Source organism: Nocardia blacklockiae (assembly GCF_015477355.1).
GTDB lineage: Bacteria > Actinomycetota > Actinomycetes > Mycobacteriales > Mycobacteriaceae > Nocardia > Nocardia blacklockiae.
This window is the reverse complement of the sequence record NZ_JADLRJ010000003.1, coordinates 228,182-341,961: the sequence shown is the minus strand read 5'-3', so window position 1 is coordinate 341,961 and position 113,780 is coordinate 228,182. Positions and strand designations below refer to the sequence as shown.

The following is a 113,780-nucleotide window of genomic DNA, read 5'->3' as shown; positions in this document are numbered from 1 at the left end:
GTGCTGCTTCGCGGTTGCCGCCGGTGGCGTACAGGTGCCGCCCGTAGACGGTGCGGTTGAGCACGAAGGTCCCGATCACCAAGAGCACCAGCACGATCGGCACCACATACGGCACACCGGAGATCTCGATCAGCGGACTCGGCGACCGATTCACCGTCAGCAGCGCCGTGGCCACCGCGGCCAATACCGCGAGCACCCCGACCTTGACCACCACCAGCGGCGTCGGCCGCGTCACCAAACCCTTTGCCCGCCTGCGGAAGTGCCCGATCAGCGTGACCGCCGCATACCCACCGGCGGCCACGACGAACAGCACCCAGCTCCCGACCACCGACAGATTCCCGTTCGCCACCTGATCCAGTACGTGCGAGGAACTGATCCCCAGCACCCCGCCCTCGCCGATCAGTTGCAGGATCGCGCCCTGCCAGGCCAGGAACAGCGCCAGCGTCACCACGAACGACGGCATGCCGATCCGCGCGATCAGGAACCCGGTGATCGACCCGATTGCCGCGCCGACACACACCGCCAGCAGCATCTCGATCCACGGGTTGCCCGGAAATCCCACCAGCGTGATCACCACGCCGAGCAGCGACAGCACCACCCCGGGCCACACCCGCAGCAGCGCGGCGAGCACGGCGGCCAGCACCAGCAGCCCGTTGAACACGACGAACACCGTGTTCCCCATGCCCGACAACAGATTCCCGTCCTCGACGTAGTGCATCGCCAGCACCGCGCCCGCCACCCCGGACGCGGTCCCCGCCGACAGATCGATCTCGCCGAGCAGCAGCACGTACACGATGCCCATCGCGATGATGGTCTGCCCGGCCCCCTGCGCGAGCAGATTGGCGATGTTGTTGAGCGAGAGGAACACGTCCGACAGCGACGCGAACAACACCACCAGCACCACCAGGCCCAGCAGCGCGGGCAGCGACCCCGTCTCGCCGCCCCGCACCCGGGCGAGGTAGTCGCGCACCGCCTCCGCCGTGGACACGGTGGTCGTATCGATCCCGAAATCCGACACCGCGGCGTCCGAAACTTGCGTCATCACATCGTCTTCCTGCTACAGCACCGCGGATTCGGGCCGGGCCAACCCCAATTCGCCCGAGCGGCCCGCGGTGATCAGTTCCACCACCTGGTTCTGGGTGACCTCCGCGGCCCGCACCTGCGCCGCGGTCCGCCCCAGGTACAGCACCGCGATCCGGTCGGCCACCTCGAACACGTCGGCGAGGTTGTGGCTGATCAGCACCACCCCCAGGCCCTGTTCGGCGAGGCGGCGCACCAGATCCAGCACCTGCCGGGTCTGCGCCACCCCCAGCGCGGCGGTCGGCTCGTCGAGCAGCACCAGATTGCTGTTCCACAGCACCGATTTCGCGATGGCCACCGTCTGGCGCTGCCCGCCCGACAGCGCCGACACCGGCGTGCGCACCGACTTCACGGTGCGCACCGACAGCGACGCGAGCGTGCGCCGCGCCGCCTCCTCCATGCTCGCCTCGTCCAGCAGCCACGGTTTGCCGCGCTCGCGGCCGAGGAACATGTTCTGCACGATGTCGAGGTTGTCGGCCAGCGCCAGATCCTGGTACACCACTTCGATTCCCAGCGCGGCGGCGTCCTTGGGCCCGCGCAGGTGCGCCCGCTCGCCGCGGAACCGGATCTCCCCGGAGTCCGCGGCGTGGATGCCGGCGATGCACTTCACCAGCGTCGACTTGCCCGCGCCGTTGTCCCCGACCAGCGCGGTGACCTCACCGGCGGGCGCGGTCAGCTCGACGTCGTGCAGCACGTGCACGGGACCGAAACTCTTGTTCAGCCCCGTGATTCGCAGCAGCGGCTCGGCGGCCATCAGGCGATGCCCAGCTGCGCGCAGATCGGCGCCACGTCGCCGGTGCACAGCTCGCTCGCCTTGACGTAACCCAGCTGGGTGACCTGCTTCACCTCGGTGCGGGTGATCGAATGCGGGTCCAGCAGCACCGATTTCACCTCGCGCTTGCCCTTCGGATCCTGACTCACCGCAGTGGCCAGGGAATCCGCGGCGGCCCGATCGTTGCGGGCCAGCGCCACAGCCAGTTTCGCGGCCGACTCCGCCTCGTCCTGGATCGGCTTGAACACCGTCATGTACTGGTCGCCGCGCAGCACCGCCTTCAAGCCCTCGGCGGTGGCGTCCTGACCGGTCACCGGCACCTTTCCGGCGAGCCCGTTCTTCTTGAGCACCGTGATGATCGCCCCGGCCAGGCCGTCGTTGGCCGCGACCACGCCGTCGACCTTGCCACCGTTTCCGGTCAGCAACTGCTCGAAGGTCTGGCCGCCGGCCTGGTTGTCCCAGCCGTCGATGGGCTGGCTGTGCACCAGTTTCAGTGCGCCGGAATCGTAGAGCGGCTGCAACGCCTTGCGCTGGCCCTGCGCGAACAGGGTGGCGTTGTTGTCGGTGGGCGCGCCCTCGATCTCGATCACCTGGCCGCCCGGCTTGTCCTTCAGCGCGTCCGCCAGCCCCTGGCCCTGTAACTGGCCGACCCGCACGTTGTCGAAAGACACGTAGTAGTCCGAGGATCCGCCGAGATTGAGCCGGTCGTAGTCGATGGTGGGGATGCCCGCCCGTTTCGCCTTGTTGGCCACGGCGGTGCCGACCTCGCTGTTGATCGAGGCGATCAGCAGCACCTTGACGCCCTTCGCGATCATGCCGTCGGCGAGAGTGGAGAACTTCTGCACGTCGCCCTGGGCGTTCTGGATGTCGGCGTCGAATCCCTGCGCGTTCAACGCCTTCTGGAGCATCGGCCGGTCGAATCCCTCCCAGCGGGCCGAGGTCGCCGTCTCCGGCAGGATGACGCCGACGGTCCCGTTGCCGCCGCCCCCGCCGACGGTCGCGGTGGTGCCGGCGTCGCGCGTGGTGTTCGAACCGCACGCCGCGAGCGTCAGCAGGCCCGTGAGCGCAACCGCCACGGCCCCAAGTGTTTTCGTCCTCATCAGGTGACCCTCTCGAACTGGCGGCCGCCCGCGCGCCCCGGCTCCGGTAGTCCCGGGCGCCGGCGGCCATATGTTGTAGGCAACAACATATGGCATACATTGTGCGACGCAAGTCACAATCGCGCAACGGCGGATATCACCGGCCGCGGACAGCGGCTCAGCAACCGCCCGGTATCAGTTTCGGAACATCCCCGATTCACCAATCATGTTGTGAACGCAACACGATCGCCGTAGCGTGAATTGGTTGTGCGCACTGATCCAGGTGTCTATTTGCGACTGGCAGAGGCAGGATTCCGCAGGCAGTGGCACTACCGGCTGGCAATGTTCGCGGGCATGTTCACCAATGTGGTGTTCGGGCTGGTGCGCGCCTCGGTAATGCTCGCCGCCGTGCGGGCAACCGCCGAATTCGGCGGCTACACACCGGATTCGATCAGCGCCTACGTCTGGCTGTCCCAGGGGTTGCTCGGCGCGCTGGGGGTGATGGGCCCACCGCTGGACATCGTCGACCGGATCAAGAACGGCGACGTGGCCATCGACTTCCTGCGCCCGATCGACATCCAGTTCTCCTATCTGGCCGGCGACCTCGGCCGGGCGGGCTGCACGCTGCTGCTGCGCGGGCTGCCCAGCGTCGTCGCGGGGACGCTCGCCTTCGAACTCGGATTGCCGCGCACCGGTGCGCCGTACCTGCTGGGCATCGTGAGTGTCGCACTGGCGGTGTCGATTTCGTTCCTGCTGCTGTTCGCGGTGAGCCTGGTCGGCTTCTGGCTGGTGGAGACGCGCGGCATCCGGCTGCTGTATCAGATCGTCGCGACCTTCCTGGCCGGGTTGTTCGTGCCGGTACACCTGTTTCCCGGTTGGCTGTACACGATCGCCACGCTCACCCCGTTCCCCTCGCTGCTGCAAGGTCCGATCGACGTGCTCTCGGGCCGCGCCACCGGCCACGCGGCCCTGCAGATCCTCGGCATCCAGGTGCTGTGGGTGATCGTCGGGGTCACGCTGGGCCGGCTGCTGTTGCGCGCGGGCCGGCACAAGCTGGAGGTGCAGGGTGGTTGACCCGATCGAGCGAATGAACCCCGAACCCGCTGTGACGCACGGCGACTGGTTCCGGCCCTACGTCGCGGTGCTGCGCTCGCGGATGCGCTCGCAGCGCGCCTACCCGCTGTCGTTCAGCGCGGACCTGCTGTCGTCGCTGCTGATCGGCATGGTGGAGTTCGCCGAGGTGTGGGTGATCTACCACAACGTGCGCGTCCTCGGCGGCCTGGACATGAACGCGATGCTGCTGCTGTTCGGCCTGTCCAACCTCTGCTTCGCCGTCGCCCAGATCGCCGTGGGACACACCGACACCCTGCCCACCTACATCCGCATGGGCACCCTCGACGCCTTCCACCTGCGCCCGCAACCGCTGCTGCTGCAACTGATCACCAGCGACATCTCGCTGCGCCGGCTGGCCCGCGCGACGGTGGCCGGCGCCGTGCTCGTCACCGGTCTGATCGTCAACGACATCGCTTGGAACGCAATAACTTTCACCCTGCTGACCCTCTCCCTGCTGGCCGGGGTGGCCATCTTCGCCGGGCTGTTCGTCTGCGCGGCCGGGCTGCAGTTCTTCCTCATCGACGGTTCGGAGCTGACCAACAGCTTCACCTACGGCGGCTCGTTCGCCTCCCAGCAACCGGCGTCGGTGTTCTCCCGCCCGCTGACGCTGATCTTCGGCTTCGCGGTGCCGGTCGCCTTCGTCGCCTACCTGCCCACGATCGCGCTGCTGGGCCGGCCGGGACCGGCGTGGCTGCCGTCGGCGCTGGCATGGGCGGCTCCGCTCGCGGCACTGTGGATCTGGGTTCTCGCACTGGCGTGCTGGCGATTGGGTGTACGGCACTATCAGGGAGGCGGTGGATGAACGCGATCGAGATTACGGACCTGACCCGGCAATTCGTACTGCGGCGCAAGGAAGAGGGGCACTGGCGCCGCCGCCGCGACGTACTCACCGCGGTCGACCGGATGAGTTTCACCGTCGAAGCCGGCACGGCCGTCGGCTATATCGGGGCGAACGGCGCCGGGAAGTCCACCACGATCAAGATGCTCACCGGCATCCTGGTGCCGACCGCCGGCACGGTGCGCACCTGCGGCCTGGAACCGGTGCGGCAGCGCCGCGAACTGGCCGGGCGCATCGGGGTGGTGTTCGGGCAGCGCTCGCAGCTGTGGTGGGATCTGCCGCTGCGCGAGTCGTTCACGATCCTGGCCGCCATCCACCGGCTGGAACCCGACGCCGCCCGCAAGCGCACCCACGAACTGGTCGAGCAGCTGGAGATGGCCGACACCCTCGACATCCCGGTCCGCCAGCTGTCGCTGGGCCAGCGGATGCGCGCGGAAATCGCTGCCGCCCTGCTGCATTCGCCGGAGCTGCTGATTCTCGACGAGCCCACCATCGGACTCGACGTGCTGTCCAAACAGCGGCTGCGCGAGTTCCTGTCCTACGAACGGATCCAGCGCGGCACCACACTGCTGCTCACCACCCACGACATGGGCGACATCGAGCGGCTGTGCGAGCGGGTGCTGGTGGTCGACCACGGCCGGCTGGCCTACGACGGCTCGCTGACCGGCCTGGCCGCCACGGTGGGGGTGCGGCGCGTCCTCGTGGTCGACCTCGCCGCACCCGCCACCGACCTGATCGGGCTGCCGGGCGCTCAGCTGGTCTCCAGCGAGGGCGGCGGCATCCGGCAGCGACTGGCATTCGATCCCGAAACCACCACGGCCGCACAGCTTCTCACTGCGGTGTCGCTGCATGCCGAGGTCCGCGACCTGTCCATCGAGGAGCCCGACATCGAGGACGTGGTGCGCCGCATCTACGACGCGGATTCGGGTTCGCGCGGGCCCTGGTCCAACCGGAAGGGCGGGTACTCGTCACGCATCAGCGACGTGTAGGCCCGGACCCGGATGGTCCACCGGTTCACACCCATCACGAACGCGTAGAGCCCGCCCGGGTAGCGGCCGGTGAACAGCAGGCCGATCACGGCGATGAGGATCAGGATGCCCAGCAGCGGCGGGACGAACATGCCGCCCCCGCCGTCGTCGTCACCGCCCCAGTACTGCCCGCCGCCGGTGAAAGCCCACACGACGAGATACTGCGGAATCGCCAGCAGCCACCATTTGATCAGCACCAGCCCGCGCGACAGCCGCTCCGGATAGTCGACCTCGAGATCGGCCGGATAGTTCTCGTCCGGGCGCAGGCTGAACGGCGGATAGCGGTCGGTGCCCAGCGCCGAGAACGCATAGAAGCGGACCCGCCACGACCACCGCATGACCCCGACGTTGAAATCGAAAAGCCCACGGGGATAACGGGTTGTGAACAAAATGGCGAAGAATGCGATCACCGTGACGACGGCATACGCGATGCTGAGGAAGAACAGCACGACGTAGTGTGGAATCGCCAGAATCCATTTGACGATCCACTGCCAGCGTGACAGGGCCGGGTCGAGGTCACCCCGGACTCTGATCGGGCTGGTCGGACTCGCAACGGTCGGCTCCGGTTGCATGATCACGCTCCTTTCGGGCGCTCGGCCCGCGGCGGGCCGGGTTGTGTCGTCAATTGTTTCCCATGCATCCGGAAATCAACGGGACTTTCCACACTGGACGTGTCATCGACGACGGCACATCCGGCGTGTCGCATTCGAGCCATTGCCGCGGCGTGGCGCTCCAGCAGTTGCGTGCGGCCGCCGCGTGTGAAACGTTGCTTGTGATTCTCCGCAACGCCCGGACGAGATCGGCGTCGCGCGAAAAGCTAGGAGTACAAGTGCAATTCCGCCGGGCTCGAGTGTTGCCGCCGGGTAGCAAAAAGCTCACACCGGTGGCGCGGATGATTCGCCCCCGCACCATTCGCGGCCAATTGACCCGGGTCCTGGTGGTGTCGGTCGCGCTGGCGCTGGTGCTGCTCGGTGTGATCGTCGCGCGCGAGGTGCGGTCCTACCGCGATACCGACACCACCGTCCGCGCCGTCTCCCTGGCACTGTCGGTGCAGGACACGGTGCACGAGTTGCAGCGGGAGCGCGGCCTGAGCAACGGTCTGCTGGGCGGCGACCCGACGCTGCGCCCGACCGTCGACGACCAGCGCGCGGCCACCGACCGGGCGCTGCTGGCACTGCACACCACCCTGCTCGCCGACGCGCCCGGCGCGGCCCAGGCGCGCGAGGCGCTCGGGCAGCTCGACGCCCTCGGCGACACCCGCGCGCGGATCGACGCGGGCGGGCTCGAACGCGCCGCGGCGTTCCGGTTCTACACCGGCGCGATCGGCGCCCTCGGCCGGACCAGGTCCGCGCTCGACCACGCCCGCGACGACCAGGTGTGGCGCGGCCTGCAAGGCCTCTACACACTCGGCGACGCCAAGGAGTACACCGGCCAGGAGCGCGGCTTCCTCAACGGCGTGTTCACCGCGGGCGGCTTCGGCCCGGGCGAGTACGTGGAATTCCTGAACATCCGCGCGGCCCGCACCGCCGCCGAGGCGGCCTTCCGGCAGGACGCGAGCGCCGACCGGCGCGCCGGATTCGACGCGGCGCTGCGCTCCGAGGACGCCGTGCGGGCCGCCGACCTCGAAGCGGTGGCGCTGGCCTCCGACCGCGGGCCGCTGGTCCGGCCCGTCGCGGCCGCCGACTGGTGGGCGCGGATGACCGCGGTGATCGACGCGCAGCGCGGCGTGCAGGGCGCGATCGGCGCCGACATCGAAGCCCGCGCCGACCGGCTGCGCGCCGACGCCGCGACCACGCTGGGCGTCTACACGGGCGCGGCCGTGCTGGCGCTGCTGGCCCTGGTGCTCCTGGTGGTCGCCAGCGCCCGCGCCATCGTGCGCCCACTGGCCGCGCTGGCGGGCGAGGCACACGACGTCGCCTCGCACCGGCTGCCCGAACTCGTCGAGGCCTGGCACACGACCGACGGCGCGGAACCCGCTCCGCCCCGGCCGGTCCGGACGACCCCCGGCGCGAGCACCGAGATCGTCTCCGTGGCCGAGGCATTCGACCGGGTGCAGGTCACCGCCTACGAACTCGCCTCGGAACAGGCGCTGCTGCAACGCAACACCACCGAGTCGCTGGCGAACCTGGGCCGGCGCAACCAGAACCTGGTCCGCCGGCAGCTGGCGCTGATCAGCGAGTTCGAGCGCGAGGAGCTCGATCCGAAGATGCTGGCCAACATGTTCGAGCTCGACCACCTTGCCACCCGCATGCGCCGCAACGCCGAGAGCCTGCTGGTGCTGGTCGGCGAGGCCAGCCCGCGGCGCTGGGCCGAGCCGATCCCGCTGACCGACGTCATCCGCGCGGCGCTGTCGGAGGTCGACGACTACCGGCGGGTGGCGCTGCGCCGCGTCGACGACGTGCCGATCACCGGCGCGGTGGTCAGCGAATTGGCGCACATGGTCGCCGAACTCATCGAGAACGGCCTGGCCTTCTCGCCGCCCGACCTCGAGGTCGAGATCTACGGCCGCCGCCTCGGCCGCCAGTACCTGCTGGCGATCGTCGACCACGGCGTCGGCATGCCCGCCGAGCAACTGGCCGAGGCCAACGCCCGCCTGCGCGGCGAGGCGGAGTTCCTGGTCGCACCGACCCGCTTCCTCGGCCACTACGTGGTCGGCCGCCTGGCCCGCCGCCTCGGCATCGACGTCGAACTCACCGTCTCCCCCGTCAGCGGCGTCGTCGCCCGCCTCATGCTCCCCGCCTCCCTGCTGGCCGAAACCCCCGCCGCCCAACCCGATCCGGTGGGTTCGGGCAACAGCTCACGCAACGACGACTCACTCTCCGGAAACGGCCTCGCACCGAGCGCACCCGCGCTGTCCGGCAACGGCATCCCGGCGAATAGCGACTCGCTGTCCGAGAACGGTGCTCCGCAACCCGGCACCTCGCCGTTCGGTAGTGTCGTTCCGGCGGTCCTGACGTCGCCGGCGGCCGTCTCCACCGGCGCGCGGCACGAACCCGATTCGTCGGCTGGGCATACCGTTTCGGCCGATGCGCACCTTACGGAGCCGGAGGAAGTCCGGGGCCGCCACGCCTGGGCGCGGTCGCCGGGCGACACCTCGCAGTGGGCCACCGGAAACACCGCCGACGGCCCGGCATGGCAGTTCGATTCGACTGCGACACAAGACAATTCATCCGGAAGGCACAGTATCCCCGCCGACACGCCCCAGGTTTCGGGGCCGCGTCCCGACCCGTTCCCCACCCTGCCGCCCGGGCCGATGAAGGACTCGCTGTACGCCGCGGCGGCCGAGCGGGGACGGCTCACGGTAGCCACGCCCGACGCCGACACTCCACCCGTAGCCGAAGTTCAACGTACGCGAAACGGTCTCGTCAAGCGCGCCCGCAAGACTCGCGAGGCCGGGACCCGCCCCGCGACCACACCCCGGCACCCGGCGGCACCCGCCGCCGACCGCTCCCCCGACCAGGTCCGCAGCATGCTCTCCGGTTTCCGCACCGGCCACGAGCGCGGCGCGACGGCGGAGCGGCCCCGGATCGCGGTACCGACCACCGAGGAGGACCACCGGTGACCACCCACCTGCCCGACACCGACCCGCACGCCTTCAACTGGCTGCTCACCGATTTCGTCCGCGGCACCGACGGCGTGCGCGACGCGGTCGCGGTGTCCTCGGACGGCCTGCTGATGGCCATGTCGGAGGGCCTGGACCGGACCGGCGCCGACCGGCTGGCCGCCATGGTCTCCGGCCTGGTCAGCCTGTCGCGCAGCGCTTCTCGCAGCTACGATTTCGACGGCCTGAAGCTGATCATGATCGAGATGCGGCGCGGCTTCCTGCTGGTCTCGGCGATCGCCGACGGCAGCTGTGTCGGCGTGATCGCCGGCAGCGACGCCGATGTCGGCCTGGTCGGCTATCAGATGGCCGTGCTGGCCGACCGCGCCGGCGCCCTGCTCACCCCGGCCCTGATCACCGAACTGCGGGAATCGCTGCGCAGATGACCGAGCCACACCGGCTGCCCGACCGCCGGATGATCGCGCTGAATCCGCCTGCGGCGTGGTCGGATTCCGCCGCCGCGGCACCGCCGTCGGCCGCGCGCGACGCCGACGAACCGGTCGTGCGGCCGTTCCTGATGACCGGCGGCCGCACCACGCCGCTGATCGACGGCCTGCGCCTGGAAACCCTGGTGCACGCCCCGCCCGCCGCGCTGTCCGCGCCGCTGCGGTTCGAGCAGTCGACCGTGGTGCGACTGTGCCAGCGACCTCATTCGGTCGCCGAAATCGCTGCGGCGCTGCGGGTTCCGGTCGGTGTCGCCCGGGTCGTGGTCAGCGATCTGGTCGCCGCCGGGCACGTGTCGACGCACACCGCCGACGAATTGTCCACCGCCGCCATCGAGAGGATCAGGGATCTTGTTCGGGCACTCTGACATCGGACGTTCCGCCCCCGCGCCGGAACCGTCGCCCTCCTCGGTGAAGATCGTGGTCAGCGGCGGCTTCGGGGTCGGCAAAACCACGTTCATCGGCGCGATCTCGGAGATCGAGCCGCTGTCCACCGAGGCGGCGATGACCGAAGTGTCGGTCGGCGTCGACGATCCGGGCAGGCGCACGGACAAGACAACCACCACCGTCGCAATGGATTTCGGCCGCATCACCCTCGATCGCACGCTGGTGCTGTACCTGTTCGGCACGCCGGGACAGGAGCGTTTCGAATTCCTCTGGGACGACCTGCTCGACGGCGCGCTCGGCGGGGTGATCCTGGTCGACACCGGGCGCGTCGAGGACTGCTATCCGGTGCTGGACTACTTCGAACAGCGCGACACCGCATTCGTGGTGGCGGTCAACCATTTCGACGGTGCCCCGCGCTTCGACCTCGACGAAGTGCGCGAGGCGCTGGACCTCGACGAGTCGATCCACCTGGTGGAATGCGATGCCCGCGACCGCGAGTCGGTCAAGCGGGTGCTGGTGGAACTGCTGGAACAGGTACTGCTGCACCGGTTGTCGCACGCGGTCGCCGGCTGACACGACGCCGCCCCGGCCGCGTCGGGCCGGGGCGGTGTGCGGGAACCGCGCGGCGGATCAGGCGCCGAAGGACCCCGTCCACAAGGTGTTCAGGATGCCGTGCAGTGCGGCGCTGCCGGTGTCGAACAGGCCGCCGAGCGCAGCACTTCCGGTGTCGATGATGACCGGGATCATGGGGTCGAACCTCTCTGTAGGGAACAGGTATCCACGGCCGCGGTCCGGGTGGGACCGGCGACCGGAGTCCACATTCCCCAGCCGGGCTTACAGATCACTGGTTCGTCGCTGAGACGAAGCTGAGAGCCGTTGTGCGAAGGATCATGCTAACGGCGACGGGGGCCCGGACGATGGGCCTTCACCTGCGCCGATCAGCCGGGGATATTGCCGTGCGAGGAATACAGGCTGACCGCGCCCTCGTCGTCGAGAAACGCGTTCACCAGCATCGTGCGAGCGGCCAGCAACTCCGCGCTGTCCGGGGCGTCGGTGGTGATGGAGATCTGCGGTATGGCGGCCCAATTGACCACGTAGCGCTCCGGCGGGCCCGAGGTTCCCGACACGTGCGCCAGCCGGAACACCGAGACCGTCCGTCGCTCCATGAGGTTGCGCACCACCTCGGCGATTCGCTCGGGGTCTTCCAGCGCGAACAGGAAGCCGAAAGTCAACTCCGGGGAGGACACATAGGCGGACACGAATGACCAGGCTATCCGATGAGACGGCCCGCGGCCGTGCGCGATTGCTCCCGTGTCGCTGCCGCGCGGGCGCGATCGTCCGGCAAACCCGCACGAATGTGCTCGGGGCCAGCGCGTTTCGCGCCTGCCGCAGCGGGTATGCCTAGCGTCTCGCCGTCGTGGGAGATCACCGATCTTCGCGATCATGTGACCCCGCTGTAATGGTGTATAACGATTGCCCGCAGCTTCGGTGTTTCGGCCGTCAGCCTGTTGCGCGGGTTCTTCCGACGCGCTTTCCTGAATATGTCCTGCTTTGTCCCGGACAGTCTTCTATCGCATCGTCGCGGATTTCCCGGTTTCTTCACCGTGAGCGTTTGTGGTGGGCTGCCGTGTCCGGGCCCGCGGGACTGCGCCGGAGCCGAGGGGAGCCCCTCCCCGATACCCCCTCGGCCCTGGCGCAACCAGTCGACGCTAGTGCGAGGGTGAGAATCATGTCGACCGAATACGCCGATGGCCGTATCGGATTCGGCGAACTGCCGTCCGCGGCCGAACTGCTGCGGGCCTTCCGCGCCGACACCGACGGGCGGGGCCACCCCGTGCTGGACGCGGCGGCGGAGCTGGTGCAGTGCCACGAACGCCGCCGGCGCGCGCGGCAGGCGGCGCACGCGCCCGGACTGCCCAGCAGCCGGGTGGCCGCGTTCAGTCACGACGTCGACGATGTCGACGTCGTCCGGAGGGAGTTGATCGAGCGCATCGACAACTGGGTCGCCGACAACATCGCCCACCGCGCCGGCGCGTCGCTGCACACCGAGACGCTGGGCTCGGTCATCGACCGGATGGCGGCGAAATGGGTTGCGGCCCAACATGCTTTGGGCCTGCCCGCGCCGGCGGCGGGAAACCACCGGCGCGGCGTCGACAGCGAGGCGCACCTGCAGTGGGTACGCCTCGCCGAATTGGCCGACGGCTACAAGGATCTGGTCACCGACGTCACCGAACACCGGCGGCGACTGCCGGTGTTCTGAGCCACCGCGTCCGGACTCAGCGGTCCCGGGGATCGACGAACTCGACGTCCGCGTCGATGTACGGCTGTTCGCTGGACACGTGCGGCGTCTGGCGCGGCTCGTCGATCAGCACGTCGGGCTCGTCGCGCCCGGCGTTCACGCCCGCGGCGGCGGCCTCGTCGCGCCGGGCCGCCGCGGCCGCCTCCCGCATCTCGATGGCGTCGGTGACCCAGTCACCGATCTCGCGGGTCACCTCCGCCACGGTGCCGGTGATGATCGACGCGATATTGCCGACGTGCCGGGCACCGGACGACGTCAGTTCCTGGATCAGATCCTTGTTGCTTTCGAATTTCCCGATCATTCACACGCCCGCTTCGCTCGGCTGTCGCTCTCGCATCACGATAACACCTGGCTGCGGGGCTTTCCCGGAGAGCGCGGGCGGCAGCGCGAGGCGGAACAGCTTCAGCCACACCTCGCCGACCTGCTTGCTCAGCGGGCCGGTGTTGTAGGGCAGGCCGTACTTCTCGCACAGCGCGCGCACCTCGGGCGCGATCTCCGGGTACCGGTTGGCCGGCAGGTCCGGGAACAGGTGGTGCTCGATCTGGTGCGACAGGTTGCCGGACATGATGTGGAACAGCTTGCTGCCGGTGATGTTCGCCGAGCCCAGCATCTGCCGCACGTACCACTCGCCGCGTGTCTCCTCGGCGGTCTCCTCTTCGGTGAACGTCTGTACGCCCGCCGGGAAGTGGCCGCAGAAGATGATCGAGTAGGCCCAGATGTTGCGCACGATGTTGGCGGTCGCGTTCCCGGCCAGGGTGGACAGGAACAGCGGGCCGCTCAGCAGCGGGAACACCACGTAGTCCTTGAGCACCTGCTTACCGGCCTTGCGCAGCTGCCCCTTGGCCAGCCGCTTGATGTCGGACCACTTGCGCTTGCCCTTGACGATGTTGTCGGCCTCGAGGTCGTGCAGCATCACGCCCCACTCGAACAGCATCATCAGCAGGAAGGCGTAGACCGGGTTGCCCAGGTAGTAGGGGTTCCACTGCTGGCCCTCGTCGATGCGCAGCACGCCGTACCCGATGTCCCGGTCGCGGCCGTGGATGTTGGTGTAGGTGTGGTGCATGTAGTTGTGCGAGTGCTTCCACTGGTCGGCCGGGCAGACCGTATCCCATTCGAACACACGGGAATTCAGCCCCGGCTCACGCATCCAGTCCCACTGGCCGTGCATGACGTTGTGGCCGATCTCCATGTTGTCCAGGATCTTGGACACGCTCAGCGCGGCGACCCCGGCCAGCCAGAACGGCGGCAGGAAGCCCAGGTACATCAGGCCGCGGCCGGCGACTTCGAAACCGCGCTGCGCCTTGATGATCGAGTAGATGTACTCCCGGTCGCGCTCGCCCAGGTCGGCGGTGATGCGCTCGCGCAGCTCGTCGAGCTGCCGGCCGATCTCCTCGACCTGCTCGGGGCTGAGCACCAGGGGTCCGTTCTTCGTCTCGGTGAGAATGGTCATAGCTGTTCTCCCCTTCTAGATTTCGATGTCGACGTCGCCCACGGCGGCGTTGATGCAGAGCTGGATGGGCTGGTCCGGGTCGCTGTCCAGCTCGCCGGTGCGCAGGTTGCGGGTGCAGCCGGAGCGGCGAACCGCGGTGCAGGAGAAGCAGATCCCCATCCGGCAGCCCGATTCCGGTGTGAGGCCCGCCTTTTCGGCCTGCTCGAGCAGGCTGGCGCCGGCGTTCTCCGCGCGCACGCCGCTGGCCGAGAAGGTGGTGGCGCCGGTGACGTCGGCGGGATCCACCGGGGTGGTCGGCAGCGTGAACTCCTCGCTGTGCAGCCGGTCGCCCAGACCCTCGGCCTCGTAGATGCGCCGCGCCGAGTCCATCAGCGCGGCCGGGCCGCAGACGAAGGTCTCCGCGTCGGCGTACCACGGCGCCACGCGCTCGAGGGTGTCGACGTCGAAGTGGCCGTCGCCGCGGCTCGGGTACCGCAGTTCGATGTGGAAGTTGTCGTGCCGCTCGGCGAGGTCGGCCAGTTCCTCACGGTGCGGCACGGCCTCCGGGTGCTTGGCGTAGTGCAGGAACGCCACTGTGCCCGAATAGTTTTCGCGGGCGAGTGTGCGCAGCATGGAGAGCACCGGGGTGATGCCGCTGCCGCCGCTGAGCAGCAGGATGCGGTCCGGGCGGGCGTCGGGCAGCGCGAAGCTGCCGTCGGCCGGGGCCAGATCCACCACCATGCCGGGGGCGGCGTGGCGGTAGAGGTACCGCGACACCAGTCCGTGCGAGTGCGCCTTGACCGTCAGCTGCAGCTTGCGGCCCCGGCGGCTCTGCGCGCTGACCGGTGAATAGCACCGGGTGTGCTTCACACCGTCGATCAGCACGCCGACCTGCACGTACTGCCCGGCGCGGTGGCCGGTCCACTGCCAGGTCGGGCGCAGCGTCAGGGTCACCGAGTCGGACGCGGAATGCCGCACGTGGGTGATCTCGGCGCGCATGTCGCGCAGTGTCAGCGTCGGCCGCACCAGTTCGAGATAACGATCGAGCGGGTGCGGCGAGGTCAGCGTCTGCACCAGGTCGATGAGTCCCACCATTCGGTCCTCCAAGAGCCTGCTAGTCGGGCCGTGCGTGGCACCGAACTACCGGTCGCCCGCCGCCGCTCTGCGCGAGCCCCGGCGTAGGAACCAATTTTTCGGTGCACATCTGTACACTGAGATAGTGTGCCTGCTGGTGCCATACAAGTTCAACCAGCAGATGCTGTGACCGAGGCAACATCCCTAGGAGAGAACGAATCGTGAACGGATGTATGCTCAGCGATGTGAGTGAGCCGGCGGAGTCCCGAGTCGAGCGCAAGGAGCGCACGCGGCAGTCCCTGCTGGACGGCACGCTGGCGCTGGCCGCCGACCGTGGTTTCGCCGCCCTGTCCCTGCGCGAGGTCGCCCGCTCGGCCGGGATCGTGCCGACCGCGTTCTACCGGCACTTCTCCTCGCTGGACGAACTCGGCACCGCGCTGGTGGACGAGGGTGTGCGCCAGTTGCGGCTGGCGCTGCGCGAATTGCGGCGCACGCCCGACGCCCGCCTCGCCGAAACCGTGCGCTTCGTCTTCGGCCAGGTCGCCGGGCGGGAAGCGCTGTACGGCTTCCTGATTCGCGAACGCCACGGCGGCTCGGCGGCCCTGCGCGGCGCGATCGCGGTCGAGATGCAGCTCATCACCCGGGAGCTGGTGGTCGACCTGTCCCGCGTCCGCGCCCTGGACAGCTGGAACCCCGACGACCTCGAACTGGCCGCCGACCTCATCGTCTCCACCGTCGCCGACCACATCGCCGACTACGTCGCCGCCCCCCTCCGCGACCGCACCGACCTCATCGACCGCACCGTCCGCCAGGTCCGCATGATCGCCCTCGGCATGGCCGCCTGGCGCTCGACCTGATCCCGCAACCGAGGTTTCGGACGCTCAGTCGTCGTAGTGGAAGCGGCAGGCGATGATCGTGAGGACACTTTCGTCGGCGTGGTAGACGATGCGGTGTTCCTTGGTGATGCGGCGCGACCAGAGACCGGACAGGTTCTGCCGCAGGGGTTCCGGCTTGCCGATGCCATCGGCGTTGCCGTTGCGGCGGATGTCCTCGATGATTCGGTTCAACTTGCGCAGAACGGCGCGGTCCTCCGCCTGCCAATACAGGTAGTCCGCCCAGCCGTTGCTGCTGAAGAGAACCTTTCGGCTCACTACTCGGGGTCCGTGTCGTCGACGTCGATCAATTCACGAGCCTCCAAGCGTCCTGCTCGGATGTCCTCGATCCCTTCGAGCAGACGCCGCGCGTTCGCCGTACTACTCATGAGGTAGGCCGTCTCTTTGAGCGATTCGTATTCGCGTAGCGAGATCACCACGGCGGGCTCTTTGTCACCGCTGCGAGTAATCACTACCTCGTCGTTGTCTTCGGTCGCCGCGTCGAGGACGGCGGCGAAATTGGCCCGGGCCTCGGTGGCATGCATGGCACGCATAGCTTCTCCTGGAGTCAGTGCTCGCACCTCACTATAGCAGCATGTACGCGATCGCGTACATGCTGCCTATCGGGTCAGGAGGGTGCGGATTTCGGTGGTGATTCGGTCGGGGGCTTCCTCTGCCATGAAGTGGCCGGAGGTGAGGGTGGTGTGGGTGAGGTCTTCGGCCCAGGGGTGCCAGAGGGCGGCGGCGTCGAAGCCCAGGGCGGTGCCCCAATCCTGTTGGATGACGGTCAAGGGCATGGGGAGGCGGCGGCCGGCGGTGCGGTCGGTGCGGTCGTGGGTGATGTCGATGGTCGCGGAGGCGCGGTAGTCGGCGACGATCGAGGGGACGGCGGCGCGGCAGGCGCGCAGGTAGGCGGCGCGGATATCGGCGGGTATGGCCTCGGGGCGCTGGGTCCAGATGTCGAGGAAGTAGCCGAAGAAGGCGTCGGGCGCCGCGGCGATCAGTTGTTCGGGTAGGTCCGGCGGCTGTGCCATGAGGTAGAGGTGGAAACCCACGGCCGCGTCGACGCCGCGCATCACGTCCCACATGTCCAGGGTCGGCAGGACGTCCAGACAGGCCAGGTGAGTGACGGTGTCGGGATGGTCGAGCCCGGCACGGAAGGCGACCAGGGCGCCGCGGTCGTGGCCGACCAGCGCGAAACGCTCGTGCCCGAGCGCCGCCGCGAGCGCGACGATGTCCGCGGCCATGGTGCGCTTGCTGTAGACGGTGCCGTCGGTCTCGGCGGGTTTGTCGCTGTCGCCGTAGCCGCGCAGGTCGGGGCAGATGACGGTGTGGTCGGCCGCGAGCCGGGTCGCCACGTGCCGCCACATGAGGTGTGTCTGCGGGAAGCCGTGCAGCAGCACGACCGGGCTGCCGCTGCCGCCGATCGCGGCCGCGAGCTCGACATTCGGTGCGACCCGCACGCGGCGGTACTCGAAATCGGGGATGGTCGGTGTTTGCATGGCACCGACTCTGCCGCGCGCCGATCAGCATCCGATCAGTACCGTGGCGGCGAGAGTTTCGGCGACTCGGACAGGAGGCGGGATGCCGGTCACTTTCGGTGTGCTCGGGCCGGTGACGGCCTGGGATGCCGGTGGTGCGGTGCTCGGGCTGAAGGGGCCGCGGCATCGCGCGGTGCTGGCGCGGTTGATCATCGCGCGTCGCCGCATGGTGCCGGTGTCTCGGCTGGTGGGCGACCTCTGGGACGATCCCCCGCCGGGTGCCGTCGGTGCCGTCCGGACGTTCGTCGCCGACCTGCGCCGCGCGCTGGAACCGGATCGCCCGCCGCGCACCGCCGCGCGCCTGCTGGTGACCGAGGGCCCCGGTTACGCCTTGCGCGCCGACCCGGCCGCGGTGGATTCCTGGCGGTTCGAGGACGCCGTGCGTGCCGCGGCCGACCTGCCGCCCGCGGCCGAACTCGAGCGGCTGGACGAGGCGCTGCGGCTGTGGCGCGGCCCGTCCTACGCCGAGGTCGCGCACGCCGACTGGGCCCGCACCGAGCGCGCCCGCCTCGCCGAGCTGCGACTGCAAGCCGTGGAACGCCGCGCCCGAGCCCAACTGGCGCTCGGCGCGGCAGCCGCGGCCATCCCCGACCTGAACGCCCATGTGGCCGAACACCCTTGGCGCGAGGAAGCCTGGGCCCTGCTCGCCACCGCCCTGTACCGCACCGGCCGCCAGGCGGAGTCCCTGGCCTTGCTACGCCGCGCCCGCACAGCCCTGGCTGACCACCTGGGCCTCGACCCGAGCCCACAACTCCGCCGCCTCGAATCCGACATCCTCACCCACCACCCCCGCCTCAACCCTGTTGAGCCCATCCGACATTCGCGCCCAGCCACCACAACCGAACCCGACCTGCCCCGCCCGACTTCATCACTCGACACAGACCTGCCCCGCCACTCGGACTCGGCTCCACCACTCGAACCCGCGAGCGCGCAGCGCCCACGCTCGGATCCGGCACCCGAACTCGGGCCAGCCGACCACTCGACCACGTCGATGCCCGTCCCCGGGACGGCGGCGGGGCGGGTGTGGTCAGCGGCTGCGGCGGCCTACGATCGCGCCGTAACCGGTAGCGCGCGAACGCATTTGGATTCGACGGTGGGATTGCTGCGTGGTCTGGCGGTTACCGGCGGGAGTGGTCTCGAGCTGGCGCGCGAGCATCGCTTGGCGGCCATTACCGCGGCCGAGGAGTTCGGGGATCCGGATCTGACGGCGCGGGTCATCGGCGCGTACGACGTTCCCGCGATCTGGACTCGCAGTGATGATCCCTGGCAGGCCGAGCAGATTGTCGCAGCCAGTGAGCGAACCCTCGCCGCCCTGCCCGACGACGCCCGGCACGATCCGGCACGCTGCCGTCTGCTCGCCACTATCGCGGTGGAGATGCGGGGCAGCCGCGCCCCGCGCGGACCGCAGGCCGCCCGCCTAGCCGAGGACATCGCCCGCCGCCTCGACGACCCCGCGCTGCTGGTCTTCGCGCTCAACGGAAAGTTCATGCAGTCGTGCACCCGCGCCGGTCTCGCGGCGGAGCGTGACGAAACAGGTTCGGAGATAGTCGATCTGGGCGTGCGGCACGGCATGGCGAACGCCGAGATCCTCGGCCGCCTGATCCGCGTCCAGGCGCGCGCCGCACTCGCCGACTTCACCACCGCCGACACCCAGGCCGCCGCTGTGGACGACCTGGCAGACCGCCACGAGCGCCCGCTGGCCACCCCCTTCACCGACTGGTACCGCGCCCTGCGACTCGCGGCGAACGAACAGTTCACGGCCGCGGAGAACGCCTATCGAGAAGCCGCGAAACGCCTCGAGGGCGCGGGCATGCCCGGCGTGGAACGCGGCCTGCTCCCCCTCGCCCTACTGAGCCTGCGCCTGTCCGACCCGAACACTTCCGCACCTGATGCCGCGAAATTCGTTGACCGGGACCAGGACTGGGGGCCGTACCGCCCTTGGATCCAGCCGTTGATCCTCCTGCGAGAGGACCGCCACGAGGACGCCCGGACCGCGCTGCACGCCCTGCCCCAGCCGCCCGCCGACCTGATGTACGAAGCCCAGACCTGTCTCGAAGCCGCCGCCGCCCTGGCACTGGGCGATCGAAAACTCCTCCGCGACATCCAAACTCGCCTGCTACCCGCCGCGAACGAACTCGCCGGCGCGGGCAGCGGTCTCATTACCTTGGGCCCGGTTCGCCGCTGGCTCACCGCTGTCGCGGAAGCCCTGGCCTGAACCGGCCGAGGCAGCTGAACCGACCGAGGCAGCTACCCTCAGCCGGCGAACTCGGCCGTGATGGCATCGACGAAATCGGGCAGGTCATCCGGCTTCCGCGAGGTAATCAGCGTCCACCCGTTCTGCGCGCAGCGCATCTTCGACTGGTCCACCCAGTGCCCACCGGCGTTCACGATGTCGATACGCAGCGACGGATAGGACGTCAGCGTCTTCCCCGGAAGCACCCCGGCGTCGACGAGCAACCACGGCCCGTGACAGATCGCGGCGATCGGCTTCTTCGCGGAAGTCTGCGCGCGCACCAACTCTCGCGCGCGGTCGTCGGTCCGGAGCGTGTCGGCGTTGACCGTGCCGCCGGGGATCACCAGCACGTCGACCTCGTCCGCGACGACGGAATCCAGTGTCACGTCGGGCTGCACCTGCTCGGCCGGCTCCAGGTCGTGCCGATAGGTCTGCACCGCTTCGCCTTTCATCGCCGCGTGCCGCACCTGGGCACCGCGCTCGCGCAACCGGTCGCGCGGCACCACCAGCTCGTCGTGCTCGACCCCGGCGTTGGAGGTGACGATCAGTACGCGCACACCCTCGAGTTCTGCGGACACAGCTACCTCCCTTGTTCTCGGTTACCCGTCCGCACTACCCGGGCCGCATGGCCCCAAACCGCACCGACACGCCACATGATGACAGGGACTGACATCCGCAGTATCCTGATGACAGTGGCTGACATGAGTCACCCTCGCGCAGGGTCGCGAGCACAAATCCATCGCAGGAAGGTGTTCTCCATGCGGGTATTCGTCACCGGGGCCTCAGGCCATGTCGGTTCCGCCGTCGTCCCCGAACTCCTCGCGGCCGGCCACGAAGTGATCGGCCTGGCGCGTTCCCAAGCCTCCGCCGACGCCTTGACCGCCGCGGGCGCCGAGGTCCAGCGCGGCGACCTCGACGATCTCGACGGCCTGGCCGCCGCCGCGACCGCCGCCGACGGCGTGATCCACCTCGCCTTCAAGCACGAATTCATGCTGGCGGGCGATTTCGTGACGGCGGCCGAGGACGACCTGCGAGTCGTCCGAACCTTCGGCGACGCTCTCGCGGACACCGGAAAACCGCTGGTCGCCACGTCGGGCACCGGCCTGCTCGCGGCCCTGGGCCGCACCGGCACCGAGACCGACGCCCTCCCGGGCGGGCCGCGCATCGATTCCGAGAACACCGTCGTCGCCCTCGCCGACCGCGGCGTCCGATCCAGCGTGGTCCGCCTGCCACCCACCGTGCACAGCGACCTGGACCGGCACGGCTTCGTCCCGACCCTCATCGCCGTCGCGCGCGAGAAGGGCGTCTCCGCCTACGTCGGCGAGGGCGCGAACCGCTGGCCCGCGGGCCACACCCGCGACGCGGCGCATCTCTACCGGCTGGCCCTCGAATCCGCGCCCGCGGGCTCCCGCCTGCACGCCGTCGACGACGAGGGCGTGCCGCTGCGCCGGATCGCCGAGGTCATCGGCCGCCATCTGGACGTGCCCGCGGTGAGCATCCCGGCGGACGCGGCGGCCGAGCACTTCGGCTTCCTCGCCCCCATGGTCGTCCTGGACAACCCGACCACCAGCACCCGCACCCGCGAACTGCTGGGCTGGAAACCCGTGCAGCCCAACCTGATCGACGATCTCGACGCCGGACACTACTTCCGGTAGCGGCCCCGAAAGACCGCTATGCACCGAGTTGCATAGTACATCGAGTATCAGTTAACCTCGGCGCATGGCCCTCGAACACGCGCTGCTGGTATCGCTGAGCGAGCGCGCCGGTTCGGGCTACGAGCTGGCGCGCCGCTTCGACAAATCCATCGGATTCTTCTGGAGCGCCACCCACCAGCAGATCTACCGCGTGCTCAAGCGCATGGAACAGCAGGGCTGGGTGACCGGCGAGGCCGTGCCGCAGGACGGCCGCCCGGACAAGAAGGTCTACCGCGTGAGCCCGGACGGCCGCGCCGAACTGGCCCGCTGGATCGCCGCGCCGAGCGAGGACATCGGCCCCCTGCGCAGCGAACTCGGCATCAAGATCCGCGCCGCCGCACACGGCGACCTGACGGCGCTGCTGGCGGAGGTCACCCGCCACCGCGACCGGCACGCCCAGCGGCTCGAGGTGTACCGGCTGATCGAGAAGAAGGACTTCCCCGCCCCGCAACGCCTCACCGGCACGGCCCTGCACCAGTATCTGGTGCTGCGCGGCGGCATCCGAGTGGAGTCGGGATTCGTGGAGTGGTGCGACGAGGTGCTCGAAGGGCTCCGCCCGCACTCCCCCGCGACGTCCGGCGACACCGCCCGTACCGGTTCGGATGCCACGGCCCGGCATCCGGATTCCGCTACCGAAAGGTGATCCGATGACCGCGAGTCCTGCGGCCGCACAGCCGAATTCGACGCCCAACCCGTATCCGCACCTGTTCGAGCCGCTCACCGTCGGCCACACCACGTTGCGCAACCGCGTGGTGATGGGTTCGATGCACACCGGGCTCGAGGATCGGGCCTGGGACACCAACCGGCTCGCCGCCTACTTCGCCGAACGCGCCCGCGGCGGCGTCGGGCTCATCATCACCGGCGGCTACGCACCCAACCGGGAGGGCTGGCTGCTGCCGCTGGGCGCGAAGCTCACCAACCGCACCGAGGCCTACCGCCACCGCGCGATCACCCGGGCCGTGCACCGCGAGGGCGGCAGGATCGCCCTGCAGATCCTGCACGCCGGGCGCTACGCCTACGTGCCGTTCAGCGTCTCGGCATCCTCGATCAAGGCCCCCATCAACCCCTTTCGGCCGCGCAAGCTGTCGCGCAAGGGCGTGGAACGCACCATCGCCGACTACGTGCGCTGTGCGGAGCTGGCCAAGTTCGCCGGGTACGACGGCGTCGAGGTGATGGGCGGCGAGGGTTACCTGATCAACCAGTTCCTCGCCCCGCGCACCAACAAGCGCACCGACGAATGGGGTGGTTCGGCGGCCAACCGGCGGCGGTTCCCGCTCGAGATAGTGCGCCGGATGCGCGCGGCCGTGGGCGAGGACTTCCTGATCGTCTTCCGCCTGTCCATGGCGGAGTTCGTCGAACACGGCCAGACCGAGACCGAAATCCTGGCGCTGGCAAAGGAATTGGAAGCCGCCGGGGTCAGCATCATCAACACCGACATCGGCTGGCACGAGGCCCGGGTGCCGACCATCGTCACCTCGGTCCCCCGTGCGGCCTTCGCCGAGTTCACCGCGAAAGTCACCGCGCACGTGGATATTCCGGTCTGCGCGTCGAACCGGATCAATATGCCGGAGGTCGCCGAGGAGATCCTCACGCGCGGGGACGCCGACCTGGTCTCGCTGGCCCGTCCGCTGCTCGCCGACCCGGACTGGGTGGTGAAGGCGCAGCAGACCCGCGACGACGAGATCAACACCTGCATCGCCTGCAACCAGGCCTGCCTGGACCACGCCTTCGTCCACAAAACGGTGTCCTGCCTGCTCAATCCGCGCGCCGGGCACGAAACCGAGCTGCGGCTGCTGCCCACGCGCACCATGCGCCGCATCGCGGTCGTCGGCGCGGGACCGGCCGGGCTGTCGGCGGCGGTCAACCTCGCCGAGCGCGGCCACAAGGTGGACCTGTTCGAGGCCGACGACAAGATCGGCGGCCAGTTCGACATCGCCCGGCGCATCCCCGGCAAAGAGGAATTCAACGAGACCATCCGCTACTTCACCCGCAAACTCGAGGTCAGCGGCGTGCGGGTGTTCCTGAACCGGCGAGTCGCGGCGGCCGAACTGATCGAGGGCCGCTACGACCACGTGGTGCTGGCCACCGGTGTGCGCCCGCGCATTCCGAACATCCCCGGCATCGACCACCCGAAAGTGCTCACCTACGCGGAGCTGGTGCGCGAGGAGAAACCGGTCGGCAAGAAGGTCGCCGTGATCGGCGCGGGCGGCATCGGCTACGACGTGAGCGAATACCTCACCGTCGACGGTCATCCCGCGCTCAAACTCGACGAGTGGAAACAGGAGTGGGGCGTCGACAGCGCCGACCCGGACGCGCCCGGCCAGCTCACCCGGCCCGAGCCCTCCCCCGCCGCGCGCGAAGTCGTACTGCTGCAACGCAAGTCGACACCCTTCGGCAAGAGCCTGGGCAAGACCACCGGCTGGGTGCACCGGGCGGCGCTGAAAGCCAAGGGCGTCGAACAGCTGGGCGGCGTCAACTACGAGCGCATCGACGACCGCGGCCTGCACATCAGCTTCGGCGAGCAACGCAAGCGCCCGACGGTCATCGAATGCGACAACGTAATCGTCTGCGCCGGACAGGAATCCGTGCGGGAACTGGAGACGCCGCTGCGGGCGGCGGGCGTGCGCATCCACCTGATCGGCGGCGCGGACGTGGCGGCCGAGCTGGACGCCAAGCGCGCCATCGACCAGGGCACCCGGCTGGCGGCGGCGCTGTAATGCCGGAACTGGTCAGCCTGGGCCTGCCCGGCGACGAAAAAGCCTGGGAAGCACTCGGTTTCGCCGTCGAGAACCGCAGGCTGCGGATCGGCGCGCTCTCCTGCGTGGTCGGCATGCCGCCGAGCTGGGGCTTCGACGAACTGCGCGGCGACGCCTCGGAACTCGGCGTGCCGGAACTGTTGAGCGAGAACGCCTCCGAACCCTCCGGCCCGGAGCAGCAGCTCGAGCAGTTGCTCGAGCATCTGTCGGACGATCCCGGCGGCACCGATCTCGCTGCCGCCCTGCGTGATTCCGGCTCGCCGCACCCCAACGGCGTGACCTTCGTCGACCACATCGTCTATCTGGTGAACGATCTCGACGAATCCGTCGCGGCCCTGGCCGACGTGCTCGGCATGCCGCCGCGCCGCCGCTTCCACCCGCGCGGTCCGTCCGGTCCCGAAATGGCGTTCTATCGGGTGGGCGAGGCGTTCATCGAGGTCGTCGCGGCGGGCCGGCCGCCCGGACTGATCGGCATCGCGTTCGGCACGCCCGATCTGGACGCCACCGTCGCCGCCGTGCGCGCCGCGGGCGGGCCGATCGGCGATCCCAAACCCGCCGTGCAGGGCGGCCGCATCGCCAGTGTCTGGAAGGGCCATATCGACTGGGGCATCGCGTTCATGGAGCCGAAGGCCCGCACCGCCTAGCGCGCGGACCGCACCCGGTAGGCTCCCCGTCGTGAGCTTGCCTGCACCGACTTCCGAGAACCGTGCCGTCGTCACCGGAGCCTCGTCCGGGATCGGGACCGCGCTGGCCGCGGAACTCGCCCGGCGCGGCTATTCGCTGATCTTGGTGGCCCGGCGCGGCGACCTGCTCGCCGAGCTGGCCGGGCGGCTGACCGAGCGGCACGGGATCACCGCCGAGGTGCGCGCGGTGGACCTGTCCGACCGCGAGCAGCGCGCGCCGCTGGCCGAGGAGCTGGCCCGCCGCGACATCGCGATCCTGTGCAACAACGCCGGAGTCGCGACCTTCGGTCCGGTCGCGGACCTGGACCTGGATTTCGAGCGGGCCGTGATGGAACTCAACGCGGTCGCCGTGCACGACCTCACCCTCGCCGTGCTGCCCGGCATGACCGAGCGCAAGGGCGGCGGCATCCTCATCACCGGCTCGGCCGCCGGGAACATGCCGATCCCGAACAACGCCACCTACGCCGCGACCAAGGCCTTCACCAACAGCTTCTCCGAATCGCTGCGCGGCGAACTCACCGGCACCGGCATCAACGTCACGCTGCTCGCGCCCGGACCGGTCCGCACCGACAACCCGGACCAGGACGAGGTCGGCGGCAAGATCCCCGACTTCATCTGGGTCTCGGCCGCCTACACCGCCAAGATCTCGATCGATGCCTTGGAGCGCAACAAGATGCGGGTGGTGCCGGGCCTGATCAGCAAGGGCATGAGCGTCGCCGGCCAGTACGCGCCCCGAGCGGTCACCGCGCCCATCGTCGGGTCGTTCTACAAGAAGCTGGGCGGTAGCTGACACCGTCCGAGTGCGGCCGATCACACCGGTGTCAGGACGCCGTCAAGATAGCGTCACGGCCTGTCAAGGGCGTGTAGTCGACCGTTTCGGCGTCCCGGAATCGGCGTAGTCCTGTCGGTGGCCCCGCAGCACAGGCGAAAGCGGGGAACACAGCAGGAGAGATCGTGACGCTGCTCGAGATATTCCCTTCGCTGCGGTCGGGAATGCCGTCCCCGCGCGTCGACACGACCGTCTGGCCGTGCGAAACCCACTACGACGACCTGGGCCGCATCACCGTCGGCGGGGTCGCGCTGGCCGATCTGGCCGACCAGTACGGCACCCCCGCGTACGTGCTGGACGAGACCGAGGTCCGCCGCCGCTGCCGGGCCTACCGCAAGCACTTTCCCAACGCCGAGATCGTCTATGCCGCCAAGGCGTTGCTCACCAAGTCGGTGGCCGGGTGGGTCAGCGAGGAGGGGCTGTCGGTGGACGTGTGTTCCGGGGGTGAGCTGGCCGTCGCGCTGGCCGCCGGTGTCGACCCGCGGCGGCTCGTATTGCACGGCAGCGGAAAGCCTTTCGCGGAATTGGAGGCGGCTGTCGCGGCCGGGGTCGGTCGCATCGTGATCGACTCGCTCACCGAGATCACGCTGCTGTCCGCGCTGGTGTCGGGGAAGCAGCAAGTGCTGCTGCGGCTTTCGCCCGGCATCGACGTGCACGGGCATCCGGCGGTGAAAACCGGTGTGACGGACCAGAAGTTCGGGTTCCCGCTCGGCAGCGCGGCGGCCGCCGAAGCGATCGAGCGCGTGCTGCGCCAGCCCAACCTCGAACTCGTCGGCTTACACTGCCATCTGGGCTCACAGATCTACGACCCCGACCACTACGGCGAGGCGGTGCGGCGGCTGGTCGCCGAAATGGCGCGGGTGCGAGCCGATTACGGGCCGGTGCTCACCCAGCTGGACCTCGGCGGCGGGCACGCAGTGGCTTATCGGTCCGGCGACGCCGAGATGAATCTGTACGAACTCGCCGACCTCATCGAGGACGCGCTGGACGCCGCCTGCGCGCTCAACCGCTTCCCGCGCCCGCGCATCGCCCTGGAACCCGGCCGCGCCATCGTCGCCCACGCCGGGGTGACGCTGTATCGGGTGATGACCGTCAAGCACATCGAGGGCGGCCGCACCTTCGTCATCGTCGACGGCGGCATGAACGACAACCCGCGGGTCGCCCTCTACGGCGCCCACTACGACGCGGTGGTCGCCAACCGCCACCCCACCGGCCCGCACATGACCGCCACGGTCGCCGGCCGCTACTGCGAGGCCGGCGACATCCTCGCCGCCGACATCCGCCTCCCCGCCGACCTGCGCCCCGGCGAAATCCTCGCCATCCCCTGCACCGGCGCCTACCACCACAGCCTCGCCTCCACCTACAACGGCGTAGGCCGCCCACCCCTCATCTCCGTCCACCAGGGCCGCTCCCACGAACTCATCCGCCGAGAAACCCCCACCGACCTCCTGTCCCGCGATTTAGGCTGAGCCACAACGCCACCCGCCCGCACCCGATCTGGGGCGACACCCAGCGGCCAGCTCCTACTGGCGGACGCAAACCCAGCGGCCCCACAGTCACCGCGGGAGCAAGCACCACTTCCTCGACTTCCCGCGCCCTGCGCGGGAAGTCGAGGTCACCGCCGCCTGGTTCCGAAAAGACTCCGGCTGATCTCACGCCCCGCGGCACTGGCGGCCGAACGCAGAAAGCTTTTCACCGCAGGGTTCTTCATGATCCGTTCGGCCGCCGAGTCATCGGCCTGCGAGGAGGGACGTTCCGGCTCCGGTTCCGCCGCAGCGACTTTCGCGGCGAGCAACTCGTAAGCCGACTCGCGGTCGACCGTCTCGCCGTACTTGGCGTGCAGGGGCCCGGATTGGGCGGCGGCGCGGATGGCGTCCTCGCCGATGGTGTCCATGAGCGAGCGTGGCGGGCGCAGGCGCGTCCAGGCGACCGGGGTCGGGGCGCCCTTCTCCGACAGGACCGTCACCACCGCCTCGCCGATGCCCAGCGAGGTGAGCGCCTTCTCCAGGTCGTAGGCGGCGGTCTTGGGGTAGGTGCGCACCGTCTTGGTCAGCGCCTTCTGGTCCTCCGGGGTGAAGGCGCGCAGCGCGTGCTGAATCCGCGCACCCAGTTGCGACAGCACCTGATTCGGCACGTCGGTGGGCAACTGCGTGCAGAAGAACACGCCGACACCCTTGGAGCGGATCAGCTTGACCGTCTGCTCCACCTGATCCAGGAACGCCTTCGACGCGCCGTTGAACAGCAGATGCGCCTCGTCGAAGATGAAGACCAGCTTCGGCTTGTCCATGTCGCCGATCTCGGGCAGCGTCTGGAACAGGTCGGCCAGCACCCACATCAGGAACGTGGAGAACAGCACCGGCCGCGACGACTGCGCACCGAGCTCGAACAGCGTGATCACGCCCCGGTCACCGTCGACGCGCAGCAGATCCGACGGATCCAGTTCGGGCTCACCGAAGAACGTGTCACCCCCGTCGTTCTCCAGATTCACCAGCGCCCGCAGGATCACTCCGGCGGTGGCCGCCGACACACCGCCGATGCCCTTCAGATCCTCCTTGCCCTCGGGACTGGTCAGGTGCTGGATCACCGAGCGCAGATCCTTCAGATCGAGCAGCGCCAGCCCCCGCTGGTCGGCCCAGTGGAAGATCAGCCCGAGTGTCGATTCCTGAGTCTCGTTGAGCCCCAGCACCTTCGACAGCAGCACCGGTCCGAACGAGGTGATGGTGGCGCGGATCGGCACCCCGATCCCCTCGGTGCCGAGCGACACGAACTCGGTCGGGAAACCCGCTGGGGCCCACTCGGTATCGCCGGTTTCCCGGGCTCGCGCGGCGATCTTGTCGTTAACCTCCCCCGCCCGCGACAGACCCGACAGATCACCCTTCACATCCGCCAGCACCACCGGAACCCCAGCGGCGGACAGCTGTTCGGCGATGCCCTGCAATGTCTTCGTCTTGCCGGTACCGGTCGCGCCCGCGACGAGCCCGTGCCGATTCATCGTTCGCAGCGGAATACGCACCCGCGCAGTCGAATCCACCGCGTCGTCCACGACTACCGCGCCGAGCTCGAGCGCCGCGCCCTCGAACGCGTAACCGGCCGCGATCTCCTGCGCCACCGCGTTGCCGGAATCCGCTTGCCGGTCCGAACCCTGGCTTGCCGCAGCCGCCTCGCGTTCGGCGGCCTCCGCCGCCGCGGCCGCTTCCGCCGCGACCCGCGCCGCCTCCGCGGCCGCCCTGCGCGCCGCCTCGACCTTCTCCTGAGGGGTAGTCATCGCCGATCCTCCGTCTGCCCTGCCAACTTTCCGCCAACATTGCCGACCGCCTGAGCGAAGCGCGGATCTGGGCAAACCTTATCGCCACCGACACCGATCCGGGCCGCAACACCATTCGGCAACTTCGTGGCGACGACCACGCGGGCCCGCGCGTCAACAGACCGGCGAGCCAGAAATATAGCAACGCTAGACAAGCTAGCTGGCTGCTGTTACCGTTGCTCAAGTTCCTAGCGACGATAGATTTCAGGAGTGAGTGCCATGACCTTCACCAGCAACGAGCAGCAGTTCCTCGCGGAGGCCGGAATCGGCCGGCTGGCCACGGTGTCACCCGACGGCGTCGTGCAGAACAACCCGACCAGCTACCGCGTGAACCCCGACGGCACCATCGACATCGGCGGCATGCGCATGCGCGGCAGCCGGAAGTACCGCAACGTGGCCTCGGGCAGCCGGGTGTCGTTCGTCGTCGACCAACAGGTTTCCTTGGAGCCCTACGTGATTCGCGGCATCGAGGTGCGCGGCACGGCCGAGGCGCTCGACGACCAGGAGCCGCCGTTCCCGCCGCAGGAGCGCGCGATCATCCGGATCCACCCCGACCGCATCATCTCCTGGGGCATCGACGGCGGCTCCTTCGACTTCACCAGCCGCGGCGTCGAGTAGCCGCCCGCCGCGGGCGATCCCGCCGCACGGGGCCGGTGCGGCAGGTTCGCCGAACGGCCGCCGAGGGCGCTGTAATGTCGACCTGGTGTCCGAGAAATACATGGTGTGGATGGATTGCGAGATGACCGGCCTGCGGCTGGACAGCGACAAGCTGATCGAGGTGGCCGCGCTGGTGACCGACAGCGATCTCAACATCCTCGGTGACGGTGTCGACATCGTCATCCACGCCGACGACGCCGCGCTGGCCGCGATGCCGCCGGTGGTCCAGGAGATGCACGCCCGCTCCGGACTCACCGAAGAGGTGCGCCGCTCCACGGTCACCATGGCCGAGGCCGAGCAGCAGGTTCTCGACTACGTCAAGCAGTACGTGCCCACGCCGCGCACGGTCCCGCTGGCCGGTAACTCCATCGCGACCGACCGCGGCTTCATCGCCCGCGACATGCCCGCCCTCGACGCACACCTGCACTACCGCATGATCGACGTGAGCTCGATCAAGGAACTGTGCCGCCGCTGGTACCCGCGCATCTACTTCGGCCAGCCCGAGAAGGGCCTCACCCACCGCGCCCTCGCCGACATCAAGGAATCCATCCGCGAGCTGGAGTACTACCGCCGCACCGCCTTCGTCCCCGCACCCGGCCCCGCGACCGCCGACATCGCCGCCGTCGCCTCCGCGCTGCTCACCCCCGACGCAGCACAATCCCCTGCTCAGCACACCGATTAGGTTCTGAACCGGAGTACGAGTTACGATCTAGCCCGCCGGTTCATCACCGGCAATGGTGGCTGTAGTTCAGTTGGTAGAGCACCAGGTTGTGATCCTGGCTGTCGCGGGTTCGAGTCCCGTCAGCCACCCTGAGAGGCCCGGGTGGGTCGGTGAATCCGACGCCCCGGGCCTTTGACGTTTCGCTCGCTGCTCAATTGGACGAACCCTCGGCACCTGCACTGCAGGTCGTAGGCGCACATCGTCCACTCGTCGCCACCGAGCCCGCGGGGGCCGTCCGCCCGGCCGCGGCACACCCCCGTCGTCGGATCGTGGGCGACGTACAGGTGCTCACAGAGTTCACATCGACGCCGCGACACCTGTCGCGAAGTGACTATCAGCCAGACCACATACGAGAATGCGGCTGCTACACCAACCAACTGCAGCAGTTGCGACGAATACATTCTCAACCCTCATCTTTTCTTTTCCGGATCGACCTGATGCGGCGCATTTGCCGACCTCCACGTTCAGAGTGACCCACCGGCGGCTCGAACAGAGTGTCCGATCCACACAATCTGCGTGAGTGTCGTTGGCGATGCCGTACAGTCGTCGGAGGCGGTATGTCGGGTTTTCGGGAGTAGCGGTCAGGTAGCGATGGTCAAGTTGGATCGCCTGATCAACATCCTGGGCAGGTACGGGACCCGGCTGCACGGGCGGATCGCGGCGCGCGACAGCGAGCTGCACAGCGTCACCGTGCACGACCCGATCCGCCCGCATGCCGCCGTCGGCGACGTCTTCCTCGCGGTCGGCATCGCGGACCTGCGCGAGGCCGTCACGCTGGCCACCCTCGGTCGCGCCATGCTGGCCGTCACCCGAACCACCGAGCAGCCGAGCCGCACCCTCATCGGGGAGCTCGAAAAGTCCGGCACCGCACTACTTCTCGTCGATCCGGCGGTGTCGTGGAGCCAGATCGCCTCCGTCGTCTACGGATTGGTGCTCGAGGGCCGGGAGACCGAATCCGGCCGGGGCCCCAGCGATCTGTTCGCCCTGGCCGACACCATCGCCGCCACCCTCGACGCCCCGGTCACCATCGAGGATCAGCTGTGCCGGGTCATGGCGTATTCGAGCACCTCGCACGACACCGACCCGGTCCGGCTCGACACCATCCTCGGCCGCCGCATGCCGGACCATGTCCGCGCGCTGCTCGAGGAGCAGGGCATCTTCGACCATCTGGCGCGCACCGACACCCCGATCCACGTGCCGCCCGCCCCCGAGCACGGCCTGCGCGGGCGGACCGTGGCGGCCGTCCGCACCGGACGCGAACTGCTGGGCTCGCTGTGGATCTCCTCGGAGGAGCCGCTGTCCCCCGCGCAGTCGCGCATCCTGGAGGACGGCGCCCGCACCGTCGCGCTGCACCTGCTGCGTTCGCGCGTCAGCGCCGACCTCGAGCGGCAGGTCGAGTCGGAACTGGTCATCCAGTTGCTCGAGGAGAGCCCGGACGCCGAGGCGGTCGCCGGCAAGCTCGGCATCCCGGCCGAGAATCTGCGCGTCGTGGCGCTGCAGGCGCACACCGAGCTGGAGCGGCACGCCGGGATCCTGCTCGCCTTCGAACGCGCGACCACCGGCTTCGGCTGGTCGCGGGTGGGTCGCAGCACCCTGTTCGGCAACACCGTCTACACGCTGCTCCCGACCGGTGACGATCCCGCGCCCGCCTACCGCTGGGTGCACGAACTCGTCGCCGGGCTGCCCGCGCACATCGAGATCTTCGCGGGCATCGGCGGTCCCGCGAACCTGCGCGAGGTGGCGGCGAGCCGCCACGAAGCCGACGAATGCCTTGCCCTGCACATGAGTTCGGCCGATCCGGTGCCGGTCTGCTACGACACCGCCTGGGACCGGGTGCTGATCCAGCGGCTGAAATCCGTTGCGTCCAAAGGACGTCTGCCCGCCCGCGACCCCGTCGCGCAGCTCGCCGACTACGACGCCCGCCACGACACGCACTATCTCCCGACGCTGAAGTCCTGGCTGGAATCACACGGCGAACTGTCGGCGGCGGCCCGCATGCTCGACGTCCACCCCAACACCGTGCGCAACCGCATCAATCAGATGCGTCGAATCGTGCCGTTGCACCTCAACGATCCGAGTCAGCGCGTGGCCATGCTGATCGCGCTATCGGTCCGGTCACCGGGTGTGCCGGGCGAGTAATCCGCACGAATCCGCTTGCCGCACAGCAGCTTCGAACTCTTCGAAGACGAGTTTCGTAGCCCCGTCAGGCCGTGCTCACGAACGCGTCAGGGCGGTGAGGTCGTCCAACAGGATCATGACCTCCCCCGCCCGCTTGACCACCTCGTCGAGCCGGAATTTCAGACCCAGCAGCTCCACCCCGGTCAGCGGATCGGCCGTCCGGTGCTGGAGGCGCAACCACTCCCCTTGCGCGGACACGTTGCCCAGCAACAACTCTCGCTCCGCACCGGCGACCGCGACCCGCGCGGACAACTCGAGCGACGCGTGCGGGGAACGCACCCACAGGTTCACCGCCTCCAACTGCCCGGCGATGGGCAGACCCCGCCCCGGCTTCGCGGCGAGTTCGACCTCGAGACCGTCGGTCGCGGAGCGGACGAGCAGGACCAGCGCCCGGTGGTCTTCCCCGGCCGCGCCGTCGCTGTACACACCCGGGCGTTTGGCCGGCGCTCCCTCCGCGAACGTGGTCAGGTGGGTTCGATCCGCTCCGTCGCCCGTGAGCTCCCACTTGCCCTTGTCCTCGAAGTCGTCCAGCAGCACCTCGACCGAGGCATCCGACATCGTCGGCCCTTCCTTCCCTGCGCGATCCGGTTGTCCCGCAGGAAGACTACAAGCGCTAGCGATCTTCCTCCGCTGCCGTGATCACACCGCGACGCACCGCGTCGACCAGTTCCGCGTGGTCGGCCTCGGTGCGGTCGGCGTAGTCGAGCGCGTAGCGGGCGTAGGCCGAGTCCATCTTGTCGCCGTCGGCGCAGTACCCGGCGAGGATCCGCGGATCGATCGAACGGCTGTGCGCGCGGGCCAGCAGCGCGCCCGCCAGGCGGCCGTAGTCGTCGAGGTGGTCGCGCTTGAGTTCGGTGACGTCGATGGCGCCCTTGCGATTTCGGAACTGGCGCACGATGTACGGGCGGTCGCCGATCGTCGCCCAGCCCAGCAGGATGTCGGTCTCGGCCTGCACCAGGCGCGCGCCGTTGACGATGCGCCGCCCTTCGTGACGCACCGGGTCGAGGCCCAAGGCGTCCTGCAGCGCGCTGGGCCGGGCCTGCTTGGCCTGCAGCACCAAGGCCTCGTCGCCGTTGCCGCGCAACAGGATCAGGTAGTTGCGCAGCCCGACGCTGCCCGTGCCGACCACCCGGAACGCCACGTCGCACACCGTGTACCGCCGCAGCAGGTGCGCGCGGGATTCGCGCAGCGTGTCCACGTAGCCCTCCAGCGCGGCGACGACCTCGTCGGCGGTCGCGTCGGACACCTCGGTGAGCACCGGCGGGTCGGCGACGAAGCGCCACTGCCCGCCCTCGGTGCTCGTCGTCTTCGCCGCGATCTTGGCGCTGGTGTTCTTCTTGGCCTTGCCGGCGGCCTTGGCGAAATCGTCGAGCAGTGCGTCGGCCTCGACCCGGTCGATCACCGATTCGTCGCCCAGCGCCGTCCACGATTCCAGGAACGGCAGCTGCGCCAGGTGGTCGATGACGCGGCGATAACTGCGGGCGGCGTCGTGCGCGGCGTCGCGGCAGCCGTTCTCCGACACCCCGCCGACCCGGCCGGCGAGCACCAGGCTGGCGGCCAGCCGCGTCAGGTCCCACTCCCACGGACCCGGGGCGGTCTCGTCGAAATCGTTGATATCCATGACGATTCGACCGTCCTGGGTCCCGTAGAGCCCGAAGTTGGCCGCGTGCGCGTCGCCGCACAGCTGCGCGGTCAGGCCGCTGCTCGGCGTCGCGGCGAGATCACCGGCCATCAGCGCGGCGCTGCCGCGATAGAAGGCGAACGGCGACTCCAGCATTCGACCGACCCGCAGCCGGATCAGCTCCGGCACCCGGCCGGCATTGCTGGCCTCGACGAAATCGACGATCGACGGCCGGTCCGCGGGGAGGGTGACCTCGCGGTGGTCGCGGTGGTCGTCGTTCTCCCGCAGCGCGCGACCGCGAGCGTAGGCCTCCTCCGCGTCCAGCCACCGATCGAACATGCCGCACTCCTCGCTGTCTGCCGTCGCATAGGTCAACGTGCCGGCGGGCGGTGCGGGTTCCTCGGATCAGCTGTTGTCGGCGTTGCCCGCCTTCCACTCCTCCCACGGGATGTTCCAGTCGCCGAGTCCGTCGACACCCGACAGCGTCGGGCCCACCGTGTTCTTCACGATGGCGATGTCGCCGCGCTTGGCGTTCTCGTAGACCCAGCGGGCGTCGGCGGGACTGAGATTCAGGCAGCCGTGGCTGGTGTTGGAGTAGCCCTGCGCGCCCAACGACCACGGCGCGGAGTGCATGAAGATGCCGCTGTAGGACATCCGGGTCGCGTAGTCGACGGGCGTGCGGTAACCGTCGGGGCCGGTCGCCGAGACGCCGTAGGTGGAGGAGTCCATGATGATCCGGTCGAAACGGTCGCTGATGATGTAGATGCCGTTGTCGGTGGGGGCGGAGGCCTTGCCCATCGAGGTCGGCATGGTGCGGATCACCTCGCCGTTGCGCTCCACGACCACCGTTTTGGTGTTGTCGTCGGCGGTGAAGATGGTGGGCTCGCCGATGGTGAACGCGGAGTGGATGTCGCTGTCGCCGATCAGGCCGTTGCCGAGATCCTTGCCGTAGGTGTTCACGTCGACGTTCACATTGGTGCCGGGCGCCCAGAAGTGCTCGGGCCGCCACCGCACCTCGCGGTTGTTCACCCAGTAGAAGGCGCCCTCGACCGGCGGGTTGGTTGTGATCTTGATCGCGTCCTGCGCGGCGCGGCGGTCCGGGATGTTCTCGTCGAACTGCACGGCCACCGGCTGTCCGATGCCGACGACTTCGTCCTCACCGGGCAGCAGCCACGGGTGCGTGCGCACGCGCGGGCTGAGCGTGGTGAAACTCAGCGCGGTCGAGGCTTTGCCGCCCAGCCCGATCGACTCGGCCTGCAAGCGATAGGTGCGCCCGAAGCCGAGTTGCTCGCCGACCTGCCAGGACCGCCCGTCCGGCGCGAGCTGCCCCGCGACCGGTTCACCCTCGGGATTGAGCAGGCTGACCGAGGCGAACTTGCCGTCCTCGACCCGTAGTTGCAGCGGGACCGCCGGGGAGACATTGACATCGCCGTCCTTCACGGGCGCAACGACCTTCGGCTTGAGGAGATCGCCGACGGGGTTCGGTTCGATCGCCGCCTTGGTGCCCGTCGCCCCCGAATCGCTGCAACCGGTCGCCGCCAGCCCCAGCACGGACAGCACGGCCACCGCCCCCAGCAACGTCTTCGACCGATATCGGCCCCGCCATATGCTCATGTCCAACCCCGTTTCATGTTCTCGGCGCCGCCGGGCCGACCCGGCGACGCTGCTCAACCCACCACGCCCGCGGGGATCGGTCGAGACCACGCCCCGCCTATTCTGCCAGCTGGAAGGGCCCGAAAGCCGCAAACACGACGGCCGCTCCACATGGTCTGCCCCTTCATCCGTTCCCGCCCCCCATCCGTTAACAACCGGCGACACATTCGCCCCCACCCCCACTGAACAGGCGATTTCACTTTCCCCACACCCGCCTGTTATGGTTTTCCCCGCACCGGAACGGAGCCCCCAGGGGCCCCGCCACCGGATCACGCACCAGCGCCATTAGCTCAATTGGCAGAGCAGCTGACTCTTAATCAGCGGGTTCGGGGTTCGAGTCCCTGATGGCGCACACCACCAAACCCCGTCGATCCGACGGGGTTTTTCAGTTATCCGGGCGGAGGCGGGGATGTCTGAAGCGTTCGACTGGTCCTGGCTCCGCACGAGCATCCCGGTCATCGATATGGACATGTACCTCGAGATGCCGGAAGATCTGGCCCGCCGGATCGAGGTCAAAGACGGCCTGCTGGTTCACTGCGAGTCGGCTTCGCCCAACCACACCACTGTCGCCCGGCAATTCGAAACCGCCTTCCGTGACTCGGTGGCGAAGCGGGCACCGCACGAACCATGCCTGCGTGCCAGCGGTGATCTGGACATGCTGGTGTCCGAGGTGCCCTTCCATTTCAAACGCCCCGACGCGATCGTGTACCGATGCATCGAAGAGCCGCGCGGTAAATGGAAGAGAAAGCCGCTGGCCTCCGACACGCTTCTTGTCCTCGAAGTTGTCTCGCCGAGTTCGGTGACCGAAGACCTCATCGATAAGCGCGCGGAATACGCGCGGCTCGGCATACCGCACTACTGGATCGTGCGCATGGCACAGAACGACGGTCCGGTGACTCTCATAGAGCGGTTCCAGTTGGGTAGCGACGGGGCGTACGTCAAAGTTGGTTCGGCGCACCGTGGTTCGGGTCTGGCGGTCGATGTGGTGGACCCGATCGAGGTGACCTTGACCTGGGAGCAACTGGAAGTCGGCATCGACTGATTCCTAGCCACTCGAACCACGGGCTGGACGCGGCTATGGGCGTTGCGTGATTGTCGTAGGGGTGGGCGGCGAGAGTACTGCGCGGGAGCGGCGGGTTGGAGTGTGGGCCTGGTGGGTGGTTGGTGGGCTCCTGGTTGTGGCGGTGGTGGTGTTTCGGGGCTCGTGGTGGGAGATGTTTGTGCGGTGGGGGCGGGGGCCGTTGCCTGATGGGGAACAGGTTTTGGGGCACTCGATGCTTTTTTGGGGGCGGCTCGGGAAAGGGATGCAGTTCGTTGCTGGGCTTCCCGTGTTGTTCGATCTGATCGGGGCGGGTGCGTTGGCGGATTTCGGTCGGCGGCATGCGGAGCGGTTGGCTGCGGCGCGGGTGCGGGTTGCGGAGACGCGGAGTGCGGCGCGGTTGTTGGAGCGGCTGCGGGCGTTGGAGCGGCGTGTGCAGTCCGAACTGATCGAGGAGGGGCGCGAGCGTGGTGCGCCGGAGCACGAGTTGTTGTTGGCTTCCGTGGTCGAGGCGTTCGACGGGGAGATCATCTGCACGTCGTGCGAGTACGCCATGCCCCGGGTCCTGGTCCTCGATGACATTCCCGTCGTCGCCCCGAAACCCCTCATCTACAAATGGGAATGTCAGCACGGGCGGGAGGTTTTCGAGAGCCGGGTCGAGAAGGCTTTCGTCGATACGCTCACCGAAACCGAGAGAGCGGCTTGGCGTAATGCCGAATACGTCGACCGGCGGGTGGCGCGAATCGGCTCGATCCTGCTGGGCGCGTTGGTCCTCGGCGGTTCGGCACTGCTCGTCGTCGAATGGACCGTGGGGCAGGAGCTGCGGGGACTCATGGCGGCCGTCGCCGCCGCGGTGATCGTTCTCGCGGTGGCGGCATTGCTGACCACCGATCCCAACGGACGCCGCCGCGCCGGAGCGGGTATCGCGTGGCTTTGGGCGCTCGTGTGCTGGCTACCGGTTCCGATCACTCGCTCGATCGTGTGGCTGATGAACCGCGACCGCCCGGCGCACCCGCTGCGCTGGATTGCCTTGTGCCTGTTCGTCTTCGGCTCGCTGCTCGACCTCGTCGCCAGCTAGTGGCCCCATCCGGGCGAATCCAGGGGACAACGAGGGACGAAATGCCCTATTGCCGTCCGGGATCAGCAAGCCAGCCTGTCTGACGCACGATAGTTTCAGATGGGACGTATGCATGACGAGGCCGCCGCTATTTCCGTCGCAGCAGGGACATTCGCCGTCGAAGGAGCGTCTTCTCTGGCCGTGGGTGTTGTTCGGGGCCGCTGTGCTGGCGCTCGGTGGGTGTGCGGGGGTGATTTCCGCTGCCGTGGACGAGAGTGTGGCGATCCGCTCGTCGGCGACGCCCACTCCGACGACTTCGCCCGCCGAGGCGATTCCGCCGGTTCCTACGCCGGTGGTGCTGGTGCCGCCGCCGACCACGGTACCGGTGAAGGTGACGAAAGTGATTACCTACGAGGTGGTTTCGGACGCGAAGCTGAATGCGCTCACCTACTACGACGAGTTGTCCGATCCGGCGAAAGCGCCGGGGGTGAGCGCGCCCTGGACCAAGACGGTGGTGAACGACGCGCCCGTGGCCGTGGCGGGGTTGAGTGCGCAGACCACCGGCCGCTCGATCACGTGTCGGATCACGGTGGACGGGGTGGTGAAGGATGAGCAGACCGCCGTCGGCAAGTTCGCGGCGGTCAACTGCTCGGGTCAGTGAAATATGTTGAGGAAGAACATGGCGGCATCGGCGTGAGGGAAGGTCGCCCGCGGTCACCGAATGGCTATGCGCTGGGTGGACTGTAGGATGAGCGCTCGCAGTTGACGGAGAAGTGGGGGGCCGTGCAGGTGGCTGGGGGCAATCGAAAGCCCGAAGGCGCAAAGCTTTTCGCAGCTCTGGCCGCAGCAGGGTGCGGGTTGGTTCTCGGCGGGGTCGGGTTGGCCGTGTTCAGCTGGTTCTTCGCGTCGACGTGGCCGCTGGACAACGAGATCACCGGCGAGGATGTCTTCGGCTCGTTCCGGAATCTCGACGTGTCCGGCGTGCCCGGAAAGTACGCCGCCACAACGCTGTTGGCGGGCGTGCTCGTGCTGGCGGCGCTCGGCGTCGCCGCGGTGCGGGTGGTGCGAGGCCGGGACGGATACGGCACCTGGGGTCCGTTCGTGCTCTTGGCCGTCGGCGCGGGGCTGCTGGTATGGCCGGTCATGGCTTGGCGGGACCACCTGCCCGGACTGTGGCGACAGGTTCGCATCCAGTACCCGCCGTTCGAGCAACTGCCGACCGCGGTGGTGGCGGGCACGCTGGTCGTGGTGGGTACCGCGCTGGTGGCCGCCGTCGCCGCGCGGCCGGAGACGCTGCGCGCGCTGCGGTTGCCGGTGTTGGTTCTCACGGTGGTCGTCGGCCTCGCGGTGTCGGGTGTGGCTGCGGCGCTTGCCATTCGCGCCGGAGACGATGAGCGCCGGGTGGACCGGAGCACGGCCGCCGCGCAACCACCGGCCGCGGTGCCCGATCGGATGGGCGCAGCGGCGTATCGGATGTCCGTGCCCGCGGCGAAGACAGGGACCGGCGAGCCGCGGACGGACCTGGTGGTGGCCGGTGCGGGCTTCGCCATCGCGGAACCGGACGGCATCACCGCGTACGACGGCGCGACCGGTACCGAGCGCTGGCACTATCGGCGCACGAACACCCTCGATCCGCGCGGGAATCGATACACCGCCTACCTGCCGGGAACTTTGCGGTCACTCGACGGCGGAACCGTGGTGCTGAGCGACTGGGGCGAACTCGGATGGACGGCCTTCGATGCCACCACCGGCGAGATCCTCTGGCGTAATTCGGATTTCGCCGGGGACATGGACGACCCGGGGATCCGTCGCGACCTGGGTGATTTCCGGCTCACGTCCGGATTCCTCGTGGTGTCGGAGTCGAATCGGGTAGTTCGGTACGACGCCCGCACAGGTGCCCGAATGTGGTCGCTGGACACCACGAAACTGCAGTGCACCGGCTACTTCAGCCCGATCACGATTACCGAGACGGCCATTTACCGGTTGGCCGGTTGCGGTCCCGACAACGAGACGGTAGCCCATCTGTCCGCCATCGATCCCCGAACCGGCGCGGTCATCGCGGAACAGGAATTGCCGCTGTCGAGCGAAAACGGCCCGCGAACGAGCGCTTACCTCCAGCGCCACGGCAATGCGGTTCTGGTGCAATGGAAACTGGCTGGTTCGTCGGCCTGGAGCGTGGTGACCACTCCCCAGCAACTCGGCGCACCACTTCCCTGGACGTTGCACACCGCCCAAACCCCGCCCCCGGTCGAATTCGAACGACACCGATCCCCCGACACCGAACTCACGGGAGCGCTCCCGGTGCCCGGCGCATTCCTCACGATCACTCCGGGCGCGCACTCTCTCGACGTGATCGGTTATCGGCCTGAATAGGCAACACCGCGCGACCAGCACGAAAACCCCACGGCGACAGCATGTTCGCCGGTGTTGCCGGTGACCGAACGCACTGTATGATGAACCGTTCGCGGTAGAGAAGGAGTGGGGGATGCCGTACGCCGTCGTCGGAATTGTGACGCTTGTTCTGTGGGTGTTCTGTCTGATCGACATCATCACCGCGCCCGAGGGCGGGATCAGGCATTTGCCGAAGGCGGGGTGGCTGTTGGTGGTGATTCTGCTGCCGACGGTGGGGGCGCTGCTGTGGCTGTTTCTCGGGCGGCCGGTCATGGAGGGGCACGGACGGTCGCAGAGTCGCTTCCCGGAGTACGACCGGCCCGGACGCTATGTTCCGCAGGATCCGGCGGCGGACGAGGCGTTCCTGCGCGGGCTGCGCGAGCGTGCGGAGCAGCAGCGGCAGGAGGCGCGGCGGCAGGAGGCCGCCCGGCAGGCCGAGGCCGATCGGCGACGCGAGGCGCAGGAGTAGCGGCGACGTGCGGGAATTAACTTTCCCTTAGAAACGCTAATCAAATAGGCTGGTACTCGGACCCGCCACGACCGAGCGTGCGCTTCGCGCCGTACGACGTGGCGGCCCGGTCCCGACCGCCTGCTGTGCGGTATGTGAGGTCGTCCCCCGACCCCGATCGGAAGGAGCGCACGACGCCAAGCGAGCAAATTGTGGTTTCGCCACCCGAAGCCGAGTTACCCGACAATTCCATCGAGACCCGAACGTTCGAGACCCGAGCGGAGCCTCCGGCGAAGACCGGTATGTTCGCCTCGCTCTCCGTTCGCAACTATCGCTACTTCTTCGCCAGCCAGATGGTGTCCAATACCGGCACCTGGATGCAGCGCATCGCGCAGGATTGGCTGGTCCTCAGTCTTACCGGCAGTTCGTTCGCCGTCGGCATCACCATCGCCATGCAGTTTCTGCCGATGCTGCTGTTCGGCCTCTTCGGCGGTGTGATCGCGGACCGCTTCGGCAAGCGGCGGCTGCTGATTCTCACCCAGGGGATCATGGGCGTGCTCGCCGGTGCGCTCGCGGTGCTGACGCTCACCGGAGCGGTGCAGGTCTGGCACGTGTACCTGCTGGCCTTCCTGCTCGGTCTGGTCACCGTGGTGGACAATCCGACTCGGCAGACCTTCGTCGCGGAAATGGTCGGTCCGGAACAGTTGCGCAACGCGGTGAGCCTGAACTCGGCGAATTTCCAGTCCGCGCGGTTGATCGGCCCGGCGGTGGCCGGCGCGATGATCGCGGCGGTGGGCACCGGGTGGGCGTTCGCGGTCAACGCGCTGTCGTTCGTCGCGGTGATCGGCAGCCTGCTGGCGATGCGGCCGTCGCAATTGCGGCCGCTGCCCCGGGCGCCGCGCCGCAAAGGACAGCTGCGCGAGGGCCTGCGCTACGTGAGCGCGCGGCCGCAATTGATCTGGCCGATCGTGCTGGTCGGCTTCATCGGAACCTTCGGCTTCAACTTCGCCACCGTGCTGTCGGGCTACGTGTACCACGTCTTCCACGTCGACGCCGGGAAGTACGGCCTGCTCAATACGGCCCTCGCGGCCGGATCGCTGCTGGGCGCACTGCTCGCGGCGCGGCGGCGGTCCGTGGTGCGGCTGCGAATGCTGGTGATGACGGCCGCCGGCTTCGGCGTCCTGGAGGCGGTGACCGCCTTCGCCCCGGACTACTGGCTGTTCGCGGCGATGCTGACGTTCGTGGGACTGCTCGGGCTGACCTTCAACACCTCGAGCAACTCGATGGTGCAGCTGGCGACCGAGCCCGAGGTGCGCGGGCGGGTGATGGCCCTCTACATGATGGTGTTCACCGGCGGCACCCCCATCGGCGGCCCGATCGTCGGCTGGCTCACCGAACATTTCGGCCCGCGCGTCGGCCTGTTCTCCTGCGGTGCGGTCTCCGCGCTGGCCGCCCTCGGCGTCGCGCTGATCCTTGCCCGGGTGGGCCGGCTGCGACTCCGATTCTCGCGCCGCGGAGTCGCCTTCGTGCCCCGTGAAAGCCTGGTCGGCGTGGCGTGAGGCGGTGCCGAAAGCCCTTGCGCGCCGCAGTAATCTCTGGGCATGGCACGGGACGAACGCGGTGTTACCGCCCAGAGTGAGGATTTTGCGGCCTGGTACAACGAGGTGGTCTTCAAGGCCGGCCTCGTCGACCGCGGCCCGGCCAAGGGCACCATGATCATTCGACCGTACGGGTATCGGCTGTGGGAGCAGTTGCAGTCCGAACTCGACCGGCGGATCAAGGAGACCGGGCACGAGAACGCCTACTTCCCGCTGCTGATCCCGGAGAGCTATCTGAGCCGGGAAGCCGAACACGTGGAAGGCTTTTCGCCGGAACTGGCGGTGGTCACCCACGCCGGCGGCAAGGACCTCGAGGAGTCGCTGGTGGTGCGGCCGACCTCCGAGACGATCATCGGCGAGATGATGGCCAAGTGGATCAGCTCGCACCGAGACCTGCCGCTGCTGCTGAACCAGTGGTCGAACGTGGTGCGGTGGGAGCTGCGGCCCCGAATGTTTCTGCGCACCACGGAATTTCTGTGGCAGGAAGGACACACCGCGCACGCCGACGCGGCCGACGCGCACCGCGAGACCCGGCTCGCGCTCGACATCTACCGCGAGGTGGCGCGCGACCTCGCCGCCATGCCGGTCGTTCCGGGCGAGAAGACGCCGGGCGAGCGGTTCGCCGGGGCCGTCGCGACGTTCACCATCGAGGGCATGATGCGCGACGGCCGCGCGCTGCAGGCCGGCACCTCGCACTACATGGGCACCAACTTCGCCACCGCCTTCGACATCCGCTACACCAGCGATGCGGGCCGAGACGAGCTGTGCCACACCACTTCCTGGGGCATGAGCACCCGCATGATCGGCGGCATCGTGATGACCCACGGCGACGACAAGGGCCTCGTCTTCCCGCCGCGGCTGGCGCCCTACCAGGCGGTGATCGTGCCGATCACCCGCGGCGGGAACACGACGGTCGAAGCGGCCGCCGACGAACTGGCGCGGCGCCTGCGGGCCGTCGGCGTGCGCGTGCACGTCGATGCCCGGCCGCAGCTCAGCCCCGGTTTCAAGTACAACGAGTGGGAGATGCGCGGCGTCCCGATCCGGCTCGAACTGGGCCCCCGCGACCTCGAGGCCGGTACCGCGATGATGGTGAAGCGGCTCGGCGACGAGGGCAAGCAGGCCGTGCCGCTCGACACCCTGCCGGACGTCCTGCCCGGCGTGCTCGACGACTTCCAGGCCTTCCTGCTCGCCCGCGCCACCGAGTTCCGCGACACCCACACCCGCACCGTCGACAACTGGGAGGATTTCGCCGCGGCGGTGTCGACGGGGTGGGCGCTCGCATTGCACTGCGGCGCAACGGCTTGCGAGGAGGACGTCAAGTCCGAGACCGCGGCCACCCCGCGGTGCATCCCACTCGACGGAGAACCGGCGACGGGCGCCTGCGTGCGGTGCGGCGCGGACGCCGCGTACGGCCGGCGAGTGATCTTCGGGCGCGCCTACTGACGGGTACCTCGACCGCCCGGACCTGGCGACATAGGTGGTCTGCATCACAGTTTGACCAGGTCTCGGGCGCTCGAGTAACGTCGCGGCAGTGGCTACGAAGCAGGGCGCCCAGGCCAAGCGCCACTACGGCGGTCGCACCGCCGAAGAGCGGGCCGGACAACGACGGGAACGACTGTTGCGGGCCGCGCTGGAGTTATACGGAACCCGCGGCTACGCGGCCACCAGCATCGAGCAATTGTGTTCCGCGGCAAGCATTTCCACGCGCAGTTTCTACGAGGAGATGGGCAGCCGGGAGAACCTGCTGATCGCCCTGGCCGACGACATCACCGGCCAGGCGTCGGCGGCCGCCCTCGCCGACATCGAGCGGGCCGCCGAGCGGCCGTTCGCCGACCGGATCACCCTCGGTTTCCGCACCTATCTGCAGATCACCTGCCGCACAACGGAATCCGCGCGAGTGTGCTACGTCGAGGTGGTCGGGGTCAGCAATGCCGTCGAGCGCTGGCGGGCCGAGTGGCGCGGGCGCATCGGCACGCTGCTGCGCGGCGAGATCGAGCGGGCGGTGCGCCGCGGCGAAGCCCGGGCCCGGGACTACCGGCTGTTCTCGATCGCGATGATCGGCGCGGTGAACTCGCTCGCCCAGGAATTCGCCCGCGGGGACACCGACGGCGCTCCGACGCTGGACGAGATCTGCGACGAGATCGGCGTGCTGGTGCGGGGCGGCATCGGCTGAATCCCCTTGCGGCTCAGGACACCCAGGGCGCGATGAAGCGGCTGCCGTCGGCCAGCTCGCCGACGAAGCCGACGGGCGCGCTCACCACGAGCGTCGCCGGGGACCGGTCGGGGTTGTCGACGCGGATGGTGGCCTCGGCGGGGATGATGGCGGCGTCGCCGGCGACCAGGCGGTCGGTCGCGCCGTCGATGGTCAGTTCGATCGCCCCGGACAGCAGGACGAACACCTCCTCGCGCAGCACGCGGTGTTCGGCCCCGACGGTTCCGGCGGCCACCTCGAGTTGCCAGACGCAGAGTTCGGCGCTGCCCGTGCCGGGGCGGGCGTAGGAGGCGAAGCGGGCATTGTGCATTTCGTGGACATCGGCCTCGGCGGCACGGATCACGGGCATCGGATAACTCCATTCGGTCAAGTTGCTTGACTATATAGTCAAGCTGGTTGACTTGATTGTCAAGTGCCAAGATGCACTCATGCCTCCCCGCACCGCCGCGCCCGCCCAGGACCTGCCCATGCTGCTGCTCGCGGCCGCGGCGGAGGTCACCGACGCCGTCCACGCCGGGGTGACTGCCGCCGGATTCGCCGACGTGCGCCCCACGCACGGCTTCGCGTTCGCGCGGATGGCGCCCGACGGGGCGACGGTCGGCGAGCTCGCCGAGCACCTCGGCGTCACCAAACAGGCGGCCAGTCAATTGGTCGAGGAACTGGTGAACAAGGGCTACGCCCAACGCAATCCGCATCCGCGCGACGCCCGCTCGCGCCTGATCACGCTCACCGACCGCGGCTGGGCCGCCACCCGCGCCGCCGACGCCGCGGCCGCCGCGTTCACCGCGCGCTGGGCGAGCGCCCTCGGCCAGGAGCGGACGGCCGGGCTGCGCGACGCGCTGGCCCGGGTGGTCGCCCCGGGCAGGGTGCGGCCCTCGACCTGGTGAGCGACTAGGCTCGAGGCCACCGTCCCGCGCGATCCGAGTCCGTCATGACCGACTACGCACACACCGACCACGCCGCCAAGGGCCGTGCCGACAAGGCTCGCCGCCTCGCGGCCTACCTCTGGCAGCGCGCCGTCACGGGCGCCGAGCTGCTGGCGCTGCCCGCCGCGACCCGGCGCAAGCTCGCCCGCGCCGCGGCCACCAACCCACCCGGCACCGACGAGACCTGGGCCATGGTCGCCCGCCTGCTCGACGAGAAGGACGCCTGGGCCGCCCGCCACCCGGAACACCCTGCGGCGCAACGCGCGCACCGCGACGAGAAGATCCTGTGGGTGAAGCCGCCGGTGAAGCCGTGGACCGCGCCGGACCCGGAGTCTTGACATCAAGAAATGAACAGGGGTTCACTTCTTGATGTGGCATCCGACTACGAGCACCATTCCGGCACCCGCCCCGCGGCGTGGCGCGACGACGCGACCGGCGGCGACGATTCGCCCTACGCCGGCCTCCCCGCGCCCGCCGCCGACGTCGCCTACCGCACGCTGACCTACGAGGTCACCGGCCGCATCGCGCGGATCACCTTCGACCGGCCCGAGCACGGCAACGCGATCACCGCCGACACCCCGATCGAGCTGGCGCACGCGGTCGAGCGCGCAGACCTGGACCCGCGCGTGCACGTCACGGTGGTGTCCGGGCGCGGCAAGGGCTTCTGCGGCGGCTACGACCTGTCGATCTTCGCCGAGGGCGGCCTGTCCCCCACCGGCTCGGCGCAGCCCACCGCCGGGACCGTGCTCGATCCCGCCGTGCAGGCGCGCAACCACAACCCTTGGGGCACTTGGGATCCCATGGTGGATTACCAGATGATGAGCCGGTTCAACCGCGGCTTCGCCAGCCTGCTGCACGCGAACAAGCCGGTGGTGGCGAAGCTGCACGGCTTCGCGATCGCCGGTGGCACCGACATCGCCCTGTTCGCCGATCAGATCATCTGCGCCGACGACACCAAGATCGGCTACCCGCCCACCCGGGTCTGGGGCATCCCCGCCGCGGGCATGTGGGCGCACCGCCTCGGTGACCAGCGCGCCAAGCGGCTGCTGTTCACCGGCGACTGCCTGACCGGCAAGCAGGCCGTCGAATGGGGCCTGGCCGTCGAGTCCTGCCCGGCCGACGAACTCGACGAGCGCACCGAGCAACTGCTGCAACGGATCTCGCAGGTGCCGATCAACCAGCTGATCATGGCCAAGCTGGCCCTCAACAGCGCGCTGCTGGCGCAGGGCGTCACCAACTCCGGCATGGTCAGCACGGTCTTCGACGGCATCTCCCGCCACACCCGCGAGGGCTACGCCTTCCAGTTGCGCTCGGCCACAGTGGGTTTCCGCGAGGCCGTGCGCGAACGCGACGAGCCGTTCGGGGACTGGAAGCGCGCGCAGTTCGAGAAGGGTTCGGGCACAGGCGAATAGGCTTCGACGCCCCCTCGCTCGACGTAATCCCGGCATGCTCTTGGCCGGGATCCGCCTCGGACACATGGATTCCGGCCAAAAGCGCGCCGGAATGACGGGGATGGCGACGCGTCCCGGATGACGGGGAAGGCGGCTCCGGTCAGCCGAGATCGATGTCCGTGCTGCGCTCGGCGTGTGCGATCACTCTCTCGGCCAGGGAGCGGACCGCCTTCGCCTCGTCCTCGGTCATGTCGTCGATGAACAGCCGGCGCACCAGTTCGACGTGGTGGGGGGCGGCACGTTCGAGGGCGCGGCGGCCCGCCGGGGTGAGGCGGACCAGGATGCCGCGGGCGTCGTCGGCGGCGGGGGTGCGGGCCACCAGTTCGCGGCGGCCCATCCGGCCCAGGTGTTTGGACAGGCGGCTCTTGTCCCAGCAGATCTCGGCGGCCAAATCCTTGGCGCGCAGGCAGCCGTCGGGCGCCGCCGACAGGGCGACCAGGATCTCGTAGTCCGGCATCGACAGTCCGTCGTGGGCCAGCCCGGCGGCCATCGCCGCGTCCAGGCGCTGCCGCATCCGGATGTACGCGGACCAGGTCGCCTGTTCCTCCTCGCCGAGCCATCGCACCATGGGAATGATCCTAACCGCCGTTTGGTTGACATGGACACCAACCAGCGAGGAGGCACCCGATGCCCGCCGTCACCGTCGAGAACATCCTGGTCCTGCCGCGGCTGTCGCGCCCGGACGCCACCGCGCGGCAGCGGCCGGTCCGCACGATCAGCACCGCGCACCGGCAGCGCGAGGGCGCCGGATTCGAGGTGCGCCGGCCCTTCCCCAGCGCCGAACTGCGCCACGCCGACCCCTTCATCCTGCTGGATCAGATGGGCCCGGTCGCCTACGAGCCGTACGAGGCCAAGGGCGCGCCGTGGCATCCGCACCGCGGTTTCGAGACGGTCACCTACATGCTCGACGGCACCATGGTGCACCACGACTCGAACGGCGGGGGCGGCGTGATCAGCGAGGGCGACACCCAGTGGATGACCGCGGGCTCGGGCATCCTGCACGACGAACTGCCCGCCGAGGAGCTGGTCGTTTCCGGCGGCGTCTTCCACGGCATCCAGCTGTGGGTGAACCTGCCGCGCGCGCAGAAGCTGGCCCCGCCCCGCTACCAGGACCTGCGTGCGAGCGAACTCACCCTGCTCAGCTCGCACGACGGCGGCGCGCTGCTGCGTCTGATCGCCGGGGAGGTCGGCGGATTCGCGGGTCCCGGCTCCACCTACACCCCGATCGCCTACGCGCATGCCTCGATCAGCCCCGGCGGACGCCTGGAAATGCCCTGGCCGCAAGACTTCTCGGCGATGGCGTACGTGCTGTCGGGCAGCGGCACGGCGGGCGCGGAGGGCCGCCCGCTGGCGGAGGGCCAGCTCGCGGTGTTCGGCCACGGCGACGCGATCACCCTGACCGCCGACGACCACCAGCACACCCCGTCCGGCGATCTGGAGGTCCTGCTGCTCGGCGGCGAGCCGATCCGCGAACCGGTGGTGCAGTACGGGCCGTTCGTGATGAACTCCCGCAGCGAAATCATCGAGGCCATCGAGGATTTCGAGGCCGGGCGGATGGGGCAGGTTCCGGCCGAACACGTGACCGGGCGGCGACTGGGCGAGTAAGCGGCTCTCGGCCGCCCAGTTGACAACGGGGCGAGCCATCAGAACAGTAGACTCGGCGGTTCCCGGCCCGGCCCCGCGGGGAGAGCCGACCGGCCCGTCTCAGTCGACCCATCAGACATCGAGGAATACATGAACGTTCGCAGGCTAATCGTGACCGCCGGCGCGGGACTGATCACCCTCGCGGCGCCGATCACTCTCTCCACCACGGCGTCCGCCGACGGTTTCGTACCCTCCGGCTCGGCCGGAACCGGCTCCTCCGGCATCGACGATGCCATCGGCGCCACCGGATCGGCGGGCCTGGCCCAGACCGGTTCGGCTGGCGGCACATTCAAGAATTGCGACGAGGCCCGCGCCGCGGGTCGCGCGCCGCTGTTCCGTGGCGAGCCCGGCTACTCCCCGCACCTGGACCCCGACGGCACCGGAATGGCCTGCCCGACCGTCTGAACGGCCCCCAGAGCGGCGAATACGCACAAACACGACACCCGGTGTGGCGAGCGGCCACACCGGGTGTCGTCTGTCCGGGGTTTCAGCGGCGGAAGATCCGGACCGCCACCACCAGCGCGACCAGCGCGCCCGCACCGATCAGGCCGTACTTCACCTTCGGTTCGTTGAACTTCGCGAGCACGGCCTTCTTGGTGTTGTCGGCGATCCGCTGCGGGTCCGCCCGGACCGCGAGTTCGTCGAGTGTGTTCGCGAGCCGATTGCGCGCGGCTTCGATCTCCCGCTCGATGCCCTCGGTATCCTTCGCCACAAGTGTCTCCTGAAATTTCGTCGTCGGTCGGCGTGCGTCGCTAGGGGACGAGTCTATCCGCCGCCGGGAAGTCGTCGCCGTTGTCACCTCCGTCGATTACGGTGCTGGACATGACCGAGAAGCGACTCACGCCCGGCGATACGGCGCCGGAGTTCACCCTCCCCGATGCCGACGGCAAGGAGGTGTCCCTCGCCGACTACCGCGGCCGGAAGGTGATCGTCTACTTCTACCCCGCCGCCAGCACGCCGGGGTGCACCAAGCAGGCCTGCGACTTCCGCGACAACCTCGCCGAACTCGGCGGCGCCGGCATCGACGTCCTCGGCATCTCCCCCGACAAGCCGGCCAAGCTGGCCAAGTTCCGCGACAACGAGAAGCTGACCTTCCCGCTGCTGTCCGACATCGACCGCGAGGTGCTGTCCGCGTGGGGCGCCTACGGCGAGAAGACCATGTACGGCAAGAAGATCACCGGCGTGATCCGCTCGACCTTCCTGGTCGACGAGGACGGCAAGATCGCGCTGGCCCAGTACAACGTGCGCGCCACCGGACACGTCGCCAAGCTGCGCCGCGACCTGTCGGTGTAATCACCTGCGGACGGCGACGGCCCGGGACATCGCGTCCCGGGCCGTCGTCGCGTCTCGCGACGCTCAGGCGCGGGGCAGCATCTCCGCCGCCCACTGGGCCATCATGCGCCAGTGGTTGTCCCACCACCGGCCGAACTCGTGGGTGCCGAACTGCGGCGGGGCCTTCTCGCCCGGGAACAGCAGTGCGCCGTCGGGTGCGCCGACCCGGACGGTCGGGGCCGGGATCATCGAGGACGGGCCCGCGCCGGGCTCGGCATCCGAACGGCGCAACAGTGACTGGGCCGAGCCGGCGGGCACGGCCTCGGCGGTGTCGGACTCGGAAGCATCCGCGTCGACGGAATCCACGGTGTCGGAATCGGATTGCCACAGTGCGAGCCGATCGCCGCCCGCCCAGCCGAAGGTGGCGGGGTCGACGGTGACCACGTCGGTGGGCGTCTCCGCCTCGTCCGGCTCCGGTGCGGCGGGTGAGGCGCTCCGCTGGTCGCGATCCTCGAACGCGGAGCGGGGGTCGGCGAGCGCGAACGTGCGGTGGCTCTGCGCCGCGATGCGCGCGTCGGTGAGCGCCGGCGCGGCCTCCGTGCGCGACTTGCCGCTCACCTGATAGACCCCGCCGACGACGAGTCCGCCGGCCAGCACACTCGCCGCCGCGAAGACGGCCGTGGTGCCGCGCGAGACGCGGCCGCGGGTGACGGGCGCGGCGGCGCCGGCGTCCTCCGGCTGGGCGACGAGCGCGGCACCGATCGCGGCGCCCGCGGCGGCCACCTTGCACGGCACCACGGACGCGCCGAAACCCGAACCCAAGGCCGAGGTGACGGCCGAGTCGCCGGCCGCGGAACCGATCAGCACCACCGCGTCGGGCCGAATACCGGCCGCCTCGAACTGATCCCACGCCGCCGTGATCGCGGGGCGCATGGTCTCGCGCGTGATCGTGCCGCCGGCCGTGGTCAGGCCCGCCATCACCCGGTCGCGCTCCGGGGAGATCAGCGAGAAGCCCTGGTAGCCGGGCACGACCTCACAGATGACCAGATGGTCGCAATCGTCCACCCACGTCATCGCGCGGGCCAGGGCCAGGTGCGCGGACTTGGCGGACACCAGCGACGCCGTGCGCCACGGCCCGGACGCGAGGCCCGTGACGATCGCGCGGCGCTCGGTGGCGTCGCGGTAGGTGACGGCCGCGCCGGTTGGTTCGTAGTCGGCGCCGATCTCGGCGTCCAGGTCTTCCAGCGCGGTCTCCACCGCCCGCGCCAGATCGTGGGTGCCGGTGCCGCGAATCTGCTGGGTCCGGTGGTGCAGGATCCGTTCGGGCAGGCTGTCCCGGCCGCCGAGGAGCGCCACCGCCTGCACGGCCCCGCGCTCGGTGGATACGCCGAATGTCACCGCTGATCGAGCCACTGCTGTCAGCCTTCCGCCAGGTCGAAGGGTGCTTTCTCGATTATGTGTTCGTCACCACATCGGGTATGGATGGGTTATGAACGGCAACCAAACCGGCCGCAGTCGGCGCTGCCGCGTGTCATCAGCGTGTCGCTACCGCTAGCCTGGGGAGGTGGTGGAAGCGCGCACGGCAACGAGGTCGAACCGACGTGCGGACCCCGCGTTGGAGTTGCAGGACGACCCGCGGGAACTCATGCCGCGGCGGCGCCCCACGCAGGAACGCAGCAAGCGGAAATTCGACGCCCTCCTGCAGGCCTCCCGGGAATTGCTGGTGGAGGTCGGCTTCGAGTCGTTCACCTGTGAAGAGGTCGCGGCCCGGGCCGAGGTGCCGATCGGCACGCTGTACCAGTTCTTCGCCAACAAGTACGTCATCGTGTGCGAACTCAACCGCCAAGACCTGGTGGCGGTGTCGCAGGAACTCGCCGACTTCCACGGCGAGATCCCCTCGATGGACTGGCTGCGGCACATGAACAAGCTCGTCGACCACCTGGCCGACCTGTGGATGACCGATCCGTCGCGGCGCGAGGTGTGGCTGGCCATGCAGTCCACGCCGTCCACGCGGGCCACCGGCGCCATCCACGAGAAGGAGTTCGCGGAGGTGGTGCAGCAGATGCTGCGGCCGCTGATGCCGCGCACGCCCCGCGCCCGCCGGTCGATGATGGCGCAGGTCCTCGTGCACGTCGTGTACTCGATGATGAACTTCTCGGTGCAGGACGGGCTCAGCCACGAGGCCGCGGTCGCCGAACTCAAGCGGCTGATGGTCGCGTATCTGCTGGTGGCGGAAAAGGAGTCGCGCACCGGCGGGCAGCGCGAGGAGTAGCGCCTTCCGTCATTCCGGCACGCCTGGGTGACGGGGCAGGCGTGCCGGGACGACGGGGCGTCCGCGGTGGAGGGGGCAGGTGTGCCGGGCGACCGAGGTCAGGAGTTGATCAGGTCCGCCAGCTCGCCCGGGTCCTCCAGGACCACCATGGCGGCCGCGGTGTCGCCGTCGTGGGTCAGGGAGAGGTGGACGCGGACGCGGGGCAGGAACTCCGCGGCGAGGCCGTGCAGCTTGATGCTGGGGCGGCCCCAGGCGTCGTTGACGACCTCGATGAGCGGGTACGGGTTGTCGCCGATCTGCGGGCTGCGGGCGAAACGCGATGAGGCCCAGGCCTTCAGCGTCGCCTCCTTGGCCGCCCAGCGCGCCGCGTAGCTGCGGGCGGGGTCGGTGCCCTTGCTCTCGCAGTAGCGGCGCTCCCCCGCGGTGAAGCTCTCCCGGAGCATGGTGGTCCCGGCTCGCTTCAACTGGTCGGCGAAGTCGGAAATGGTCACCAGGTCCAGCCCGATCCCCAAGATGGTCACAGCGTCGCAGCTCCTCAACCGTCTGTGCACCGCGGCGACCGTCGTCGCCGCCGTTGATTCAGTGAACTCGGCGGCCGCCGCTCGTGCCGGCGATCACCGATCCGGCTGCAACATACCAGCGGCGCAGCCGTTTCCCGGGGACAACGAGAGTCCGTCGCTCAGGCGCGACAACTCGTGAGGCGGGCCGGGCGGGATGGCTCGTGCGGGAATCGTCGTCTCGACGGTCGGGCACGGGCACACCGGAACCGCTGCCGCGAAATTGATTGCACGGCAGCGGTTTCCGTTGTGTTGTCAGCGGCAGGCGGGCCCGCCGTCGGTGATGTAGGTGCCGTCCTGCGCCAGGCGGGCCTGCGGCGAGAGCAGCATGTCGGCCTCGAGCCGGCGGATCTGCTCGGCCGGGGTGCCGTCGGCGCCGAGGCGGCGGTCGGCGGGGCGCTCGTAGAGCGGGGCGCCGCCGCACATGGCCTCGACGAACCGCTGCCGGCCGGCCAGCTGACGCTCCTGCGCCCGGCGCAGGTACTCCTCGCGCCGCTGCGGGTCGATCGCCTCGACGAACGCCTGCGGGTGCACGACCGCCAGCAGCCCGGACACGTGCCCGAAGCCGAGCGAGGTGACCAGACCGGCCTTGAGCGCGAACCGATCTCCGAACCGCAGCGGCTCGCGCGCCCACACCAGGTGCGGGTACTCCCGCATCTTGTCGTCGACACAGTCGAGGCTGCGGTTCGGCGGGATCACGCCCTGCTCGAGCACCTGGCACAGCCCGATCAGCTGGAAGGCCGCCGCGCCGCCCTTGGCGTGCCCGGTGAGCGACTTCTGCGAGATCACGAACAGCGGCGCGCCCTCGGACCGCCCCAGCGCCCCGGCGAGCCGCTCGTGCAGCTCCGACTCGTTGGGATCGTTTGCGGCCGTGGAGGTGTCGTGCTTGGACACCACCGCGATGTCGTCCGCGCCGACACCCAGCTTGCGCAGCTCGGCCGCCAGCCGCGACTGCGCGCCGCCCCGGCCCGCGCCCAGCGCACCCAGTCCGGGGGCCGGGATCGAGGTGTGCACGCCGTCGGCGAACGACTGCGCGTAGGCCACCACGCCCAGCACCGGCAGTCCGGCCTCGAGCGCGATGTCACCGCGCGCCAGCAATACCGTTCCGCCGCCCTGGGATTCGACGAATCCGCCGCGGCGGCGGTCGTTGGCCCGGGAGAAGTACCGGTCGCTGATGCCCTTGGCGCTCATCGCGGCCGAGTCGGCGGTGGCCGACATGTCGCCGAAGCCGACGATGCCCTCGATACCGAGATCGTCGTAACCGCCGGCGACCACGACCTCGGCCTTACCGAGCCGGATCTTGTCCACGCCCTCCTCGACCGACACCGCCGCGGTCGCGCACGCCGCGACCGGGTGGATCATCCCGCCGTAGCTGCCGATGTAGGACTGCACCACGTGCGCCAGCGCGACGTTCGGCAGCGCTTCCTGCAGGATGTCGTTCGCGCGGGGCTCACCGAGCAGGTTGTCGATGTACAGCGACCGCATCGAGGACATGCCGCCCATGCCGGTGCCCTGGGTGTTGGCCACCAGCGAGGGGTGCACCCAGCTCATCAGCTCGGCGGGGCTGAATCCGGCCGACAGGAACGCGTCCACGGTGCAGACGATGTTCCACAGCGCCACCCGGTCCACCGAGGAGGCCATGTCCGGCGAGATGCCCCACTTGGTGGGATCCCAGCCCTGCGGGATCTGGCCGCCGACGGTGCGCGACAGCTTCGCCTTGCGCGGCACCCGGATCTCGGTGCCGGCCTGGCGGGTCACCTGCCAGTCGCCGGAGTCCGGGACGGGCGCGACGATGGTGTGTTCCGGGTCGGCGGCCTGGAAGGCGCGCGCCTCGGCCTCGCTGGTCACCACGAACGACAGGTCCTTGTCGAGGAACACCGAGGTCAGCAGCGGCGAGGTGTTGTCGAGCATGGCACCGTCGTCGCCGTAGCGGCGCACGCCGCAGCGTTCCACGACCGTGTCGTGGTAGCGCTCGGCCAGCTCCGACTCGTCCACGTACTCACCGGTTTCGGTGTCGTACCAGCCCGGCTTGGGGTCGTTCTCCCAGGTCACCAGGCCGGTGGTCCACGCCAGCTCCAGCACGCCGGCCGCCGACAGCTCGTCGGAGACCTCCATCTCGAAGCGGGTGCGCGCCGAGCCGTACGGGCCGAGCTCACCGGCGCCGACGATGACCACCATGTCGGCGAGATCGGCGGTGACCGAACCCCATTCGGGCACCGGCAGCGCCGAGGTCAGGGTCGGCGGCGCGGGCAGGGCGGCGATGGTTCGCTCGGCCGGCTCGGCTTCCGCTGCGGCGGAGTCGGTTTCGGCGTTCTCCGCCTCCTTGGCCAGAGCGGGCAGATCCAGCTTGGCGCGGGCCAAGCCGCCGGTCAGGTCGATCTGCTGCGGGCCGGAGGAGGTGACCACCCGGGCCCGGCTGGTGCACCACTTGAGCAGCTCGTCGGCGATCTCCGTCGTCGACCAGGTCTGCACGCCGGCCTTCTCGACCGCGGCGACCAGCGGATCGTTGTGGCCCATCAGCCCGGTGCCGCGCACCCAGCCGATCAGCGCGTGCACCAGGGTGACCCGCTGCGACCACGACTTCTCCACCCGCCACTTGGCGACCACGGCGTCCAGCGCGGCCTTGGACTCGCCGTAGGCGCCGTCACCGCCGAAGATGCCGCGGTTGGGCGAACCCGGCAGCACCACATGCAGTTTCGCGTCCACGTCGTGATCCGCGCCGAGACCGGACAGGCCGCCGATCAGGCGCTCCACCGACCACAGCAGCACCCGCATCTCCATCTCGGCGCGGGCGCCGGCGTCGGCCAGGTCGCCCGCCACCCGCGGCGCCGCGAACGGCAGCAGCAGCGTCGGCGTCATCGCCGGCTTGACGAGAACCTTCGCGCCACCGGCGTTGTCGGTCTGCTCGTTGCCGACCCAGTCGATCAGGGCGTCGACGTCGGCGTAGGACGCCATGTTGGCGGGCACCACCCACAGCGCCGCGCCGTGCCGGGCGTGCTCGCGGTAGAGCTGCTTGTAGAAGCCCAGCCGGTGGTCGTCGAGCTTGGAGGTGGTGACGATGACGGTCGCGCCGCCACCCAGCAGGCGCCCGGCGGCCGCGGCCGCGATGGAACCCTTGCTGGCGCCGGTGATCACGGCGACATCCGAGGACCAGGTACCGGCCTGCTCGGTGTCCAGCGCCGCCGCGGCGATCCGCTCGTAGACGCCGGCGAGCACCGAACGCGCCTCGGACCGGGCCCGCTGCCGCCACCAGTCGGCCTGCGCCGCAACGGTTTCCCCGGCGCCGACGAAGGTGTCGACCGGCAGGTCGGCGAGGTCGGCATCGTCGCCGAGCCACAGCCGCGCCAGATCCTCGCGGGCGGTGGCCCAGCGGTCGTCGATCAGCACCGCCTTGCGGCCGTCGAAGGCCGGGGCGACCAATCGCGGCCAGTCCGAACCCAATTCGGCCGACACCAGGTCGACCAGCGAGTCGTCGGAGGCCTCGGGCGCGGACACCCGCTCGCTGAGACCCAGCTGCTCGAGCACCACCCGGGCCGCCGTGGCCAGCACGCCCTCGCGGCCGGTGATCTGCTCGGTGAACTCGCCCAGCGCGGCGGCGTCGACGGTCGCACCGCCGCCGCCACCCGCGGCGGGCAGCGAGACGCTGACCCCGCGCCGCGCCGCCACCGACTGCACGGCGGCATCGATCGCGGCGTCCACCGCGGCACCGTCGCCGAGCGCACCCGAGACCAGGCCGCCCAGGTCGCCGCCGCGCACGCTGGCACCTTCGCGGGTGCCGAGCGACACCTCGGCGGTGACGTGGTGGGCCCAGCCGTCGCCGAGTTCCCACACCTTCTTCACGCGGTCGGCGATGGCCGCCGGGCGCTTGCCGGAGGGGCCGAACACCTTGCGCAGGTGGTCGCCGATGGCGTCGGACAGCACCGAGCCGAACGGCTTGTAGGTGCGGGCCAGCCGCTCCACGGTCGCGGAGAGCGCGCCCATGTCGGCGTCGGCGGCGCCGTCGATGGCGCCCAGCGACAGCTCCGAGCCGAGGTCGACCAGCAGCTGGTTGCGCCGCGAGGAGACGCCGTCGCACAGGCTCTCGATGGTGTCCACCGGGCCGATCTGGTCCAGCCGCAGCTTGGTCCACAGGGCGATCAGCACGCGGGTGGCGTCGGCGGCGGTGAACGGGATGTCGTCCGGGCGGGGGCCGCCGGAGGCCGGAGCCGGGGCGGGGGCCGCGGCGGCCGGAGCGGCGGCAGTGGCCGAAGCCTGTTCGGCCACAATCTCTTCCGGCTCCTCCACAGGAGCCGGGTCGGTGTCGGTGGAGTACACCACGCCGGACTCGCGCTCGATGTTGAGCACCTCGACCTTGGCGGTGGCGAACTGCGGCAGCTTGAGGGTGTTGGTGGCCAGGTTCGCCACGGTCGGGGTGGCGGCCAGGCCGATCTCGACGAAGCGCTCCACGCCCAGGCCGCCCTCGGCCGGGTCGCCGAACAGCAGGTCCTGGGTCTCGATCCAGCGCACCGGGCTGGCGAACTGCCAGGCCAGCAGCTCGATCAGCACCACGCGGCACAGCTCGGTCGGGCGCGCGGACCAGTCCTCCCAGTTCGCCAGCACCTGGGCCAGCGGCTCGGAGGGCACCAGGTCGGCGATCTCGGCGATGAACTCGCGCTCGAGCGAGAACGGCCGCGGCACCAGGTTCGGAATGTAGCGTCCGGCAAGGACTTCCGGGTGCAGGTTCTCCGGCAGCAGGTCCTCGAGCTTGTGCCGGAACTCGGGCACGCCCTTGCGCAGCACGGTCGAGTGGAACGGCACGTCGATGCCGGGCACCAGCACGAAGGCCCGCTTGCCGCCGAATTCCGCACGGCGGCGCTCGATCTCGGCCTCCAGCTCCTCGAGGCCCTTGACCGTGCCGGCGATCGCGTACTGCGAGCCGCGCAGGTTCAGGTTGACGACCTCGAGGAATTCCCCGGCCCGCTCGGACACGCTGCCGACGAAGTCGACGACCTCGGCGTCGGGCAGGCCGATCTGCGACGGGCGGATGGCGGCCATCCGATAGTCGCTGCGGCCCTTGGCATCCCGCGGCACCAGCTCGTGCATCGCGGAGCCGCGCTGGAAGACCACCTCCAGCACCGCTTCCAGCGGCAGCACCCCGGCGACCGCGGCGAGCGCGTTGTACTCACCGACCGAGTGCCCGGCCAGCATCGCGCCCTCGACGAACGCGCCGGCCTCCCGCAGCTCCGCCACCTGGGCGACGCCCAGGGTGGCCATCGCGACCTGGGTGAACTGGGTCAGGTGCAGAACGCCTTGCGGGTGGCGGTATTCCACGCCGCGGGCCTTGAGGTAGGTGGGGTTGTCGCGCACCACGGCGAGGATGGAGAAGCCCAGCGCCTCGCGGGTGTGCTTGTCGGCGCGGTCCCACACCTCCTTGGCCGCCTTGGAGCGCGAACGAGCATCCAGGCCCATCCCCTTGGACTGGATGCCCTGACCGGGGAAGGCGTAGACGGTCTTGGGCGCGGCGAGGCGGCCGGTCGCGGTCATCACCAGGTCGCCGCCGGCGCGGCAGGACACCTCGACGATCTCGCTGCCCCGGTCGACCGCGACCCGCTCGACCCGCACGTCGATCTCGGCGCCCGGCCGGACCATGCCGAGGAACCGGGTGGTCCAGGCGGTGAGAGTCCGTGCGGGAACCGGGGATTCGGGGTCGACGGCCGACACCGCGTGCTGCGCGGCGGCCGACAGCCACATGCCGTGCACGATCGGGTTGCCCAGACCGGCCAGCTTGGCGGCGTTGTCGCTGGTGTGGATCGGGTTGTGGTCGCCGGACACCGCGGCGAAGGCGGCCATGGCGCGCGGGGCGACCATGGTCAGGTCGCGGCGGCGGCGACGCGGCGTGTCGATGGCGGCGTCGGAGACGGTGCCCGCGGCGCGTGGCGGATCGGTGAGTTCGCCCTCGCCGGTGCGGCCGCGAATGGCGAAGCGCTCCACCAGGGTTGCCACGGTCGGGGTCTCGAGGCCGTGGTCGCGCATCACGCCGACGGTGACGGTCACCTCGACGACGCGGCCCAGATCGGTGTCGAGCACCGAGCCGGATTCGGCGCGCACGCTGAGCACCGCGGCGCTGTCGGGCAGCTCGCGCACCAGATCGATGCGGTGGTCGAGGTGTACCAGATCCAGCATGCCCTCGATGACGCTGTGGTTGCCGCCCTCGGTGCGGGTGGCGCCCAGCACCGCGAACACGGCAGGCCAGCAGGCGCCGACCAGCACGTCGGGCACGGTGCGGCCGATGGTGCTCAGGGTGGCCGGCAGGCCGGAGCCGGTGACGCCCGCGTGGTCGGCGATCAGATCCGGGGTCCAGGCCGTGTTGACGTGCGCGACGTGGGTGCCGTCGGCGGACTTGACCTCGGGCAGCGCCTGTCCGGCGGCCACCGCCAGCAGCGCGGCCATGGCGGTTTCCGCGTCCTCCTCGGTGACGACGGGCGCGCCGCCGTTGTAGACCGAGGCGGGCACGGTGATCCGGATGCGCACGGCGTCGCGGCCCAGCAGCGGCACGGTCAGCTCGACGTAGGCGTGGTCGGTGGTCGGGCCCTCGGTGGCGCTCAGGGTCGCGCCGGTCGGCGGGTGCACCGCGCCCTTGCCGTTCATCGTCCACTCGGACAGCTCGCCGAGGCGGTGGATCGGGTTGACGGTGGTGCGTCCGGCCCACTGCACGTCCGGCGCGGCGAGCACGATGTCGATCGCGCCCGCGGCCACCTCGACGCGCCGGCGGCCGTCGACCGCCTTGGGCGTGACGCCGTCGCGCATCAGCGCGAAGGTGGTGTTCTGCTCGAAGCGGTCCAGCAGCTCACCGACGGGCTCGTCGACGCGGGTGATCCCGGCGACGGCGACGGTGCCCGGGATGACGCACACCTGATCGGCGGAGTAGCGCGGATCGTGGGCCTGCCACAGCGAATCCGACCGCCACCAGCGGCGCACGTCCTGGTCGACGACCGGGACGAAGTTCACCGGCTTGCCCGGGGTCTTGCACAGCGACACGAAGAACGGCACGTCGGCCGGGTGCAGCACGGTCTCGGCGGCGGCCGGGTACCGCTCCTTCAGCGCGCAGATCGCCTGCACCGGCTGCTCGAAGGCCTCGTCGTCGGCGAACAGGGTCGGGATCTCGCCGCGGTCGGCCGGGTGCAGCCGGGATTCGGTGCGGCGCACCATCTCCGCGAACCGGTCGCGCCAGGTGATGTCCAGCCAGCGCGAGCGCGTGGCGTCGGCGATGGCCTCGCCCAGGTCGCTGCCGCAGTCGAAGTCCTTGCGGCGGTCCAGCCCGACCGCGAGTTCGACGTAGCGCTCCAGCCACTCCAGGTAGGTCATGGTGGCGACGTCGCCGAAATACGGCTTGGCCGTGCGGTTCAGCGCCTCGATGATCTCCGCGCGGCGCTCGGCGACCGCGTCGGCGTCACCCGCGACCTCGTCGAGCAGCCGGCCGGTGCGCGAGGCCGCGTTGTCGATCTCGTGGATGTCGGCGCCCAATTGGCTACGGCCGGAAGCCATTCCGCCGGAGGCGGTGCCCGCGCCGACCCAGTCGGGGGTGCCGGGGGTGTCGACCAGCAGCTGCTTGACCTCGGGCGCGGTGGTGGCCTCGAGGGTCGCCATGGCGGCCGTGCCGACCAGCACGCCGTCCAGCGGCATCGCCGGATAGCCATGTGCCACAGACCATTCGCCGGTCAGGTACTCGGTGGAGCGCTCCGGGGTGCCGATGCCGCCGCCGACGCAGACCACCACGTTGGCGCGGTTGCGCAGCTCGGCATAGGTCTCCAGCAGCAGGTCGTCGAGGTCCTCCCAGGAGTGGTGCCCGCCGGCCTTGCCGCCCTCGATGTGCATGATGACCGGGTAGTCGCCGACCGCGTCGGCGATCCGCAGCACCGCGCGGATCTGCGCGACCGTGCCGGGCTTGAACGCGACGTGACCGATGCCGACCTCGGCGAGCTCCTCGATCAGCGCCACGGCCTCGTCCAGTTCCGGGATGCCGGCGGTGACGATCACGCCGTCGAACGGCGCGCCCGCGGACCGGGCCCGCTGCACCAGCCGCTTGCCGCCCAGCTGCAGCTTCCACAGGTACGGGTCGAGGAACAGCGAGTTGAACTGCACCGCGCGACCGGGCTGCAGCAGCGTCTTCAGCTCGGCGACGCGGTCGGCGAAGATCTGCTCGGTCACCTGGCCGCCACCGGCGAGTTCGGCCCAGTGGCCCGCATTGGCCGCCGCCGCGACGATTTTCGCGTCGACCGTGGTCGGGGTCATGCCGGCCAGCAGGATCGGTGACCGCCCGGTGAGGCGGGTGAAGGAGGTCTCGACCACGACGCGGCCGTTGGGCAGGCGCACCGGCCGGGGCGCGAACGTCGACCACGCCGGGGCCACCTCGGGCGCCGCGCCCGGGGTGAACAGGCTGCGCTGACCGGGGCGGGTCGCGACGGGGACCGCGCCGACGCCGGTGCCCTTCAGCGAACCCTGGGTCAGGCGGGTCAGCAGGTCGCCCGGGCCGAGGTCGAGGATCCAGTGCGCGTCGGCGGCCACCACGCCGTCGACGATTTCCACCCAGTCCACCGGGTCGACCAGGATCGCGCTGGTCAGCTGCGTGGCCGCGGCGGCGTCGAGGCCGCACTGCTGCGCCCAGCCGCTCACCAGGTCGACGGTCTCGGCCAGCGCCGGGTGGTGGAAGGCCACCTCGACGTCGACGTCCTCGAAGACCGGCGCGAACACCGCGCCGCCGCGCTTCTTGGCGTCACGGTCGCGGCTCTGCTCGTCGTGGATCTGCGCGCAGCGCTGCCGCACCCGGTCCAGCTGGGATACGGTGCCGGACAACACCGCTCGCCGCCGACCGTTCCGAATCGACACCACGGCAGCGATATTCGGGTCCACACCCCGCGACACCTCGGCCACCACGGCCCGCAGCTGCTCCGGGTCGACATTGGACACCGCGACCATCGGCGACTTCTCGCCCACCGGAATCAGTTTGCGGCGGCGCGCCACCAGCGTGGCCGCCGCGCCGATCAGCTGGGCCAGCGCCAGCAGCTCCGCGTCGCGCGCGCCGTGCGCTTCCGCGGCCGTCGCCGCCAGCAGGCCCTGCGAGTGGCCGACGACCGCGACCGGCGCGTGCTCGGCCGGGTCCAGTCCCTGCAGCCGCAGCGCCCGCAGCGCCGCCACCTGCGCCAGGAACACGCCGGGCATGGAGACCGCGGCCGACCGCAGCACCTGCGCCGACGGCGCGGCCGACACCTCCCCCTGGTCCGGGTCGGCGAGATCGTCCTCCAGCATCCACCCGACCGGGTCGAAGCCGACCGGGCGCACCACCAAGAGCTGCGCCGCCACCGGCTCCAGCAGGGCCGCGGCCTCGTTCACCAGGGTGGTCAGTTCCGGTTCGAGCGCGCTGTCGCGCCCGATCTCCTCCAGCTCGCCCAGCCATTGCGCGCCCTGTCCGCCGAAGGCCAGCGCGTACGTCTCCCCGGCCAGCAGCCGGTCCAGCAGTGACGACTTGATCGCCGTATCCGAAGCTCCCCCAACAATCTTGGCGTTCGATCCGGTCTCGGTGCTCTCGTTGATCGTCAAGACGTTCGACTTCCTTACTCGTGGCGGCTGGTCCCTCGTGGGGGCCGCTGTCCATGCGCAGGTGTCCCTCGCCCCTGAGGACCTGATGAAACCCGAGGATCGCACAAATCATGAGGAAAGCCTCACGTTTGCCCCCGACCCCCTAGCCCTACCGCCGAGTATTCAGGTACGTCCGTACAAGAACCACCCCAAACATGACCCTCCCTCATGTTTGAACCCGCTGGTCCGGCCGGTTACACCCGCGAAGGAAAGTTGAGGGTCCCTCATATTGCCCGTTACTTAATTGTTATAATTGCAGGTGACGTTACTCGTGGGTACGAAACGCCCGAGGGGAACTTCATGATGGCGGTCAAGCCCGGTAGAGTTTGGACGGTCGTACCATCACGCGCGAGTGGCGGAATTGGCAGACGCGCTGGATTTAGGTTCCAGTGTCCTAGGACGTAGGGGTTCAAGTCCCCTCTCGCGCACCGAAGCACGGCAGTCGAAGAGTCGGTCGAGGTAGTAGTCGATGGCCGTCAGCGCGGCCTCGGGGTCGATGACGTCGAAGTCGAGCAGTGGAGTGAAGCCGGTCAGGGCGAGCAAGAGGTTCGTCTCGATCGCCGGGTCGACATCCGGCGGGAGGTGGCCGTCGGCGATCGCCTGTCTGATCAAGCGTTCGGTGAGCGCTCTGCCTTCATGGAGTCCGAGGCGGGCCTGCTCGTGCAATTCCGGGTCGTGGAGCGCCTCGAGGGTGTAGGCAGCGCTCATCCGGCTGGTGGCGCGGGCGTCCGGGTGCAGGGGGAGCATTTCCGTGAGCGTCACTCGCAGCACGTCTCGGGGGTGCGGAGGTGAGTCGAGGCGGTCGAGGCCCTGGGTGACGCGCCGGGCGGTCTGTTCGGCAGCGAATTCCATCGCGAAGACGAGCATCGCTGTCCGGGAACGGAAATAGTGCTGGACCTGTCCCAGGGAGGCATCCGCCGCACGGGCGACCTCGCGCATCGTCGCGCGGGCCCAACCTTGTTGTTCGACCACTCGCCACAGGGCGCGCGCGATGGTTTCGCGACGTTCTCGGTGGTCGACCTGTTTCGGCACCCGCATCCCTTCCATTCGTTTCAATACACCTGACATAATACAGCTGACTTGCAAAGGAGACGCGATGAGCACATTCGCCGCCCCTGAGCTGGAGGCAGCATATTTCGAGGCCTACGACGCGGTGCTGGCCCACTGGCCGGTACCGGCCGAGACGGTGGATCTTGCGGGCCGGTACGGAACGACGCGGGTCACGTCCGCCGGCCCGGCCGCGGCGCAGTCGCTGGTCCTGCTGCACGGGTACGGCGGCACGTCCGGGATGTGGTATCCGGTCGTCGGCGCGCTGGCCGAGGAGCATCGTGTGCGGGCCGTGGACATCATGGGCGAGCCGGGCCGCAGCCGACATACCGGCGCGGCCTTGACCAGCATGGACGATCTCGTGGACTGGCTGGCGGAAACCTTCGATCTGCTCGGGCTGGCCGCGGCCGACCTGTGCGGCCAGTCCCTGGGTGGTCATCTCGCGCTCCGGTTCACCCTCGCCCATCCCGAACGGGTGCGACGGCTGGTCCTGCTCGACCCGCCCCTGGTCTTCGCCGGGCTCAGTCCCGAATTCGAGGAGCTGGGTCGAAACCGCGACCCGCACCCCACATTCGAGGCCGCCCGCGCGATGCTAGCACCGGACGGCCCCGGCAGCGGACCGGCGCACCTGGAGGCCTACTTCGATCTGCTCGCGCACGGAGCCGCACACTTCCCGGCCTCGCCGATCGTCTATCCGCACCTGCCGGACGGGCTGACCCAGCTGCCGGTCCCGACCTTCGTCGCCCTGGCCGGGGCGAGCGAGGTACACGATTCGGCGGTGGCCGCGGAAGCCGCGCGGCGTGCCGGGGCCCACACGGTGGTTCTCCCGGGTGCCGGGCACGGTCTGCTGGCCGACACCGAACCCGTCCGCAGCCTCATCCTGGACCACCTCCGGCCGCACGAGTAGGTGGTCCAGGCACCGCTCGCAGCGCACACAGGTCGAAGGCCGAGACGGGGACCCGCCGCACGCCTCACCAAATCTCCACAAGGTCGCCACGACGGCTCCACCGCCGCAGGAGACGCGATGGGTAGGTTGACCCGAGTCGGCGGCCTCGCCGACTCGAAGCGAATCCACTTCTCCAGCAAAAGGATCGGACTGCGTATGCGCGTCACGGACCTGCCGTACCGTATGTATGCCCGTCGACTGCGCGGGCAACTCGCGGGCGCACGGCTACCCCGTCACGTCGGGTTGATCATGGACGGCAACCGGCGCTGGGCCCGCAGCAAGGGCCTTTCCGACACCAGGCTGGGGCATCGGTACGGTGCCGAGCACGCGGAGAACGTGCTGTCCTGGTGCGAGGATCTGGGCATCCGCCACGTCACGGTGTTCCTGTGCTCGACCGAGAACCTGCGCAATCGAGCCGACGACGAGATCGACTTCCTCATGCGCGTGGTCGAGGACCTGGTCACCGATAGGCTCGGCCGCCCGGGGTCCCGCTGGCAGCTGCACATCGCCGGATCACCGGATGTCCTGCCCGACACCACCGCCCGCGCGCTGAAGCATGCCGTCGAAGCCACCCGCGCCTGCACGACCGGTGCGCACGTCACCTTGGCGATCGGCTACGGCGGCCGGCAGGAGATCGTCGACGCGTTCCGCGATCTGCTCTACGAGAACGCGGGTAGCGGAAAGTCGTTGGCGGACATCGCCGACAGCCTCACCGTCGAGGATCTGGCCGCCCATTTGTACACCCCGGACCAGCCCGATCCGGACCTGGTGATCCGGACCAGCGGTGAGCAGCGGCTGTCGAACTTCCTGCTCTGGCAGAGCGCCTATGCCGAACTCTATTTCTGCGAGGCGTACTGGCCCGCCTTCCGCGAGATCGACTTCCTGCGAGCGCTGCGCAATTACGCGGCCCGGCAGCGCCGATACGGTGCGTGACGTCACGCTCCCACGTGTTCGCGCGGGAATGCCGCCAGGGCGTGCGGACGGCCAGGGACTTTAGGTCAGTGCGGCCCCGATGGCGGCCGCCCCGGGGCGGCCGGGTATCCGCATTGGTCGGGTAGGTCGGTTACGGCGGGGATGGTATCGGGAATGGTTGCGGGAGTAGGGCTTTCAGCTCGTCGGCGGTGATCGAGCCCGGGCGACGGTGCTGGCGGGCGAAACGGGCGACGGTGCGTTGCAGCATGGTGTTGACCGGTGTCGGCACACCGTGCAGGCGGCCCAGCAGCACGATCTCGCCGTTGAGGTAGTCGACCTCGGATGTCCCCGACTCGCGGGCAAGGCTCTGCCAGGTCGAGCTGCCGCCGGTCACGCCCGCGATCGGCCGCACCCGCATCCGGTCACCTTCCACCGCGCGGCGTTCGGCGTCGGTGGTGTAGGCGATCGCGGCGGCGTCGAGCACCGCCCGGCCCTCGGCCTGGCACGCCCGCACCAGCTCGGCGGCGGAGGAACTGTCGTGCTCACCGAGCAGTGCCTGCACCGCGTTGCCGAGATTGACGACGAGTTTGCCGTACTTCCAGCGCATTACGTCGGAGACGACCGGAGCGTCGAAATCGCTGCGCGACAGGTCCGCGGCGATCCGCTCGGCCACGGTATCGATTCCGTGCGGATAACGGGAGATGGTCAGAATCCCGCTCAACGGGGCGGCGCGTGAGACCACCACACCGGGCTCCAGATGCAGGGCCGGCAACCAGACGCACAGCCCGTAGACCCGCTGGAACAGCCGCAGCGCGGTGCGCTCGTTGGCGACGCCGTTCTGCGCGCACACGATCGGCAGCGTCTCGCCGGCGGTGGTGTTCCCCGCGACGGGGACGCCGGCCCACTGCTCGACCACGGCCGCGGTGTCGTGCGATTTGACCGCGCACACGATCACATCGTCGCGCCGCAACTCCCCCAGCGCGGCAGGAGAGTCGACCGCGGGAACCGGCAGCGTGTAGGAGCCAGCGGCGGTGACCAACCGCAAGCCGTGGCGTTGCAGAGCCTCCAGATGTCGGCCGCGACCAACCAGGACCACGTCCGCGCCGTGCTGGGCCAAACGCCCGCCGATCGTGCCCCCGACGGCTCCCGCACCCACCACGATGTACCGCACTCGATCGAGGATAGCCGGGCCGTCACCGGGCCGCTTGGCAGCGATGACCGAAGGAGGTCGCCGCCGCGCCGACGGCCCCGTTCGAGGGCCGTGGTCCCCTCCGGATGGCCAGCATGTTCGCCAGATACGTTGCGCCGGTGGCAAATTCGGTTACCTATGCGATACCTGCGCCGTCATGACGACCTACATCGTCCGGTACATGCGGCACAGAAAAACACAGCGCGGCCACTACTGTCGATCGGCCGATACCGGCGCACCCTGGAGCGGCGCGACGTAACCCCAATGCTCGACGAGCAGACCGTCGACGACGCGGACCATGTCGACGCCGCCGGTCACGAAAGGCTTGCCGGTGGGTGCGGCGCCGAAGAGGTCGCTGGTATGGGTACCTCGCAGGGTGTAGCGGTTGGCGACCCATTCACCATTTTCCACGCTGTGCTCGGTAATCACCTCCATGTCGGGGCAGTCCGCGCGCATCCGTTCCCACTTGCGCCGCCAGTCCTCGCGGGTGACCCGCACGCCCTGGTCGAGCGACTCCGGTGCGATGAGCCGCAAACCAGCCTCGATGTCCACGTGGTGGCCGGCGATGATGGCTTGCACCACGGCCGCCGGTGATTTCGTGTCGGTCACGATCTTCTCCTCTCGCGAAACGGGGAATTGTCCCCGTTTGGCTGGGTTCGACCATACGGGGAGCATTCCCCGCTTGGCAAGTACCCTGTCCCGCATGACCTTTCCGCCACGCCGCGCCGACGCACAGCGCAATCGCGAGCGCCTGTTGTCCGCCGCCGAGGCCGTCCTCGACGATCGGGGTGTGCACGCCTCGCTGGACGACATCGCCAAGGCGGCGGGAGTCGGCAACGCGACGTTGTACCGCCACTTCTCGTCGCGGGAGAAACTGCTCGAGGCCGTCTACGACCGCCGCATCCGGGCCCTGTGCGACAGCGCGGAAAAACTGCGGGCGACTCGACCGCGCGGTGCGGCGCTGGTGGCCTGGTTGCGGGAGATGGTCGTTCACCTCACCGAGAGCCGCGCGCTGAGCGAGACATTCATGGCCGACTACAAAGGCCCCGGCGACACCGAAACGCCGCAGATCGCCGGATGGCACCGCGCGATCTACGAGGCTGTCGCGCCGTTGCACGACGCGGCACAGGAGACCGGCGCGATCCGCCGCGACCTCGACGTGCCCGAACTACTGACCCTCACCACCGCCGTGGCCCGGGCCGCCGATCCCGCTCGAGCCCTCCACTTCCTCGACGTGTTGCTCGAGGGCGCGGTACCCCGCGCGGACAACACGTCCGACAAGTAGGGCCGTCCGGCCGGAAATCCGCTGCGGCATAGGCGTACTGGATGCCGATCGTGGTCAGTTGAACGGTGTGCTCGTCGCGGGTCGCTGATTGCGCTCGGGGGTGACGGCTGGTTGACCGCGGGTGGCGGCGGAGAGCACCAGGAACACGAGGATCAGGAACGGCAGTTCCGTGATAGCGACGAACTGGCTGTCGGTGAAGTTGAAAAGCTGGGTGAAGCACAGATTCACGAACAAGGCGGCCTTCAGCAGCCGGATCGCGGTCTGTCGCCGCCGCCAGCACACCGCCCCTGCCACCGTGAATACGGCTTCGACGGTCCGCGTGACCGCTGCCGCGATGATCGCGCCGCCGTCGTGCCCGGGTTCCGCGGATCCGCCGGCCAGCAGCGGGACCGCTCGAGAGACGAAGACAACGTCGATCGCGATCCGCGATACCACGAACAATGCGACGACAACCGAGAGGAACCACGGCTGCGTGACGAGGTGCCGCGCCGCAGTCAGCAACCGCTGCGCTCGGGACCGGAAAGCGTTGCGGCCGAACCTGGTCGGCGACAGTTCGGCGAATCGCCGGACGGCATGCGCCGCCTCGCCGTCGTCACCGTCGAGCAGTTCCAGAATCGCCGTGCGTTGTGCCGGGGTCAGCCCTTCGGCCGGTCCGGTGGCCGCGATCGCGGCCGCGGCGGACAACCTGGCGCCGGCGGACATCGTTCGCGGGGTGCGTGCCGTGGCCGTGATGACTATGAGAATGGCGAAGAGTACGTAGATGACGGCGGCGGCGGGCCGAAAGAAATAGTCGTTCGACTGGGTGATGAATTTGCCGACCTCATCGACGAACAACCCCAGACCGATACCTCCCGAGAGCGCAGTGACCCGACGGCAGAAAGAACCGGTGAACGTTAGCGACACGATCAAACCGGCAAGCATGAGCAACCCGCCCCACAGCGCATGCGCGATATGCAGTGTTCCGTTACCGACCTTCGGGTACCCGGTGGCGGCGAGATACAGGCGCGTGACCAGCACCGTGGTAATACCGGCGACCCACATCAGCTGAAGATTCGCGCCACCATCGCTCATCCGCACCCACTGCCGATTCGCGAAACCCGCCCCGGTCACACGACCGCTCGCAGAACTCTCCGCCATCCCGCCTCCGATTCTCCACGCCACCGATTCCGGCCCAGAGGCACGTAATACGGACTCTATATTCACAGGCCTACCGTCGAATCGGTGTTGTCCGACACCTACATACGTAAGCGCGGCACTCACACCCCGCGCGCTATCCGACGATTCGTCGATCGTTGCTGGTCATGTCGACCACTTCGGCAGGACGCCGCGCGGGCGGGCACGGCGAACAGCGCGTGTGTGGGTCATTGTTCCGCGTCGCGGACCAACAGCGCTATCTGTACCCGGTTGTCGACGCCCAGCTTGGCGAACAGGTTGCTGGTGTGGGCTTTGACCGTGGCGATGGTGACCTGTAGTCGCGCGGCGATCTGGGAGTTGGCCAGGCCGTCGGCGATGGCGCGCGCGGTGTCGAGTTCGCGTTCGGACAAGGCGGACAACCGTTGTCGCGCGGCGTCGCGGGCGGCGCGGCGGGCTTGGGCGGAATCGGGGCCGGTCGCCGCGGCGATCACTCGTGCCGTGACCGTGGGGGAAAGCACGGGGTGCCCGGCCGCCACGGCGCGCACCGCTTCGACGATGCGGGCGGGCGGGGTGTCCTTGAGGACGAAGCCGAGTGCTCCGGCGCGCAGGGCGCCGAGTACCAGTTCGTCGGAGTCGAAGGTGGTCAGCACGAGCACCGCCGGCGGAGCCGGTGTGGCGCGCAGGTGCCGGGTGGTGTCGACGCCGTCGCGGCCGGGCATCCGCACATCCATCAGGACGACGTCCGGCCGCTGTTTGTCCACCACCGTGATCGCGGTGTCGCCGTCGGCGGCCTCCGCGACGACGGTCAGGTCGGGCTCGCCGTCGATGACGAGGCGTAGCGCCATCCGCACCAGCTGGTCGTCGTCGACGATCACGACGCGCACCGGAGCCTCTTCACTGTGCACTCATGCTCTTTTCTCGTGGTCGTGCTCCGGCCAGGGAAGTCGCGCGGTGAGAACGTACCCGTTGTCGGAGGTGCGGTGGTGGTCGAGCGTTCCGCCGGCGAGCGTGATGCGCTCGGCGAGGCCGAGGAGACCGAAACCCGAGGCCGGTGGCCGGGCAACGGCGGTGGCGGCCGCCGAATTGCGGACGCTGACATGCAATTCGCCGCCCGGCGTCCCACCGACGGTGATGCGGACCTTCGCGGCCGGTGCGTGTTTCGCGGCGTTGGTCAGCCCTTCCTGCACCACCCGGTAGCCGGTCCGCCCGACCGTCTCGGGCGGGGTCGCGGTCACGGTGGTGGCGAGCGTGACGTCCAGGCCCGACGATCGGGCGTCGGCCACCAGCTCCGGGATCCGGTCCAGGGTGGGTTGCGGTGGTTCGGGGCGGTCGGGGTCGGCGCGGAGGACACCGAGGACGTCGCGAAGTTCTTCCAGCGCTCGGCGGGAGCCCTCGGCGATACCGCGGACCAGAGTCCGCTGCTCCGCGGCGGAGAGGTCGTCACGATGGTCCAGGACCCCGGCCTGCATGGCGACCAGTGAAATCCGGTGCGCGAGCACATCGTGCATCTCGCGGGCGATGCGGTTGCGTTCCGTGGCCTGTACCTGCGCCGCCCGCGCGGCCTGTTCGCGTTCCGCGCTCTCGGCGCGATCCCGCAGCGACCGCACTTCGGCGCGGCGGGCATCGATGGCCACACCGGTCGCCACCGCGATCCCCGCGCTCAATGTCGGCAGCGCGAGCCGCAGCCAGATCGGTGCGGGCAGCGAGCCGATCGGATAGAGGTCCTCGGTGAACTGCGCCGCGGTCACATACGCCACCACGGCCACCGCGATCTCGACCGGACGGCGGCGAGTGGCCAGCGAACACAGCGCCAGCAGCGCGGCACCGGTCGCGAGCGCCGACGCGGCCGAGGCGACCGCGACCACCAAAGCCACGAGGAGCGGAAATCGCCGACGCCACAACAACACCGCGAGGCAACCGAGCGCGATCAGCGGATCGCCGAGGACGAACCAGGAACACGAATCGGCCGCACAGCCCGCCGGCAGCGCCGTGGCGACGGCGAACCAGAAGGGGACGCCGAGGAGCGCGGCCGCCGCCAGCCGCCAGGTCTGCTGCCATGCCCCGAGTCGTGCGGCGCCGTCGGTGTCCACCCGGCCATTATCGCGACGCCGATCGGCCGGAAGCAGCAGCCCAGCGGCTGAGGCGTGGCTCGACCCGGGTCGAATCGCCGCCTCGACTTTCGTCGAACACGATGGCCGCCGCGCGAGCGATGTGCGGGCGAGACGGGCTCGCCAGACTTGTTCGTGCACAGCCGGTCACGAGCCTCCCGGCGACGGTTCGCTCGTGGTCGGCCCATTTCGTCGGGGAGTAGCGAATGAAGCGACAACGGATCCGGTGCCTGTCGGCCGTGCTCGGTCTCACCGCAACACTGATCTGGGCGCCGACTGTGGCCGCGGAGCCGGCCGAGGGCCCCGCGGCGCCGGTGCGGTGGGGCGCGTGTCCGGAGGGAGTCGAAGATCCCGCCGCCGGGCCGGCCCAATTGCAGTGCGCCACTGTGCCGGTGCCCTTGAATTACAGCGAGCCCCAGGGCACGCAGATCGAGCTCATGATCTCCCGGCTGGCGAGCGGGAACCCGGACAAGCGTCGCGGAGTGTTGTTGCTCAACCCCGGCGGTCCGGGCGGCGCGGGGTTGGACCAGCCCAAGTTCCTGGCCGCGCACGGGCTGCCCGCCGATGTGCTGGACAGCTACGACGTGATCGGCGCGGATACCCGCGGAGTGGGGCATTCGGCACCGGTGAGCTGCGGGTTCACCGACGATCAGGCGTATTTCGGCAATATCCCGCCGTACGCGGTGAACGATGCGGCGGTCACCGAGCAGGCCGCGGTCGCCCGAGGGGTCGCCGAGCAGTGCGCGGCCAACGACCACGAGGGCCGGTTGCGGTACGTGTCGACGGCGAACATGGCACGCGACCTGGACCGGATCCGGGCGGCGCTGGGCGAGGACAAGGCCAGCTTCCTCGGCTACTCCTACGGCACCGCGCTGGGCGCGGCCTACGCCTCGATGTTCCCGCAGCGGGCCGACCGCATCGTGCTCGACAGCAATATCGGCGACACCCACCTCGACCACGACGGGATGCGCAGCTACGGCCTCGGCATGGAACAGACCTTTCCCGACTTCGCCGCGTGGGCCGCCGCCCGCCACGACACCTACGGTCTCGGCCGCACACCGGACGAGGTGCGCCGGACGTACCTCACCCTCGCCGAGCGCCTCGACGCGAACCCGGTGGATGGGTTGGACGGCAGCCTCTTCCGATTCGGCGCCTTCTTCACGCTCTACCGCCCGGCGTTGTACGCGCGGGCGGCCGAGAGCTGGAAGACGCTGCTCGAGACCGGACATCCCGGACCTGAGGGCGGTCGCCCGCCGGGTACCGGCGCACCCTCGCCGAACGACAACGGCTGGTCGGTCTTCCTGGCAGTGACCTGCAACGACATCGAATGGCCCGAGGACGTCGGGACCTACCACCGCACCGTCGCCGAGGACCGGGAACGCTACCCCCTCTACGGCGCGGCCGCCGCGAACGTCATGCCCTGCGCCTACTGGAAGCTCGGGCCGTCCGAGCCCCCGGTGCGAATCGACGACACCGGCCCGGCCGGCGTGCTGATCGTGCAGAACCAGCGCGACCCGGTCACCCCGCTACGCGGCGGCGAGCTGCTCCACGAGAAGTTCGGTCGGCGGTCCCGGCTGGTCACCGTCGACGGGAGTGGGCACGGGGTCTACGTCCTCGGCGACAACCACTGCGCGTCCGACGTCGTCACCGGCTACCTGGTCGACGGCGCCCTGCCCGAGAACGACATGACCTGCCGGGCGGGCTGAGACTCCCGATGGCGACCCGGCGGCACAGGTGATCCCAGCTCATCGCGGGTGCGCGTCGAGCGGAAGTGCGGCGCGCACCTCGTCTCCGTCCGCGGTCAGGGTGGTGCCGACGGATGCGAGGACCGCGAGCGCGCCGCGGTTGTCCGCCGTCGTCTCGGCGACGAATGTCGTTGCCCCACAGGAGCGTGCGAGGTCCAGCAGCAGAACCGCGACTTGCCGTCCGATGCCGCGGCCGCGGTCCTCGCGGCGCAGCCAGAGGCCGGCCGCCACCGCGTCTCCCTGTCGCTCCAGCCGGGCCGCGCCGACCGCGCGTCCGTCGACGTCGACCACCCACGTCCGCTCCACCGCCGTCGCCGGATCGAGGGTGCGGCGCCGGTGGAAATCGAGGAAGGCGGCGCGGCGGCGCGCGGTCCAGCCCGGCGCGTCCTCGACCGGCGGCATCACCTCCAGCGGATCGGCGCCGGCCACGGCCGCGTCCAGCAGCCGCGCCAGGGCCGGTTCGTCCAGGGGCGTGAGAATCACCTCGGTCACGCCAGGAGTGTGCCGCCGCCGACCGCATCGCGCCAGCGAATTTCGCCGGTGCGGGCCATCCGCCCTCGGCGTGGATCCCGCCCCATGTACTTCGTTTCCTGTCGCGGAAATCGATCGCGTCCACGCCGCGTAGCTCCCGCCGGTACGGGTAATGCGAGAACGACATCACTGTCGACGATTGGAGTCGTCATGACAGACATCGACGGACGTACCTCGGGGCTGCGTATCCCGCGCAGCCGTGGCGCGCTGGGTGGCCTGGCGGTATTCCTGCTGGGTATCTGGGGTGCGCTCATACCTTTCATCGGGCCCTACTTCGATTTCGGCTACACACCGGACGAACCGTGGGTCTGGTCGGCCGCGCGCGGCTGGCTCCAGGTGCTGCCGGGTGTGGTGGCGGCGATCGGCGGCCTGCTCATGTTGTCGAGCGGCAACCGTGCCGTCGCGATCACGGGCGCCTGGCTGGCCGCGGCCGCGGGTGCGTGGTTCGTGATCGGGCCCGCCCTCGCGGGGCCGTTCAAGCTCGGCGATATCGGCACACCCCTGGCCGGATCCGACTGGAAACAGGCCCTCATTCAGCTCACCCTGTTCTCCGGACTCGGCGCGGTGATCCTCTTCTTCGCCGCGACGTCGCTGGGCCGGTTGTCGGTACGCAGTGTCCGCGACCTCGCCTTCGGACGACGTAGGGCCGAAACGACAGCGAACCGCCCGGCGACCGCTGTAGCCGACCCGGCCGAGGGTGCCACCGCCTCCCGGAACCCGCGGACCGGTCTCCACCGCCCGCTGCACGGCGGCACGGCCTGACGGCTCGGCGACAACGCGTCGTGGCGATCTACCCCTGGTAGATCGCCACGACGTCGGACACGATCAGGCGCGCACGTGTCGGAGACGGTGCCGACGCCGGGTCTTGGCGAGATAGAGCCGCCGGTCCGCCGCGTCGAGGAGCGCGTCTGCCGCCGTGTGCGCCGCCGGCGCGAGGACGGCGCCCACACTGAGCGACAAGGCGATCCGGAGATCGTCGATGACGACCGGGACGGTGAAGGCCGACCGCATGGTGGCGGCGGTGGCCGCGAGCCGGGTGTCGTCGACCGGTGGCGGCAGGAAGACCACGAACTCGTCGCCGCCGAGCCGGGCCAGGGTGCAGTCGTGGCGGCGCAGGTGCCGGCGCAGCCGGGCGGCGACCGCGCGCAGCACCTCGTCGCCGACGCGGTGACCGTAGGTGTCGTTGACCTGTTTGAAGTCGTCGAGGTCGGCGAAACACATTCCGGCACAGGCGTTGTCGGTCACCGAGTCGGTCGTGGCACGCAGGATCTCCAGCAGCTGCCGCCGGTTGGGCAAGCCGGTCAGCGGGTCGTGGAGGGCCTGCCGGCGTAGCTCGTCCTGCAGCAGGCGGCGTTCGGTGACGTCCTCGCCGACGGCCAGCAGATAGTCGTCGTGCCCGTCGCCGCCGGGCACGTAGGTGACGGTGAACGCGGCCCATCGGGTGTCCCCGGCGGGCGCGAGACCCCGGCCCTCGATCCGCACCGAGCCTTTCCGCGCCGCGACGAGCTCGCCGAACAGCCGCGCGTCGATGTCCTCGAGATCGTCCGGATGCGCGAAATGCTGTACCGGCATCCCCCGCAGCGTCTCGATCGGCGCGCCGAACATGGCGGCCAGACACGGGTTCGCGTCGATCAGCACACCGTTCGTGTCGGCGATACCGATCGCGACCGCGGTGTTGTCGAACACGACCCGGAACCGGTCGGCGGCTTCCCGGTCCGCCTCGGCGGCGTCGGCGCGGTCGGGCGGCGTCACCGCGCGGGCCTGCTCGTATCCGTGCGCCAGCGCGGCGAGCACACCCGCGGCCCGCACCGCCGCGTCGCAGCGACCGGTCACTTCGGCGACCTGCGCCAGCACCGGCGCGGACAACACCGGCACCGCAGGATCCCACGGCAGCGCCTGGGCCAGGGCGTGACCGATATCGGCACCGACGGCGGCCTCGAACGGCTCGGCGTCCACCGCCGCGGCGAACTCGTCGGCCAAGCGGCCCAACATCGTCGGTAACCGTGGCTGCCGCGCGGCCGCGCCGAGGGTGCCCAGGGCGTCGTGCCACCGGGCGACCCATACCGAACGTCGCTGTTCGTCCACCGCTTGCTGTCCCCGTTCGTCATCCCCGTCGGAAGGGCCCTGGACGGGCTCGTGCAGACACACACGATAAGCGCTGGTCGCGAAACCGGCGGTCGTTCGGGTTCCGGGGCTTCCCGAATCCTCGCATGCGACAGCGGGATTCGAGGCCGGTGTGGGCACGCAGTGATCATCCTCTCGCTGCGGCTGCGAACTTCTCGACGAGCTGAGTGCGACAGGACGACACACGAACCGTTGCCCGTGTCTCCGTTGCGGGATCGCACCGACTCACCTTGACAGCATCTATGTAGCAAACAGTTTCAGGAGTTGATTTCCGGCCATCGCGACCGCGTGACCACGGGCCGACTCGGCGTGTCGCATGGTTCTACCAGTGCTATCCGGATGTTTACCGCGCGGTCACGCGAGATGTCCACCGTTGCGCCGACCAACCTCTACTATGTTGCCGAAAGATCGCTGAGCGAGGCGGTCTCGTGACACCCGAGGGGGTAGGTGGGAATGTCGGCTCTGGATCCGGTGGTCAGCCCGATGCGCATGATCGCGGCGCGTGCGGGCCGCAAGGGGTTCCGGCTCGAGCAGACCAGCGGAACCGAGCCGGTCCCCGGGCGCTGGCACGTGCTCGAATTGTCCGGCGAAGTACCCGTATTCACCGGCAGCCTCGACGAGATCAACGACTGGCTGGGTAGCTGCCCGCAGAGTGCCGTGTGACCGGTCCGTGTCGGGGCGTGGCCCCGGAGCGGTCTAGGTGACTTCGGGGTTGCCTTTCACTAATTCGGCGAGGCGGTCCCAGGCCGGTGACGAGGCACCGGGCTGGGATTGTGCGACGAAGCGGGCGGCGGCCGGATTGTGCGGTGGCCGGGTTTCGGATCGGTTCTCGTGCTCGGCGAACCAGGTTCGGATGCGGTTCGCGAGGGCCGGGAGGCGCGGGTCGTGCGGTGACCACTCGTAGGCGGCGTCTTGTTCGAGATAGATGGCGCGGAACTCGGGATCGGTGATCAGTTCGCGTTTCTCGGTGATCCAGACCTGGGCGTCCTGCGGGGAAATCGTCTGCAGCAGAATCCAACCGTCGCGCTCCAGTCGGATGTGGCGTTCACTGACGCCGAGTTCGCGCAATTCGTCGAGATAGTCGGCGACCTCCGGGGAGACGAACAACCGGTCCCCGCCGCGCAGCTCGGCGAGCCTGGCGCGGGTTCGCCGCAGCTGTGCCATGCGATCTCGGAGGTCCCGGTCTATCTCGGCGATGGCCGCGGAAAGTTCTTCCGGGCCGCCGCCGAGCAGGTCCTTGATGCGGGCCAACGGCACGCCCGCATCGGCCAGAGTCCTGATCTTGAGGAGGTCGATCGCGTCCTGGGCGGTGTAACGCCGGTAGCCGGACGAATCGCGGTCGGGCTCGGCGAGCAGGCCGCGTTCGTGATAGTGACGAATGGTTTTGGTGGTCACTCCGGCGTAGTCCGCGAGCCGGCCGATCGTGATCATGCCCGACATCTTTCCATTCGGCGCTCGCCCGGGATGATCACGCGCGTCGGGTCAGGCGGCCGCCGCCATTGCGGAAGCGTGCTTGCCCGTCGTGAATGTCGTGGTAGGACACGAGCAGCAGCCGGAGATATCCGTCGAACGTCTCGAGTGGATATCCGGCGGGTGCGAAAAGGCCGGGCCGGATCGGTATGTAGCGCTGCGGCGGGGCGGCGGTCATGCCGCCGGCGAACGCGGTGAAGATGTCCCGCTGCGAGTCGTCCGCCGGTTCGTAGGTCATCCGTTCCTCGAGCTGACCGTCGACGATGGCGACATCGACGCGAAGCTGATCGGACCGGTAGGTACCCACGTAGGGCGTGAGATCGACGTCGGATTCGAATTCCGTGACGAGAGCGGGAATTCGGACGCCGAGATGCTCACGCAGGAGCCATTGCAGAATCTGGTCGTGCAGCATGATGGCGTCACCGGAATTGCCGTAGGCGGTGAAGACCAGATCATGTTCGGGCACGACGCACAGAATGGACACCCCGCCGGGCGATGCGCCCGACATCGCGAGCACGGTCGTGTCGCCGAACGGATACCGCACCCAGCCGAGACCCATCGGCGGGACGTTCGGGCTGGCCATGTCGTAGGCGACCTGCCGCATCGCCGTGGTCGACGCGGTCGTCAGAACTCTTGTGCCGGAAGGGGATACACCGCCGTCGAGGTGCGTACGCCCGAAGGCGAGCAGATCGGCGACGGTGCCGATCGGCGTGCCACCGGCCGGGCCCCAGGTGTCGGGCAGCATGAACATGCCGGTGGGCGCGACCGCCATCGTCTGCGGGTCGGTGAAATGGCCGACCGCGGTGCTGCGCAGAATGGCCTGCTCGGCCGAGGTGCTGGAATCGCGCATTCCGACGGGCGCATAGACATCGCGCTCGAGCAGTTCGGGGAAGGCGATTCCGGTCACCACTTCCAGCAGACGTCCCGCGACGATCATGCCGCCGTTGGAGTAGCTGAGCTGCTCGCCGGGTTCGAACAGGGTGCCGCAGTTGTTCGCGAGTCCGTCGACGTAGATTTTCAGCGCGTCGCGGCCCTCGGCATTGGGGAAGAACAGGTCGGCATCGATGCCGTTGGTGTGCGAGATCAGGTGCCGGACAAGGATTTTCTCCGCGGCGCCCGGAGCAGCCAGCGCGAATTCGGGGAGATACCGGACGACCGGCGTATCCAGGTCCAGGACTCCGCGTTCGACCTGTTGCAGGACCAGCGTGGTGGTCAGAACCTTGGTGACCGAGCCGAAAAGGAATCCGGTGTCGTCGAGCATCGGTGCACCGGTAGCGACATTCGCGACGCCGTGGGCGACGACAACCTGCTCCCCGGCGTGGTAGACGCCGACCACAACCCCGGGAACATTGTTGGCGTCGCAGTAGGCGGCGACCCGCTCCCGAATCCCGACCTCGACCGTGTGCAGTGCGTTGTTGTTCATGCGAAACATCGTCGAACCTTGCCCCAGGGGCAAGGTCAAGCCCCCGACGTGGCGGTGATCCTCGCCGAGCCGTGCCCACCTCGGGGACCATCGAGTTCTTGCCTCGCGGGGACCGCTCCGAGATCATGTCGGGGCACACTACGAGTGGGGACGAAGGATGAATTCAGATCTGTCCGGGCGCACGGCCATTGTCACCGGGGCTTCCCGGGGAATCGGGCGCGCGATCGCGGTCCGGCTCGCCGCGCGTGGTGCGGCCGTCGCCATCGGCTACCTGCGCAATCGAGAGAAGGCGGAGGCGGTTGTCGCGGAAATAGCCGAGCAGGGCGGGCGGGCGATCGCCGTGCCGGGCGACCTCGCCGATCCCGCCGCGGTACGGCACCTTTTCGACCGCGCGGAAGACGAATTCGGCACCCTCGACATCGTGGTCGCCAATGCGGCCGATGTCGTGATCAAACCCGTGATCGACTGCACGGAAGAGGAATTCGACCGGCTCTTCGCCGCCAATGCCAAGAGCGCGTTCTTCACCATGCAGGAAGCGGCGCGGCGGCTGCGCGACGGCGGACGCATCATCGCCACCTCCACCGGCGGCACCCGCATGTTCTTCACCGAGACCTCGCTCTACCTCGGCACCAAGGCCGCCGTGGAGCAGTTCGTGCGCGTGCTGTCGCGGGAACTCGGCCCGCGCGGCATTACCGTGAACGCCCTGTCGCCCGGCTTCACCGACACGGACCTGCTCCCCGAGCGCGACCGCGAGGTCGCCGCGCAGATGTCGCCGTTCGGCCGCGTCGGCCTTCCCGAAGACGTCGCGGACGTCGCCGTCTTCCTCGCAGGCGACGAGAGTCGTTGGATCACCGGGCAAAATCTCGGCGCGGGCGGCGGCGTCTTCTGATTCAGGCCAGCCGTACCTACGTATCCGCACCGCTACCTATGGACCGGTTCGCCGGGGCCGGATTAGGTTGAACTCGCCGAAAACGCCCGTGCTGCCACCGGGTTGTTCTCCTGCTTTCCGGCAAGTGCGGAGCATTCATGATTTGTGCGAATTCGTCGACGGCTCAACGCGTGTGGGGCACGAGGCATGGCAGTGCCTGCGGTGGGTGACGTACTACAGATAGCGGGGGCGCTGTTGCTGCTCGGTGGGTTCATCGGCGCGCAGCGGGGACTGACCGATGATCGTTCGGCCGCCTATCTCGTCGCGAACACGACCGGATCGGCGGTGCTGGCGGCCTTGGCCTATCTCGGCCGGGACTGGGGTTTTCTGCTGCTGGAAGGCACTTGGGCGATCGTCGCCGGTAGTTCGTTGTGCACATCCCGGTGGGTGTCGCGGTCGCATGACCTCGGCGGCGCGTCCGAGGTTTCGCTGGGGCACGCTCGAGCGTCGACTCGTGCGCTCGACGAGTCGTCGGCCGCTGTGCGGACGGACGAATTGAGCCGGCCGGATCGGCTCATCCACTTCTTCCGGGATACGTATGCGGGGTCGCAAGGGCGTCAATGGTTACAACCGCATGTGATGTGGTGGATGCTGGCCTTTCTGCGCGACAACGATGTTCGGGTCGACCTCGATTCGCTCGCCGCGCCGGATTTGGCCGACCGCGCGGCGGCGATGGCGCTTCCGCGCAGTCATCAAGAGGTGACGCCGTCGGGTCATGTGGAAATGAATTTCCGGTTGTGGTGGTCGATTCTGGGTGATATCGCCCGCGTCGTCTACGCCCCGCGATGGCGTCGACTGCTCGAAACGGGCGGCGCGCGGCTGGTCGATGCCGGGCAGTTGGAGAAACGGGCGCTCGGGCTCGGCCTGCAACCGTGGATGACGAGTGCGACGTTCGAGGAATTGGCCGGCATCGCCAGGTCTCTCGCCGTCATCGCCGAGCACGAGCGGCTGCGGCTGGTGCCCGCCGACGAAATCATGGTGCGCGTCCTACTTCCCGAACTGCTGCTGGCCGAAATGCACTGGCTCCACATCCCGCCGGGACGGCCGCCGCGCCACGATCGGCCCGCACCCGACATCGTGCTGCTGCGCCGCTGCGCGCTCGCCCGCGCCCGCTGGTCCGACGGCCGCTACCTCGATCCACTGGACCAGCTGTATCTACGCGCAGGAGACCTGCTCGAGCGCCTGACCGGGCTCCCCGACCACGCGCACGACGACGCGTCGCGGCGCATCGTCACGCTGTACACGGAACTCCTTCGGCGAGAACGCGCGTCGGAGACTCCGGAGCCCCACGGGACCGAGCCGATCACCGCCGCGAGAGAGGGCAGCTGACAAGCTCCCCGCGCCGATCCCCCTTCACCGGCGACCTCACATTCTGCGCGGCTGTGTCGTCGGACTATCGAGGCCGCCGCAGGGCGCCCGTTCCGGGCGGGAATCGAAGGGAGACACGGTGACATCGAACGAGGACGAGATCAGGGCCGTTCTGGCCAGCCGGACCGAGGCTCAGCGATCGAAGGACATCGATCGGCTCATGTCGTTCTACTCCCCCGATACCGTCTACTACGACGCCGTGGCCCCGCTTCGGTTCACCGGAGCCGAGGAGATGCGGCGCAATTTCGTGCGGTGGTTCGACGGGTATCAGGGTCCGATCGGCTTGGAGACACACGATCTTACGATCGTCGCGAGCGACGAGGTCGCCTTCGCCAACATGCTTCATCTGGACTCGGGGAAACACAAGGGCGGCATCGAGTTGGCGATCTGGGTGCGGGAGACGGTCTGCCTGCGGCGCGTGGCGGGCGCGTGGACGATCACGCACGAACACATCTCGCTCCCGTTCAACCCCGCGAACTTCCAGATCTGGTTCGCGACGGAGAAGGACTCGCCCGTTCGGCGCGGCAAGAACGTCTTACAGGTGGCCGTGTCGGCCCTCGTGGCGCGTTTCGCCTAGTCGGGCTCCCCCGCGGACGCTTGGAGCTGTCGCCACTTGGCCATCGACTGTTCCATCTCCGTGCGCAGGAACTCGAAGAAGCGGCGGGTTTCGTCGAGCCTGCGGCCGGCGGGGGAATCCAGGCCGAGGAGTGCGGCGCCCTCGTCGGCGCCTGACTGGAGCTGGGCGAGGAGGGGGTCGGATTGGCTGATGTAGTGGCTCCAGGTGTGCTCGTGGACTCGGCAGAAGTCGCGGCGGCTGCCGGGCTCGCGGCCGCGTTCGACCAGGCGCACCTGCACCAGGTACTTGATCGCGCCCGAGATCGCAGGCGCGCCGACGCCCAGTTGCTCCGCGAGTTCGGCGGCCGACAGCTTGCCCGAGTCGGTGAGCATCAGCGCGGCGAACACGCGCGAGGCCATGCGCGGCATGCCCGACTCGATCATGGTCTGCGCGAACCGTTCCCGGTAACCGACGAGAGCAGCCTCGTCTCCTCGTGTCATCGAAGCTCCTCGTCCGGTCGGCTGCGGTCATGTCACATATTTCACGAACTTCGTGAAATATTAGTAGTGTCGGTGGGTGTGAACGACAGCGGACTCGTGGGAGTGCAGCAGACCGCCAACCCGGTGCTCAAGGCCAAGGCGCTGGACAACCGGCTGCCGGAACCGATTCTCGGGGACGACTACGCCGAGCGGGTGATGCGGCAGCTCGACCCCGACTACGACAAGGGCAGATTCGGCACGAGTCAGTTGGGGCTCGTCGCCGTGGTGCGCGCCAAGGCACACGACGACTGGGCGCGGGAGTACCTCGCCGAGCATCCCGACGCGGTGGTGTTGCACCTGGGCTGCGGGCTCGACGCCCGGGTGTACCGGCTCGACCCGCCCGACACCGTCGACTGGTACGACCTGGACTATCCCGTCACCATCGAACTGCGGCAACGGTTCCTGCCGCCGCGCGACCACTACACCCTGCTCTCCTCCAGCGTCACCGACCTGGCCTGGCTGGACCGCATCCCGCGCGGCCGGCCCGTGCTGATGATCGCCGAGGGCCTGGTGCCCTATCTGACCGAGAGCGAAGTGCGGCAGCTGCTGGCGAGCGTCGTCGACACGTTCCCCACCGGGCAGATCCAGCTCGACACGGTGTCGGTCTGGGCGTGGCGGACCTCGAAGTGGGATCCGACGCTGCGCAAGTACGGCACCCGATTCCAGTGCGGTTTCGACGATCCGGCCGCGCTGGCCGAGTTCCATCCGCGGCTCGAGTACGTCGACGAGGCGCCGATGAACGACTCGCCCGTGCTGATGGCCAAGGCACCCGCGGGCACCCGCCGCGTCTTCCGTCTCTTGAACCTCGTGCCGGGCATGCGGAAATCCACCCGCATCGTCCGATTCCGGTTCTGAGACAACGCCTTCAGCCGGATTCCGAACGCGCGCGGACCTCCGCGCGGCGGCCGTCGGAAAGCTTCCCGGCGAGGAGTTCGGCGAGGTGGGCGGCGCGGAGGTGGGCGAGATGCTCGATCTGGGTGCGGCAGGAGAACCCGTCGGCGAGGACCACCGTCTCCGGGGACGCGGCGCGCAGGGCGGGCAGGAGCTGAGTCTCGGCGACGGCGACCGACACGTCGTAGTGGCCGCGTTCGGCACCGAAATTGCCTGCCAGGCCGCAGCATCCGCCCACGGCGGCGACCTCGGCCCCGGCCCGTTCCAGCAGACGGCGGTCGGTCTCCCAGCCGAGTACGGCGTGGTGGTGGCAGTGCGGCTGGGCCAGCACGCGCACGCCGGTGAGGTCGGGCAGCCGGTAGTCCCCGTCGCCGGTCAGCAGCTCCGACAGGGTGCGCACCGCGCTCGAAACCGCTTGCGCCTGTGCGGTTCCCACCATTTCGACGAGGTCGGAGCGAAGCACGGCGGTGCACGACGGCTCGATGCCCAGGACGGTCATCCCCCGCTCGACGTAGGGGTGCAGGGCGGCGACGGTCTGTTCCAGCCGTCGCCGCGCACCGTCGAGCTGTCCGGTGGAGATCCACGTGAGCCCGCAGCAGACGCCGCGCTCGGGCAGATGCACCCGGTAGCCCGCCGCGCGCAGCACCTCGAGCAGCGCGGTCGCGACGGCCGGGGTGAAACTGTCGGTGAAGGTGTCGACGAACAGCACGACGTCCTTGGTCGCGCCGCCCGCCGCCGCACCGCCTTCGGAAGGACTGCGGGACAGAGTGTTTCGCTGCGCCGCGCGCCACGCCTTGCGGTCCGCCGACGCACCGAGGGCCGGGATGTCCCGGCGCACGTCGATGCCCGCGATCCACGCGACCAGCGGATGGGTGGCGCGAATCGTGCCGAGCCGGTTGGCGATCCGGGGCATGCGACGCGCGGCCCGCAACCACAGCGGCAACCGGCCCAGCGAATAGTGCGACCGCGGCCGGAGCTTCCCCTTGTACCGGTGGTGCAGAGCCTCGGCCTTGTAGGTGGCCATGTCCACCCCGGTGGGACAGTCGGATTTGCAGCCCTTGCAGCTCAGGCACAGGTCCAGGGCCGCATGGACTTCCGGCGCGGACAGGCCCGCCGGGCCGAGGTGACCGGACACCGCGTCCTGTAGCACCCGCGCGCGCCCGCGGGTGGAGTCCTGTTCCGCGCCGGTGGCCTGGAAGGACGGGCAGATCACGGTGGCCGACGGGTTCGGGGCGACGCAGCGGCCCACTCCGGTGCACCGGTGCACGGCCCCGAACAGCCCGTCGGCGTCGTGCGGATAGCGGAACGCCAGCGGCTGCGGCACGGCGGGGGCCGGGGTGTAGCGGATGTCGGTCGCCGCGGGCGGCGGGTCGACGATGATGCCTGGATTCAGCAGATTTCCCGGATCGAAGTGTCGCTTCACCCGGCCGAACAGCTCCAGCGCCGCGGGCGAATACATGTGCGCCAGTAGCGCACTGCGTGCCCGGCCGTCGCCGTGCTCGCCCGACATCGAGCCGCCGTAGGTGCCGACCAGTTTCGCGGCCTCGTCGAGGAACTGCTCGAATCGGTCGCGGCCGCGCCGATCGTCGAGGTCGAAATCGATCCGCACGTGCACGCACCCGTCGCCGAAGTGTCCGTACGGCACGCCCGTCAGCCCGTACCCGGTCAGCAACTCCTCGAACTGCGCGAGGTAGGCGGCCAGGTGCTCCGGCGGAACGGCCGCGTCCTCCCAGCCCGCGTGCGCGGGACGGCCACTCGGCGTGCGCGCGACCAGCCCCGAACCGTCCTCCCGGATCTTCCACAGCGCGGCGGCCTCCCCCGCCGACCCGACCAGCCGCCAGTCCAGCGCACCGCTCGCCGAGGCGACCGCGGCCACCATGGCCTCCAGTTCGGCGCGCTCCGCCCCGGCGAACTCGACGAACAACCACCCCGCCCCGCGCGGCATCGCCGGCACCGCACCCGGACGCAGGGCACGCACCACCTCGGTGATCCTGCTGTCCAGGCCCTCACACGCGATGGGCGAGAACGGCAGAATCGCCGGAACGGCGGCGGCCGCGGCGACCATGGTCTCGAAACCGAGCACCCCCATGACCCGATGCGGCGGATCGGCCACCAGCCCGACATCGGCTTCGACCACGACGCCGAGGGTGCCCTCGGAGCCGACGAACAACTTCGTGACATCGAACCCGTTCTCGGGCAACAGGGAATCCAGGGCGTACCCCGAGACCTGCCGTCCGAAGCGGCCGAACTCGGTGCGGATGGTGGCCAGCGATTCCCGCACCGTGGCCCGCAACGGCGCGAACAGCGCGGGCTCCGCCGCCCCCGCGGCGGCGAGACTGCCGAGCCGCAGATGCTCCCCCGACGCCGTCACCACGTGCAGGCCGCGGACATTGTCGCTGGTGCGGCCGTACCCCAATGCTCGCGAACCGCAGGCGTTGTTGCCGATCATGCCGCCGATCGTGCACCGCGAATGCGACGACGGATCCGGCCCGAACCGCAGGCCGTGCGGCGCGGCGGCACGCTGCAAGGTGGCGTGCGCGACGCCGGGAAGCACGCGCGCCGAACGGCTTTCGGAGTCGACGGCGAGGACCGCGTCGAGGTGGCGGCTGTGGTCGATCACGACGCCGGTGCCGATCGCGTTGCCCGCGATCGAGGTTCCCGCTCCGCGGCTGGTGATCGGCACGCCGTTCGCGGCGCACGCGGCCACCACCGCATCGATCTCCTCGGACCGGCGGGGAAATACAACCGCGGCGGGCGGGATCCGGTACACCGAGGCGTCGGAGGAATACAGCGAGCGGGTGAGGGTACCGGCATCGACCTCGATCCCCGCGCCCTCCAGCGCGGCGACGACCGCGGCGACGGCATCGGCACTCGGGCGCGAACGGGACGGATCCACGGAAACTCCTCACTGGGTCGGCACGGACCTCGATTCGGTTCTCCGGCAAGTTCCACCCGACTGTATCGGCCACGACCGACAGCACCGCCTCCGCCCGCGCCCGCCGGGGTGCAGCCTGCGGCTTCACGCCAATGCGGCCAGCAAGCGTTGCAGTGCGGGCAGCACCGACGCAGGCATCTCGCCAGCGCGGCCAGCAACCGTCGCAGCGCGCGCAGCACCCGACTCGGGCATCAAGCCAGCGCGGCCAACAAGCGTTGCAGCGCGCGCAGCACCGACTCAGCCATCACGCCAATGCGGCCAGCAGGCGTTGTAGTGCGGGGAGTGCTGATTGCATGGCGGCTCGATCGGCCTCGGAGAGTTCGGCGAGGGCCGTGCGTAGCATCGCGGCGCTGGCCCGGTCGTATCGTTCCAGTAGTTGCCGGGCGCGTGGGGAGGCCACCAGCAGTGCGCCGCGGCCGTCGCGGGATACGGGCAGGCGGTCGACGAGTTCGGCCGCGGTCATGGCGCGAATGAGATTGCTGATGGTGGATTGCGCCATGTTCAGTTCGGCCGCGGCCTTACCCGGCGCGAGCCCGCCGGTGGCGACCAGCAGCCGCAGCAGTTCGATCTGCGCCTCGGGCAGGTCGGGCAACCCCTCCGCGGCGCGCGTGCGCCGCAGCACCGCCCGCCGCAGCGGCCCGAGCAGGGCGCTCAGCTGAGCCTCGAACGGCATGGCCGACAACGGGTCGGCTCGCGCGGCGGATGCGTCCACGCAGCCATTGTGCCTGTGCCCGGACCGCGCGCACGGCGGCCTCACCCACGTGCCGGTGCCGGCGCGCCGAGTTCCCGGAGCGCGGCGACGAACAGTTCGTCCATGCGGGGGCTCAGTTCGGCGAGCGTGGCGGCGCCCGCGTAACCCGCGGGACCGAAGACGCGTTCGAGCGCCGCGGATTCGATGCCCGCGCCGAGGGACAGGCACAGGCATCCGACGCCGTCGCCGCGCAGTTCCTCGAGAGCCTTGCGGGCGTCGGCTTCGGCGTAGCGGCCCTCGTAGCCGTCGTCGTAGGGAAACCCGTCGGACAGCACGAGCAACAGCCGATTGCCCGTGCCCGCTTGGGTTTTCAGTATCTCTCCCGCGCCGCGGATGCCCGCGCCGAGACGCGTGTACCCGCCGGGTCGCAGCTGGTTGAGCCGGGCTCGCCCGACCGCGCCGAAGCGCTGCCCGAACGTCTTGATCGCCGGGAGGTGGACGGCGTGGCGGCCGTGGGATCGGAAGGCGTAGACCGCGACTCGGTCGCCGAGGCCCTCGAGGGTGACGGCGAGGGTCGCGGCCGCGCGGCGCTGGTGGTCGTGCACCGCGCGGCCGTCGGGATCGGTGTCGGTGGCCGATCCGGAGGCGTCGAGCAGGATGAGGACGCCGAGATCGCGCGCCAGTTTCCGGTGTTCGCGGTAGACGTTTTCGGGTGGGGAGTAGCCCGAGCGCAGGTCCACGAACAGGTCGATGAGTGCCTCGAGATCGAGTTCGTCGCCGTCGGGACGACCGCGAAGTACCTTGGGACCCAAGCCGACTCGGGCCAGCCGTCGCCGCAACTCGTCGTCGGCGGGGACACCGGCGGCCGCGATGTCGGCGTCGGCCGTGTGCGGGAAGTCGATCACCCGGCACCACTCGGGACGGTATCGGTGGTGGTGGACATCCCATTCCGGGTAGCGGGCGCCGCCCACCCCGACCGCGGCACCGGGCTTGCCGTCGTCGGTGAAGCGGATGCGCGCCGGGAGCGGGCGGGCATGCGGCCCGGCCGATCGCGCCCGCCGCACGGCACGCACCGGCGCCTCGGCACCGGCGGGACCGTTGCCCGGAGAACGCTTGCCGCCCAGTTGCTTTCGCAGGAGGTCCAGCAGCGTGCGGGAGGCGAACAGCGGATTCTCGAACAGCTTCGCGATCTTGCTCTCGCCCGCATCCGGGGTGTCGCCGTCGTCGTCGGCCTCCGGCACGTCGAGGGGATCGAACTCCAGGCGCACTTCCCGATCGGTGGGCCGAGCGCCCGCTCCGGCGGCCGGCGCCAGAAGCCGGGAAGGCCTGAGGACACCGAACCATTCCGGTGGGTCGGCGACCCTGTCGCGCCCGCGCGCCACGGCGAGCGACTCGTCGGCGGAGGCCGTGCTGGCCGCGCCGACTTGAAGATCCGCGACGAGTGGCACACGGTCGACGAGATCGGCGAGCACCCTCCGACCCTCGAGAGCCAGATACCGGCGCGCCACGGCCGGACGTCCCCGCACCGCCTTCACCCGACTCGCCTCCAGGCTTCCGGCACCGAGCAGCCCGGCCTGCACCAGCAGTTCCCGGCGCTGCTCGCCGTCCGACCGACCCGCGGTGAGGAAGATCGTCCGGCCGTCGGTATGCGCGGCCACCCCGGCCGGTGCCGCCGCGACCTCAACCGACCGACCCGCGAGGAAGGTGGCGAGCAGCCGGAACCGGCCGACCTCGCCCGGCTCGGCGGTCATGACCGCGGCAGCACGGCGTCGGCGAGTTCGCCCAGGGCACGGACGATTTCGTGATCGTCCGACAGCGCCTGCACGACCGCCGACCGGACCGCGCCGCGCAGGTCCAGCCCCTCGGCCACCAATCCCCCAGCGAGGATCAGCATGCGCGTGGACGACACTTCCCGCAGCGGCGACCCGTCGAGGGTGCGGATGGCGTTGCCCAGGGTCACCAGCGCGCGGGCGGTGTCGTCGTCGATCCCGGCCTCGTGGGCGACGATCTCGGTCTCGATCTCGGCGGGCGGGAACCCGAGTTCGATGGCGACGAACCGCTGCCGCGTCGACTCCTTGAGGTTCTTCAGCACGCTCTGGTAGCCGGGGTTGTAGGAGATGACCAGCTGGAACCCGGGCGCCGCGGGCACCGTCGTGCCGAGCCGATCGACCGGTAGTTCGCGACGGTGATCGGCCAGCGGATGGATCACCACGGTGGTGTCCTGGCGCGCCTCGACCACCTCGTCCAGGTAGAAGACGGCGCCCTGCCGCACGGCCCGCGTCAAAGGCCCGTCCACCCAGACGGTTTCGCCGCCTTTGAGCAGGAACCGGCCGACCAGGTCCGCCGAGGTCATGTCCTCGTGCCCGGCGACGGTGATCAGGTCGCGGCCGATCTCGGCGGCCATGGCCTCGACGAACCGCGTCTTCCCGCAACCGGTCGGGCCCTTCAGCAGTACCGGCAGGCCGCGGCGGGCCGCCGCGCGGAAGACCGCCTCCTCGTCGGCGACCGCCTTGTAGTACGGCCGCTGTGAAAGGGTCTGCACGGCATGGTTGTCGGTCAGCATGGTCAGTTCCCCCGATCGAACGGAACGATTTTCGGCAGTTCTCTGCCTTCGGGCAGCACCAGCCGGCCATCGGGATCGATGTAGCCGGAGTCCCTGCCCGGTATCGGCAGCACCGGATCCGGACACAGCCGCCCGGTGCCCTCGCCGCAGATACCCATGTCGAAATATGAACGCTTCTGGATGTCCTCGGGCCAGGATTCGGCGTGCATGCCGAACCACTGCGCCGGAATGTTGTAGAACACGAAGAAGAACACGCTGCACGCCGCGAAGATCGCCAGGAAGCGCACGCCCTGCTGTTTCACGAAGCCGCCCTGGATTCGTTCCAGCCCGCGCTCCACGAAGGTGCGGCCCCGGTCGTCGGTGAAGTAGCGCAGCGCGCACAGGCCCGCCTGCACACCGCCCCACATCAGCCCCTCGTACAGCGGCCACTGGTAATAGGTGCCCGCGTTGATCGACAGCGATTTGATGGCGCCGGGATAGGTGAACAGCCCCATCGGCATCAGGAACAGGCCCTCGATCACGAAGTCGAAGACGAACGTCCACGCGATCAGCACGCCTATCAGCCCGTAATTGTTGAGCCGCGGCCAGCGCGCCTTGGCGCGGCGCATGATCCAGCAGCCCAGAATCGTGCACAGCAGCACGCCGTAGGAATAGCCGGGCGCGTTCATCAGAATGGGTTCGGCCATCATGCGACCCGGTTCGCCGTAGGACCGCCAGCCCGGGACGTGCTGCACCCACGAGCCCATGTTCCACATCCACGTGTTGTATGTGCTCCACGTGTTGAAGTAGTTCAGCAGCGGATCCTGGAACCACAGCAGGCCGCACGCCACCAGCAGCATGCCGTCTAGGGTGAGGCGCCGCTCCCGCCGCCACGGCCGGACGATGAAGTAATAGATCCCCACCGGCAGACCGATCAGAATCACCGCCGTCCAAGTACTCAGAATCACCTTCATGAAAGTCGGTGGGTCGCTCGGTCCGGTCGGCACTCGTTCGAAATACGGGCCTGTCGCCCACCGAATCCACACGTACAGCTGGAAAGCCAGGATCAGGCCCCCGAGTAGCGCCCAGACGCGCACCGGTTTGCCGCGCGACCCGATCCGGGCGTCCAGTGCGGCCGCCGCGCCCGCGGGCTCGGTGGTGGCTGCGGTTCTGCTGTCCGACGGTCCACTCATGACACCGTCTCCTTCTCGCTCGTCGCCGTGCAGCGCTAATATACCAACGGGTATCTGAGTGACCGACAGTTTTCCAGGATTCTCCCGGTAAACTGCGAGCATGGTCGAACGATGGACGGTGGAGCGACGCCTGGAACACACCCGTTCGCTGCTGCTGGACGCCGCGGAGGCGGTGTTCGCCGAAAAGGGCTTCATGTCCGCGACTCTCGACGACATCGCGCGCACCGCCGGCTACACCAAGGGCGCCATCTACAAGCACTTCAGCGCCAAGGAGGACCTCTTCCTGGCCGTGAACGACCGCTACTGGCGGCGCTACTTCGACACCTTCGCCGAGGTGATCGCGGCGGTCACCGAGGTCGGCGCCCCCGAACTCGACGAGATCGCGCAGCGCTGGCGGCGGCTCGGCGACGAGCGCGGCGCGGGGCAGGCCGCACTCGGCCACGAGTTCACGCTGTACCTGCTGCGCAACCCCGACGCACGAGAACGGGTGGCGGCCAAGCGCTCCGAGGTCGCTCAGGCCCTCGCGGACTTCGTCGTCGCGGGCCTGGACCGCATCGGCGCGAGCCTCTCGATTCCGCCGCTGACCTTCGCGCACGTCCTCATCGCCACCACCGACGCCGTGGAACTCGGCAGCCGCCTCGACGACCTCGACCTCTTCCGCCCGATCCTCGAAATGTACGTCTCCGCGATCAAACTGCCCGGCGCACAGGCGAAGTCCTGAGCGCCGGGCCGACTGCCGGGCGGCGCGGGATCGGCCGGGTCAGCCTTCCGGGCGCCAGGTGGTGACGGCCCAGATGACGACGACGTCGAGGGCGATGATCAGGATCGACCACCACGGGTAGTAGGGCAGGGACAGGAAGTTCGCGAGGATCGACAGGGCCGCGATGCCGATCGCCGCGCCCCGGCCCCACGCCGTCCCGGTCACCAGGCCGACCGAGCAGACCGCCAGGATCACCCCGAGGACGATGTGGGTCCAGCCCCACGCGGTGGCGTCGAATTCGTACACGTACTCGGCGCCGGCCACGAACAGGTCGTCGTCGGCCACCGCCGAGATGCCCTGGAACAGCGACAGCAGACCCACGGTGAGCAGCAGGGTCGCGGCCCCGATCGAGGCGCCGCCGGCGAAGCCCTGCCGCACGGGATCGTAAGGCGACGTGGACATCACGGGTCCTTCCGAAGGAGTTCGGTCACGGGGTCACGATGGCGAAGTCGGGGTCCGGGTCGTCCAGATAGCCGACGAGTTCTCGCAGTTTGGCGGTGTCGCCCGCGGTGGTGATGGTCCCGTCGGAGATCATCTCGTGGATGTCGCGGGCACCCAGCAGGGCCAGGTGGAGGTCGGCGGCGGTGAGGGTGAAGGTCGCGTCGGGGGCGGGGACGTCGCCTTCGACGTCGAAGTGGACCAGGACGCCGTTGCGCAGGTGGGTGCGGTGCACCAGGTTCTCGTCGGTGACGCGCCAGTCGATGGTGAGCTCGGCCGACCAGGCCTTGGGCCCGTCGACGCGCAGGGCGATCGCGTCGAACAGCTGCTCGACGGTCAGCGCGGCCGCGATGTCCGGCGCGGCCGCGACCGTGGGCGTCCCCACCGAACCGTTGCGCAACTCGTAGGCGCCCATCAGGAAGAAGTTGCGCCAGGTGCCGTTCTCCGAGCCGTAGCCGAGTTGTTCGAGGGTGTCGGCCTGGAGCCGGCGGGCCTCCTCGTGGTCCGGTTGCGCGAACAAGACGTAGTTGAGAACCTGTGCCACCCAGCGGAAGTCGCCGTCCTCGTAGGATTCGCGGGCCTTCGCCACCACCGCGTCCGCACCGCCCATGAACGCGAGGTGCCGCTCGGCCGATGCGATCGGCGGATGCTGCCACAGCGTGGCGGGGTTGCCGTCGAACCAGCCCATGTAGCGCTGGTAGACGGCCTTGACGTTGTGGCTGACCGAACCGTAGTAGCCGTGGGTGTGCCAGGCCTGTTCGAGGGCCGGCGGCAACTCGATGGCCTCGGCGATCTCGATCCCGGTCGCGCCCTTGTTCAGCGCCCGCACGGTCTGGTCGTGCAGGTAGGCATACAGGTCTCGTTGCTGCGCAAGGAATTCCGTGAGCCGCTCGGTGCCCCAGGTGGGCCAGTGGTGCGAGGCGAACACGACGTCGGAGTCCGCGGCGTAGCGATTGATCGACTCGGTCAGGTACTTCGCCCACACGTGCGGGTCGCGCACCAGCGCACCGCGCAGCGTCAGCAGGTTGTGCAGTGTGTGGGTGGCGTTCTCGGCCATGCACAGGGCCCGGCGGTCGGGGAAGTGGAAGTTCATCTCCGACGGGGCCTCGGTGCCGGGGGTGAGCTGGAATTCGATGCGGACGCCGTCGACGACCTCGGTCTGCCCGGTGTGGGTGATGTCGACGGTCGGGGTGAGCAGCGTCGGGGTACCGGTCGAGGTCGTCGGGCCGAGTCCCGCGCCGACCGCGCCCCGGGGCCCGCGCGGCAGTGCCGCGCCGTACATGTAGGCGGCGCGCCTGGCCATCGCGGTGCCGGCGTAGACGTTCTCCTCCACGGCGTGCTCGACGAATCCGGCGGGGGCCAGGATCGGGCACCGCCCGGCGGCGACGTCCGCGTCGGTGGTGACGCCCTTGACGCCACCGAAATGGTCGATGTGCGAATGCGTGTAGATCACGCCGGTCACCGGCCGGTCGCCGCGGTGGCGGCGGTACAGCGCCAGCCCGGCCGCGGCGGTCTCCGCAGAGATCAGCGGGTCGATCACGACCACACCGGTGTCCCCCTCGACCAGGCTCATGTTCGACAGGTCGAGGCCCCGGATCTGGTAGATGCCGTCGGTGACCTCGAACAGGCCCTGGATGGCGCACAGCCGCGACTGCCGCCACAGGCTGGGGTGCACCGTCGGCGGGCACTCCTCGTCGAGGAACGCGTACCCGTCGCTGTCCCACACCACCTCCCCGGCGGCGTCGCGCACCACTCCCGGCTCGAGCGCCGCGACGAAGCCGCGCCGCGCGTCGTCGAAATCCCGCTGTGTCTCGACACTTCCGGCGACTCCGGTGCTACCGGTCATGGCACGCTCCCTGTCCGCATCGTGGGTCGACTGCATACGCCGTCGTGAGAGGGTTCCACGCGCCGCCGCGACGTGCCTCACCCGCTGCGGGTGAACCGCCGTGACGGCCCCCGCGGTCAGACCTGAGCAACCCCTTTTGTGGAGCCCATCACGGCGAGCCTTTCCGAGTGGAGGCTCGCCAGACCGGCTGGTAGCTTTCGGCTTGTTCGTGCAGTGACGCGCAGCACCCCTCGTCCTCCGATTCCGAACGTTCCTTCGATTCCCTTGCCTTCGCGCCTCTTCCGCAGTGGAAGGGGGCGGAAATCGTCATACCTACTCGCCGCTGATCGCGGGTCTTCGTCGACCCCGCACTCGGTGGCGAACCGATGGAGCTCTCATGACACGCACCATTGCGCCGCCTTCGGAACGGGCGCGCGACCTACCCGACGCCGCGGTGCGAAGTCGCGGTCTGCTGACGGGCTATTTCGCGGGGCTCGGCGTCGTGATGGCGGTCTGGGGAACCCGCATCCCGGCCGTCCAGGAGGCCGCCGGACTGGGCACCGCCGGACTGGCCGCGGTGCTGCTCGCCGCGGCGGTCGGCATGGTGGGCGGTCTGCGGGTCGGTGGCCGGCTCGCCGAGCCCGCCCGGCTGGCGCCGCTGTTGACCTGGGGCGCAACGGGTCTCGCCGGGAGCCTGGCGCTGCTGGGGGTGTGCCGGGCGCCGCTCGCGCTCGCCGTGGCGGCGCTGCTGTTCGGCGCCGCGCACGGGGTGCTGGATGTCGCCGCGAATGCCGCGGCCGTGCGGTGCCAGGACGCCTACGGGCGACCGATCATGTCGGGCCTGCACGCGGCCTACAGCCTCGGCGCGCTGGGCGGGGCGGTGCTCGCCGCGGCCGCCGCCCGCATGTCGCACAGCTACGTCTTCGGTGTCACCGCCGCGGCGGTGATCGTGGCGGCGCTGGCGGTGGCCCCGGCCGCCCACTGTGTCGGAGCGCCGCTCGCGGCTCCTGCTCCGGCGGCACCGGCCGACCATTGCGCCGGAGCGTCGACCACAGCTTCCATTCCAGCGGCAGCGCTTGGGCGGCAACGGATTTCGCGGTCCGGCATCTGGTTGCTCGGCCTGCTGGCCGCCGCCTGCCTACTCGGCGAGGGCGCCGCCGCGGATTGGTCGGCGGTGCACCTCAGCGGGCTGCACGCGTCGGCCGCGACCGCCGCCGCGGCGTACGCCGGGTACAGCGCGGCCATGGCGGCCGGGCGGCTCGTGGGCGATCGGCTGATCGCGCGCTTCGGTGCGCCGAGAGTCGTTCGGGCCGGGGCGATCTCGGCGTCGGTCGGTCTGCTCGCGGGGCTGTCGGTGCCGGCCGCGCCGGGCGCGCTGGCCGGGTGGGCGCTGTTCGGCCTGGGCCTGTCGGTCACCATCCCGTCCTTGTTCACCGCGGCGGGCGCGGGTGGCCCGCGCGCGGTCGCCGCCGTGGCCGTGACCGGCTACCTCGGCCTGCTCGCCGGGCCGGCGCTGATCGGCGCCCTGGCCACGGTGACGTCCCTGCCCGTTGCCCTAGCCCTCCCCGCCCTGCTCGCCGCGGGCGTGGCGGTCCTGTCTCATCGAGCCTTGGAGAACCGGTGGTAATCGCACTCTCACCCCAGCCCGCGGAACTCGACGCGGTCATCTTCGACTACAACGGCGTCATCGGCCTGCAACCCACCGAACCCATGTGGAGCGGCCTCGCCGAACTCGCCGGCTGGGACACCGACCGGCTGGAACTGTTCCAGCACGCGTTCTGGAGCGCCCGCGAACCCTACGATTCCGGCGAATTCGACGACGCGGACTTCTGGACCGCCGTCCTCGGCCGCCGCCCGGATCCGGTGTGGCTCAATCGCTTACGCGCCGTCGACACCGCCCTGTGGACCCGGACCGACGACCGTGTGGTCGCGCTGCTGCACCGTGCCCGGCGCGCGGATCTCCCGATGGTGCTGCTGTCCAACGCACCTCACCCGGTCGGCGACGCCCTCGACGCCGCCGACTGGCGCACGGTGCTCACCGACGCCCTCTACTCGGCTCGGCTGGGCATGAACAAGCCGCACCCCGACACCTACCGGAACGCGCTCGCCGCCACCGGCGTCCAGGATCCCGGGCGCGTCTTGTTCGTCGACGACCGCGCCGACAACTGTCAGGCCGCCGCCCGCCTCGGCCTGCGCGTCCTGCACTACACCGGCTCTCCGGCCGACCTCGAGAACCAGCTGCGCCTGGCCACCGTCACCACCTGAGAACCGCCGCCCGCCAGCGGTGACACGCGGCGTGTCACCGTGTCAGCGGGAATGTCAGGACGGTGTCAGGGCGGTATCAGCCCGGACGCCGACAGTGTGGTCATGAACGACACAGCGATCGCGGCCTCGGGGCTGCGGAAAGCCTACGGGGACAAGACGATCCTCGACGGCATCGATCTGAGCATCGGTGCCGGGACCATTTTCTCCCTGCTCGGCCCGAACGGGGCGGGCAAGACGACCACGGTGAACGTGCTCACCACGTTGCTGAAGGCCGACGGCGGCACGGCGCGGGTGGCCGGCCACGACATCGCGACCGAGACCAAGGCGGTGCGGGCGTCGATCGGCGTGACCGGCCAGTTCGCGGCGGTCGACGACGTGCTGACCGGCGCGGAGAACCTGCGGCTGATGGCGGACCTGCACCGGTTGCCGGCCGCCGCGGCCGAGCGGGTGATCACCGACCTGCTGGAGCGGTTCGAGCTGACGGAGTCGGCGGGCAAGCGCGCGGCGACCTATTCCGGCGGCATGCGCCGCAAGCTGGACCTGGCGATGACCCTGGTCACCAAGCCGCGGATCGTCTTCCTCGACGAGCCGACCACGGGCCTGGATCCGCGCAGCCGGCGCACGATGTGGGAGATCGTGCGGAGCCTGACCGACGAGGGCGTGACGATCTTCCTCACCACCCAGTACCTCGAGGAGGCCGATCAGCTGGCCGACCGCATCGCCGTGCTCGACCAGGGCCGCCTCGTCGCCGAAGGCACGCCCGCCGACCTCAAGCGCCGCGTTCCCGGCAGCCACGTCCGGCTGCGCTTCGCCCACCTCGCGGAACTGGACGCGGCGGCGCGGGCACTGCCCGGCGGCACCCGCGACGACGACGCGCTGACCCTGCGGGTGCCCGGCGACGGCGGCACCAGATCGCTGCGCCAGCTGCTGGACCGGCTCGACGCGTATTCCCTGGAGGCCGAGGAGGTCTCCGTCCACACCCCCGATCTCGACGACGTTTTCCTCTCCCTCACCGGACACGCGACCACGGAGGCGATCGCACAATGAGCACCATCACGGCACCGCTGGCCGATTCCTCGATCATGCTGCGGCGCAACTTCAAACACATCGTCCGCACCCCCGTCACCGTCTTCAACGCGGCACTCATGCCGGTCGTGATGATGCTGATCTTCGTGTACGTCTTCGGCAGCGCCTTCGACGTCGGCGGGGACTACATCGACTACGCCACACCGGGTTTGATCCTGCTGGCCATCAGCTACGGCCTGTCGGGCACGGCGGTCTCGGTGAGTTCGGACATGTCCAAGGGCGTCATCAACCGGTTCAAGGTCATGGACGTCTCCCGCGGCGCGGTACTCACCGGGCACGTGGTGGCGACCATCCTGACCAACCTGATCGCCGTCGCGGCGGTGCTCGGCGTGGCGTTCGCGCTGGGCTTCCGGTCGCCGGCGACGGCGCTGCACTGGCTCGGTGCCCTCGGCGTCATCGCGGCCACTTCCTTCGCGGCCGCCTGGCTGACGGTCGCGCTGGGCATGGCCGCGAAGACCCCGGAGGCCGCGGGCATGAGCGTGGTGCCGCTGATCATGCTGCCCTTCCTGAGCAGCGCGATCGTGCCGGCGGAGAAGATGGGCCAGGGCGTGCGGCAGTTCGCGCAGTACCAGCCCTTCACGCCCATCATCGAGGCCCTGCGCGGCTTCCTCGGCGGGCACCCGTCCGGCGGCTACACCGCCGCGGCGCTGGCCTGGTGCGCGGGTTTCGCGATCGTCGGATACCTATGGTCCCGGGCCACTTTCAGCAAGCGAGCGTAGCCGCGACCAGCTCCCGCCAGTCCGATTCCGATCCCTCCCGCACCGCCTCGGTGAACCTCTGGTCACCGAGGCGGTGTCGTGCCGTCTGCTGGATCCGGGTGACGTCCGGCTGGGAGCGATCGTCCAGACCGCGGACCCGGGCACCGGCCCCGAGCAGCCGCGCGGCCTGCTCGGTGTCCTCGGTGCGCAATGCCAGATCGGCGACCCCGAGCACGATCTGCGCGATCAGGGCCGCGTGCACCGGTTCGGACGCGATCCGGAACGCCGCGGCGTGTTCGGCGCGCGCCCGGTCGAGGTCGGATGCGAGGAGGCCGCGCAGGCTGTGGATGGTCGCGCGGGTGTGCGGCTGCTCGGTCTCCCCGTCGAGCACGCCGCTCGCCGCCTCGAGCTGCTCGTAGGATTCCGCGATGTCGCCGCGCCACCGCGCCAATTCGGCCTTGGCGATGGCCAATTCGACCAGCGCGCCCGACCAGGCCACCCGGTCCGCGCACCGCTGCGCCTCCGCCAGGGCGGCCGCGCTCGCGTCCGGATCGCCTGCCAGCCAATACAATTGCGCCTGCCGCGAGCGCAGTCCCACCAGGTCCTCGGTCGCGCCCAGTTCGGCCACCACCGCCCCGGCCTGCTCGAAAAGCGCACAGGCGGCAGCGAATTCGCCGCGCGTGGCAATCAGGTCGGCCAGCTCGGTCAGCGCGAACGAGATGCCCCACCGCTCGCCGAGAGCGCGGAATTCGGTGAGCGCCGTCTCGAAGTACCCGTCGGTCTCCGGCCCCACCCGGCCCAGCACCACGCGCATCTTGCCCAGCTGGAGCCGGGCCAGCGCCCGCACCCAGGGGTCGTCGTCGGTGAGCAGCGCCTCGAACGCGGGCAGGTACTCGCTCGGCCCGTGCAGCAGCCGTTCGAGCGCGGGCAGGAACGCCGTCGCCGGATGCTCGGCCCGCACGCCCCGGCTCACCTCGTACGCCTTGCGGATCCACTTCTCCACCTGGGCCTCGCCGTTGCGTCCCGAACTGCCGAAATGCACGACGAGCCCGTACACCGTGGCGCGGGTGCCGTCGTCCACCTCGCCGGGCAGGTCGGCGGCCGCGGTGACCAGTTCCTCGCCCTCGGCCTTGTATCCGCCGAGCCACCAGTACCAGCCGGCGGCCGCGGCCAGCCGCAGCGCGCCGGTCCCGTCGCCGGCGGCGAGCGCGCCGCGCATCGCGACGGCGATGTTGTCGTGCTCGGCGTCGAGTGTGGCCAGGGCCTCCAGCTGCTGGGCGCGGCGCAACAGCGGTTCCGCGGTGGCGGCGAGGCCGGTGAAGTAGGCCAGGTGCGCGCGCCGAGTGCGTTCCCACTCCCCTGCCTCGTCGAGGCGATCCCGGGCGTACTGCTTGATGGTGTCGAGCATGCGGTAGCGGGGTTCGCTGTCGCCCGCGGTGCGCAGCAGCGACTTCTCGGTCAGCGCGGTCAGCAGCTCGAGCACTTCCCACGATTCGACCGCGGCGGTTTCGTCCTCCGGACCGTCCGCGCAGACCTGTTCCGCCGCGGCCAGACTCGCGCCACCGGAGAACACCGCGAGCCGGCGCAGCACCGTGCGTTCGGCGTCGGTGAGCAGCTCCCAGCTCCAGTCGACCACCGCGCGCAGCGTCCGGTGCTGCGGGATCGCGGTGCGGCTGCCGCCGGTGAGCAGGCGGAACCGGTCGTCGAGTCGGTCGGCAAGCTGTTCGAGGGACATGGTGCGCAGGCGCGCCGCGGCCAGTTCGATCGCCAGCGGGATCCCGTCGAGCGCCCGGCAGACGCGCGCCATGGTCGGCAGACTGCGGGGATCGGTCGCGAGTTCCTTGCGCACCGCGCCCGCTCGGTCGCGCAGGAGCTGCACGGCCGGGGCGGACTCGATCTCCTCGGGGCTCGCGTCCTCGGCGGGCAGCGTCAGCGGCTCGACCCGCCAGATCGCCTCGCCGGTGATGCCGAGCGGTTCCCGGCTGGTGGCGAGGATGCGCAGCCGCCGGCACTCGCCGAGCACGCGGTGCGCGAAGGCCGCGGCGGCATCGATCACGTGCTCGCAGTTGTCCAGGATCAGCAGGGTCTCGCGGTCGCGCAGCGCCGCGACGAGCCGGTCCATCGGTTCGGCGTTCGGCACGCCGCCCAGCAGCGTGTCCCGCAGGCCGAGCGCGGCCAGCGCCGAGTTCGCCACATCGCCGCTCGCGCCGACCGACGCCAGCTCCACCAGCCACGCCCCGTCCGGGAGGTCGTCGAGCATGGTCTGCGCGGTTTCCACGGCCAGCCGGGTCTTGCCCGAGCCGCCGGGCCCGGTCAGCGTGGTGAGCCGATGCTCGGCGATGAGTTCGCGGACGGCGGCGACATCGGTGAATTTGCCGATGTAGCGGGTCAATTCGCCGCGCAGGTTGGTCGTGCGGTCGCTCTCGCGCGGGCCCACCTCGCCGCGCAGCAGCGCGACGTGCAATTCCGACAGTTCCGGTGCGGGGTCCACGCCCAGGGTGTCGGCGAGCGCTTCGCGGGCCCGCTGGTAGACCTGCAGTGCCTCCGCGGCGCGGCCCGCGGTGCCCAGGGCTCGCATCAGCGCGGCGACCAGGCGCTCCCGCACGGGGTGCCTGGCCACCAGCTCGGTCAGTTCGGTGACCAGTTCCGGGCCCCGGCCCAGCCGGACCTCGGCCTCGTAGAGGTCTTCGAGCGCGGCCAGGTGCAGGCCCTCGAGCCGGGTGACCACCGCGTCGGCGGCCTCGCTGTCGCGGAGGTCGACGTCCTGCATCGGCGTGCCGCGCCACAGATCGACGGCCTCGCGCAGCAGTTCGGCCCGGTGCCGGTCGTCGCCGCCGCGGGCCTGGTCGAGCAGGTGCTCGAAACGCACGGCGTCGACGGCGCTCGGCGGCACGGTCAGGCGGTAGCCGCCCGCCTGCGCGTCGAGCGACCCGTCCGGAAGCACCCGCCGCAGTCGGGAGACCAGCGCCTGCAACGCGTTCGCCGCGTCGGCGGGCGGCTGCTCACCCCAGATCCAGTCCACCAGAACGGATTTCGAGACGGCGCGGCCGGGTTCGAGCGCGAGGGCGATCAGCAGCGCCCGCAACCGCACACCCGGTACCGCTATCGCCTTGCCGTCTGCTGCTCGGATGTCGAGCGGTCCAAGCATTCCGATCTGCACCGGACCATTCTGCCGTGAGTGCGCGGGCGGCCGCGTCGGCGGGCGTGTCAGGGCGGTGTCAGGCCGGTATCAGCGGGACCGGCGACTGTAGTCCCATGCACAGCACGGCACCCGGTGCGACCGCCCCGAGCCGCCGCGTGAACCGACCGATGCCAGACCGAAGGAGCCCAGTCATGCCCACTTTCGCCACCCCCGAACCGATCGCCGTCACCGTCGAGATCCTGTCCGGCACGGTCACGGTCGTCGCCTCCGAGCGCGCCGACACCGTCGTCGCGGTCCGGGCGGCCGACGCGACCAAGAAGGGCGACGTGCGCGCCGCCGAACAGACCCGGGTGGACTTCGCCGAAGGCACCCTGACCGTGCGGACGCCGAAGGACTGGCGGACCTACACGCCGTTCGGCGGCAACCCCTCGATCGAGGTGACCATCGAGGTGCCGACCGGGTCGCGGCTCGCGGGCACCGCCGGGGTGGGCCGGCTGGTCGCGACCGGCGAGGTCGGCCGGTGCGATCTCGAGATCGCCGCCGGCGACATCACGATCGACCGCCCGCTCGGCGCGGTGACGGCGAAGGCGGCCAAGGGCGACATCCGCATCGGCGAGGCCGCGCGCGGCGTGCTGCGGCTGGAGACGTCCATGGGCGAGCTGGAGGTGGGCATCCGGCCCGGCAGTGCGGCCCGGCTGGAGGTCGACGCCACGCACGGCACCGTGCGGAACCTGATGGCACCGGCCGCCCGGCCCGCGTCGGACGAGGACGTCGTGCAGGTCTACGCCCGCAACTCCTACGGCAACGTCATCGTCCGGCACGCCACCGCCGTCTAGCAGAGCAGAAGGAGAACCCCGATGGAACTCAAGGTGGACCGGGAGCGCTGCATCGGCGCCGGCATGTGTGTGCTGACCGCCCCCGGCACTTTCGACCAGGACGACGAGGACGGCCGAGTGCTGCTGAAGCGCGCCCCCGACCTCGCGCCGGACGTCCGCGACGCCGTCCAGGTGTGCCCGTCCGGAGCCCTCACCCTCGCCTGATCACCACGACACCCATCCGCAGCACCACCGAAGGAATCACCATGACCTCGACCGTTCCCGTCCCCCACGGCCTGCCCACCCACCGCGACGCCGGCCCCTTCGACCCGCCCACCGAGATCACCCGGCTGCGCGAGGCGCGCCCGGTCAGCCCGCTGATCTTCCCCGACGGCCACGAGGGCTGGCTCGTCACCGGCTACGAGGAGGTCCGCGCGGTGATGGTCGACACCCGGTTCAGCTCGCGGCAGGACATCGGCGTGGTGCACGCGCTGGACGCGCCCGCCGACCTGCCCGCGGCCACCGAGCCCTCCCCGCAGATCCCCGGACTGTTCATCGCCATGGACCCGCCGGACCATACTCGGTTGCGCCGCAAGCTCATCGGCACCTTCACCGTCAAGCGCATGAAGCAGCTCGAGGAGCACATCGTCGAGATCGCCGAGCGGCAGCTGGACGCGCTGGCGCGGCTGGCCCCGCCGGTCGACCTGGTGCGGGAGTTCGCGCTGCCGCTGCCGTCGCTGGTGATCTGCGAACTGCTCGGCGTCCCCTACGAGGACCGGGCGACCTTCCAGGTCAACTCCGCCAAGTTCCTGATCCGGGAACAGCCGCTGGAGGAGAAGATGGCCGCCTACGGCGCGATGATGAGCTACCTGGCCGGACTGGTCACCCGCAAGCGCGCCGAGCCCGGCGAGGACATCCTCTCCGACCTGGCCCGCGACGCGGACCTGAGCATCGAGGAGCTGACCGGCATCGCCTTCCTGCTGCTGCTCGCGGGCCACGAGACCACCGCGAACATGTTGGCGCTGGGCACCTTCGCGCTCTTGGAGCACCCCGAGCAGCTGGCGGCACTGCGGGCCGACCCGGAGCTGATCCCCGACGCCGTCGAGGAACTCATGCGGTATCTGACCGTCGCCGACATCTTCTACCGCTACGCCACCGAGGACATCGAACTCGGCGGCGAGACGATCCCCGCGGGGTCGACCGTGGTGGTCTCGCTGCTGGCCGCCAACCGCGACCCCCGCCGCTTCGACGACCCCGACACCCTGGACCCGCACCGCAAGGCCCGCGGCCACCTGTCGTTCGGCCACGGCGTGCACCAGTGCCTCGGCCAGCAGCTGGCCCGCATCGAGATGCGCGCCGGTTTCGCGGGGCTGCTGCGGCGGTTCCCGACCCTCGCGCTCGCCGTGCCCGCGTCGGAGGTGCCGCTCCGGACCGACATGAATATCTATGGTGTGCACGAGCTTCCGGTCACTTGGACGGACACGGCTGTCTAATGTAGCGTTTCCGCGTTCGGCGGCGGGCCCGGTACGTCGACGCGGGCCGCGAGACACCACGAGACCCTGGAGATTCGACCGGCATGACCGAGACCGTGCACCTGCAGCTGCGATTCCCTTACGGGGGAACCGTTCTGGACTATCGGGCCAGCCCGACGGTCGCCGCGGGTGTCGCCGCCGAGTTCACCCGGCGCGGCGTCGAGGTCCGCGTGGACGACGCCGTCACCGAACGGCTGGCGGACCTGCCGCACGCCGAACTCTGGACGCCCTGAGCGGGCGCGGCCGGGTCGCTCGGTAGCGCCGTTCACGACGCCCGGGGCGTCTCCTGCGGTGCCGCGGCCTCCGGCTTGCGCCGGTGCGTCAGCGGATCCGGCAGCGCCACATCCGGTTCGGGGACGCCGAGCTGGGTGCGGGCGGCGGCGAAGAAGGCGCGGGTGGCATCGGCGACGCGACTGTCCGGCGTGGTTCCGGGATAGTCGTCGGCCCGCGGATCCGGCTTGCCCTCGGCGACGGCGCGCACGGCCCAGCAGTGGTGGATCATCAGGCGGCCGGACTCCTGCAAGGGTTTGCCGCCGAGCAGGCGGAGCTGTTCGAACAGCGCCCGCAGTTCCCGGTGCTTGTCCTCGAGCAGCGCCAGCCGCTCGGCCGGGTCGCCGTCCCGGTCGATCCGCCCGGCGAGGTGCACCAGCTGGCGGGCGGTGCCGGTGAACTCCTTGCACAGCTCGAAAAGCGGTACGTCCCAGCGGGTTCGCAGCGCGTGGCGCTGCTTGGCCCGCTCCAGCGCGTAGGTGGGGAGGAAGCCGACCGCCGCCCCCGCGACGAGCAGACCGATGCTGAGGAGGGGTGAGGCGGTGCTCATGGCCGACGTGCTCCCTGGTGATCATCGCGGTGCGGTGCCGTTGCCTCGCGTGCGTGCGGCCGTTCGACGATAGCCGAGATCCTGCCGCGCGCGCGGGTCAGGCGACGACGGAACGCTGTGGGACGCCGACGTATTCGCTCAGCGGGCGGATCAGGGCATTGGATTCGCCCTGTTCGATGATGTGGGCGGTCCAGCCGGTGATGCGGCTCGTCACGAAGATCGGGGTGAAGGCCTCGATGTCGAAGCCGAGCAGGTAATAGGCCGGGCCCGTGGGGAAATCGAGGTTGGGGGCGAGGCCGGTGGCCGCGGCCATGGCGCGTTCGAGGTTGTCGCACATGCGGACCCACTGCGTGCCGCCGGTGGCGGCGGCGATGTCGTGGAACGCCTGCTTCATGGTGGGCACGCGCGAGTCGCCGTTCTTGTAGACCCGGTGGCCGAAACCCATCACCTTGTCCTTCCGGGCGAGCTTGGCGCGCAACCACTCCTCCGCTCGGCCGGGGTCGCCGATCTCGAGCAGGTCGTGCATGACCGCCTCGTTGGCGCCGCCGTGCAGCGGGCCCTTGAGCGCGCCGATGGCGGCGGTGACGGCGCTGTAGATGTCCGACAGCGTCGAGGTGACCACGCGGGCGGCGAAGGTGGAGGCGTTGAAACTGTGCTCCGCGTAGAGGATCAGCGAGATCTCGAAGGCGCGCACCAGCTCCGGCGCGGGCACCTTCCCGAAGCACATGTTCAGGAAGTTCTGCGCGAAACCCAGATGCGAGTGCGGGGCGATCGGGTCCAGACCGTGGCGGCGGCGGTGGTCGGCCGCGACGATGGTGGGCAGCACCGCGAGCATGCGCAGGGCCTTGGCGCGGTTGGCCTGCGGCGAATTGTCGTCCTCGGCCGGATCCTCGGCGCCGAGATAGCTGATGGCCGTGCGGATCACGTCCATCGGATGGCAGTTGTCGGGCAGCTTCGCGACCAGCGACAGCAGCGAGCGGTCGACGCGGCGGGCGGCGCGCTCCCGCTGGCAGAACCGCTCCAGTTCGCGATCGGTCGGAAGTTCGCCGTGCCACAGCAGATACGCGACCTGTTCGAAGCCGCAGTGCGCGGCGAGGTCCTGCACCGGGTAGCCTCGGTAGGTCAGGGCATTGGTTTCCGGCACCACCTTGGACACCGCGGTGGTGTCGACGACGACACCGGCCAAACCCTTGGCGACGGTAGGGATCTCGGTCCGGGTCATCACTGGTTCCTTCCCAGGGTGAATGTGTGGATGTCGGAATCGAATTCGGTGTACGCCTCGTAGCGGAGCAGTTCGTAGAGGCGGCTGCGGGGCTGCATCCGGTCCAGCAGGCCGGATTGCGTTCCGTGGGCGAAGATTTCGCGCAGCCCCGCCTCCGCGGCGTACATGGCCAGCCGCAGCGTCGACACCGGGTAGATCACGGCGTTGTACCCGATCGACTCCAAGGTCCGCGCCGACAGCAGCTCGGACTTGCCGAACTCGGTCATGTTGGCCAGCAACGGGATCGACACGGCGGCGCGGAACCGCTCGAAATCGGCGGCGGTGTGCAGCGCCTCGGTGAAGACGAGATCCGCGCCGGCGTCGGCGTAGGCCCGGGCCCGGTCGACGGCCGCGTCGATGCCCTCGATCCCGGCGGCGTCGGTGCGGGCGCAGACGACGAAATCCGGGTCGCGCCGCGCCGACACCGCGGCCCGCAGGCGGCGCACCATCTCCTCGGTCGGCACCACGGCCTTGCCGTCGAGATGGCCGCACCGTTTCGGGTTGACCTGGTCCTCCAGGTGCAGGCCCGCGAGTCCGGCGTCCTCGAGGACCGTGACCGTGCGGGCGGCGTTCATCGGCTCGCCGAATCCGGTGTCGGCGTCGACGAGAACCGGCAGGTCGGTGACCCGGGCGATCTGCTGCCCCCGCCCGGCGACCTCGGTGAGGGTGGTCAGGCCGATATCGGGCAGCCCGAGGTCCGCGGCCAGCACCGCGCCCGAGACGTACACGCCCTCGAACCCGATCTCCTGAATCAGCTTGGCCACCAACGGATTGAACGCGCCGGGCAAGCGCTGGAGGCGGCCCGAGGACAGGCCCGCGCGGAAGGCCGCGCGCTTGTCCGCGGCGGAGGTGTTCGCGGCGAGCAGCCCACTCATCGGAACAGTCCTTTCGGCAGGCGCGGCGCCCGCGCGAGCACGTCGTCGGTCACGGTGAAACTCAGCTGCGGCAGTTCGGCCGCCGACAGCTCGGGGGTGCGCTGCGCGACCTCGAGGAAGCGGTCCTGCTCGGCGGGCGCGACGACGCCCTCGGCGAGCGTGCGGAACTTCGCGAGGTACTGCTCGCGGGCAAACGGCCTGGCGCCCAGCGGATGTGCGTCGGCGACGGCGAGTTCGTCCACGATCACCTCGCCGCTGCGCAGCGTGACCTCGGCGCGCGCGCCGAACGCCCGCTCGGCCGGGTCGGTGCGGTGGTAGCGGCGCGTCCATTCGGGGTCTTCGGCGGTGGAGATCTTCTGCCACAGCTCGACGGTGTCGGGGCGGCGGGCGCGTTCGGGTGCGTAGGAACGCTCGTGGTGCCAGACGCCGTCCTGCAGCGCGACGGCGAAGATGTACATGACCGAGTGGTCGAGGGTTTCGCGGGAGGCGCCGGGGTCGAACTTCTGCGGGTCGCCGGAGCCGGTGCCGATCACCACGTGCGTGTGGTGGCTGGTGTGCAGCACGATCGAGGCGATCTGCGACAGGTCGCCGAGGCGGTCGCGCAGGCGGCGGGCCAGGTCGATCGGGGCCTGACTCTGGTACTCCGCCGAGTGTTCCTTGGTGTAGGAGTCCAGGATCGCGCGTTTGGGCTCGCCCGGACCGGGCAGCGGCACCGTGTACTCCGCGTCCGGCCCGCCCAGCAGCCGCGCGAGCACGCCGTCCTCGCCCTCCCAGATCGGGGCGGGCGCGCCCTCGCCGCGCAGGGCCCGGTCGACCGCCTCGATCGCCATCTTCCCGGCGAAGGCGGGGGCGTAGGCCTTCCAGCTGGAGATCTCGCCCTTGCGGGATTGGCGGGTGGCGGTGGTGGTGTGCAGCGCCTGGCCGACGGCCTGATAGGCGGTCTCGGTGTCGAGGCCGAGTGCGGTGCCGATGCCGGCGGCCGCGGCGGGGCCGAGATGGGCGACATGGTCGATCTTGTACTCGTGCAGGCAGATTCCGCGCGCCAGGTCGATCTGGATCTCGTAGCCGGTGGCCAGGCCGCGGATCAGGTCGCGGCCCGAGCGCCCGGCGTGCTGGGCGGCGGCCAGGATCGGCGGGATGTTGTCCCCGGGGTGAGAGTACTCCGCGGCGAGGAAGGTGTCGTGGAAGTCCAACTCCCGCACTGCGACTCCGTTGGCCCAGGCCGCCCACTCCGGCGAGTACGAGCCGCCGACGCCGAACACCGTCGCGCCGGGTCGATAGGGATGGGCGAGCGCCTGGGCGCGGGCATTGGCGACCGGACGCCGGGTGAGCGCGGCGGCGGCCACGGCCGCGTTGTCGATGATCCGGTTGACGATCATCTCCGCCGTCTCCGCAGCCACCGCCACGGGATCCGCGGCGACCTCGGCGATCCGCCACGCGAGATGCTGTTCGCGCGGGAAATTCTCCGCCGATCGGCGGGTGCGAACGAGATGATTTTTCACAGTCGGAGCCTCTCGAGAATGAGTTTTCGCCGGTCTGTCGCACGCTACCGAGCGGGCGGCGCGGCGAGAACACTCCGCAAATGCCGAGTTCTGCGGCGGCGAATCGGCGAAGTTGTGAAGTTTGCGGACGGTTTCCGGCGCGAGCGGCCGGGTAGTCGCCCGCGACAGCCACCGACAGTGAGGTGATCGCCGTGTCCCGGTACGGAGAGGAGGTCGCCGCGCTGGCCACGCCACTGACCGACGCGGGCGACCTGGACGAACTGCTGGACCGCGTGGGCGACGCGCGGGTGGTGATGGTCGGCGAGGCCAGCCACGGAACCCACGAGTTCTATCGGTGGCGGGCGCTGCTCACCCAGCGGCTGATCACCGAGCGGGGTTTCTCGTTCGTCGCGGTGGAGGGCGACTGGCCCGACTGCGCGCGGGTGGACCGGGCGGTCCGCGGCGGGTCCGGCGCGCCCGACGATCCGCGCGAAGCGCTCCTGACCTATGTGCGCTGGCCGACGTGGATGTGGGCCAACGAGGAGGTCTGCGATTTCGCCCGCTGGCTGCGGATCGTGAACCGAGGTATGGAGCCGGAACGGCGGGTCGGCTTCCACGGGCTGGACGTGTACTCGCTGTGGGAATCGTTGCACGAGATACTCGTTCACCTGCGCGAGCACGATCCCGCCGAGGTGCCGGCCGCGCTCGAGGCCTACCGCTGCTTCGAGCCCTACCGGGACGCGCAGGAGTACGCGCGCGCTTCCCGTTTCGTGCCGTCCGGGTGTGCGAACGAGGTCGTCGACCTGCTGGTGCGGCTGCGCGAGCGCGCGGCGGGCGACGGCGGCGAGGCCTTCGGCGCGTGGCAGAACGCGGAGGTCGTCGCCGGGGCCGAGCAGTACTACCGGACCATGATCGGCGGCGGCCGGGAGTCGTGGAACATTCGCGACCGGCACATGGACCGCACCCTCGACCGGCTGCTGTCGCACTACGGCCCGGACTCGAAAGCCGTTGTGTGGGCGCACAATACGCATGTCGGCGATGCCCGCGCCACCTCGATGGCCGCCGCGGGCGAGGTCAATATCGGGCAGCTCGCGCGAGAGCGGTACGGCGCGGACCAGGTGGTGCTGATCGGCTTCGGCACCCACCGCGGCAGCGTCGTCGCCGGTGACTACTGGGGCGCGCCCGCGCGCGAGATGCCGGTACCGCCCGCGCGGGCGGATTCCGTGGAAGAGGTCCTGCACAGCACCGCGCCGGATCGCGCGTTGTTCGTCCACCCGCGCGACGACCGCCCCGACCTGCTCACCGACGAACTCGGCCACCGCGCCATCGGCGTCGTCTACGACCCGGACCGCGAACGCTGGGGCAACTACGTACCCACCGTCCTCGGCGACCGCTACGACGCCTTCCTGTGGCTGGACCGCACCAGCGAACTCCGCCCCCTGCACACCCCGCGGTCCCAGGCCCGCGAGCCGGAGACCTACCCGACCGGATTGTGAAGGGCCGCAGGTTGTTTCGAATCCCGGTCGGCCGGCAGCGCGGGGGCGACCCAGCGGCGCAGGAAACGGCGGAGTTCGACGCCGTCGCGGCGGCGGACCGTGGGGCCGGTGACGAACGAGAGCAGTACGCGCAGCAGGTATTCGATCAGTTCGGTGAGGTGGTCGCCCGCGTAGCCGTGGGCCGCCCAGTCGACGTCGGAGCGGTCGAAGGCGGTCCGGCAGGCGTCGAACGCGGCGTCGCTCATCGCCACCCGGGTGAAGGCCGCCGGGCGGCCCGCCGACAGCAGCAAGTTCACGTGGCGGTCGTGCGGGAGGCGTTCGATGGTGTAAGCGATCGCCTCGATCGCCATGTCCGCGGGATCGGTGACGCCCGCCAGGTGATCGAGCAGGTGGTCGAGGTAGTTGTCCACCGCCGCGTGGCCGACCGCCTCGAACAGGTCCTCGGTGCTGGGGAAGTGCCGGTAGACGGTCTGGCGGATGACGCCGAGGTCGGCCGCGACGTCGGAGAGCGTGGTCCGGCCCGCGCCGCGGCGGTCGATGCAGCGCATCGCGGCATCGATGATCCGCGCCCTGGCGTCCGCATCGTCGCGCGGCGGCGATCCGTTCCACGCCGGCCGTCGTGTCCGTCCCATCAGCCCAGTGTGCGCGATCGGCGATGGGAGCCGAGCGCGCGGCTCCGCCTCGGCGGCGCGGCCCGGCGGCGGACGTAGGGTGGGCGGATGCGCATCGATCTGACTGGACGGACGGCACTGGTCTCGGGTTCGACGCAGGGTATCGGGCGGGCGATCGCCGCCGGGCTCGCCGACGCCGGCGCGCGGGTGGCGGTCAACGGCCGCGGGGCCGAGGGCGTCGCCGCGGCGGTCGCCGAGCTGCGGGCCGAATCCCCCGACCGCGACCTGATCGAGGCACCGGGCGACGTCACCACCGACGCCGGGGCCGACGCCGTGCTGGCGGCCGTCCCCGGCGTGGACGTGCTGGTGAACAATCTCGGAATCTTCGGCAGCGCAGCGCCTTTGGAGATCGACGACGACGAGTGGCGGCGCTACTTCGAGGTGAACGTGCTCGCCGCCGTCCGGTTGATCCGCAGGACGCTGCCGGGCATGACGCGGGCGGGCTGGGGCCGGGTGCTCAATATCGCCAGCGATTCCGCGCTCGTGATTCCGGCCGAGATGATCCACTACGGCGTCTCGAAGACGGCGCTGCTCTCGGTCTCCCGCGGCTTCGCCAAGGAGGCGGCCGGCACCGGTGTGACGGTGAACTCGGTGATCGCCGGGCCCACGCACACCGGCGGCGTGGAGCGTTTCGTGTACGAACTCGTCGACGAATCCCTCCCGTGGGACCAGGCGCAGCGCGAGTTCATGCGGCAGCACCGCCCCCAGTCCCTGCTGCAACGACTGATCGAGCCCGAGGAGATCGCGAACATGGTCGTATACCTGAGTTCCCCCCTCGCCTCCGCCACCACCGGCGCGGCAGTGCGCGTCGACGGCGGCTACGTGGACTCGATAGTCCCGTAACACCAAAGCCCCTCCCCCACCGCGCCATCCGGCCCATCGGCCCAGAAGGCCCGGGGTATTCGGCCACCCCTCACGCCGAAACCCCGGGGGCATCAAGGCATTCGGCCACACCTGCACGCCGACCCCCGGCGGGGCCGGGGTGTTCGGCGGCGGGGCGGGTCAGCCGTTCACGACTGTCGTGCAGGCGAAGGTGAGGTCGAACTTCGCGGTGGCGGGGGCTGCGAGGGGGTTGCTCATGTCGGGGGCCGCTACGCCCTCGCCGGTGACCTTGTAGGTGTTGCCGTCCTTGACGACCGTGGCCGAGCCGCCGGGCTGGCCGTTGCCGTAGCCGACGGCGTAGGGCATCCCGGACGAGCCGCCCTTGCTGCCCGCGATGCCGACGGCCTGCACGGTGTGGTCGTCGGTCAGGGTCGCGCTGACGCTCAGCCGGCCGTAGGTGGCGTTGTCGATGTCGGTCAGCGCCAGGGCGAGCACGCCGCCCTGCTTGGCGCAGGTGGTCTCGAACTTGCCGTCCAGCGCCTTGCCGTCGACCAGGGCCGCGGACCGGCCGCCGGCGGCCTGGGTCGGGGCGGCGGTCGCCTGGGTCGGGGACGGGGCGGCGGTGGGGGAATCGTCGCCGCAGGCGGCGGCGAACACGCTCAGCCCGGCGACGGCGAGGGCGGCGGCGGTGCGGCGGATCTGCTTGCTGTTCATGGTTGTCGTTCCTTCGCTGTGTTCTGCTCCGGCTCCGCGGTCGGGCCGTTGTGCTCAAGGTAGGAACCGTTCGCCGCCTACCGATCCCAGGTTTCGGGCCCTCCCCCCATCGCCATTGGTGGGCTAACCTGGCCGAATGCGACGACCGCGCGCCATGGTGCTCGACGAGGCGTGGCGCGGTATCGAGGGCGTCGAGGCGCTCAGCGGCGCCCACGGCGGACCGCTGCGCCGCACCGTGAAACTGATCCTCGACCCACTGGTGATCCGGCCGGTCCAGCATCCCGAGTGCGCCGGGCCGGTGCTGACCGCCGAGGGCGCGGCCCTGCTCACCGCCCGGGTCCGCGACGCGGCGGACGTGCTGCGCGCCACCGCCGCCTGGTTCACCGTCCTCAAGCAGGCACGGCGGGCACTGCGCATCACCGAGGGCCATCCGCAGGATCTGTACTTCCAGCGCTGTTTCGAGCTGGCCACCCGGTCGGGTCCGCCGGATGCCTTGCGCGACAGGCAGTTAGCGGAGCACGTGCTGCGTGAGGTGCACGATGTCGCGGCGGGCCGGACCACGCGGGCGCTGCGGGAGCACCTCACCGACCTGACCCTGCGGGTCGAATTGGCGGCAATGCTGGACTCCGCGTGGCGAAACCGGCCGCGCGGAGGCCCCGCCGCCGACCACACCGCCGCGCTGACCGAGCTGCTGGACTCGTGCGCGGGGGCACACTCGTCCGCGGGAGCGGCCCGGGTGCTGCGTTCCCTGATCGCCGCGCGGGCGGGCACCGCGTCCGGAATCGGCTTGTGGGACAACGAGTCCGCGCGGGAGCTGGGGCTCACCGTGCACCCGGTGCCGCGTGCGCCCACGCTCGGCACGTCGGCCGCCACCGCCACGCTGGGGCTGCCGTTCGATCGCACTGTCTACGAACGGGTCTTCACGGTGCTGCAGGCCTCCACCGATCGCGCGGACCTGCCCACCATTCCCGAACTCGTGACCGCGGAGATCTCCCGCAGTTGCGCGCCGTGGGCGCTGCTCGACGAGTCCCTGCGGGTGACGGCCGCGGCGGGCGTGGCCCTGGCGCGCGGTCTCGCGCCGCTCCCCGAACCGTGGGACACGAGCGGGACCGCGGCGCATCGGGTGATCAACGGGCGGTGGCGGCGGGAGGCGTACGTGCTGCGGGCGCGGCGGCTCGCGGTGCACGAGACCGGCGACCCCGCGAACCCGCTGACCGCGATCGCCGCCGAGTTGCGTCGGCCGTGGCGGTCCTACCTGCGTCGACTATGGGTGCGGCTGCACGGCCGCGATGTGCGGGAGGTGGCGGTGGTGAGCGCCGACGAGCTGTGGGATCTGCTCGACGGCGTCGCGCGGTCGGTGGTGCTCGATCACCGCGCCGGGGTGAAGAAGGCGTTGAGTGCGAATGTGGTTGCGGGGCTGGAGACTTCGGTGGGATCGAGGGCCGGGTGATGCCCGGGACGGTGTGGTTGCGGCGCGAGGCGGACGGTGTCGTCACGATCTCGCCTGCCGGGTCGCCCGAACTGTCTGACGGGTCGCTGGATACGCTCGTGGTCGAGGTCGCGGGTGGGCATCTGTCGTGGAGACTGCTTGCGGGGCAACAAGTTCCGTTCGCGGTCCTGTATGACCCTGTGGCCGCGCAGGATTGGCTCTGGGCTGTTTACGGCGCGGGTGTGGCCCTCGCCGTGGACGACGGCTCGTCCGGCGAGGTGACGACAGACCCGGCGCTGCCCGAGCTCGTCGAGAATGCGCGGCGGCTCGGCTACGCGCACTGGGCGGCGCGGTGGTGGCCGGCGTCGACCATCGATGGCATCCCGGCGCTGGATCAGCGGCTGCTGGATCAGGACATCGCGGCGCTCACCGACGAGTGCGACCTGATCGTGGATGAGATCGAAGGTGTACCGGCGCAGGGTGTTTCACCTTCCCATGACGAGTTGGCCGTTCCGCCTGTGACTTCTCGGCGAGCCGAGGACTACGCCCTGGCCGCCGGGCCCGCATCCGCCGACAGTCCCGCGGGCCTCGTCCTCACCACGGGCACCGCCGGTTGGGACTGGCGGTATTGCCCGCCCGGCATCCTCGACGCCTCCGAATACGCCGTCTCCTGGCAGCTCACCCGCGACTCCGGCAGCACCGTTCTCACCGTCCACGCGGTAGCCGCCCCGCACATCCCGGCCACCGTCCCGGCCCACCTGCACCCTCGCGCCCACGTCACAACCACCACGACCACAGCGGACCTCCCACTGCGCCTCTCCGGCGACACATGGAGCGCGACGGCCACTCTGGACGCGGAAGATGTTGCGAGCGTAGTGCTCTACGTACCCGGCGTAGGGCGTTTGCCCGTGGGTGACGTAGAACCGTCCGACGCCTCTTCCCCCGCAAGCGGCCGCCCCGCCGTGGAGGGCGCGGCGGAGCGTCAGCGGGTGCGGGACTTCGTGATTGGGCGGATGCGGGGAGTTGCGGAAGGGGCGGATACTTTCGGCTGGGCGCTGCGGGCCGAGGTCGCCGCCGCGGCCTCGGACGAGGACTTCTGATGGCGGCCGAGGACGACCCGCCAGGTCTTGAATTGCTGCACGAAGGTGCCGCGGCGCACGGGCGGGGCGAAACCGCCGAAGCCCTGCGGATTTTCGAGCACGCGGCGCGGACCACTACCGGCGGCGTGCGGGTGAGCGCGCTGAGCAACGCGGCCAGCATGCTGGACGAGCTGGGTGACCACGTGGGCGCGCTCACCGCGTTCCGCGCCGCGCTCACGGAGATCCCGGACGATGCCGTGGAGAAGCGCGCGGCCACGCTCGTCAACTACTCCCAGGCGTTGCAGCACGTCGGCGACCTCGATGCCGCCGAGGCCGCGTTGGAGCAGGCACGCGCATTGCTCACCGGACACGACGAGTTCGCCGCGCTGCGGGTGTCGTGCCTGGTGTCCCACGCCGCGGTCGCGGTCCATTGCGCGCGGTGGGCCCGAGCTGTCGAGCTGGCCACCGAATCACTGGACGTGGCAACGCGATGCGCGCCGCGGCTGCGCGGCCACCCACTGGCCAATCTGGCGGCCGCGCACTTCGAAGCCGGGCGCGGGGAACTGGGACTGGATTTCGCGCTTCAGGCCGCGGCGGCTTTCGAGGCCGCCGGAGACGTGCACGGGGCGGCCGAGACCCGGCAGACA

General features: G+C 69.9%; 105 protein-coding genes, 3 tRNA genes and 1 pseudogene (2 of these 109 running past the window's edge). 62 read left to right on the top strand and 47 right to left on the bottom strand.

The features are described from left to right. The 3 genes in view from IU476_RS11105 to IU476_RS11095 are tightly spaced (at most 15 nt apart) and all read right to left on the bottom strand, a layout consistent with a single transcriptional unit that may run on beyond the window. Window positions 1-1,042: the 5' portion of a sugar ABC transporter permease gene (locus IU476_RS11105; protein ID WP_195099248.1), read on the bottom strand. The gene continues 365 nt to the left of window position 1, outside the view; the window shows 1,042 of its 1,407 coding nt (coding positions 1-1,042); it begins with the start codon at window positions 1,040-1,042; its stop codon lies beyond the left edge, outside the window. A 15-nt stretch (window positions 1,043-1,057) separates the two neighbouring features. Continuing rightward, window positions 1,058-1,834, bottom strand: coding sequence for an ATP-binding cassette domain-containing protein (locus IU476_RS11100; protein WP_195099247.1), 777 nt, complete (start codon window positions 1,832-1,834; stop codon window positions 1,058-1,060). After that, window positions 1,834-2,928, bottom strand: coding sequence for a sugar ABC transporter substrate-binding protein (locus IU476_RS11095; protein ID WP_324194007.1), 1,095 nt, complete (start codon window positions 2,926-2,928; stop codon window positions 1,834-1,836). The genes IU476_RS11100 and IU476_RS11095 overlap by 1 nt, the downstream gene beginning before the upstream one ends. Before the next feature lie 294 nt (window positions 2,929-3,222). Here IU476_RS11095 and IU476_RS11090 point away from each other — a divergent pair, with 294 nt between their 5' ends. The 3 genes from IU476_RS11090 to IU476_RS11080 are packed head-to-tail and all read left to right on the top strand — an operon-like array spanning window position 3,223 to window position 5,871. After that, a complete protein-coding gene (locus tag IU476_RS11090) occupies window positions 3,223-4,005 on the top strand; it encodes an ABC transporter permease (protein ID WP_228823473.1) in 783 nt (260 codons plus the stop codon). After that, a complete protein-coding gene (locus tag IU476_RS11085) occupies window positions 3,998-4,846 on the top strand; it encodes an ABC transporter permease (RefSeq protein ID WP_324194006.1) in 849 nt (282 codons plus the stop codon). Before IU476_RS11090 ends, IU476_RS11085 begins: the two co-directional genes overlap by 8 nt. Continuing rightward, entirely contained in the window at window positions 4,843-5,871 is a 1,029-nt protein-coding gene (locus IU476_RS11080) for an ABC transporter ATP-binding protein (RefSeq protein WP_195099245.1), read from the top strand. The genes IU476_RS11085 and IU476_RS11080 overlap by 4 nt, the downstream gene beginning before the upstream one ends. Here the strand turns inward: IU476_RS11080 and IU476_RS11075 are convergent. Beyond that, window positions 5,793-6,482, bottom strand: coding sequence for a DUF4389 domain-containing protein (locus tag IU476_RS11075; RefSeq protein ID WP_195099244.1), 690 nt, complete (start codon window positions 6,480-6,482; stop codon window positions 5,793-5,795). The two genes, IU476_RS11080 and IU476_RS11075, sit on opposite strands and share 79 nt — an antisense overlap. 320 nt (window positions 6,483-6,802) lie before the next feature. On the opposite strand from IU476_RS11075, the gene IU476_RS11070 reads away from it, so the two are divergent. Genes IU476_RS11070 through IU476_RS11055 form a run of 4 tightly spaced genes read left to right on the top strand, consistent with a single transcriptional unit; the run spans window position 6,803 to window position 10,914 of the window. Continuing rightward, window positions 6,803-9,472: a nitrate- and nitrite sensing domain-containing protein gene (locus tag IU476_RS11070; protein ID WP_195099846.1), complete on the top strand. Its 2,670-nt coding sequence runs from the start codon at window positions 6,803-6,805 to the stop codon at window positions 9,470-9,472. Continuing rightward, entirely contained in the window at window positions 9,469-9,897 is a 429-nt protein-coding gene (locus IU476_RS11065) for a roadblock/LC7 domain-containing protein (RefSeq protein WP_195099242.1), read from the top strand. The genes IU476_RS11070 and IU476_RS11065 overlap by 4 nt, the downstream gene beginning before the upstream one ends. Beyond that, window positions 9,894-10,322: a DUF742 domain-containing protein gene (locus IU476_RS11060; RefSeq protein ID WP_195099239.1), complete on the top strand. Its 429-nt coding sequence runs from the start codon at window positions 9,894-9,896 to the stop codon at window positions 10,320-10,322. Before IU476_RS11065 ends, IU476_RS11060 begins: the two co-directional genes overlap by 4 nt. Next, window positions 10,303-10,914 (top strand): GTP-binding protein, encoded by a 612-nt coding sequence (locus IU476_RS11055; RefSeq protein WP_438944006.1) that lies wholly within the window; start codon window positions 10,303-10,305, stop codon window positions 10,912-10,914. Before IU476_RS11060 ends, IU476_RS11055 begins: the two co-directional genes overlap by 20 nt. Before the next feature lie 365 nt (window positions 10,915-11,279). On the opposite strand, the gene IU476_RS11050 is transcribed toward IU476_RS11055, so the two are convergent. Beyond that, the gene (locus IU476_RS11050) at window positions 11,280-11,600 is read right to left on the bottom strand and encodes a hypothetical protein (RefSeq protein ID WP_195099237.1); all 321 of its coding nucleotides are present in this window, start codon (window positions 11,598-11,600) and stop codon (window positions 11,280-11,282) included. A gap of 470 nt (window positions 11,601-12,070) precedes the next feature. On the opposite strand from IU476_RS11050, the gene IU476_RS11045 reads away from it, so the two are divergent. Beyond that, on the top strand, window positions 12,071-12,601 hold the full coding sequence (locus IU476_RS11045) for a DUF4254 domain-containing protein (RefSeq protein ID WP_195099235.1): 531 nt from the start codon (window positions 12,071-12,073) through the stop codon (window positions 12,599-12,601). A 16-nt stretch (window positions 12,602-12,617) separates the two neighbouring features. Here the strand turns inward: IU476_RS11045 and IU476_RS11040 are convergent, their stop codons facing one another. Genes IU476_RS11040 through IU476_RS11030 form a run of 3 tightly spaced genes read right to left on the bottom strand, consistent with a single transcriptional unit; the run spans window position 12,618 to window position 15,164 of the window. Then, entirely contained in the window at window positions 12,618-12,941 is a 324-nt protein-coding gene (locus IU476_RS11040; protein WP_195099232.1) for a hypothetical protein, read from the bottom strand. Next, the gene (locus IU476_RS11035) at window positions 12,942-14,090 is read right to left on the bottom strand and encodes a fatty acid desaturase family protein (RefSeq protein WP_195099230.1); all 1,149 of its coding nucleotides are present in this window, start codon (window positions 14,088-14,090) and stop codon (window positions 12,942-12,944) included. It lies immediately after the preceding gene. Between the two features lie 15 nt (window positions 14,091-14,105). Beyond that, complete coding sequence (locus IU476_RS11030) at window positions 14,106-15,164, bottom strand: ferredoxin reductase (protein ID WP_195099228.1); 1,059 nt, start codon at window positions 15,162-15,164, stop codon at window positions 14,106-14,108. 224 nt (window positions 15,165-15,388) lie between these two features. Here IU476_RS11030 and IU476_RS11025 point away from each other — a divergent pair, with 224 nt between their 5' ends. Further along, on the top strand, window positions 15,389-16,000 hold the full coding sequence (locus IU476_RS11025; RefSeq protein ID WP_324194005.1) for a TetR family transcriptional regulator: 612 nt from the start codon (window positions 15,389-15,391) through the stop codon (window positions 15,998-16,000). 24 nt (window positions 16,001-16,024) lie between these two features. Here IU476_RS11025 and IU476_RS11020 read toward each other — a convergent pair whose 3' ends face one another. The 3 genes from IU476_RS11020 to IU476_RS11010 all read right to left on the bottom strand — a co-directional run bounded on the left by IU476_RS11020 (window position 16,025) and on the right by IU476_RS11010 (window position 17,517). Next, window positions 16,025-16,294 carry a Txe/YoeB family addiction module toxin gene (locus IU476_RS11020; RefSeq protein WP_195099223.1) on the bottom strand — a complete coding sequence of 90 codons (270 nt, stop codon included), beginning with the start codon at window positions 16,292-16,294 and terminating at the stop codon, window positions 16,025-16,027. After that, window positions 16,294-16,569 (bottom strand): type II toxin-antitoxin system Phd/YefM family antitoxin, encoded by a 276-nt coding sequence (locus IU476_RS11015; protein ID WP_195099221.1) that lies wholly within the window; start codon window positions 16,567-16,569, stop codon window positions 16,294-16,296. The genes IU476_RS11020 and IU476_RS11015 overlap by 1 nt, the downstream gene beginning before the upstream one ends. A 66-nt stretch (window positions 16,570-16,635) precedes the next feature. Further along, on the bottom strand, window positions 16,636-17,517 hold the full coding sequence (locus tag IU476_RS11010) for an alpha/beta fold hydrolase (protein WP_195099219.1): 882 nt from the start codon (window positions 17,515-17,517) through the stop codon (window positions 16,636-16,638). Window positions 17,518-17,599: 82 nt separating this feature from the next. On the opposite strand from IU476_RS11010, the gene IU476_RS11005 reads away from it, so the two are divergent. Next, the gene (locus IU476_RS11005) at window positions 17,600-19,771 is read left to right on the top strand and encodes an AfsR/SARP family transcriptional regulator (RefSeq protein ID WP_195099217.1); all 2,172 of its coding nucleotides are present in this window, start codon (window positions 17,600-17,602) and stop codon (window positions 19,769-19,771) included. Between the two features lie 38 nt (window positions 19,772-19,809). Here IU476_RS11005 and IU476_RS11000 read toward each other — a convergent pair whose 3' ends face one another. Next, a complete protein-coding gene (locus IU476_RS11000; RefSeq protein ID WP_195099214.1) occupies window positions 19,810-20,367 on the bottom strand; it encodes a type 1 glutamine amidotransferase domain-containing protein in 558 nt (185 codons plus the stop codon). 180 nt (window positions 20,368-20,547) lie between these two features. Here IU476_RS11000 and IU476_RS10995 point away from each other — a divergent pair, with 180 nt between their 5' ends. The 6 genes from IU476_RS10995 to lysA all read left to right on the top strand — a co-directional run bounded on the left by IU476_RS10995 (window position 20,548) and on the right by lysA (window position 27,220). Beyond that, window positions 20,548-21,444 (top strand): SDR family oxidoreductase, encoded by an 897-nt coding sequence (locus IU476_RS10995; RefSeq protein WP_195099212.1) that lies wholly within the window; start codon window positions 20,548-20,550, stop codon window positions 21,442-21,444. Between the two features lie 64 nt (window positions 21,445-21,508). Then, window positions 21,509-22,126 (top strand): PadR family transcriptional regulator, encoded by a 618-nt coding sequence (locus IU476_RS10990; RefSeq protein WP_195099210.1) that lies wholly within the window; start codon window positions 21,509-21,511, stop codon window positions 22,124-22,126. 4 nt (window positions 22,127-22,130) lie between these two features. Further along, on the top strand, window positions 22,131-24,200 hold the full coding sequence (locus tag IU476_RS10985) for an NADPH-dependent 2,4-dienoyl-CoA reductase (RefSeq protein WP_195099208.1): 2,070 nt from the start codon (window positions 22,131-22,133) through the stop codon (window positions 24,198-24,200). Further along, window positions 24,200-24,883, top strand: coding sequence for a VOC family protein (locus tag IU476_RS10980; protein WP_195099206.1), 684 nt, complete (start codon window positions 24,200-24,202; stop codon window positions 24,881-24,883). Before IU476_RS10985 ends, IU476_RS10980 begins: the two co-directional genes overlap by 1 nt. Window positions 24,884-24,914: 31 nt before the next feature. Then, complete coding sequence (gene cmrA, locus IU476_RS10975; RefSeq protein WP_195099203.1) at window positions 24,915-25,712, top strand: mycolate reductase; 798 nt, start codon at window positions 24,915-24,917, stop codon at window positions 25,710-25,712. 164 nt (window positions 25,713-25,876) lie between these two features. Continuing rightward, on the top strand, window positions 25,877-27,220 hold the full coding sequence (gene lysA / locus IU476_RS10970) for a diaminopimelate decarboxylase (RefSeq protein ID WP_195099201.1): 1,344 nt from the start codon (window positions 25,877-25,879) through the stop codon (window positions 27,218-27,220). A gap of 146 nt (window positions 27,221-27,366) precedes the next feature. Here lysA and IU476_RS10965 read toward each other — a convergent pair whose 3' ends face one another. Then, window positions 27,367-29,016: a helicase HerA-like domain-containing protein gene (locus IU476_RS10965; RefSeq protein ID WP_195099199.1), complete on the bottom strand. Its 1,650-nt coding sequence runs from the start codon at window positions 29,014-29,016 to the stop codon at window positions 27,367-27,369. A 258-nt stretch (window positions 29,017-29,274) separates the two neighbouring features. Between IU476_RS10965 and IU476_RS10960 the strand changes: the two genes are divergently transcribed. The 4 genes from IU476_RS10960 (at window position 29,275) to IU476_RS10945 (ending at window position 32,572) form a co-directional block, all read left to right on the top strand. Further along, window positions 29,275-29,673 carry a PPOX class F420-dependent oxidoreductase gene (locus tag IU476_RS10960; RefSeq protein ID WP_195099196.1) on the top strand — a complete coding sequence of 133 codons (399 nt, stop codon included), beginning with the start codon at window positions 29,275-29,277 and terminating at the stop codon, window positions 29,671-29,673. Window positions 29,674-29,773: 100 nt separating this feature from the next. Continuing rightward, the gene (orn, locus tag IU476_RS10955; protein ID WP_195099842.1) at window positions 29,774-30,394 is read left to right on the top strand and encodes an oligoribonuclease; all 621 of its coding nucleotides are present in this window, start codon (window positions 29,774-29,776) and stop codon (window positions 30,392-30,394) included. Window positions 30,395-30,449: 55 nt separating this feature from the next. Then, window positions 30,450-30,522 (top strand) — tRNA-His (locus tag IU476_RS10950). 502 nt (window positions 30,523-31,024) lie between these two features. Beyond that, window positions 31,025-32,572, top strand: a complete 1,548-nt coding sequence (locus IU476_RS10945; protein WP_195099194.1) for a PucR family transcriptional regulator — start codon at window positions 31,025-31,027, stop codon at window positions 32,570-32,572. Window positions 32,573-32,647: 75 nt separating this feature from the next. On the opposite strand, the gene IU476_RS10940 is transcribed toward IU476_RS10945, so the two are convergent. The 3 genes from IU476_RS10940 to IU476_RS10930 all read right to left on the bottom strand — a co-directional run bounded on the left by IU476_RS10940 (window position 32,648) and on the right by IU476_RS10930 (window position 35,846). Continuing rightward, window positions 32,648-33,169: a hypothetical protein gene (locus tag IU476_RS10940; protein WP_195099191.1), complete on the bottom strand. Its 522-nt coding sequence runs from the start codon at window positions 33,167-33,169 to the stop codon at window positions 32,648-32,650. Window positions 33,170-33,224: 55 nt separating this feature from the next. Beyond that, window positions 33,225-34,571 carry a DUF2252 domain-containing protein gene (locus tag IU476_RS10935; RefSeq protein ID WP_195099189.1) on the bottom strand — a complete coding sequence of 449 codons (1,347 nt, stop codon included), beginning with the start codon at window positions 34,569-34,571 and terminating at the stop codon, window positions 33,225-33,227. A gap of 66 nt (window positions 34,572-34,637) precedes the next feature. Beyond that, window positions 34,638-35,846 (bottom strand): L,D-transpeptidase, encoded by a 1,209-nt coding sequence (locus IU476_RS10930; protein WP_195099187.1) that lies wholly within the window; start codon window positions 35,844-35,846, stop codon window positions 34,638-34,640. 318 nt (window positions 35,847-36,164) lie between these two features. Here IU476_RS10930 and IU476_RS10925 point away from each other — a divergent pair. The 9 genes from IU476_RS10925 to IU476_RS10885 all read left to right on the top strand — a co-directional run bounded on the left by IU476_RS10925 (window position 36,165) and on the right by IU476_RS10885 (window position 44,591). Continuing rightward, a tRNA-Lys gene (locus IU476_RS10925) sits at window positions 36,165-36,237 on the top strand. 57 nt (window positions 36,238-36,294) lie between these two features. Beyond that, a complete protein-coding gene (locus IU476_RS10920; protein WP_195099185.1) occupies window positions 36,295-36,927 on the top strand; it encodes a Uma2 family endonuclease in 633 nt (210 codons plus the stop codon). Window positions 36,928-37,063: 136 nt separating this feature from the next. After that, entirely contained in the window at window positions 37,064-38,002 is a 939-nt protein-coding gene (locus IU476_RS10915) for a hypothetical protein (protein WP_195099183.1), read from the top strand. 112 nt (window positions 38,003-38,114) lie between these two features. After that, entirely contained in the window at window positions 38,115-38,642 is a 528-nt protein-coding gene (locus IU476_RS10910) for an MmpS family transport accessory protein (protein WP_195099181.1), read from the top strand. Between the two features lie 197 nt (window positions 38,643-38,839). Continuing rightward, a complete protein-coding gene (locus tag IU476_RS10905) occupies window positions 38,840-40,354 on the top strand; it encodes an outer membrane protein assembly factor BamB family protein (RefSeq protein ID WP_195099179.1) in 1,515 nt (504 codons plus the stop codon). Window positions 40,355-40,466: 112 nt separating this feature from the next. After that, window positions 40,467-40,841, top strand: coding sequence for a PLDc N-terminal domain-containing protein (locus IU476_RS10900; RefSeq protein ID WP_195099177.1), 375 nt, complete (start codon window positions 40,467-40,469; stop codon window positions 40,839-40,841). Window positions 40,842-41,122: 281 nt separating this feature from the next. After that, window positions 41,123-42,379, top strand: a complete 1,257-nt coding sequence (locus IU476_RS10895; RefSeq protein ID WP_195099174.1) for an MFS transporter — start codon at window positions 41,123-41,125, stop codon at window positions 42,377-42,379. Between the two features lie 42 nt (window positions 42,380-42,421). Next, on the top strand, window positions 42,422-43,861 hold the full coding sequence (proS, locus tag IU476_RS10890; RefSeq protein WP_195099172.1) for a proline--tRNA ligase: 1,440 nt from the start codon (window positions 42,422-42,424) through the stop codon (window positions 43,859-43,861). A gap of 88 nt (window positions 43,862-43,949) precedes the next feature. Further along, window positions 43,950-44,591, top strand: coding sequence for a TetR/AcrR family transcriptional regulator (locus IU476_RS10885; protein ID WP_195099170.1), 642 nt, complete (start codon window positions 43,950-43,952; stop codon window positions 44,589-44,591). A 13-nt stretch (window positions 44,592-44,604) separates the two neighbouring features. On the opposite strand, the gene IU476_RS10880 is transcribed toward IU476_RS10885, so the two are convergent. Next, window positions 44,605-44,979 (bottom strand): cupin domain-containing protein, encoded by a 375-nt coding sequence (locus IU476_RS10880; RefSeq protein WP_195099168.1) that lies wholly within the window; start codon window positions 44,977-44,979, stop codon window positions 44,605-44,607. 79 nt (window positions 44,980-45,058) lie between these two features. Between IU476_RS10880 and IU476_RS10875 the strand changes: the two genes are divergently transcribed. From IU476_RS10875 to IU476_RS10865, 3 genes are read left to right on the top strand one after another with little or no spacing between them, the layout of a single operon-like run. Then, window positions 45,059-45,517, top strand: a complete 459-nt coding sequence (locus tag IU476_RS10875; protein ID WP_228823471.1) for a MarR family winged helix-turn-helix transcriptional regulator — start codon at window positions 45,059-45,061, stop codon at window positions 45,515-45,517. A 44-nt stretch (window positions 45,518-45,561) separates the two neighbouring features. Further along, a complete protein-coding gene (locus tag IU476_RS10870) occupies window positions 45,562-45,894 on the top strand; it encodes a nucleoside phosphorylase-I family protein (RefSeq protein ID WP_195099166.1) in 333 nt (110 codons plus the stop codon). Between the two features lie 9 nt (window positions 45,895-45,903). Continuing rightward, window positions 45,904-46,968, top strand: coding sequence for a crotonase/enoyl-CoA hydratase family protein (locus tag IU476_RS10865; protein ID WP_195099164.1), 1,065 nt, complete (start codon window positions 45,904-45,906; stop codon window positions 46,966-46,968). A gap of 139 nt (window positions 46,969-47,107) precedes the next feature. Here the strand turns inward: IU476_RS10865 and IU476_RS10860 are convergent, their stop codons facing one another. Further along, a complete protein-coding gene (locus IU476_RS10860; RefSeq protein ID WP_195099162.1) occupies window positions 47,108-47,575 on the bottom strand; it encodes a MarR family winged helix-turn-helix transcriptional regulator in 468 nt (155 codons plus the stop codon). Between the two features lie 59 nt (window positions 47,576-47,634). Here IU476_RS10860 and IU476_RS10855 point away from each other — a divergent pair, with 59 nt between their 5' ends. After that, the gene (locus IU476_RS10855) at window positions 47,635-48,612 is read left to right on the top strand and encodes a pirin family protein (protein WP_195099160.1); all 978 of its coding nucleotides are present in this window, start codon (window positions 47,635-47,637) and stop codon (window positions 48,610-48,612) included. Between the two features lie 129 nt (window positions 48,613-48,741). Next, window positions 48,742-49,056 (top strand): excalibur calcium-binding domain-containing protein, encoded by a 315-nt coding sequence (locus IU476_RS10850; RefSeq protein ID WP_195099158.1) that lies wholly within the window; start codon window positions 48,742-48,744, stop codon window positions 49,054-49,056. Between the two features lie 82 nt (window positions 49,057-49,138). On the opposite strand, the gene IU476_RS10845 is transcribed toward IU476_RS10850, so the two are convergent. Further along, window positions 49,139-49,363 carry a DUF3618 domain-containing protein gene (locus IU476_RS10845; RefSeq protein WP_195099155.1) on the bottom strand — a complete coding sequence of 75 codons (225 nt, stop codon included), beginning with the start codon at window positions 49,361-49,363 and terminating at the stop codon, window positions 49,139-49,141. Between the two features lie 110 nt (window positions 49,364-49,473). On the opposite strand from IU476_RS10845, the gene bcp reads away from it, so the two are divergent. Further along, a complete protein-coding gene (bcp, locus tag IU476_RS10840) occupies window positions 49,474-49,944 on the top strand; it encodes a thioredoxin-dependent thiol peroxidase (RefSeq protein ID WP_195099153.1) in 471 nt (156 codons plus the stop codon). Between the two features lie 63 nt (window positions 49,945-50,007). Here the strand turns inward: bcp and IU476_RS10835 are convergent, their stop codons facing one another. Beyond that, window positions 50,008-51,336: a DUF7159 family protein gene (locus IU476_RS10835; RefSeq protein ID WP_195099151.1), complete on the bottom strand. Its 1,329-nt coding sequence runs from the start codon at window positions 51,334-51,336 to the stop codon at window positions 50,008-50,010. Between the two features lie 232 nt (window positions 51,337-51,568). Between IU476_RS10835 and IU476_RS10830 the strand changes: the two genes are divergently transcribed. Next, on the top strand, window positions 51,569-52,195 hold the full coding sequence (locus tag IU476_RS10830; RefSeq protein ID WP_438944005.1) for a TetR/AcrR family transcriptional regulator: 627 nt from the start codon (window positions 51,569-51,571) through the stop codon (window positions 52,193-52,195). 98 nt (window positions 52,196-52,293) lie between these two features. On the opposite strand, the gene acpS is transcribed toward IU476_RS10830, so the two are convergent. Both acpS and IU476_RS10820 read right to left on the bottom strand, forming a co-directional pair. Next, entirely contained in the window at window positions 52,294-52,716 is a 423-nt protein-coding gene (gene acpS, locus IU476_RS10825; protein ID WP_195099149.1) for a holo-ACP synthase AcpS, read from the bottom strand. A gap of 291 nt (window positions 52,717-53,007) precedes the next feature. Next, window positions 53,008-62,328, bottom strand: coding sequence for a type I polyketide synthase (locus IU476_RS10820; protein ID WP_195099147.1), 9,321 nt, complete (start codon window positions 62,326-62,328; stop codon window positions 53,008-53,010). A 385-nt stretch (window positions 62,329-62,713) separates the two neighbouring features. On the opposite strand from IU476_RS10820, the gene IU476_RS10815 reads away from it, so the two are divergent. Next, window positions 62,714-62,795 (top strand) — tRNA-Leu (locus tag IU476_RS10815). Between the two features lie 28 nt (window positions 62,796-62,823). Here the strand turns inward: IU476_RS10815 and IU476_RS10810 are convergent. Next, a pseudogene (locus IU476_RS10810) lies at window positions 62,824-63,306 on the bottom strand (TetR/AcrR family transcriptional regulator); the annotation flags it as partial. Between IU476_RS10810 and IU476_RS36050 the strand changes: the two are divergent. The 3 genes from IU476_RS36050 (at window position 63,256) to uppS (ending at window position 65,293) form a co-directional block, all read left to right on the top strand. Beyond that, window positions 63,256-63,432 (top strand): hypothetical protein, encoded by a 177-nt coding sequence (locus tag IU476_RS36050; protein ID WP_228823470.1) that lies wholly within the window; start codon window positions 63,256-63,258, stop codon window positions 63,430-63,432. The pseudogene IU476_RS10810 and the gene IU476_RS36050 sit on opposite strands and share 51 nt — an antisense overlap. Before the next feature lie 31 nt (window positions 63,433-63,463). Further along, a complete protein-coding gene (locus tag IU476_RS10805; RefSeq protein ID WP_195099145.1) occupies window positions 63,464-64,321 on the top strand; it encodes an alpha/beta fold hydrolase in 858 nt (285 codons plus the stop codon). Window positions 64,322-64,516: 195 nt separating this feature from the next. Then, window positions 64,517-65,293 (top strand): polyprenyl diphosphate synthase, encoded by a 777-nt coding sequence (gene uppS / locus IU476_RS10800; RefSeq protein WP_195099835.1) that lies wholly within the window; start codon window positions 64,517-64,519, stop codon window positions 65,291-65,293. 130 nt (window positions 65,294-65,423) lie between these two features. Here the strand turns inward: uppS and IU476_RS10795 are convergent, their stop codons facing one another. Both IU476_RS10795 and IU476_RS10790 read right to left on the bottom strand, forming a co-directional pair. Continuing rightward, window positions 65,424-66,443 (bottom strand): ketopantoate reductase family protein, encoded by a 1,020-nt coding sequence (locus tag IU476_RS10795; RefSeq protein ID WP_195099143.1) that lies wholly within the window; start codon window positions 66,441-66,443, stop codon window positions 65,424-65,426. A gap of 228 nt (window positions 66,444-66,671) precedes the next feature. Then, the gene (locus IU476_RS10790; protein WP_195099141.1) at window positions 66,672-67,070 is read right to left on the bottom strand and encodes an ester cyclase; all 399 of its coding nucleotides are present in this window, start codon (window positions 67,068-67,070) and stop codon (window positions 66,672-66,674) included. A gap of 94 nt (window positions 67,071-67,164) precedes the next feature. Here IU476_RS10790 and IU476_RS10785 point away from each other — a divergent pair, with 94 nt between their 5' ends. Next, window positions 67,165-67,746: a TetR/AcrR family transcriptional regulator gene (locus tag IU476_RS10785; protein ID WP_195099139.1), complete on the top strand. Its 582-nt coding sequence runs from the start codon at window positions 67,165-67,167 to the stop codon at window positions 67,744-67,746. Window positions 67,747-67,800: 54 nt separating this feature from the next. On the opposite strand, the gene IU476_RS10780 is transcribed toward IU476_RS10785, so the two are convergent. The 3 genes from IU476_RS10780 to IU476_RS10770 form a co-directional block, all read right to left on the bottom strand. Beyond that, window positions 67,801-68,817 carry a hypothetical protein gene (locus IU476_RS10780; RefSeq protein ID WP_195099137.1) on the bottom strand — a complete coding sequence of 339 codons (1,017 nt, stop codon included), beginning with the start codon at window positions 68,815-68,817 and terminating at the stop codon, window positions 67,801-67,803. A 290-nt stretch (window positions 68,818-69,107) separates the two neighbouring features. Continuing rightward, entirely contained in the window at window positions 69,108-69,785 is a 678-nt protein-coding gene (locus IU476_RS10775; RefSeq protein ID WP_195099135.1) for a response regulator, read from the bottom strand. Continuing rightward, the gene (locus tag IU476_RS10770; RefSeq protein ID WP_195099133.1) at window positions 69,786-70,970 is read right to left on the bottom strand and encodes a sensor histidine kinase; all 1,185 of its coding nucleotides are present in this window, start codon (window positions 70,968-70,970) and stop codon (window positions 69,786-69,788) included. It abuts the gene before it with no gap. A 224-nt stretch (window positions 70,971-71,194) separates the two neighbouring features. On the opposite strand from IU476_RS10770, the gene IU476_RS10765 reads away from it, so the two are divergent. Then, on the top strand, window positions 71,195-72,694 hold the full coding sequence (locus tag IU476_RS10765; RefSeq protein ID WP_195099130.1) for an alpha/beta hydrolase: 1,500 nt from the start codon (window positions 71,195-71,197) through the stop codon (window positions 72,692-72,694). Window positions 72,695-72,733: 39 nt separating this feature from the next. Here IU476_RS10765 and IU476_RS10760 read toward each other — a convergent pair whose 3' ends face one another. Next, entirely contained in the window at window positions 72,734-73,225 is a 492-nt protein-coding gene (locus tag IU476_RS10760) for a GNAT family N-acetyltransferase (protein ID WP_324194002.1), read from the bottom strand. 189 nt (window positions 73,226-73,414) lie between these two features. On the opposite strand from IU476_RS10760, the gene IU476_RS10755 reads away from it, so the two are divergent. Then, entirely contained in the window at window positions 73,415-74,026 is a 612-nt protein-coding gene (locus IU476_RS10755) for a hypothetical protein (protein ID WP_195099128.1), read from the top strand. A gap of 63 nt (window positions 74,027-74,089) precedes the next feature. On the opposite strand, the gene IU476_RS10750 is transcribed toward IU476_RS10755, so the two are convergent. Continuing rightward, the gene (locus tag IU476_RS10750; RefSeq protein WP_195099126.1) at window positions 74,090-75,349 is read right to left on the bottom strand and encodes a diguanylate cyclase domain-containing protein; all 1,260 of its coding nucleotides are present in this window, start codon (window positions 75,347-75,349) and stop codon (window positions 74,090-74,092) included. Window positions 75,350-75,841: 492 nt separating this feature from the next. Between IU476_RS10750 and IU476_RS10745 the strand changes: the two genes are divergently transcribed. Next, window positions 75,842-76,051: a hypothetical protein gene (locus IU476_RS10745; RefSeq protein ID WP_195099117.1), complete on the top strand. Its 210-nt coding sequence runs from the start codon at window positions 75,842-75,844 to the stop codon at window positions 76,049-76,051. 33 nt (window positions 76,052-76,084) lie between these two features. Here the strand turns inward: IU476_RS10745 and IU476_RS10740 are convergent, their stop codons facing one another. After that, a complete protein-coding gene (locus IU476_RS10740) occupies window positions 76,085-76,819 on the bottom strand; it encodes a MerR family transcriptional regulator (RefSeq protein WP_195099115.1) in 735 nt (244 codons plus the stop codon). 37 nt (window positions 76,820-76,856) lie between these two features. Beyond that, the gene (locus tag IU476_RS10735; RefSeq protein ID WP_228823469.1) at window positions 76,857-78,281 is read right to left on the bottom strand and encodes a serine hydrolase domain-containing protein; all 1,425 of its coding nucleotides are present in this window, start codon (window positions 78,279-78,281) and stop codon (window positions 76,857-76,859) included. Between the two features lie 157 nt (window positions 78,282-78,438). Between IU476_RS10735 and IU476_RS10730 the strand changes: the two genes are divergently transcribed. The 3 genes from IU476_RS10730 to IU476_RS10720 all read left to right on the top strand — a co-directional run bounded on the left by IU476_RS10730 (window position 78,439) and on the right by IU476_RS10720 (window position 81,154). Continuing rightward, the gene (locus tag IU476_RS10730; RefSeq protein WP_195099111.1) at window positions 78,439-79,170 is read left to right on the top strand and encodes an SDR family oxidoreductase; all 732 of its coding nucleotides are present in this window, start codon (window positions 78,439-78,441) and stop codon (window positions 79,168-79,170) included. Between the two features lie 186 nt (window positions 79,171-79,356). Then, a complete protein-coding gene (locus tag IU476_RS10725; protein ID WP_195099109.1) occupies window positions 79,357-80,538 on the top strand; it encodes a CBU_0592 family membrane protein in 1,182 nt (393 codons plus the stop codon). Window positions 80,539-80,656: 118 nt separating this feature from the next. Then, window positions 80,657-81,154, top strand: coding sequence for a YybH family protein (locus IU476_RS10720; RefSeq protein WP_195099107.1), 498 nt, complete (start codon window positions 80,657-80,659; stop codon window positions 81,152-81,154). On the opposite strand, the gene IU476_RS10715 is transcribed toward IU476_RS10720, so the two are convergent. Continuing rightward, the gene (locus tag IU476_RS10715; protein WP_195099105.1) at window positions 81,151-81,633 is read right to left on the bottom strand and encodes a GbsR/MarR family transcriptional regulator; all 483 of its coding nucleotides are present in this window, start codon (window positions 81,631-81,633) and stop codon (window positions 81,151-81,153) included. The two genes, IU476_RS10720 and IU476_RS10715, sit on opposite strands and share 4 nt — an antisense overlap. Window positions 81,634-81,711: 78 nt before the next feature. Here IU476_RS10715 and IU476_RS10710 point away from each other — a divergent pair, with 78 nt between their 5' ends. Next, entirely contained in the window at window positions 81,712-82,527 is an 816-nt protein-coding gene (locus IU476_RS10710; RefSeq protein ID WP_195099102.1) for a class I SAM-dependent methyltransferase, read from the top strand. 10 nt (window positions 82,528-82,537) lie between these two features. Here the strand turns inward: IU476_RS10710 and IU476_RS10705 are convergent, their stop codons facing one another. The 5 genes from IU476_RS10705 to IU476_RS10685 all read right to left on the bottom strand — a co-directional run bounded on the left by IU476_RS10705 (window position 82,538) and on the right by IU476_RS10685 (window position 89,924). Continuing rightward, complete coding sequence (locus tag IU476_RS10705) at window positions 82,538-85,459, bottom strand: FAD-binding and (Fe-S)-binding domain-containing protein (protein WP_195099100.1); 2,922 nt, start codon at window positions 85,457-85,459, stop codon at window positions 82,538-82,540. Between the two features lie 283 nt (window positions 85,460-85,742). Beyond that, complete coding sequence (locus IU476_RS10700) at window positions 85,743-86,210, bottom strand: MarR family winged helix-turn-helix transcriptional regulator (RefSeq protein WP_324194000.1); 468 nt, start codon at window positions 86,208-86,210, stop codon at window positions 85,743-85,745. Window positions 86,211-86,251: 41 nt separating this feature from the next. Continuing rightward, a complete protein-coding gene (locus IU476_RS10695) occupies window positions 86,252-87,940 on the bottom strand; it encodes a nitric oxide reductase activation protein NorD (protein WP_195099098.1) in 1,689 nt (562 codons plus the stop codon). Then, window positions 87,937-88,752, bottom strand: a complete 816-nt coding sequence (locus IU476_RS10690) for a CbbQ/NirQ/NorQ/GpvN family protein (RefSeq protein WP_195099096.1) — start codon at window positions 88,750-88,752, stop codon at window positions 87,937-87,939. The genes IU476_RS10695 and IU476_RS10690 overlap by 4 nt, the downstream gene beginning before the upstream one ends. A 2-nt stretch (window positions 88,753-88,754) precedes the next feature. After that, window positions 88,755-89,924: a spirocyclase AveC family protein gene (locus IU476_RS10685; protein ID WP_195099094.1), complete on the bottom strand. Its 1,170-nt coding sequence runs from the start codon at window positions 89,922-89,924 to the stop codon at window positions 88,755-88,757. Window positions 89,925-90,024: 100 nt separating this feature from the next. Here IU476_RS10685 and IU476_RS10680 point away from each other — a divergent pair, with 100 nt between their 5' ends. Next, window positions 90,025-90,645, top strand: coding sequence for a TetR/AcrR family transcriptional regulator (locus IU476_RS10680; RefSeq protein WP_195099092.1), 621 nt, complete (start codon window positions 90,025-90,027; stop codon window positions 90,643-90,645). A gap of 39 nt (window positions 90,646-90,684) precedes the next feature. Here IU476_RS10680 and IU476_RS10675 read toward each other — a convergent pair whose 3' ends face one another. Both IU476_RS10675 and IU476_RS10670 read right to left on the bottom strand, forming a co-directional pair. Next, window positions 90,685-91,086 (bottom strand): DUF7144 family membrane protein, encoded by a 402-nt coding sequence (locus IU476_RS10675; RefSeq protein WP_195099090.1) that lies wholly within the window; start codon window positions 91,084-91,086, stop codon window positions 90,685-90,687. Between the two features lie 25 nt (window positions 91,087-91,111). After that, the gene (locus IU476_RS10670; RefSeq protein ID WP_228823468.1) at window positions 91,112-92,968 is read right to left on the bottom strand and encodes an alkyl/aryl-sulfatase; all 1,857 of its coding nucleotides are present in this window, start codon (window positions 92,966-92,968) and stop codon (window positions 91,112-91,114) included. Window positions 92,969-93,344: 376 nt separating this feature from the next. Between IU476_RS10670 and IU476_RS10665 the strand changes: the two genes are divergently transcribed. The 4 genes from IU476_RS10665 to IU476_RS10650 all read left to right on the top strand — a co-directional run bounded on the left by IU476_RS10665 (window position 93,345) and on the right by IU476_RS10650 (window position 97,017). Continuing rightward, window positions 93,345-94,574 (top strand): MFS transporter, encoded by a 1,230-nt coding sequence (locus IU476_RS10665; RefSeq protein ID WP_195099086.1) that lies wholly within the window; start codon window positions 93,345-93,347, stop codon window positions 94,572-94,574. Continuing rightward, the gene (locus IU476_RS37025) at window positions 94,568-95,212 is read left to right on the top strand and encodes an HAD family hydrolase (protein ID WP_324193998.1); all 645 of its coding nucleotides are present in this window, start codon (window positions 94,568-94,570) and stop codon (window positions 95,210-95,212) included. Before IU476_RS10665 ends, IU476_RS37025 begins: the two co-directional genes overlap by 7 nt. Before the next feature lie 102 nt (window positions 95,213-95,314). Continuing rightward, window positions 95,315-96,259 (top strand): ATP-binding cassette domain-containing protein, encoded by a 945-nt coding sequence (locus IU476_RS10655; protein ID WP_195099083.1) that lies wholly within the window; start codon window positions 95,315-95,317, stop codon window positions 96,257-96,259. Continuing rightward, a complete protein-coding gene (locus IU476_RS10650) occupies window positions 96,256-97,017 on the top strand; it encodes an ABC transporter permease (RefSeq protein ID WP_195099081.1) in 762 nt (253 codons plus the stop codon). Before IU476_RS10655 ends, IU476_RS10650 begins: the two co-directional genes overlap by 4 nt. Here the strand turns inward: IU476_RS10650 and IU476_RS10645 are convergent. Then, a complete protein-coding gene (locus IU476_RS10645; RefSeq protein ID WP_195099079.1) occupies window positions 97,001-100,156 on the bottom strand; it encodes an ATP-binding protein in 3,156 nt (1,051 codons plus the stop codon). The genes IU476_RS10650 and IU476_RS10645 overlap by 17 nt on opposite strands. A 173-nt stretch (window positions 100,157-100,329) precedes the next feature. Between IU476_RS10645 and IU476_RS10640 the strand changes: the two genes are divergently transcribed. From IU476_RS10640 to IU476_RS10625, 4 genes are all read left to right on the top strand, one after another. After that, window positions 100,330-100,974: a DUF4097 family beta strand repeat-containing protein gene (locus IU476_RS10640; RefSeq protein WP_195099076.1), complete on the top strand. Its 645-nt coding sequence runs from the start codon at window positions 100,330-100,332 to the stop codon at window positions 100,972-100,974. A 21-nt stretch (window positions 100,975-100,995) separates the two neighbouring features. Then, window positions 100,996-101,178 (top strand): ferredoxin, encoded by a 183-nt coding sequence (locus tag IU476_RS10635; RefSeq protein WP_195099074.1) that lies wholly within the window; start codon window positions 100,996-100,998, stop codon window positions 101,176-101,178. Window positions 101,179-101,219: 41 nt separating this feature from the next. Continuing rightward, window positions 101,220-102,446, top strand: coding sequence for a cytochrome P450 (locus IU476_RS10630; RefSeq protein ID WP_195099071.1), 1,227 nt, complete (start codon window positions 101,220-101,222; stop codon window positions 102,444-102,446). Window positions 102,447-102,529: 83 nt separating this feature from the next. Then, window positions 102,530-102,718 (top strand): hypothetical protein, encoded by a 189-nt coding sequence (locus IU476_RS10625; RefSeq protein WP_195099069.1) that lies wholly within the window; start codon window positions 102,530-102,532, stop codon window positions 102,716-102,718. Window positions 102,719-102,750: 32 nt separating this feature from the next. Here IU476_RS10625 and IU476_RS10620 read toward each other — a convergent pair whose 3' ends face one another. From IU476_RS10620 to prpD, 4 genes are all read right to left on the bottom strand, one after another. Continuing rightward, on the bottom strand, window positions 102,751-103,305 hold the full coding sequence (locus IU476_RS10620) for a hypothetical protein (protein ID WP_195099066.1): 555 nt from the start codon (window positions 103,303-103,305) through the stop codon (window positions 102,751-102,753). Between the two features lie 97 nt (window positions 103,306-103,402). Next, window positions 103,403-104,527 carry a bifunctional 2-methylcitrate synthase/citrate synthase gene (locus IU476_RS10615; protein ID WP_195099064.1) on the bottom strand — a complete coding sequence of 375 codons (1,125 nt, stop codon included), beginning with the start codon at window positions 104,525-104,527 and terminating at the stop codon, window positions 103,403-103,405. Beyond that, window positions 104,527-105,441, bottom strand: a complete 915-nt coding sequence (gene prpB, locus IU476_RS10610; protein ID WP_195099062.1) for a methylisocitrate lyase — start codon at window positions 105,439-105,441, stop codon at window positions 104,527-104,529. The genes IU476_RS10615 and prpB overlap by 1 nt, the downstream gene beginning before the upstream one ends. Further along, complete coding sequence (gene prpD / locus IU476_RS10605; RefSeq protein ID WP_195099059.1) at window positions 105,438-106,943, bottom strand: 2-methylcitrate dehydratase PrpD; 1,506 nt, start codon at window positions 106,941-106,943, stop codon at window positions 105,438-105,440. Before prpD ends, prpB begins: the two co-directional genes overlap by 4 nt. 191 nt (window positions 106,944-107,134) lie before the next feature. Here prpD and IU476_RS10600 point away from each other — a divergent pair, with 191 nt between their 5' ends. After that, window positions 107,135-108,418, top strand: a complete 1,284-nt coding sequence (locus tag IU476_RS10600) for an erythromycin esterase family protein (protein ID WP_324193997.1) — start codon at window positions 107,135-107,137, stop codon at window positions 108,416-108,418. Here the strand turns inward: IU476_RS10600 and IU476_RS10595 are convergent. Then, window positions 108,400-109,050: a TetR/AcrR family transcriptional regulator gene (locus IU476_RS10595; protein WP_195099057.1), complete on the bottom strand. Its 651-nt coding sequence runs from the start codon at window positions 109,048-109,050 to the stop codon at window positions 108,400-108,402. The two genes, IU476_RS10600 and IU476_RS10595, sit on opposite strands and share 19 nt — an antisense overlap. A gap of 87 nt (window positions 109,051-109,137) precedes the next feature. Here IU476_RS10595 and IU476_RS10590 point away from each other — a divergent pair, with 87 nt between their 5' ends. After that, window positions 109,138-109,932, top strand: a complete 795-nt coding sequence (locus tag IU476_RS10590; protein WP_195099055.1) for an SDR family NAD(P)-dependent oxidoreductase — start codon at window positions 109,138-109,140, stop codon at window positions 109,930-109,932. 159 nt (window positions 109,933-110,091) lie between these two features. On the opposite strand, the gene IU476_RS10585 is transcribed toward IU476_RS10590, so the two are convergent. Further along, on the bottom strand, window positions 110,092-110,625 hold the full coding sequence (locus tag IU476_RS10585; protein ID WP_195099053.1) for a lipoprotein LpqH: 534 nt from the start codon (window positions 110,623-110,625) through the stop codon (window positions 110,092-110,094). A gap of 154 nt (window positions 110,626-110,779) precedes the next feature. On the opposite strand from IU476_RS10585, the gene IU476_RS10580 reads away from it, so the two are divergent. The 3 genes in view from IU476_RS10580 to IU476_RS10570 are tightly spaced (each overlapping or abutting the next) and all read left to right on the top strand, a layout consistent with a single transcriptional unit that may run on beyond the window. Then, complete coding sequence (locus IU476_RS10580; protein WP_195099824.1) at window positions 110,780-112,075, top strand: hypothetical protein; 1,296 nt, start codon at window positions 110,780-110,782, stop codon at window positions 112,073-112,075. Beyond that, window positions 112,075-113,154 (top strand): hypothetical protein, encoded by a 1,080-nt coding sequence (locus tag IU476_RS10575; protein ID WP_228823467.1) that lies wholly within the window; start codon window positions 112,075-112,077, stop codon window positions 113,152-113,154. Before IU476_RS10580 ends, IU476_RS10575 begins: the two co-directional genes overlap by 1 nt. Next, window positions 113,154-113,780 carry the start of a tetratricopeptide repeat protein gene (locus tag IU476_RS10570; RefSeq protein ID WP_195099050.1) on the top strand. Its footprint extends 936 nt past the window's final position, so the window shows 627 of its 1,563 coding nt (coding positions 1-627); its start codon is at window positions 113,154-113,156; its stop codon lies off the right edge, out of view. The genes IU476_RS10575 and IU476_RS10570 overlap by 1 nt, the downstream gene beginning before the upstream one ends.

Bases quoted from the DNA above. Each gene is read 5' to 3' on its own strand.
- IU476_RS10880 (WP_195099168.1), bottom strand. From the start codon at position 44,979: ATGCCCGTGATCCGTGCCGCCGAGGCCGATGTCCACGAAATGCACAAT.
- IU476_RS10585 (WP_195099053.1), bottom strand. From the start codon at position 110,625: ATGAACAGCAAGCAGATCCGCCGCACCGCCGCCGCCCTCGCCGTCGCC.
- IU476_RS10590 (WP_195099055.1), top strand. From the start codon at position 109,138: ATGCGCATCGATCTGACTGGACGGACGGCACTGGTCTCGGGTTCGACG.
- IU476_RS10940 (WP_195099191.1), bottom strand. From the start codon at position 33,169: ATGTCGGATGCCTCGGTCGAGGTGCTGCTGGACGACTTCGAGGACAAG.
- IU476_RS10980 (WP_195099206.1), top strand. From the start codon at position 24,200: ATGCCGGAACTGGTCAGCCTGGGCCTGCCCGGCGACGAAAAAGCCTGG.
- IU476_RS10805 (WP_195099145.1), top strand. From the start codon at position 63,464: ATGAGCACATTCGCCGCCCCTGAGCTGGAGGCAGCATATTTCGAGGCC.
- IU476_RS11030 (WP_195099228.1), bottom strand. From the start codon at position 15,164: ATGGTGGGACTCATCGACCTGGTGCAGACGCTGACCTCGCCGCACCCG.
- IU476_RS10695 (WP_195099098.1), bottom strand. From the start codon at position 87,940: ATGACCGCCGAGCCGGGCGAGGTCGGCCGGTTCCGGCTGCTCGCCACC.
- IU476_RS11010 (WP_195099219.1), bottom strand. From the start codon at position 17,517: ATGCAAACACCGACCATCCCCGATTTCGAGTACCGCCGCGTGCGGGTC.
- IU476_RS10715 (WP_195099105.1), bottom strand. From the start codon at position 81,633: ATGACACGAGGAGACGAGGCTGCTCTCGTCGGTTACCGGGAACGGTTC.
- IU476_RS11075 (WP_195099244.1), bottom strand. From the start codon at position 6,482: ATGCAACCGGAGCCGACCGTTGCGAGTCCGACCAGCCCGATCAGAGTC.
- uppS (WP_195099835.1), top strand. From the start codon at position 64,517: ATGCGCGTCACGGACCTGCCGTACCGTATGTATGCCCGTCGACTGCGC.
- IU476_RS10785 (WP_195099139.1), top strand. From the start codon at position 67,165: ATGACCTTTCCGCCACGCCGCGCCGACGCACAGCGCAATCGCGAGCGC.
- IU476_RS10960 (WP_195099196.1), top strand. From the start codon at position 29,275: ATGACCTTCACCAGCAACGAGCAGCAGTTCCTCGCGGAGGCCGGAATC.
- IU476_RS10990 (WP_195099210.1), top strand. From the start codon at position 21,509: ATGGCCCTCGAACACGCGCTGCTGGTATCGCTGAGCGAGCGCGCCGGT.
- IU476_RS11045 (WP_195099235.1), top strand. From the start codon at position 12,071: ATGTCGACCGAATACGCCGATGGCCGTATCGGATTCGGCGAACTGCCG.
- IU476_RS10640 (WP_195099076.1), top strand. From the start codon at position 100,330: ATGCCCACTTTCGCCACCCCCGAACCGATCGCCGTCACCGTCGAGATC.
- IU476_RS10900 (WP_195099177.1), top strand. From the start codon at position 40,467: ATGCCGTACGCCGTCGTCGGAATTGTGACGCTTGTTCTGTGGGTGTTC.
- IU476_RS11070 (WP_195099846.1), top strand. From the start codon at position 6,803: ATGATTCGCCCCCGCACCATTCGCGGCCAATTGACCCGGGTCCTGGTG.
- IU476_RS10945 (WP_195099194.1), top strand. From the start codon at position 31,025: ATGGTCAAGTTGGATCGCCTGATCAACATCCTGGGCAGGTACGGGACC.
- IU476_RS10680 (WP_195099092.1), top strand. From the start codon at position 90,025: ATGGTCGAACGATGGACGGTGGAGCGACGCCTGGAACACACCCGTTCG.
- IU476_RS10670 (WP_228823468.1), bottom strand. From the start codon at position 92,968: ATGACCGGTAGCACCGGAGTCGCCGGAAGTGTCGAGACACAGCGGGAT.
- IU476_RS10865 (WP_195099164.1), top strand. From the start codon at position 45,904: ATGAACAGGGGTTCACTTCTTGATGTGGCATCCGACTACGAGCACCAT.
- IU476_RS10995 (WP_195099212.1), top strand. From the start codon at position 20,548: ATGCGGGTATTCGTCACCGGGGCCTCAGGCCATGTCGGTTCCGCCGTC.
- IU476_RS10755 (WP_195099128.1), top strand. From the start codon at position 73,415: ATGACAGACATCGACGGACGTACCTCGGGGCTGCGTATCCCGCGCAGC.
- IU476_RS10635 (WP_195099074.1), top strand. From the start codon at position 100,996: ATGGAACTCAAGGTGGACCGGGAGCGCTGCATCGGCGCCGGCATGTGT.
- IU476_RS10580 (WP_195099824.1), top strand. From the start codon at position 110,780: ATGGTGCTCGACGAGGCGTGGCGCGGTATCGAGGGCGTCGAGGCGCTC.
- IU476_RS10860 (WP_195099162.1), bottom strand. From the start codon at position 47,575: ATGGTGCGATGGCTCGGCGAGGAGGAACAGGCGACCTGGTCCGCGTAC.
- IU476_RS10850 (WP_195099158.1), top strand. From the start codon at position 48,742: ATGAACGTTCGCAGGCTAATCGTGACCGCCGGCGCGGGACTGATCACC.
- orn (WP_195099842.1), top strand. From the start codon at position 29,774: ATGGTGTGGATGGATTGCGAGATGACCGGCCTGCGGCTGGACAGCGAC.
- IU476_RS11005 (WP_195099217.1), top strand. From the start codon at position 17,600: ATGCCGGTCACTTTCGGTGTGCTCGGGCCGGTGACGGCCTGGGATGCC.
- IU476_RS10985 (WP_195099208.1), top strand. From the start codon at position 22,131: ATGACCGCGAGTCCTGCGGCCGCACAGCCGAATTCGACGCCCAACCCG.
- IU476_RS10655 (WP_195099083.1), top strand. From the start codon at position 95,315: ATGAACGACACAGCGATCGCGGCCTCGGGGCTGCGGAAAGCCTACGGG.
- IU476_RS10780 (WP_195099137.1), bottom strand. From the start codon at position 68,817: ATGAGCGATGGTGGCGCGAATCTTCAGCTGATGTGGGTCGCCGGTATT.
- IU476_RS10730 (WP_195099111.1), top strand. From the start codon at position 78,439: ATGAATTCAGATCTGTCCGGGCGCACGGCCATTGTCACCGGGGCTTCC.
- IU476_RS10650 (WP_195099081.1), top strand. From the start codon at position 96,256: ATGAGCACCATCACGGCACCGCTGGCCGATTCCTCGATCATGCTGCGG.
- IU476_RS10725 (WP_195099109.1), top strand. From the start codon at position 79,357: ATGGCAGTGCCTGCGGTGGGTGACGTACTACAGATAGCGGGGGCGCTG.
- IU476_RS10920 (WP_195099185.1), top strand. From the start codon at position 36,295: ATGTCTGAAGCGTTCGACTGGTCCTGGCTCCGCACGAGCATCCCGGTC.
- IU476_RS11080 (WP_195099245.1), top strand. From the start codon at position 4,843: ATGAACGCGATCGAGATTACGGACCTGACCCGGCAATTCGTACTGCGG.
- IU476_RS10765 (WP_195099130.1), top strand. From the start codon at position 71,195: ATGAAGCGACAACGGATCCGGTGCCTGTCGGCCGTGCTCGGTCTCACC.
- IU476_RS10895 (WP_195099174.1), top strand. From the start codon at position 41,123: ATGTTCGCCTCGCTCTCCGTTCGCAACTATCGCTACTTCTTCGCCAGC.
- IU476_RS11040 (WP_195099232.1), bottom strand. From the start codon at position 12,941: ATGATCGGGAAATTCGAAAGCAACAAGGATCTGATCCAGGAACTGACG.
- IU476_RS10930 (WP_195099187.1), bottom strand. From the start codon at position 35,846: ATGAGCATATGGCGGGGCCGATATCGGTCGAAGACGTTGCTGGGGGCG.
- IU476_RS10870 (WP_195099166.1), top strand. From the start codon at position 45,562: ATGACCGACTACGCACACACCGACCACGCCGCCAAGGGCCGTGCCGAC.
- IU476_RS10625 (WP_195099069.1), top strand. From the start codon at position 102,530: ATGACCGAGACCGTGCACCTGCAGCTGCGATTCCCTTACGGGGGAACC.
- IU476_RS10735 (WP_228823469.1), bottom strand. From the start codon at position 78,281: ATGAACAACAACGCACTGCACACGGTCGAGGTCGGGATTCGGGAGCGG.
- IU476_RS10685 (WP_195099094.1), bottom strand. From the start codon at position 89,924: ATGAGTGGACCGTCGGACAGCAGAACCGCAGCCACCACCGAGCCCGCG.
- IU476_RS10665 (WP_195099086.1), top strand. From the start codon at position 93,345: ATGACACGCACCATTGCGCCGCCTTCGGAACGGGCGCGCGACCTACCC.
- IU476_RS10675 (WP_195099090.1), bottom strand. From the start codon at position 91,086: ATGTCCACGTCGCCTTACGATCCCGTGCGGCAGGGCTTCGCCGGCGGC.
- IU476_RS10935 (WP_195099189.1), bottom strand. From the start codon at position 34,571: ATGTTCGATCGGTGGCTGGACGCGGAGGAGGCCTACGCTCGCGGTCGC.
- IU476_RS10965 (WP_195099199.1), bottom strand. From the start codon at position 29,016: ATGACTACCCCTCAGGAGAAGGTCGAGGCGGCGCGCAGGGCGGCCGCG.
- prpB (WP_195099062.1), bottom strand. From the start codon at position 105,441: ATGAGTGGGCTGCTCGCCGCGAACACCTCCGCCGCGGACAAGCGCGCG.
- IU476_RS10745 (WP_195099117.1), top strand. From the start codon at position 75,842: ATGTCGGCTCTGGATCCGGTGGTCAGCCCGATGCGCATGATCGCGGCG.
- IU476_RS10830 (WP_438944005.1), top strand. From the start codon at position 51,569: ATGCCGCGGCGGCGCCCCACGCAGGAACGCAGCAAGCGGAAATTCGAC.
- IU476_RS10575 (WP_228823467.1), top strand. From the start codon at position 112,075: ATGCCCGGGACGGTGTGGTTGCGGCGCGAGGCGGACGGTGTCGTCACG.
- IU476_RS10910 (WP_195099181.1), top strand. From the start codon at position 38,115: ATGACGAGGCCGCCGCTATTTCCGTCGCAGCAGGGACATTCGCCGTCG.
- IU476_RS10875 (WP_228823471.1), top strand. From the start codon at position 45,059: ATGCCTCCCCGCACCGCCGCGCCCGCCCAGGACCTGCCCATGCTGCTG.
- IU476_RS10615 (WP_195099064.1), bottom strand. From the start codon at position 104,527: ATGACCCGGACCGAGATCCCTACCGTCGCCAAGGGTTTGGCCGGTGTC.
- IU476_RS11100 (WP_195099247.1), bottom strand. From the start codon at position 1,834: ATGGCCGCCGAGCCGCTGCTGCGAATCACGGGGCTGAACAAGAGTTTC.
- proS (WP_195099172.1), top strand. From the start codon at position 42,422: ATGGCACGGGACGAACGCGGTGTTACCGCCCAGAGTGAGGATTTTGCG.
- IU476_RS11015 (WP_195099221.1), bottom strand. From the start codon at position 16,569: ATGCGTGCCATGCATGCCACCGAGGCCCGGGCCAATTTCGCCGCCGTC.
- IU476_RS10620 (WP_195099066.1), bottom strand. From the start codon at position 103,305: ATGAGCACCGCCTCACCCCTCCTCAGCATCGGTCTGCTCGTCGCGGGG.
- IU476_RS10690 (WP_195099096.1), bottom strand. From the start codon at position 88,752: ATGCTGACCGACAACCATGCCGTGCAGACCCTTTCACAGCGGCCGTAC.
- IU476_RS10740 (WP_195099115.1), bottom strand. From the start codon at position 76,819: ATGATCACGATCGGCCGGCTCGCGGACTACGCCGGAGTGACCACCAAA.
- IU476_RS11035 (WP_195099230.1), bottom strand. From the start codon at position 14,090: ATGACCATTCTCACCGAGACGAAGAACGGACCCCTGGTGCTCAGCCCC.
- IU476_RS10855 (WP_195099160.1), top strand. From the start codon at position 47,635: ATGCCCGCCGTCACCGTCGAGAACATCCTGGTCCTGCCGCGGCTGTCG.
- IU476_RS10595 (WP_195099057.1), bottom strand. From the start codon at position 109,050: ATGGGACGGACACGACGGCCGGCGTGGAACGGATCGCCGCCGCGCGAC.
- IU476_RS10630 (WP_195099071.1), top strand. From the start codon at position 101,220: ATGACCTCGACCGTTCCCGTCCCCCACGGCCTGCCCACCCACCGCGAC.
- bcp (WP_195099153.1), top strand. From the start codon at position 49,474: ATGACCGAGAAGCGACTCACGCCCGGCGATACGGCGCCGGAGTTCACC.
- IU476_RS11060 (WP_195099239.1), top strand. From the start codon at position 9,894: ATGACCGAGCCACACCGGCTGCCCGACCGCCGGATGATCGCGCTGAAT.